Genomic DNA, 107,016 nt, shown 5'->3' with positions numbered 1-107,016 from the left:
CAAACAGGAAGTCGTTCCAGATATTGGTGAACTGGTAGATGACGGTGACGACGATGATCGGCAGCGAGTTCGGCAGCATGATGCGGCGGAAGATCTGGAAGAAGCTGGCGCCGTCGACCTGGGCGGCGCGCACCAACTCGGTCGGGAAGGCCTCGTAGAAATTGCGGAAGAACAGCGTCGTGAAGCCGAGGCCATAGACGACATGGACGAAGACCAGGTTGACCGTCGGATTGCCGAAGCCGAAGGTAAAGCCGGTGGCGTTCTGCAGCGTCATACCGAAGCGGCCGAGCGAGCCGAGGATGGTCGCCATCGGAAGCAGCACCGACTGGAACGGGATGAAGCAGGCAAACAGCATCAGCCCGAACACCAGCGTGTGGCCGGGGAAGCGCCACTTGGTCAGGACATAGCCGTTCAGCGCCCCCATGATGGTGGAGATGGCCACGGCCGGCACCACCATCTTGATCGAGTTCCAGAAGTAGCCCTTGATGCCGGCGCAGGTCAGCCCGACGCAGGTCTCGCCCCAGGCCTTGATCCAGGGATCGAAGGTCGGTGCCTCAGGCAGCGCCAGCATGTTGCCGCCCTGGATCTCGTCCATCGTCTTGAACGAGGTGGTGAGCATGACGAAGAGCGGCATCAGATAGAGGACGGCGAAGATGACCAGCAGGCTATAGATGACGATGCGGCCGATCAGGCGTCCTGCATTGCCGGACGACGCGGTAGAAGCAGCGGAGATGTTCATCGGGCCTTCTCCTTCAGTTCGGAATAGAGATAGGGCACGATGATCGCCGAGATCGTCATCAGCATGATGATGGCGCTGGCCGAGCCGACGGCCATCTCGTTGCGCTTGAAGGTGTATTCATACATGAAGTTGGACGGCAGCCAGGCCGAGCCGCCCGGCCCGCCCGAGGTCAGCGCCACCACCAGGTCGTAGGACTTGATCGCCATATGGGCGAGCACGATGAAGGCGGAGAGAAAGACCGGGCGCAGCAGCGGAATGATGATGCGGCGATAGAGCTGCAGGGTCGAGGCGCCGTCGATCTCGGCCGCCTTCATGATCTCGCCGTCGATGCCGCGAAGACCGGCGAGGAACATCGCCATGACGAAGCCCGAGGCCTGCCAGACGCCGGCGATGACGACGGTATAGATGACGAAGTCCTTGTTCTTGATCCAGTCGAAGTGGAAGCTCGTCCAGCCGAAGTGATGCAGCGTCTGCTCGAGCCCGAGGCCGGGATCGAGGAACCATTTCCAGGCCACCCCGGTGACGATGAAGGAGAGCGCCATCGGATAGAGGAAGATCGGCCGCAATAGCCCCTCGCCGCGGATCTTCTGGTCGAGCAGGATGGCAAGCAGCAGGCCAAGCGCCAGACAGATGCCGACATAGAGAAAGCCGAAGATCGCCATGTTGGTGATCGAGGTGTACCAGGAGGATGGCGGATCGCTCTCGAAGGTCCAGCGCCACAGCCGCTGATAGGCCCGCGCCCCCGTCAGCTGATAGGAGGGGAAGGTCTTGGAATTGGTAAACGACAGATAGGCCGTCCAGACGATGAAGCCGTAGACGAAGACCAGCGTGATGACGAAGCTCGGCGCCAGCACGATCTTCGGCAGCGCATCCTGCAGCCGGCCTCTCAGCGAGATCGGCGTCGCTTGCCCGGGGGTCAGAACCGGATCGGTGGTGGCAACTGTGCTCATGGATATCATCTCCCTTCCCGCAGGATCGGCTCGGCAATGATCGCTGCGGAGCCTGACGCTTCCCCGCTAGAGACGCGGGGAAGCATATTCATCGGCTGGTCTCAGCGGTCTCAGCGGGCGTCGTCGATCGCCTGGACGAGCTGGGTGACGGCTTCGTCGGAGCTCTTGATCTGGCCGTGGACGAACTTCGAGACGACGTCCTTATAGGCATTGGCGATCGCCGGAGGGGCGCCGTAGCCCTGGGCGAGCGAGCCGAACAGCGTGCCGCCCTCGTTGGCGGCCTTCAGGTCGGCGATGCCCTTCTTGCCGCAGGCGTCGAAGTCGGTGTCGGGAACGTCGGTACGCGCCGGCACCGAACCCTTGACGACGTTGAAGGCCGACTGGAAGCTCTTCGACAGCGTCGCCGTTGCCAGCGCCACCTGCGCCGCCTTGCGGTCGTCGGGCACGTTGAACATGCCGAACATGTCGGAGTTGTAGATGACGCTGCCGTCGGTGCCGGGGAAGCGGTAGCAGAGGAAGTCGGTATCCGGCGTCTTCTTGGCGGCGACGAATTCGCCCTTGGCCCAGTCGCCCATCACCTGCACCAGCGCATCACCCTTGATGACCATGGCGGTCGCCAGGTTCCAGTCGCGGCCGGAGAAGTTCGGATCGACGTACTGGATGATCTTCGCCAGGTTGTCGAAGGACTTCTTCATCGTCTCCGACTTCAGCGCTTCCTCGTCGAGATCGTTGAAGGCCTTCTTGTAGAATTCCGGCCCGCCGGTCGACAGCACGATGGAATCGAACATCGTCGCTTCCTGCCAGTTCTGGCCGCCGAGCGCCAAGGGAATGACGCCGGCCGCTTTCGCCTTGTCGAGCAGCGCGATCAGGTCGTCGAAGGTCTTCGGCTCGGTGCCGCCGATCTTGTCCATGACAGCCTTGTTGATCCACAGCCAGTTGACCGAGTGGACGTTCACCGGGGCTGCGACCCACTTGCCGTCATAGACGGAAAACTTCTGCAGCGCCGCCGGCACCGACTTGTCCCAGCCTTCCTTCTTGGCGGTCTCCGTCAGGTCGCCCATGACGCCGGCCTCAGCATAATCGAGCACGGTATAACCCAGCATCTGCGAGGCCGTCGGATAGGTGCCTGCCGCCACCATCGCCTTCAGCGCCGTCATCGCCGCATCACCGCCGCCGCCGGCAACCGGAACGTCCTTCCAGGCAAAGCCTTCCTTCGAAAGATCCTCCTTCAGGACGTTCAAAGCAGCCGCCTCGCCGCCAGACGTCCACCAGTGAAGCATCTGCACTTCCTTCACGTCGGCGGCGCGGGCGGAGACATGCGCGCCGGCCAGAGCCAATGCGATCACGGCTGTCGTGGTCAGAAACCTATTCATCGAAGAACCTCCCAGTTCCAGTATTGAAAGATGCGGAACCCATTTCCGCACCCGATCACCCGCCCTCCTCAGGCGCAGTTTCATTGCCGGCTAAGCCAGCTTTTCCGTCTGCGGCATCCACCAGCTGGTGCGCTTGCCGATATGCATGTTCAGCGTCTTGGTCTCCGTGTAGTCCTCGACCGCATGGCGGCCGAGTTCGCGGCCGAGGCCGCTCTGCTTGTAACCGCCGAAGGGAAGCTCCGAGGCGCCGTCCATGAAGGTGTTCATCCAGACCGTGCCCGCCCGCACCGACCGGCCGATCGTCAGGCAGGTGTCGAAATCACGGCTCCAGACACCGGCCGACAGGCCGTAATCGATGGAATTGGCAATGCTGATGGCTTCAGCCGTCGTCTCGAACGTCAGTACCGACAGAACCGGGCCGAAGACTTCCTCGCGGGCCACCGCCATATCGGGGGTGACCGCTTCGAGGATCGTCGGCGACATGAACTGCCCCATGCCGAGGTCGAGCGTCTCGCCGCCATGGGCGACGCGCGCGCCGCTGCCCCTCGCACCGGCGACATATCCCGAGATCTTCTCCAGATGCTGCGGCGTGATGATCGCGCCGACCTGCGTCGAGGGATCGAGGGGATCACCGACCCGCACTCCCTTCGACAGCTCGGCAACACGCCTGACGACGTCGGAAGCGATCGACTTGTGAAGGATCAGCCGCGAACCGGCATTGCAGCACTCGCCGGCATTGAAATAGGCGCCGAAGACGGCCGCATCGACGAAGGCATCGAGATCGGCATCCGGAAAAACGATCTGCGGGTTCTTACCACCGAGTTCCAGCGAGACCTTCTTCAGCGTCTGCGCGGCACTCGACATGGTCAGCTTACCGACACCGGTCGAGCCGGTGAAGGAGACCATGTCGACGTCTGGATGGGACGTCATGACCGCGCCGACCTCAGGTCCCGTGCCGGTGACAATGTTGACGACGCCATCCGGGACGCCTGCTTGCTGCAGGATTTCGCCCAGAACGAGGGTCGAGCCCGATGTCAGCTCCGAGGGCTTGACGACGGTGGTGCAGCCGGCGGCAAGCGCAAAGGGCAGCTTCTGGCCGACGATCAGGAACGGGAAGTTCCAGGGCGTGATGATCGAGACAACGCCGATCGCTTCGCGCAGGACGACGCCGAGCGTGCCGTCGCCGAGCGTGTTGTAGCTTTCGCCGTGAAGATCGCGTGCAAGAGCGGCCGCATAGCGCCATATGTCGACGGAGCCGGCGATTTCGCCCCGGACCTGCGTGATCGGCTTTCCTGCCTCGATCGCATCGAGAAATGCCAGCTCTTCGGCGCGCGCAGCAATCAGATCGGCGGCCTTCAGCAGGATGGCGGAGCGTTCGGAAGCGGTCATGCGCGGCCACGGCCCGAGGTCGAATGCCTTGCGAGCGGCGGCAATCGCACGCGCGGCATCGCTCCTGCTGCCGGTCGGGAACCGGCTGACCACGACGCCATGGCTCGGCGCGACACGCTCGATCGGATCGGAAGCGCCGGTCTCCCATTTGCCGTCGATCAACATCCTGAAATCGCGCGCCTTGTGGTCGCTCAGTGCCGTGGGGTTGACGAGGACCGTCATTACCATTCTCCCTTGAACGTTGCCGGGCGCTTCTCGCTGAACGATGCGACGCCCTCCTTCAGATCGCCGGTCTTCGCGGCAAGGATCGAGCCCAGGGCTTCGACCGCGGTTCCATTGTCTTCGCCATTCGCCGATGCGATCATCAATTTGGCGATCTCGACGGCAGCCGGCCCTCTCGCGGCGATACGCGCGGCATATTCCTGGGCCGCAGCAACCGAATTTCCGGTCGGGACGACCGCATCGACCATGCCGAGCAGGCGCGCTTCCTCGGCGCTGAAGATCTCGCCGCCGAGCGCCATGCGCCGGACGATCTGCGCACCGAACCGGCGCACGAGACGCTGGGTGCCGGACCAGCCCGGGACCATTCCAAGGCCGGTCTCCGGCAGGCCGATCTTGATGTGCTCCTCGGCGAGGCGAATGTCGGCAACGCCCGCCAGTTCGAGCCCGCCTCCGAGGGCGTGGCCATTCAAAGCCGCAACCAGCGGCACGCGCAGAGTGGCCAACCTTTCGAAGATGCGGTGGCCGTGCCGAACCCAGGCATGGCCGAACTCCTGAGGCAGCATTCCGCCCCAGGCCTTGATGTCGCCTCCGGCGGAAAAACCCTTACCCTCACCGGTGAGGACGGCAGCGCGAATAGCCGGATTCGCCTCGACCGTGTCGGCCGCATCCGCCAACGCTTTCAGCATGTCCAGATCGAGCGCATTCAGCTTCTCCGGACGGGAGATCGTCAGCGTGGCGACGTGTCCGTCAATATCGATCCTGACCGTCCCGCTAGCCATGGAAGGTGCCCTCCAGTGTCCGCGCACTCTTTGTCGGAAGCGACAGGCCGATATTAGCCTCCCTGAAGAGCGTCGCGTCCATGATCTTCAGATCGGGCGCGACGATCAGCGGGAATTCGGACTGATCGAGGATGTGGGCCTGAAGATCGACACCTGGAGCGATCTCGGTGAGGACGATGCCGTCAGGCGTCAGCCTCATCACGCACCGCTCGGTGACATAGGTGATGTCCTGCCCTTGCTCGATCGCCCGCCTGCCGCTGAAGGTGACGTGTTCGACCTCGTTCACCAGCTTCTTCAGCTTGCCCTCCCTTTCGATGAGGAGAGCCCCGTCGGCAATCGAAAGCTTCGCCCCGGCATTGAACATCCCGGAGAAGACGATCTTCCTGGCCCGCGCCGTGATGTCGACGAAGCCGCCGGCGCCGGCCGTCACATGCGGCCGGAAGGAGAGTTTGGAAACGTTGACCGAGCCGTCCCTGCCGATTTCGAGGAAGGAAAGCAGCGATGCGTCGAAGCCTGCGCCCTGGAAATAGGTGAATTGATAGGGAGACGGCATATAGGCATCGGCGTTGGAGGCGCAGCCGAAGGCGAAGTCGAGCAGCGGCACACCTCCGACCGCGCCCTGTTCGATGACCCAGGTGACGGCGCCGTGCAGCCCCTCCTCCAGCAGGATGCGCGGCACGTTGGCCGAGATGCCGAAGCCGAGATTGACGCAGCTTCCCGCTTGAAGTTCCTGCGCCACACGGCGCGCGATGACCTTCTGGACGTTGAATTCGGGAACGCTGAAACTGGCGAGCGGACGGAAGATCTCCCCCGAGATCGCGGGATCGTAAGCCGTCTGCGTCGTCTGCTTCTGCTCGGGATCGACGACGATATAGTCGACCAGCATGCCCGGCACGCGGACATCATGCGGCTTCAGCGAGCCTTCCTTGGTGATCCGCTTGACCTGCGCGATGACGATGCCGCCATTGTTGCGGGCGGCAAGCGCTTGGTCGAGACCGCCGAGATAGGCGCCTTCATGTTCGTATGTGAGATTGCCGCGCTCGTCGGCGGTCGTGGCGCGGATGATGGCGACCTGGGGGACGATCGACGGGAAGAACAGCCAGTCGTCGCCCTCGAAGCTCACGCGTTTGACCACCGGATCGTCCGATGCGAGAGCGTTCATCGCACAGCCCTGCCGCCGGGGATCGACGAAGGTATCGATGCCGACCTTGGTCAGGACGCCCGGCCGCTTGGCGGCCGCTTCGCGATGCATGTCGAACAGGATGCCGGAGGGAATGTTGTAGGCCGGGATCTCGTTGTTGGTGATCATCTGCCAGATCAGCGGCGGCTCGGCCGAAGACGGGCCTGAAGGATAGGAGCCGCCGATGATGCGCTTGAGCAGGCCCTTCCTGGCAATATGGTCGATGCCCTTGATACCGCTCATGTCGCCGGCAGCGATCGGATGAAGGGTCGTCAAATCACGGGGATGGCCGGTCGCCTCGAAACGCTCGCCGATCGCCTTAAGCATCAGATCGGGGCAGCCGAGACCGCTCGAGGACGACACCGTGACAACGGCGCCATCGGGGATCAGGGCGGCCGCTTCGGCTGGTGTGAGATGCTTCTTCATGTGCGTCACTCAAAATCCCGTTTGAATTTTCACGCTCTGCCGGCTCTCGCCGGCGCGGCTTTGCCGGCTCCGCAGCTCTCGCGAACGACCAGCCGAACGGCTGTGGTTACGGTCTCGGCCTCGGCCTTGCCCGCATTGATCTGCTTCAGCAGCATCTGTGCGCCGCGCCGCCCGATGCCCTGCGGATCGACCGAGACCGTCGTCAGCGCGGGAACCGCCGCCTGCGCTTCGATGACATCGTCGAAACCCACCACGGCGAAGTCGGCCCCGGGCTCCAGACGGCGCGCGCGCAAGCCGTCGCAGACACCGAAGGCGACAGCATCGTTGAAGCAGACGGCTGCCGTGGGCCGATCGCCGAGACCGATCGCTTTTCCGATTGCCTCAACACCACCTGCTCGCGACGGCGCGGACGAGATAACAAGCTCCTCGTCGTAGCCGAGCCCTGCCGCCTCGATCCCGCTGCGGTAACCCGTCAGGCGATCGTCGAAGACGGCGGTGTCGGGAAAACCGCCGAGAAAAGCGATTCTGCTGTGACCAAGCCCCACCAGATGTTCGACGGCGGCCATCATGCCGGCCCTGTTGTCGGAGACGATGGACGAGACTTTTGCGCCCGGCAGATTTCGGACGACGACCACGACCGGAATGCCTGCCGCGACGAGCGGCTTGAAGTCCGCGGCATCGGTGGCGCGCGCCGGCGACACGATGAGACCCGAGATACCATGCTCACGCATCGACGCGACAACCTCGCGCTGCCTGTCGATGCTCTCACTGGTGTTCGAAAGGAACTGCACGAAGCCGGCCGACTGGACGACCATATCGACACCAACCGCGAGCTCGGCAAAGAAGCTGTTCGTCAGATCGTTGACAACGACGCCGATGATCCTCGATTTCGCGCCGGCCTGCCGGAGGTTCGCCGCGCCGCGATTGTAGACATAGCCAAGCTCCCGCATCACGGCATTGACCTTGGAGCGCGTCCCTTCATTGACCAAAGACGAGCCCTGAAGCACCAGCGACACCGTCGACTTGGAGACGCCGGCAGCCTTCGCAATGTCGATGACGGTCACCCGCGGCTTTGTCACTTCTTCCTCCCGACGCCATCGTCGACTGGCGCCTATTTATTTGGAACGTTCCAATTTTGTCAAGCGGAATCGAAATGAAATCCGGCATTTTCTGAGTTTTATTCGCCATCATTTTGTTGAGATCAGGATATAGCTATTGGAACGATTTAATTTTTCCGAATTGCCGGAAAGAATTTTCGGCATGCTGAACGCTCGGAACGGTCTGCAAATTTCTGACTGGCGTCTTTGCGCGAATCCGTTCAGATCGGCTTATGACCAAAACGATCCGCATATCCGCTGCTCTCGTCCTGCGCGACGATGGCCTTGCGCTTCTGGTGCGCAAGCGCGGCACGCTGGCCTTCATACAGCCCGGCGGCAAGATCGAGCTTGGGGAGACGGCCGAAGAGGCGCTGACAAGGGAGCTTTGCGAGGAGGTCGGGCTTGTTTCGACGACGGCAGCGCTTGCATTTCTCGGCCGGTTCGAGGCGCCCGCCGCCAACGAGCCCGATCATATCGTCGTTGCCGATGTCTTCCTGCTGCATGTCGGTGACGGCGCCGTCAGCGCCACGGCGGAGATCGAGGAAATTCGCTGGATTTCGCCGATGGAGCCCGGCGACATTCTGATGGCTCCGCTGACCGAGCACCATATCCTGCCCTTCTACCGGCAGCGCAAGGCTACGATGGCTGAGACAGATTGATGTCGACCGGCTGCGCTCTATTCTCCCAACGGATCAAGGGAGGGTTCTGTCATGGCTTTCATTCACACCCCCAATGCATCCGCCAGCGAGAAGACGACGTCGATGTACGCCTCGGCAGAGGCCAATTACGGCTATCTGCCCAATATGTACCGCGCTTTCGGCCATCGGCCTGAGGTGATGGAGAATTGGGGGGCGCTGCTTTCGAGCATTCGCAGCCATATGAGCCTCAGACGCTACGAACTGGTGACGCTGGCGGCGGCCAAGGAGTTGAAATCCTCTTATTGCATGCTGGCGCACGGCTCAGTGCTGCTGCGCGAAGGCTTCACCAGCGACGGGCTGACGGCCGTCGTCAACGAGACGGAGAAGGCGCCGATCGACGCCAGCGAACGGGCGATCATGGCCTTTGCCGCCAAGGTGGCGCGTGATGCGACGTCGATCACGCAGCAGGATATTGACGGGCTGAAGAAACACGGGCTGAGCGACGCCGATATTTTCGACGTCACGGCGGCGGCAGCGGCGCGCTGTTTCTTCTCGAAAGTGCTGGATGCGCTGGGCGCCGCCCCTGATCACGCCTATATCGAGCGGCTGGAGCCGAATGTGCGAAAGGCGCTGAGTGTCGGGCGGCAGGTCGAGCAGCCCCTGTCGCCTTCGCCGTCCCGCAGCACATCGCAATGATGCGATGCCCGCCAGGCGCTTGGTCTCTCGGGGCTATTCCTTCGGCTTGTCCTGAAAATGCCGGATCGCAAAATCTGCGATATTCTGGTTTGCCCGATCGGCATCGTCGAGCAGCGAGGGAAACAGCTGCCACTGATGCGGCATGCCCGGCCAGACCTCGGTGGTGACATCCACGCCCGCCTGACGCGCCTTGTCGGCGAGGCGCAGCGTGTCATCGAGCAGGACTTCGCCGGAGCCGACCTGCAGCAAGAGCGGCGGAAAGCCCTTCATGTCGGCATAGAGCGGCGATATCTGGGGATCGGTCGGCGACCGGTTGCCGAGATAGGCCTTGCGTGAGATTTCAAGCCAGGCCTTGTCGACCAGCGGATCGCTTTCGGCATTCGATGCCACCGAGTCGCCCGTTGCGGTAAGATCGGTGATCGGGCTCAGCGCCACAACAGCCGCCGGCAACGGCTTTGCCGCCTTCATCTGCCGCAACACCATCTCGATCGCGATATTGCCGCCGGCGCCGTCTCCCGCGACGATGACGTTTCCGTTGTCATAGCCGTTGTCGAGAAGCCAGCGATAGGCCGTCAGCGCGTCGTTGATCTGCGCGGGATAGCCATATTCGGGCATCAGCCGATAGTCGATGAGCAGCACATCGCTGGATGCAGCCTTGGCGAGCGAGCCGGCAAGCAGGCTGTGCGTGCGCATGGAGCCGCTGGAGAAACCGCCGCCATGGATATAGAGAATCGCCCTTTCGCCGATCGGGTGATGAAGACGGGCGGGCCACATCAGCTCGGCATCGACGCCGTCGGCATCGACCTGCCGAAGCTGAATGCGCGTCGGTCCCGGCGTCGTCTCCATCAGCGTCCTGAAAGCCGTTCGCCTCTCCTGCAGACTGTCGGCGCCGGCAAAATGCTCCTTCCACAGGCCCACGAGTTTTTCGACCTGCTCGCGTGAGGCCTGGCTTTGCGGCTCCATGTCCTGCCCGACCGCTTCCGATGATAGCAGCATCAGTGCGGCCAGGGCGGGAAGCAAACATCCCCATCGCTTCGGTTTTTTTCGATCCGCAGGTGGCAAATTCCGACCGTTCATCAACTTCTCCCGACGATGCTGGCCATGGCGCATCTTTGGCCGGTTCGCTGACAGGAGTCAAAAGGCAGACAGGCGCAAGCCTCAACCTTTTTCGTTGCGCGCGCATCGCGGCGGTTTCCCGAAAAATTGAACCACGCCCGCCGGCACGGCTTGCCATCTGCCGTGTTTCCGTCGGAAATGGGTTTTGTGCCCGGCACCGCCCGGCGCGTCGTCTCGCCTGTGAATGAAGGATATCATGACCACCATTTATCTTGCCGGGCCGGAAGTCTTTCTTCCGGATGCCATGCCCATCATGGCCGAAAAACGCCGCCTGGCGCGCCAGTTCGGCTTCGAGCCGACCGGCCCCGGCAGCGACGAAAACCAGACGCCGATAAAGCGGACGGCCGCAGAGATCTACGGGCGCAATGACGACGCCATGCGCCGGGCCGATATCTGCCTGGCCAACATCACGCCCTTTCGAGGCGTCAGCGCCGATCCAGGCACGGTCTACGAGATCGGCTTCATGATTGCGCTGGGAAAGGCGGTGTTCGCCTATACCAATCACCCCGACGATTATGGTCTGCGTGTTCGTTCGATCTGGTATGCGGGGCGTGAGATCGATGAGACGAGCGGGCGGCCGCGCGGACCGGACGGCATCGCGATCGAAAATCACGGCATGGCCGATAACCTGATGATCGACGGAGGGATCGAGGCGACCGGAGGCAAGGTGTTTCGTGCGGCCAAGCTCCCATCAGATCCTGCCCGCGACCTCGCGGTCTATTTTGAAGCGCTTCGGACGATCGCCGGCCTGCGCGGATAGGATTTGCGCTTCTTTACTCCGCTCTCATCGCGTCGATAACTGCGCGGAAGCCCGCCGACATGTGGCGGCGGCTCGGATAGTAGAGATAGAGTGGTTCCTCCAGCTGGCACCAGTCGTCCAGCACCTGGATCAGTTCGCCGCGGGCAATCGCCTTCTCCGCGCGCGGCTCCCAGATATAGGCAAGGCCGACGCCACCAAGCGCTGCCTGCAGCATTAGCTCGTGATCGTCGAGCGATAGCGGCCCGGTCGGCTGAAAGCTCACCGTCTGGCCATCCTTCTCGAATTCCCAGGCATAACGGGCGCCTGATGGAAACATGTTCTGGATGCAGAGATGCCGCTTGAGGTCGTGCGGCGTTTCCGGCTTCGGGCGGGTTTCGAAATAGGCTGGCGAGCCGACGACCACCAGGCGAATGCGCGGCTTAATGCGCAGCGCGATCATGCCCTCCGTGATGCGTTCGCCGAAACGGATGCCGGCATCGAAGCCTTCCTCGACGATATCGACCAGCCTGTCGGTCGCGTTGATTTCCAGCTGCAGATTGGGGTTCCTTTTGAGCAGCGGACCGATGACATGGCCGATGACGAAAGGGCCGATCGAAGTCGGCACGTTGATCCTCACCTTGCCGAAGGGCGTGTCGCGATAGCGGTTCAGCGCATCGAGCGCAGCCGCCATCTCGCCGAAGGCCGGATCGAGATGGGAGATCAGGAGTTCGCCGGCCTCCGTCAGCGAAACGCTGCGCGTCGTGCGGTTGAGCAGGCGGATGCCGATCCGGTCTTCCAGATTGAGAACGGCATGGCTGACGGCAGAGGCGGTGACGCCCCGCTCCTCACCTGCCTTTCGAAAACTCTTATGCCGCGCGACAGCCGCGAAGGCTGCGAGTTCGGACAGGTCTGTGGCGCGCATTGCTGAATTTCACTCATTATAGTTTCGAGAATAACGAATCTTATACATCAGCGGATTTTCGGTCAAATTCACCCCGTCAGCACAGAGATGCGACGCCAAACAAACAGCTCGGAAGGAATTCGTCATGAAAGTCTGGTTCATCACCGGTGCATCCCGCGGCTTCGGCGCACTGGTAACCAAGGAAGCCCTTGCATCAGGCGATGCCGTCATCGCCACCGCCCGCAACCCGAAGACCATTACCGAGCAATTCGGCGATCATCCGAACCTGGTCGCCGTCGCCCTCGACGTCACCAACGAGGCTCAAGCGAAGGAGGCTGCGGCCGCCGGCATCGCCCGCTTCGGCCGAATCGACATCCTCGCCAACAATGCCGGCTACGGCCTGCTCGGCGCAGTCGAGGAAGCTTCGGCCGAGGAGATCGAAAAACTTTATGCCACGAACGTCTTCGGTCTCCTGAAGGTGACACGCGCCGTGCTGCCCTATATGCGCCGCCAGCGCTCCGGCCACATCCTCAATTTTTCCTCGGTCGGCGGCTACTTCGGCTATCCCGGCTGGGGCGTCTACGGCTCGACGAAATTCGCCGTCGAAGGCCTGTCGGAATCGATGGCTGCCGAACTCGAGCCTTTCGGCATCACGGTGACGATCGTCGAGCCCGGTTTCTTCCGCACGGATTTCCTCGCCGACACCTCGCTGGCGATCAGCCCGGCCTCCATTGCCGATTACGAAGGCACGCCGGCCGGCAACATGCGCAACTTTGCCGCCGACGCCAACCACGCGCAGCCCGGCGACCCGGCCAGGCTCGCCGCCGGCATCATGGCGATGGTCGCCTCGGCCAACCCGCCGCTGCGCATGCCGTTCGGCAGCGATACGGTGGCGATGATCGAGGCGCAGCATGCGAGCGTCGAAAAGGAACTTGCCGTTTGGCGCCAGCTCGCGCTCTCGACGGATTTTCCCGGCGACGCAACAAGCGCAGCCTGAAGAGAGACATGTGCTGCCGCCCCACTTCCGGTCTCGGAAGTGGGGCGGCAGCGCTGTCTTAACGGTGGGGAAGACGGTAGGCCGCTCACCTATTTTCCGACCTGTTCGGCCCAGTTCGGCGCCTTGCCGCCGCCGTTGAGGAAGGTCATCGCCATGGTCGCCATCAAGGGCGAGGCGAAGGTCTCGTAATGGGTGAGATCGGGCAGGATCGCCAGACGGTTCTTCGACATGTTTTCCCGCATCCAGCCGGCATCGCGCAGGCCGCCGCCGAGCTTGTGATAGAAGTCGATCATATGCTCGGGGCGGATCATGTCGGCATCGCCGTACATCAGCATCACAGGCATGGTGAGCTTCGCGACAGCATCGCTGTAATCGATGGGTTTGCGCATCAGCGCCCCCATAGCGTCGAGCAGCTTCGGAAATTCGGACACGTCGGGCGCCACCGCCTTGTAGGAGAGGAACATCGGCGTGTCCTTCATCATCTCGGCCATGCCGGCGCCAACGGCCGCCTGCTGCGGCAGCATCTCCGGGAAGAAACCGTCCTGCGCATAGGGCGCCGAGAGGATCACCAGCCGGCGCACCTGGTCCGGTGCGCTCGCCGCCATGTGAAGGGCCACACCGCCGCCGAAGGAATAGCCGAAGACGTCAAGCTTGTCATAGCCGAGCTGCTTCACCAGGACCGCGAGATCGGCACCGATATCGGGAAGCTCGATCGGCCGATTGCCGAGCGGCGTGCGGCCATGGCCCTGCAGATCGACGGCGATCACCTGACGGTGATCCGTGAAGATCGGCATGACGGGCGCGAACATCTCGATCTGTCCGAGGCCGCCGTGAAGCAGCAGCAGCGGCTCGCCCTCGCCGCGGATCTCGTAATAATAATCGATGCCGTTGACCGGCACCCTTCCTTTCCTGACGATCGGCGCAATGGCCTTGTCTTCCTCGACAACTGGCGCAGCGCCGCCTGCGGCCGAGATATCCGGCGCGGCCAAGAAGGCAGCGGCCGTTGCGATCATCGAAATCAGCGTCATCTTCGACATGTCCTTGCTCCATCTGTGCGTCGATACCGCAAGGACGGCGGCGGTCGTCGTTTTCCGACACTCTGCATCGAAATTTCTGGCACCCGCCTTTATGACATTCCTATATTTTCGCCCCTCGCCCCGAATGGATTTCCTACGGCAGCCGGCGGTAGACTCTCGCTGTCATTGCAAAGGTCAAATGCCATGCGCAACATCATGTCTTCCGCCTTCCACCCTCTGCGCCCGCACAAGGTCACGCGCGGCAGCCGGCAGATGCGCGAGAAGCGCACCGCCCGGGCGCTGATCGTCTTCAGCATCCTGCTTGCCTGCGTCGAACTTTACATCGTTTACGCCGCGCTTTGAGCCATTCCACGCCTGGTTTCGGCACGGCGGAAAACGCGGACTGGCGGAATGGCCGATCTCCAACTTTTCGTTAACCGGCATGCTGGTAAAATCTCGTTGTAGAGATTTCAGATACCGCGAGACCGATGCCGAAACCGAATTTCCGCTTCACCCATTACGATCTCAAGGAACAACGCGCCGGGACGATCGTCGAGGTGTCGCTGAATGCGGTGAACAATGTTCGACTGATGACGGCGCCGAATTTCCAGCGCTTCACCGAGGTTCTCGATTTCAAATATATCGGCGGCGTGGCCCGCAAATCCCCGGTTAAGCTTGCCGTCCCGGAAAGCGGCCACTGGCATGTCGTCGTCGATATGGAAGGCCATCACGGTCTCGCGGAATCCGCCGTCAAGGTGATCGCCGCGCCCGTCAATCAGAAAATGCCGCGCCCTTCCTGAGATTCGCAGCACCGCGCGTTTCCAGACGAGCCCGCAGAACGCGCTTCATCGAAAACCCGCGATCACGACGCATCCAATTATCCTGATCGTTGATCGCGATCAATGAATGAGACCGCTGCGTCGATCACAATTCTTCGGGCCGTCAGCCGGCACGCCCTTTCATGCTGCGAAAGTAATTGGGAGCCGAAGGCTGCCGAATAATCAGAGCATCACAGCGTCTTTGCGCGTCAGACCCGCGGCGCTGCGGATCTTCATCACGTGGGGAGTAGTCCATGACTTCGAACCCGACTGGCCGTATCACCACCGTCATCGATCCCGGCGATGCGCTCGGCGAAGTCCTTTTCGGCTTGATTATGGCCCTGACTCTGACGGTTGGTTCGCGGCTTGTTTTTGAAGAAGAAGGATTAGATGTCCGGGAGCTGGTCGTCGCCACAATCGGATGCAATGTGGCCTGGGGGATCATTGACGCCGTCTTGTTCATCCTGGGTACGACGTTTTACAAGAGCAGGCGGCTGCGGCTTTTTCGGCAAATCAAAGCCGCCAGAAGCGAATCTGCGGCGCTCACCGTGCTTGCGCGTGAATTCCCGATTGAAAAAGCACCCTTCGCCGCCGAGGCGGCCGATACGGACGCGCTCTATCGATCGCTGCTGACGCTCGCAGGCCGGGCAGACCCTGTGAAGGTGTCCCTCGCAAAAGGCGATCTGCTTACCGGAATCGCCGTCTTCCTCCTGGTTTCGGCGACCTCCATCCCGGCAGTTGTCCCTTTTCTTCTGATCGACAATGCCGACCTTGCCCTGAGAACCAGCAACCTGTTTCTCATCATGCTGCTATTTGTGACCGGTTATGCGTGGGCGAGCTTTTCGGGAGGCAGACCCTTTTACGCCGGCATGACGATGACCTGTCTCGGATTGCTTCTGGTTGCGATAGCGATCGCTCTTGGCGGCTGAGCCGGTCACCGGCCGAGGAGACTTGGCCATGTCAGCGCGGATTGCGCTCCTTGCGAAGCTTCGCCCACCATTCCAGCCGCTTGCGGATGTCGCGCTCGAAGCCGCGCTCCGGCGGATCGTAGAAGGTCTGGCGGCCCATCTTCTCCGGAAAATAATCCTGGCCGGAAAAGGCGTCCGGCTCGTCATGGTCGTAGCGATAACCTTCGCCGTAGCCCTCGCCCTTCATCAGTTTCGTCGGTGCATTCAGGATATGCTTCGGGGGCAGCAGCGAGCCGTTCTGCTTCGCGGCCTGGCTTGCGGCCTTGAAGGCTGTGTAGACGGCATTCGATTTCGGCGCGGTGGCGAGATAGACGCAGGCCTGGGCCAGCGCGAGTTCGCCTTCCGGCGAGCCGAGATACTCATAAGCATCCTTGGCGGCATTGCAGATGACAAGCGCCTGCGGATCGGCAAGGCCGATATCTTCCACCGCCATGCGCACCAGCCGCCGGCCGAGATAGAGCGGATCCTCGCCGGCATCGAACATACGGGCGAGATAGTAGAGGGCCGCGTCGGGGTCCGAGCCGCGCACGGATTTATGCAGCGCCGAGATCAGATTGTAGTGACCGTCCTGCGCTTTGTCATAGACCGGAGCGCGGCGCTGGACGATGCGCGTCAGGCCTTCGGTGTCGAAGCTCTCGCCTTCGCGGGCCGCGCGCCAGACTTCCTCGGCGAGCGTCAGCACGGCGCGGCCGTCGCCGTCGGCCATGCGGATCAGGCTGGCGCGTGCCTCTTCCGTCAACGGCAGCGGCTTCTGCTCGATCGTCTCGGCACGCTTCAGCAACTCCTCGAGGCTCTCCTCGTCATGCGACTTGAAGGTGAGAACGCGGGCGCGCGACAGCAGAGCGGCGTTGAGCTCGAAAGACGGATTTTCGGTGGTGGCGCCGACAAGGATAACGGTGCCATCCTCCATGACGGGCAGGAAACTGTCCTGCTGGGCCCGGTTGAAACGATGGATCTCGTCGACGAAGAGCAGCGTCTGACGGCCGTCCATGCGGCGCAGGCGGGCGGTTTCGAACACCTTCTTCAGGTCGGCGACACCTGAAAAGATCGCCGATATCTGCTCGAATGCCAGCCCCGCCTCGCCCGACAGCAGCCGCGCCACCGTCGTCTTGCCGGTGCCGGGCGGGCCCCAGAAGATCATCGAACCGAGCGAGCCGCTTTCGATCATTCTCTTCAGGACGCCGTCTTCACCGGTCAGATGTTCCTGACCGGTAACATCGGCGAGCGTCTTCGGCCGCAGCCGGTCGGCAAGCGGCCGCCTGGCGGCAACCTCCTCCGGAATGCGCGGCGCGAAGAGATCATTGCTCATCGGAAGAACTGCCGGATGCGCTGACCGTCGCGCTCGATCTCCACCCGCCACAGCCCGGGGTCGCTGTTGGCGATCTCGGCCAGCTCGCTGGTCGACTTCACCTCGGTGCCGTTGATCGAGACGATGATATCCTTGGGCTCGAAACCGAGACGGGCGGCCGGCGAATCCTCCTTGATATCCGAGACGACGACGCCGGCCGATTCCGACGGCATGCGCAGTTCGTCGGCAACGCGCGGCGAGAGGTTTTCGACGACCGCGCCGGTAAAGGGGGTATGTCCGCCGATGGTGCGCTGGTCGCGCGGCGAGGTTTCCGGCGCACGGGCGAGCGCCAGCGACAACTGTTCCTCGCGGCTATTCTCGATGACGGTGAGGTTGACCGACTTGCCGAGGCCGGCCGTCGTCAGGCGGTACAGCAACGCGTCGGGATGCTCGACCGGGATGCCGTTGACCGATGTGACGATCTGGCCGGCTTTCAGCCCGGCCTTCGCCGCCGGCCCGCCATCGGTGACCTTGACGACAAGCGCGCCGCGGACCTTGTCGAGCCCGAGAGCTTCGGCGACCTCAGACGTCACAGCATCGAAGCTTGCGCCGACATAGGGCCGCTCGAAGGATTTGACGCCGGCATCGGCGGAAGCAAGGAAGACCTTGACGAGATTGGCGGGAATGGCGAAGCCGATACCGTTCGAGCCGCCGCCGCGCGAGAAGATCGCGGTGTTGATGCCGATCAGTTCGCCCTTCATGTTCATCAGCGCGCCGCCGGAATTGCCGGGATTGATCGAGGCGTCGGTCTGGATGAAGAAGCCGAACTCGTTCCTGACCACCTGATTGCGGGCAAGAGCCGAGACGATGCCGCTCGTCACCGTCTGGCCGACGCCGAAGGGATTGCCGATCGCCAGGACGAGATCACCGACTTCCACCGTATCGGAATTGCCGATCGGCAGGGTCGGGAAGTTTTCCTTGGTATCGATCTTCAGCACGGCGAGATCGACGCGGTCATCGCGCAGCACCACCCTGCACGGGAATTCGCGGCCATCCGACAGCGCCACCTTGATGTCATCGGCGCCTTCGACGACGTGATTGTTGGTCACGACGGTGCCGTTCGCCTCGACGATAACGCCGGAGCCGAGTGAGGATTGCTTTTCGGACCGGTTCGGCATCTGCTGGCCGAAAAACTGCTCGAAGAAGGGATCACCCGCGAAGGGCGATTGGCGCTTGATGATCTTTTCCGCATAGACATTGACGACGGCGCCCGAGGTCTGCTTGACCAGCGGCGCGAAGGAGAGCTGCATTTGCATCTGGCTCTCTGGCACGGTTTTCGTGGTCTGCGCGTGAGCGGCAGCCGGCAGAAGCAGCGTCAGAGCGAGCAGCGAGACGGAGGCGTGCTTGAACAGGCCTTGCATGGATATCCCTTTTTAATTCTCTTGAGCAACGTTGTAGAGCATGATGCCGAAAAGTGTGAGCGGTTTTCGGACGACATCATGCTCTAACTATTTAATTGCGAACGGGATTCAGATTTTAGCCCAACCGGCCTAAAATCATCCTGTTCTGCGGCCCGACGCTAGAAAGGAAAGAGGGCGGAAGCATGGAAGAATGAGGCAATCGGAGCCCAAGAGATTTTGCTTGAAGCCTTTGCCAATTCGATTCAGGAAGAGCGGCCATGCAACTGATATCAAAAGCCAAAATCTGGGCGAAGTCACTGAAGCGTGACATCGTGGCGCTGTGGCTGGCCGCGCGTGACGCCCGCGTGCCGTGGTATGCCAAAGCGGTGGCTGGCGCGGTTGCGGCCTATGCGCTTTCACCCGTCGATCTCATTCCCGATTTCATTCCTGTGCTCGGCTATCTCGACGATCTCGTCATCGTTCCGCTCGGCATTTTGCTGGCGATCCGGCTCGTTCCGGCCCCAGTCATGAGCGAGCTTCGCGCGGAAGCCGCAAGGCGCATCGAGCGCCCCTCCGGCCGGGCCGGATTGATCTTCATCCTTGCCGTCTGGCTCGCCTGCATCATCTTCTTGGCTCTGGCATTACGCAAGCTGGCCTGACGGGCGGCAACAGGAACAGAGGAATGATGACGAAAAAAGCGATGACGATGGCCCTTGGCCTTGCGATCCTTATCCTTGGATCGGAGGCGGCCAAGGCGGCAAGCTTCGATTGCGATGCGAAAGAATTGAAGCCGGACGAAAAAGCAATCTGCGACAACCGCGCACTCAACGATGCCGATGTCCGGATGGTCACCACCTTCGAGCTGCTCTCCGGGTTGATGGCCATGGGCTCGCGCGGAACATTGCAAGACGAACAGACGGCCTGGCTGAAGAAGCGGCAGGAATGCGGGGCAGATTCGGCCTGTATCAAGGCTGCCTATGACGAGCGGATGAAGCAGCTCGGCGAGACCTATAAAAACATCAACCGGCCGCTTTGAAAGCGGCCGGTCGCCAAAGCAACTGACTTTAATCAGCAGGTCAAGACGCCTCAGCGGGCGTTCAGATCGCGCACGGCGCCGCGGTCAGCGCTCGTTGCGAAGGCGGCATAGGCCTTCAGCGCGGTGGTGACGTTGCGCTTGCGCACTTCAGTCGGATGCCAGCCCTTGCCGTCCTGCTCGGTACGGCGGGCGGCGAGCTCAGCTTCTCCAACGCGCAGGCTGATCGTGCGGTTCGGGATGTCGATGTCGATCATGTCGCCTTCGCGCACGAGGCCGATCGTGCCGCCATTCGCCGCTTCCGGCGAGACATGGCCGATCGAGAGGCCGGAGGTGCCGCCGGAGAAGCGGCCGTCGGTGATCAGTGCGCACGCCTTGCCGAGGCCCTTCGACTTCAGATAGCTCGTCGGATAGAGCATTTCCTGCATGCCGGGGCCGCCCTTCGGGCCCTCGTAGCGGATGACGACGACGTCGCCGGCCTTGATCTCGTTGGCGAGGATCGCCTTGACGGAGGCGTCCTGGCTTTCAAAGACACGGGCGGGGCCTGAGAATTTCAAGATCGATTCATCGACGCCGGCGGTTTTGACGATGCAGCCGTCGATCGCAAGGTTGCCCTTGAGCACGGCAAGGCCGCCATCCTTGGAGAAGGGATGTTCGACCGAGCGGATGACGCCGTTCTGCCGGTCCGTATCGAGCTCGTCCCAGCGGGCCTCCTGGCTGAAGGCGACCTGGGTGGGGATGCCGCCGGGTGCGGCGCGATAGAAATTGCGGACGGTGTCGCTACTGGTGCGGGTGATGTCCCAGCGGTCGATCGCATCGCCCAGCGTCTCGGCATGCACGGTCGGGCAATCGCGGTTTAGCAGGCCGCCCTTTTCGAGTTCGCCGAGGATCGACATGATGCCGCCGGCGCGGTGGACGTCTTCCATATGCACGTCGCTCTTGGCGGGTGCTACCTTCGACAGGCACGGCACGCGGCGCGACAGCGCGTCGATATCGGTCATGGTGAAATCGACCTCGCCCTCATGGGCGGCGGCAAGGATGTGCAGAACCGTATTGGTCGAACCGCCCATGGCGATATCGAGCGCCATGGCGTTCTCGAAGGCCTGCTTGGAGGCGATGGTGCGCGGCAGCGCCTTGACGTCCTCCTGCTCGTAATAGCGGCGGGCGAGATCGACGATCAGGTGGCCGGCCTCGACGAAGAGTCGCTTGCGGTCTGCGTGGGTTGCGAGCGTCGAGCCGTTGCCGGGCAGCGACAGGCCGAGCGCCTCCGTCAGGCAGTTCATGGAGTTTGCGGTGAACATGCCGGAGCACGAACCGCAGGTCGGACAGGCGGAACGCTCGATGACCTTGACGTCTTCATCGGAGATCTTGTCGTCGGCGGCCGCAACCATGGCATCGACGAGATCGAGCGCATGAGTCTTGCCGTGCAGGACAACCTTGCCGGCTTCCATCGGGCCGCCCGAGACGAAGACGGTCGGGATATTGAGGCGCAGCGACGCCATCAGCATGCCGGGGGTGATCTTGTCGCAATTGGAGATGCAGACCATGGCGTCAGCGCAATGGGCATTGACCATATATTCGACGCTGTCGGCGATGAGCTCGCGCGAGGGCAGGGAATAAAGCATGCCGTCATGGCCCATGGCGATGCCGTCGTCGACGGCGATCGTGTTGAACTCCTTGGCGACACCGCCGGCCGCCTCGATCTCGCGGGCGACGAGCTGGCCGAGGTCCTTCAGGTGCACGTGGCCGGGCACGAACTGGGTAAAGGAATTCACCACCGCGATGATCGGCTTGCCGAAATCCGAATCCTTCATGCCCGTGGCGCGCCAAAGGCCGCGCGCGCCCGCCATGTTGCGGCCGTGGGTCGTGGTTCTGGAACGGTAAGCTGGCATCGGTATCTTCCTCGACGTATCGGAAATATCAGGCGAAGCGGGCGGCTGTGGAGCTTGCGGGCCAGGCAATCGCTGCTGTTTGGAATTGTCCTAATCCAATCGACGGGGGCTGTCACTACCGGGAACGCCAAATCCGGTACGCCGCCGGATGAAGCAATACGACGCGCATCGATCATATACGGTTCGGCGGGACGTTTTGTTACAGCCTATTCCATCACAGGCGAACACAAAAAATTGGCTTCCCGTCGATCATATTCAAGGCATAGAGATTGATCCGAATATGCGGGCGGTTCGTTTAAGGACTATACTCGGAAAGCCGCCCAGGAGGTTTTGACATGCCGACCTATCGCCCACCAAAAATCGCTTCATCGGAAATCACGCCGCGCCAGGTCTATGTGCGCCGCCGCGAATTCCTGGGCGCTGCAGCGCTTGGCGCCATGGCGCTTTACGGCGCGGGAAAAGCGAGCGCGGCCGCGCTTTCCGCCGTGCAGAGCAAATACAAGGTCGACGAGAAGACGACGCCGCTCAAGGATGTGACGACCTACAACAACTTCTATGAGTTCGGCCTCGACAAAGGCGACCCCGCCGCTCTCTCCGGCGATTTCAAGCCGTTGCCCTGGACGGTCAAGGTCGACGGCATGGTCAACAAGCCGGGCACCTTCGACATCGAGGCGCTGATGAAGGAATTCCCGATCGAGGAGCGCACCTATCGAATGCGCTGCGTCGAGGCCTGGTCGATGGTCATCCCCTGGGACGGCTTCCCGCTGGCATCGCTGCTCGACAAGGTGGAGCCGTTCGGCAGCGCCAAATACGTCGCCTTCGAAACGGTGGTGCGGCCGGAGGAAATGCCGGGACAGAAGGGGCTCTTCCAGTCGCTCGACTGGCCCTATGTCGAAGGCCTGCGCCTCGACGAGGCGCGCCATCCGCTGACGCTGCTTGCCGTCGGGCTCTATGGCGAAACGCTGCCGAACCAGAACGGCGCGCCGATCCGCCTCGTCGTGCCCTGGAAATACGGCTTCAAGGGTATCAAGTCGATCGTCAGGATCACCCTCACCGACCAGCAGCCGAAGAATACCTGGCAGGTGACCAATCCGCAGGAATACGGCTTCTACGCCAACGTCAACCCTGATGTCGACCATCCGCGCTGGAGCCAGGCCACCGAACGGCGTATCGGCGAAAGCGGCTTCTTCGGTGCCAGCCGCCATCCCACCTTGCCCTTCAATGGCTATGCCGACGAGGTGGCGAGCCTTTACGCCGGCATGGATCTGAAAGCGAATTTCTGATGGCGGAATTGTCGCTCGCCATCCCGAAGCGCTGGCAACCCGCCTCCGTCTGGCTGCTTTATGCCGTGGGGCTCGTGCCCGCCGCCTGGACCTTCTATCTCGGCGCGACCGATCAGCTCGGCGCCGATCCGGTCAAGACCTTCGAGCTCTTCCTCGGCATCTGGACGATCCGCTTCCTGATCGCAACGCTTGCCGTGTCCCCCGCCCGCGAGCTTTTCGGCTGGAACTATCTGCGCTATCGGCGCGCACTCGGCCTGCTGACCTTCTACTATGCCCTGATGCACTTCACCGTCTACATGGTGCTCGACCAGGCGATGGATATCCAAGCGGTCATCAACGACGTGTTGAAGCGCCCCTTCATCATGTTCGGCATGGCCGGGCTTGCCCTGCTTGCGCCGCTCGCGGCAACTTCGAACAATTTCTCGATCCGCCGCCTCGGCAAAAACTGGACCTGGCTGCACCGCCTGGTCTACATCATCGCCGCGTGCGGGGCGCTGCACTTCGCACTTTCGACCAAGATCCTCGATTTCGAGCAATATATCTATATCGGGCTGATCATTGCTCTCATCCTCTACCGCTCCTGGCGGCCGATCGCGCGCAGCCGGAAGAAAGGTCAAGGACGGCCGCGCGGCCGGCCAGTGGGATCATCAGCTTCGTGACGATCCGTTCAACGCCGCTCAGGCGATGATTGCCTGAGTGCGGGATCAAACGCACAGGCCACAACTATCCCGATGGCATATGCCAATATATTCCAAAGCGAGAAGACCCGCCCAAGCAGCAAGGCTCCGGGGGTCGTCAGCCGAAATGCATCGAGCCACGGTGTGTGATAGAGCCGGAAGAATTCAACGCAGATGGCAACGGCCAGCGCCAACGCCGCAATTGCTGCGGGCGGCACTCTCGCAATGAGAGCTGTCACGGCGAGCGCCAGCAGGACATAAACCATGGATCCCCAAAGCAGCGACCCACCATATTTGACGAGGAAGAAGGGCAGATCGGCTGCATAGCCGAAGCGCCTGAGCGCCAAACCGGAAAGGATGATGACGAACAGGGCCGCCAAGCGTTGGGCTTGCATGCGCCCGAGCCGATTTGGAAGGACAGCTTTCACGTGCCGACTGCCGGCTGGTTGATCATTGCCTCGATATTGTAACCATCCGGATCGAGCACGAAGCAGGCGTAATAATCCGGCGCGTATTCCGGGCGTGGGCCGGGAGCGCCGTTATCCTCGCCGCCGGCTTCGAGCGCGGCGTGATGGAAGGCATCGACCTCGGCCTGGCTGCGAGCCCTGAAAGCGATGTGAATGTGGGTCAAGGGCGGCGGACCATCCGCCTGCTGGATCTCGAACAGGCAGCCATTGCCGATATCGAAAGCCCAGAAGATATTCTCCTTCCCGAAGGTCAGTCGATAACCCAACGGCAAGAACGCTTTTTCGTAGAAGAGCTTGCTCTTCGACAAATCACCCACCGCGATGGTTATGTGGTCGATCATGGCGCTACTCACTCACCAAGAGAATGCGGGCAGAAACGAAAAAGCCGGGCGCAAGGCCCGGCTTTGTGTCTTCCGAAATCGGAAAGTCTTAGGCAGCGACGGCCTGCTCTTCGGCGGCGACGCGAGCCTTGTCGGCTGCGCCCTTGGCGTAGGTGTCGCGGTCAACGAATTCGATGACGGCCAAAGCGGCATTGTCGCCCTGACGGAAACCGGCCTTCATGATGCGCAGGTAGCCGCCGTTGCGGGTGGCGTAGCGCGTGGCGATCGTGTCGAACAGCTTCGAAACGACGGCGGCGTCGCGGATCTGAGAGATCGCCTGACGGCGAGCGTGCAGATCGCCGCGCTTGCCGAGCGTGACGAGCTTTTCGACGATCGGGCGGATTTCCTTGGCCTTCGGCAGGGTCGTAACGATCTGCTCGTGGGTGATCAGCGAAGCAGCCATGTTGGCGAACATCGCCTTACGGTGGCTTGCGGTTCTGTTCAGCTTGCGGCCGGCTTTTGCGTGGCGCATTGCTATTCTCCTTTAATGCAGTGCCCTTACTTCGTTACCGGGCCTGCCGTTTCCTGGCACATGCAGGCGATTTGCCTGCTGTTTGACGGGGAAAGGCAGCCGATAGAGCCTGCCTTTTGTTTTCTCAGTACTGGTCTTCGTAACGCTTGGCGAGATCTTCGATGTTCTCGGGCGGCCATGCCGGCACTTCCATGCCGAGGTGCAGGCCCATGGAAGCGAGAACTTCCTTGATTTCGTTCAGCGACTTGCGACCAAAGTTCGGGGTGCGGAGCATTTCTGCTTCGGTCTTCTGAATGAGGTCGCCGATGTAGACGATGTTGTCGTTCTTCAGGCAGTTTGCCGAACGGACCGACAGTTCGAGTTCGTCCACCTTCTTGAGGAGAGCCGGGTTGAAAGCGAGTTCGGTGACTGCTTCCTCTTCGGTTTCCTTCTGCGGCTCGTCGAAGTTGACGAAAACGCCAAGCTGATCCTGCAGGATGCGCGCCGCGAAAGCGACGGCGTCTTCGCCGGTGATCGAGCCATCGGTTTCGATGGTCATGTTCAGCTTGTCGTAGTCGAGAACCTGTCCTTCGCGGGTATTTTCAACCTTGTAGGACACCTTCTTGACCGGCGAATAGAGGCTGTCGACCGGGATGAGACCGATCGGAGCGTCTTCCGCACGATTGCGCTCGGCCGGAACGTAGCCCTTGCCGTTGTTGACGGTGAACTCCATGCGGATCTCGGCACCCTCGTCGAGCGTGCAGATGACATGCTCGGGGTTGAGGATTTCGATATCGCCGACCGTCTGGATGTCGCCAGCCGTGACAACGCCCGGGCCCTGCTTGCGCACGACCATGCGCTTTGCGTCGTCGCCATCCATCTTGATGGCGATTTCCTTGATGTTGAGCACGATGTCCGTCACGTCCTCGCGAACGCCCGGGATCGAGGAGAATTCATGCAGCACGCCGTCGATCTGCACCGCCGTGACGGCAGCACCGCGCAGCGAGGAGAGCAGAACGCGGCGCAGCGCGTTGCCGAGGGTGAGGCCGAAGCCGCGCTCCAGCGGTTCAGCAACGAGCGTCGCCCTGGTGCGCGAGCTCGAGGAGAACTCCACCTTGTTCGGCTTGATCAGTTCCTGCCAGTTCTTCTGAATCATGAGTTTGCCTTCCGTTCGTTGCCACCATCCAATCGTGGCAACCGAGCTTGAAAACCACCGGGAGCGCCAAGGCGCTCACCGGTGACGAGAGCGATGATCAGACGCGGCGCTTCTTGCGCGGACGGCAGCCATTGTGCGGGATCGGGGTCACGTCGCGGATGGACGTGATCATGAACCCTGCAGCCTGGAGCGCGCGCAGAGCCGATTCACGGCCGGAACCCGGGCCGCAGACTTCGACTTCCAGCGACTTCATGCCGTGCTCCTGGGCCTTCTTGGCGCAGTCTTCGGCAGCGATCTGGGCAGCAAACGGGGTCGACTTGCGCGAGCCCTTGAAGCCCTTGGCGCCGGCCGACGACCAGGCGATCGCATTGCCCTGCGCATCGGTGATGGTGATCATCGTGTTGTTGAAGGTCGAGTTGACGTGAGCGACACCCGACGAGATATTCTTGCGCTCGCGACGGCGAACGCGGACGGCTTCCTTAGCCATGGTATTCCTTTCGTTGATCTCTTCACCGCCGTAATGCCAGCGGCTACACCGGAACGGCGCCTATACGGCCCCGCTCCAAACTCAAAAGAGGCCGGCGCAGACCGCCAGCCTCCCCACTCCGGTTTCCCGGAAATTACTTCTTCTTGCCAGCGATTGCCTTTGCCGGACCCTTGCGGGTGCGGGCATTGGTGTGCGTGCGCTGACCACGGACCGGAAGGCCGCGGCGGTGACGCAGGCCGCGGTAGCAGCCGAGATCCATCAGGCGCTTGATGTTCATCGCGGTTTCGCGACGAAGATCACCCTCGACCTGATAGTCGCGGTCGATGGCTTCGCGGATCTGAAGGACTTCAGCGTCCGTCAGCTGATGCACACGACGTTCAGCCGGGATACCGACCTTCTCGACGATTTCCTGTGCGAATTTCGGACCGATCCCGTGAATGTAGGTCAGCGCGATGACGACGCGCTTTGCAGTCGGGATGTTGACGCCAGCGATACGTGCCACGCCTGTTCTCCTTGCATTCCAGTTGCCATCCGGCAAGTGGGCTTCGTTATGCGGTCCTAGAACCGCCCGTTCAAATTTAGGTCCGCAACATGTCAAAACGACCGAACCCGGACTTCCCTGGGAAATCCGCGCCGATCGCATGGAATGTCGCGAGTTGGCGCGGTGTTTAGCGGAATCACTGCTGAAAAGCAACCGTTCCGCCAAGTTTTATTTTCAAAGCCTTAAAGCTCGGAAAGAATGGCTTCGACCTCGGCGGTGACCTGATCGATCTCCGCCATGCCGTCGACGGACCTAAGTTTGCCCTTGGCATAGTAATAGCCGATCAGCGGCGAGGTTTCCTTGTAGTAGACCTCGAGACGCTTGATCATCGTCTCGGCGTTGTCGTCAGGACGACGCTTGAAGTGAGTCGAACCGCACTTGTCGCATACGCCTTCCTCGACCGGAACCTTGTCCGTGTCATGATAGACAGTGCCGCACTGAGCGCAGGTGTAACGGCCGTCCACGCGACGGACGAGTTCCTGGTCGTCGACGCGAAGCTCGATAACCACTGAAAGACCGAGTCCCTTGGCTTTGAGCATCGCCTCGGTGGCATCCGCCTGGACCAGCGTCCTCGGAAAGCCATCGAGAATGAAACCGTTGGCGCAATCGGGCTGATCGATTCGCTCCGAGACGATGGCGATGACGATCTCATCCGAGACCAGCTTGCCAGCGTCCATCACCGCCTTGGCGCGCTTGCCGACTTCCGTGCCGGCATTGACCGCCGCACGCAGCATATCACCCGTGGAAAGCTGCGGAATGCCGTGCTTTTCCACGATCCGCTGGGCCTGGGTTCCCTTACCCGCGCCCGGCGGCCCCAAAAGGATAAGTCTCATCGCCCCCTCTTTCCTCCACGCAACTTCGATTTCTTGATCAGGCCTTCGTATTGCTGCGCGATCAGGTGACCCTGGATCTGTGCAACCGTATCAAGAGTTACGCTAACCACGATCAAAAGCGAAGTCCCACCAAGGGATAATGGAATGCCGGTTTGCGACACCAAAATCTCCGGGAGGATGCAGACGAAGACCAGATAGATCGCGCCGATGACCGTGATGCGGGTCAGCACGTAGTCGATATATTCGGCGGTGCGCTCACCCGGACGGATACCGGGAATGAAGCCGCCATGCTTCTTCAAATTGTCGGCCGTGTCCTTCGGATTGAAGACGATGGCCGTATAGAAGAAGGCGAAGAAGGCGATCAGCGCCGCATAGAGCACCATATAGAGCGGCTGGCCGTGGCCGAGCGCCGCAATGATCGATGTCGCCCAGGCGGGCATCGCCGTGGTATTGGCAAAGCCCGCGACCGTCGCCGGCAAAAGCAGCAGCGAGGATGCGAAGATCGCCGGAATGACGCCCGAGGTGTTCAGCTTCAGCGGCAGGTGCGAGGTATCGCCCTGGAACATGCGGTTGCCGACCTGACGCTTCGGATACTGGATCAGCAGCCGGCGCTGGGCGCGCTCGACGAAGACGATGATGCCGATGACGGCGATCGCGACGACGATGACCAGCAGGATGAGGCCGGTCGACAGCGCGCCGGTGCGGCCGAGTTCGAGGGTGCCGGCAAGAGCGCCCGGAAGGCCCGCCGCGATGCCGGCGAAGATGATCAGCGAAATGCCGTTGCCGATGCCGCGCGAGGTGACCTGTTCACCGAGCCACATCAGGAACATCGTGCCGCCGAGCAGCGTCAGCACGGTGGATACGCGGAAGAACCAGCCGGGATCGACGACCAGCCCCTGCCCGCTCTCGAGACCGGCGGCGATGCCGTAAGCCTGCAGCGCGCCCAGAATCACGGTGCCGTAGCGGGTGTACTGGTTGATGATCTTGCGGCCCTGCTCGCCTTCCTTCTTCAGGTTTTCGAGCGCCGGCACGACCGAGGTCATGAGCTGAACGATGATCGAGGCCGAGATATAGGGCATGATGCCGAGCGCGAAAATCGCCATGCGCTCGACGGCGCCGCCCGAAAACATGTTGAAAAGGCCGAGGATGCCGCCTGCCTGGCCGCGGAAAGCCTGGGCATAGGCTTCGGGATTGAGACCCGGAAGCGGAATATGGGTACCGAGCCTGTAAACGAGGAGAGCTGCCAGTGTGAACCACAAGCGCTTCTTCAAATCCTCGGCTTTGGCAAAGGTCGAAAAATTGAGGTTGGATGCCAATTGTTCCGCTGCAGAAGCCATGCGTTTCTCCGCGCTACCAATTCCGGCGTCTCTGGGGATAGGCCGGCCCGGAATCAGTATGAAAATTATTCAAAACCGGGTTCAGTACGGATTGCAGCGCAACCCCATGCCTCACCCTTGTTTTAGTCTTACCGGCATGACGCGGGCGCGTCAGCCAACATTTTGTGAGGCCCACATATGGGAGCAAAATCGCCCGGTGTGAAGCACCCCGGGCGACATATCATCAGATTATTATTCGGCTGCTGCGGGAGCCGAAAGCAGCGTCACCTTGCCGCCGGCCTTTTCGATCTTCTCGACGGCGGGCTTGGAAGCGCCTGCAACTTCGAGCGTGATCTTGGCCTTGAGCTCGCCATCGGCGAGAACGCGAACGCCGTCTTTGGCGCGGCGGATGACGCCGGCAGCCTTGAGGGCAGCTGCATCAACGGTGGCCTTCGCGTCCAGCTTGCCGGCATCGACGGCGGCCTGGATGCGGGCCAGCGATACGACGACGTAATCGGCTGCGAAGATGTTGTTGAAGCCGCGCTTCGGCAGGCGACGATAGATCGGCATCTGGCCGCCTTCGAAGCCGTTGATGGCGACGCCGGAACGGGACTTCTGACCCTTTACACCGCGACCGGCAGTCTTGCCGGAGCCAGAGCCGATACCGCGGCCGAGGCGCTTACGGGCGTGGGTAGAGCCCTCATTGTCCTTGATTTCATTGAGTTTCATGAGCGTTTCCTCCGTCTCACTTCTCGTCGACGACGCGAACGAGATGCTGGACAGCACGGATCATGCCACGAACCGAAGGAGTGTCCTCCAGCGTGCGGCGACGGTGCATCTTGTTCAGTCCGAGACCGATCAGCGTGCGCTGCTGGACGTCCGGACGGCGAATCGGGCTGCCGATCTGTTCGATCGTGACAGTCTTCGCTTCAGCCTTCTTGGTAGCCTTGGCCATTGGTCAGCTCCTCTTATTCTTCAGAGGCGTTGCCGGAGGCGGCACGGCGAGCCTGGAGCGTTGCATACTTGATGCCGCGCTGAGCTGCGATGTCCTTCGGGTGAACCTGGTGCTTCAGAGCGTCGAAGGTGGCGCGAACCATGTTGTAGGGGTTCGACGAACCGGTCGACTTGGCGACGACGTCGTGCATGCCGAGCGTTTCGAAAACGGCACGCATCGGACCGCCGGCGATGATGCCGGTACCGACCTTGGCCGAGCGCAGCAGAACCTTGCCGGCGCCGTGGCGGCCATGAACGTCGTGATGCAGCGTCCGGCCGTCACGCAGCGGTACGAAGATCAGTTCGCGCTTGGCGGCTTCGGTTGCCTTGCGGATGGCTTCCGGCACTTCGCGCGCCTTGCCATGGCCGAAGCCGACGCGGCCCTTCTGGTCGCCGACGACGACAAGTGCTGCGAAACCAAAACGACGGCCGCCCTTGACGACCTTGGCGACGCGGTTGATCGCGACAAGCTTGTCGACGAATTCGCTATCGCGCTCTTCACGGCTCTGGCGGTCTTCCCGCTGCGGCCTTCTTTCCTGTGCCATTGTCCTCTTCCTTTTTCTTTTCCGGGTGCAATCGGCAAACAAATGAGGACCGCATCAGCCTCCCCTCTCGGAGAGTGCCTGCGGTCCGGCGAAAATCCGGCCGGCGCCAAAAGCATCCGGCCGGAAACTGATCAGAAGGTGAGACCGCCTTCGCGGGCTGCATCGGCAAGAGCCTTGATGCGGCCGTGATAGATGAAGGCGCCACGGTCGAACACGACCTCGGTCACGCCCGCCTTCGAAGCGCGCTCTGCAACGAGCTTGCCGACGAGGGCAGCTGCTGCGGTGTCAGCACCGGTCTTCAGAGAACCGCGCAGGTCCTTATCGAGGGTCGATGCAGCGGCAAGCGTCTTGCCGGCAACATCGTCGATAACCTGAGCGTAGATGTTCTTCGAGGAGCGATGAACCGACAGGCGCGGACGGCCGTTGGCCACCGACTTGAGATGACGGCGCACGCGGTTGGCACGACGTGCAAGTGCTTCTTTCCTGCTAGCCATTTCGCGTGATCCTTACTTCTTCTTGCCTTCTTTGCGGACGATCCGCTCGTCAGCGTACTTGACGCCCTTGCCCTTGTAAGGCTCAGGACCGCGATATTCGCGGATTTCGGCGGCGACCTGACCGACCTGCTGCTTATTGATGCCGGAGACAACAATTTCAGTCGGCTTCGGAACGGCGATCGTGATGCCGACAGGCGGCTCATAGATCACGTCGTGGCTGAAGCCGAGGGCCAGCTGCAGGTTCTTGCCCTGCAGGGAGGCGCGGTAACCGACGCCGTTGATTTCGAGCTTACGCTCGAAGCCGTCCTTGACGCCCTTGAAGATGCCTTCGATCATCGTGCGGGACATGCCCCACTTCGAACGTGCGTCCTTGGTCTGGTTTACGGGCGTCACGACGACCGCGTTGTTTTCGAGCTTGAGGCTGATTTCGTCGTTAGCAACGAAAAACAGCTCGCCCTTCGGGCCCTTTGCAGTAACCTTCTGGCCATCGACCGTAGCCGTGATCCCAGCAGGCACCTGAACGGGCTTTTTACCGATACGAGACATGTTTCAATCCTGTCTGTTCGCTATGGAGATCCCTGCCCGATCTTAGAAGACCGAGCAAAGAACCTCGCCACCAACGTTCTGTTCGCGAGCCTGGTGATCGGCCATCACGCCCTTCGGGGTCGAAAGGATGGTGATGCCGAGACCGTTCGCGACCTGCGGAATGGACTTGACCGAGACATAAACCCGGCGGCCCGGCTTGGACACACGGCCGATCTCACGGATCACCGATGCGCCTTCATAATATTTCAGCTCGATGCTGAGTTCCGACTTGCCGTTGCCGAAATCGACAACGGAATAGCCACGGATGTAGCCTTCGGACTGCAGGACATCGAGAACACGTGCACGGAGCTTGGACGCAGGCGTCGAGACCGACGACTTGCGGCGGGAAGCGCCGTTACGGATACGGGTGAGCATATCGCCCAACGGATCAGTCATTGTCATCTAACCTGCTCCTTACCAGCTCGACTTGACGATGCCCGGCACCTTGCCGAGATTGCCCAGTTCACGCAGCGCAATACGCGACATGCGCAGTTTGCGGTAGTATGCGCGCGGACGCCCCGAAACTTCGCAACGGTTGCGAATGCGGGTCTTCGATCCATCGCGCGGCAGGGATGCCAGCTTGATCGAGGCCTTGAACCGCTCTTCGATCGGAAGAGCCTGGTTCATGATGATCGCCTTCAACGCAGCCCGCTTAGCGGCCTGGTTGGCGACCGTAGTACGGCGGCGCTTGTTCTTTTCAACTGCGCTTGTCTTCGCCATGTCAGGTTCCTTTTCTACGCTCGTCGTTACGGTTATTGACGGAACGGGAAGCTGAACTCTTTCAGAAGAGCCCGTGCTTCGTCGTCGGTCGTCGCCGTCGTGCAAACGATGATGTCCATGCCCCACATCTGATCAACCTTGTCGTAGTTGATTTCAGGGAACACAATGTGCTCCTTGATGCCCATGGCGAAGTTGCCACGGCCGTCAAAGCTCTTCGCGTTCAGGCCGCGGAAGTCGCGAACGCGCGGGAGCGCGATGTTCACGAGACGGTCCAGGAACTCGTACATGCGGGCGCCGCGCAGGGTGACCTTGGCGCCGATCGGCATCTGTTCGCGGACCTTGAAGCCTGCGATAGAGTTGCGTGCACGGGTGATGACCGGCTTCTGGCCGGCGATCGCTGCGAGGTCGGCGGCAGCTACCGTCGGCTTCTTCGAGTCAGCGGTCGCTTCGCCGACACCCATGTTGATCACGATCTTGTCGAGCTTCGGGATCATCATCTCGTTGGCGTAGGAGAACTGCTCCTGCATCGCCTTGCGGATGCGCTCGACATATTCCTTCTTGAGCCGCGGCTCGTATTTTGCCTCAGCCATCGATCACTTCTCCAGAACGCTTGGCCACACGGACCTTCTTGCCGTCAACGACCTTAAAACCGACGCGGGTCGGCTTTCCGTCCTTGTCGACGATTGCAATGTTCGACAGGTGAACCGGGGCTTCCTTGTTGATGATGCCGGCTTCCTGGTTCTGCGTCTGGCGCTGATGGCGCTTCACGACGTTGACACCACGGACGACCGCACGATCTTCCTTCGGCATGACCTGAACAACTTCGCCGGTGCGGCCCTTGTCCTTGCCAGCGAGCATGACGACCTTGTCGCCTTTACGAATCTTCTGCATCGCTTCGCTCCTTACAGTACTTCGGGAGCCAGCGAGATGATCTTCATGTGGTTCTTGGCGCGAAGTTCGCGCGGAACCGGTCCGAAGATACGGGTGCCGATCGGCTCTTTCTTGTTGTCGATGAGGACTGCTGCGTTGGTGTCGAAGCGGATGACGGAGCCATCCGGACGACGGATGTCCTTGGCGGTGCGAACGACAACCGCCTTCATCACGTCACCCTTCTTCACGCGGCCGCGCGGGATCGCTTCCTTGATCGAAACGACGATGACGTCGCCGATCGAGGCATACTTGCGCTTCGAGCCGCCCAGCACCTTGATGCACATGACACGACGTGCGCCGGAATTATCCGCGACGTCGAGGTTTGTTTGCATCTGAATCATATCAGGTCGCCTTCTTGGTTTACCGGAATGGTTGGGCTAGCCCCCTACTCCGGCTTATGAAAATGTCCGCCGGCCAGCCTGCCATGACGGCAAGCAGAACGCGGCAATAGCTGAATAGCGCGGGGTCGATCGTGCCAGGGTGGTTTCCCGAACGGGACCTTCCGTGCGCTCAAAGCAAAAGAACGCCCGGCATTCGAGCGTTCTGACGCTGCTTCATACAGATATTTCGGCGAGACGCAAGGCCTCGCGCAAAATTCTGTTTACTTGCCCTGGGCGGCGATCACCGTCCAGCGCTTGTCCTTAGAGATCGGCGCGCATTCCTCGATGGATACGGTATCGCCGATCTTGTACTGGTTGTTTTCGTCGTGGGCCTTGTACTTCTTGGAACGACGAACGGTCTTCTGGAGCAGCGGGTGAGCGAAACGACGCTCGACGCGAACCACTACCGTCTTCTCGTTCTTGTCGCCAACGACGACGCCCTGCAGGATGCGCTTCGGCATGTTTTTCTTCCTTTAGGCCTTAACTTCTGCCGCCTTCTGGCGGGCAATGGTTTTCACGCGGGCGATGTCCTTGCGGACTTCGTTGATGCGCGAGGACTTTTCGAGCTGGCCGGTCGCCTTCTGGAAGCGCAGGTTGAACTGCTCCTTCTTCAGCTTGGCAAGCTCGTCCTTGAGTTGGTCGGCGGTCAACGCGCGAACATCTGAGGCTTTCATGAGCTCAATCCTTACTCTGCAATGCGCTGAACGAAGCGCGTCTTGACCGAGAGCTTGGCAGAGCCGAGGCGAAGCGCCTCGCGGGCGATCTCTTCGCTGACACCGTCGATCTCGAACATCATACGACCGGGCTTGACCTTGCATGCCCAGTACTCAACGGAGCCCTTACCTTTACCCATGCGGACTTCGGTCGGCTTTGCGGTTACCGGAACGTCCGGGAACACGCGGATCCAAACACGGCCGGCGCGCTTCATGTAACGCGTGATCGCGCGGCGTGCCGCTTCGATTTCACGTGCGTTAACGCGGTTCGGCTCCTGAGCCTTCAGGCCGAATTCGCCGAAGGCAAGGTCGGAACCGCCCTTGGCTACGCCCTTGATGCGGCCCTTGAACTGCTTGCGGTACTTAGTACGCTTTGGCTGCAACATTTTCTTACTTCTCCGAGCTTATCTTTCGCCAGCGCTAATTACGCGTTGTCGCGTTCGCGGCGACGATCGCCACGGTCGCGTTCGCGGCTTGCCGGACCCTGTGCGTCGCCTTCCAGCGCGCGACGTTCGGAAGCCATCGGATCGTGCTCAAGGATTTCGCCCTTGAAGATCCAGACCTTGATGCCGCAGATACCGAATGCGGTTTCGGCTTCAGCCGTACCGTAGTCGATGTCAGCACGCAGGGTGTGCAGCGGAACGCGGCCTTCGCGATACCATTCCGTACGAGCGATTTCCGCGCCGCCGAGACGGCCGGCGCAGGTGATCTTGATGCCTTCGGCGCCAAGACGCATCGCGGACTGAACGGCGCGCTTCATGGCGCGGCGGAAAGCCACGCGGCGCTCGAGCTGCTGGGCGATCGACTGAGCGACCAGCGTCGCGTCGACTTCGGGCTTGCGCACTTCGACGATGTTGAGGTGCGTTTCCGAGTTGGTCATATCGGACAGCTTCTTGCGGAGCTTGTCGATGTCGGCGCCCTTGCGGCCGATGATCAGGCCCGGACGAGCCGAGTGGATCGTGACGCGGCACTTCTTGTGCGGACGCTCGATGACCACCTTGGAGATGCCTGCCTGCTTCAGTTCGCTCATGACGAACTTGCGCATCTTCAGGTCTTCGTGCAGCAGCTGGCCATACTCGGCATTGTCCGCGAACCAGCGGCTATCCCAGGTACGGTTGATGCCGAGACGGAAACCGATCGGATTGATTTTCTGACCCATTATGCGGCCTCCTCTGCTGCCTGCACTTCACGAACGACGATCGTCAGGTGCGCGAAGGGCTTTTCGATGCGCGACGCGCGACCGCGGCCACGAGCGTGAAAACGCTTCATGACGATCGACTTGCCGACATAGGCCTCGGCGACGACAAGAGCGTCGACGTCGAGATCGTGGTTGTTCTCGGCGTTGGCGATCGCGGATTCGAGCGTCTTCTTGACGGCGCCCGCGATGCGCTTGCGGGAGAACTCCAGCTCAGCGAGTGCGCGCTCGACCTTCTTGCCGCGGATGGCCGCAGCAACCAGGTTGAGCTTCTGGGGGCTGACGCGGAGCGTGCGGGCGACTGCTTGCGCCTCGTTGTCCTTCAGCCGGCGTTCGGCTTTTGCCTTGCCCATTGTTACTTCCTCTTCGCCTTCTTGTCCGCGCCGTGACCGTAGTAGGTGCGGGTCGGAGAGAATTCACCGAATTTGTGGCCGACCATGTCTTCATTGACGCTGACCGGGATGTGCTTGCTGCCGTTGTAGACGCCGAAGGTAAGACCGACGAACTGCGGCAGGATCGTGGAGCGACGGCTCCAGATCTTGATCACTTCTGCACGTCCGCCTTCACGAACCTTCTCAGCCTTCTTGAGAAGATAGCCGTCAACGAACGGACCTTTCCATACTGAACGAGCCATTGGAGACTTCCTCTCTTACTTCTTACGCTGATGACGCGAGCGCATGATCATCTTGTCGGTCGACTTGTTCGACCGGGTGCGCTTGCCCTTGGTCGGCTTGCCCCACGGAGTCACCGGATGGCGACCACCGGAGGTGCGGCCTTCACCACCGCCGTGCGGATGGTCGACCGGGTTCATGACGACACCGCGGTTATGCGGACGCTTGCCGCGCCAAACGGTACGACCGGCCTTGCCGTCGTTGATGTTGGCGTGGTCAGGGTTGGAGACCGCGCCGATCGAAGCGAGGCAGACGCCGCTGACGAGGCGCTGTTCACCGGAGTTCAGGCGAAGGATCGCCATGCCCTGGTCACGGCCGACGAGCTGCGCGTAGGAACCGGCGGAGCGGGCGATCTGACCGCCCTTGCCCGGCTTCATTTCCACGTTGTGGATGATGGAGCCTACCGGGATGTACTGCAGCGGCATGGTGTTGCCAGGCTTGACGTCGACAGCCTTTTCCGAAGCGATGACCTTGTCGCCGGCAGCCAAACGCTGCGGAGCGATGATGTAGGCCTGCTCGCCATCGGCGTAGCTGACGAGCGCGATGAAAGCCGTGCGGTTCGGGTCGTATTCGATACGCTCAACCGTGCCTTCGACATCGAACTTGCGACGCTTGAAGTCGACCAGACGGTAGCTGCGCTTATGACCGCCGCCGATGAAGCGGGCAGTGATGCGGCCGAGGTTGTTACGACCGCCGCTCTTGCTCAGACCTTCCGTCAGCGCCTTGACCGGCTTGCCCTTGTAGAGCGAGGAGCGGTCCACGATGACCAGCTGACGCTGGCTCGGGGTCGTCGGATTGAATGTTTTCAATGCCATTTTCTTATTCCTCAGAGACCGGTGGAGACGTCGATCGTCTGGCCTTCAGCCAGCGTCACGACAGCCTTCTTCACGTCCTTCTGCTTGCCGACGAAACCGCGGAACCGCTTGGTCTTGCCCTTGCGCAGCAGAGTGTTGACGGCCGTGACCTTGACGCCGAACAGCGCCTCGACCGCAGCCTTGATTTCCGGCTTCGTCGCCTGCTTGGCGACATTGAAAACAACCTGGTTGTTCTCGGATACCAGCGTGGACTTTTCGGTGATCGCCGGGGAGACGATCACATCATAGTGGCGGAGATCGGTCACTTGAATCGCTCCTCTAGCGCTTCAACCGCAGCCTTGGAAAGCACGAGCTTGCCGCGGCGCACGATGTCGTAAACGTTGATGCCCTGGATCGGCAGAACATCGATATTCGGGATGTTCTGAGCTGCGAGCTTGAAGTTGCCGTCAAGCTCTGCGCCGCCGATGAAGAGGGCGTTGGTCAGGCCGAGCGTCTCGAAAGCAGACGCGAGAGCCTTGGTCTTGGCTTCGGCAGCAACAAGGTTGTCGATGACGATGACGTCATCAGCCTTGAGCTTGGCCGAAAGGGCGTGGCGAAGGCCAAGCGCGCGAACCTTCTTCGGAAGGTCGTGCTCGTGGCTGCGGACGACCGGGCCGTGAGCCTTGCCGCCGCCGCGGAACTGCGGAGCGCGAGCCGAATGGTGACGGGCGCGGCCCGTACCCTTCTGCTTGTACATCTTGGCGCCGGTGCGCGAAACTTCAGCGCGGCCCTTTGCCTTGTGCGTGCCCTGCTGCTTCTTGGCAAGCTGCCAGCGGATGACGCGGGCGAGAATGTCTTCGCGGGGCTCGAGGCCGAAAATTTCGTCCGAAAGGGAAACCTTCCCGGCGTCTTTTCCCTCGAGGGTCTTGACGTTCAATTCCATTGATCTGGCTCCCTTACTTCGCGGCCGACTTGACGGCGTCGCGCACGATGATCCAGGCACCCTTGGAACCGGGAACAGCACCCTTGATCAGGATCAGACCACGATCTTCGTCGGTCGAAACCACTTCCAGGTTCTGCGTCGTGACACGCGTCTGGCCCATGTGACCAGCCATCTTCTTGTTCTTGAAAACCTTGCCCGGGTCCTGGCGCGAGCCGGTCGAACCGTGCGAGCGGTGCGAAACCGACACACCGTGCGTGGCGCGCAGACCGCCAAAACCGTGGCGCTTCATGGCGCCGGCAAAACCCTTACCGATCGTCGTGCCCGTCACGTCGACGAGCTGACCGGCGGCAAAGTGACCTGCCTTGATCTCGGTGCCGATCTCGAGCAGATTGTCTTCCGAGACGCGGAATTCTGCGAGCTTGGCCTTCGGCTCAACGTTGGCGACAGCAAAGTTGCCGCGCATCGCCTTCGACGTGTTCTTCACCTTCGCCTGGCCTGCACCGAGCTGAACTGCGGTATAGCCATTCTTTTCGACAGTGCGCGTAGCAACGACCTGGCAGCCGTCCATACGCAGTACCGTTACCGGGACATGCTCGCCGGCGTCGTTGTAGACGCGGGTCATTCCCACCTTCTGTGCAATCACACCTGAACGCATCGGTTCAATCCTTCCAACTCAGCTCGAGCAAGCTCAGAGCTTGATCTCCACATCGACACCGGCGGCGAGATCGAGCTTCATCAGCGCGTCCACCGTCTGCGGGGTCGGGTCTACGATGTCGAGAAGGCGCTTATGCGTGCGCATCTCGAACTGTTCGCGGCTCTTCTTGTCGATGTGCGGGGACCGGTTGACCGTAAACTTCTCGATGCGGGTCGGAAGCGGAACGGGGCCCCGGACGCTTGCACCGGTGCGCTTCGCCGTCGACACGATCTCGCGCGTAGAAGCATCGAGAATCCGGTGATCGAACGCCTTCAGGCGAATGCGGATATTTTGGCCGTTCATTCGACGTTATCCTTGTGTTTGTTTCCCACATGTCTCTGGACAAGACACGGGTTGTTCTTTCTTCCTAAGGCGGACCACCGGTTTCAAAGATCGAGAGGGCGCCGAAACGGAACCCTATCCAGTCTTCAGGGCCTTCTAGCCCACCTTAATTGTTTGTTTAGTCACCGCTTCGTCATCCAAAGCAGTACGCAAATCGCGCTCGCGCGCCATTTGCTATATTTCTGTGTAATAAGCAAGCGGCTTCCGCCGCCTGCTTCATAATAATGTCATCGAATCGGCCACTCCGCCGGAGTGGCCGAAGGAATTACTCGACGATCGAAGCGACGATACCGGCGCCGACGGTGCGGCCGCCTTCGCGGATGGCGAAGCGCAGCTTTTCTTCCATCGCGATCGGAACGATCAGCTCGACGGCAACCGTGACGTTGTCGCCCGGCATGACCATCTCCGTGCCTTCCGGCAGCGTCACGATGCCCGTCACGTCGGTCGTGCGGAAGTAGAACTGCGGACGGTAGTTGGTGAAGAACGGCGTATGACGGCCGCCCTCTTCCTTCGTCAGGATGTAGGCTTCAGCCATGAACTTCTTGTGCGGCTTGACCGAACCCGGCTTGCACAGGATCTGACCACGCTCGACGCCGTCACGGTTCACACCGCGAACCAGTGCGCCGATGTTGTCGCCGGCCTGACCCTGGTCGAGCAGCTTGCGGAACATTTCAACGCCGGTCACCGTCGTCTTCGAGGTCGGACGGATGCCGACGATCTCGACTTCTTCGCCGACCTTGACGATGCCACGCTCGACGCGGCCGGTCACCACGGTGCCGCGGCCCGAGATCGAGAACACGTCTTCGATCGGCATCAGGAACGGCTGGTCAACCGGACGCTCAGGCGTCGGGATGTAGGAGTCGACAGCGGCCATCAGCTCGCGGATCGCGTCTTCGCCGATCTTCTTGTCGGAGTCTTCGAGAGCGGCAAGCGCCGAACCCTTGACGACCGGAATGTCGTCGCCCGGGAAGTCGTAGGACGACAGCAGTTCGCGAACTTCGAGCTCGACGAGTTCGAGAAGCTCGGCGTCGTCAACCTGGTCGACCTTGTTGAGGAACACGACGATCGCCGGAACGCCGACCTGGCGGGCCAGCAGGATGTGCTCGCGCGTCTGCGGCATCGGGCCGTCGGCAGCCGAGCAAACCAGGATCGCGCCGTCCATCTGGGCAGCACCGGTGATCATGTTCTTCACGTAGTCGGCATGGCCGGGGCAGTCGACGTGCGCATAGTGACGGTTCGGCGTCTCATACTCAACGTGCGCCGTCGAGATCGTGATGCCGCGCGCCTTCTCTTCCGGAGCCGCGTCGATCTGGTCGTACGCCTTGAACTCACCGAAGTACTTCGTGATCGCTGCCGTCAGAGACGTCTTGCCGTGGTCAACGTGGCCGATCGTGCCAATGTTGACGTGCGGCTTGTTGCGCTCAAACTTACTCTTTGCCATTTTCGGCTCTCCGTTTTGCTAGTCCCCGAGGGGAGCTAATTCTTGTTATCGGTCAATTGGTATTCCGGTCACTTCTGACCGGAATACTTTGCCTGGATTTCGGTTGCGACGTTCGACGGGACCGGCGAGTAGTGATCGAAGGTCATCGTGTACTGAGCACGGCCCTGCGACATGGAGCGCAGGTTATCGACGTACTTGAACATGTTGGCCAGCGGGACGTTGGCGTTGATGACAACGGCCACACCGCGGCTTTCCTGACCCTGGATCTGACCACGGCGGGAGTTGAGGTCGCCGATAACATCGCCGACATAATCTTCCGGGGTAACGACTTCGACCTTCATCATCGGCTCGAGGAGCTGAGCACCGGCCTTCTTCGCAGCTTCACGGAAGCAAGCGCGGGAAGCGATTTCGAACGCCAGAACCGAGGAGTCAACGTCATGGAAGGCGCCGTCGATGAGGGTCGCCTTAACGCCCAGCATCGGGAAGCCAGCCAGCGGGCCGGAAGACAGAACGCTCTCGATTCCCTTCTGAACGCCCGGGATGTATTCCTTCGGAACAGCACCACCGACGATCTTGGATTCGAACTTGAAGTCATCGCCTTCAGGGTTCGGTTCGAAGACGATCTTGACGCGCGCGAACTGGCCGGTACCGCCGGACTGCTTCTTGTGCGTGTAGTCTTCTTCGTGCTGGCGCGTGATGGTTTCGCGGTAAGCAACCTGCGGCGCGCCGACGTTTGCTTCAACCTTGAACTCGCGGCGCATGCGGTCGACGATGATGTCGAGGTGCAGTTCGCCCATGCCGGCAATGATCGTCTGACCGGATTCCTGGTCCGTCTTCACGCGGAAGGACGGATCTTCTGCTGCCAGGCGGTTGAGCGCGAGGCCCATCTTTTCCTGGTCGCCCTTGGACTTCGGCTCGATAGCGATCTGGATGACCGGCTCCGGGAACTCCATACGCTCGAGAATAACCGGCTTCAGCGGGTCGCAGAGCGTATCGCCGGTGGTGGTTTCCTTGAGACCTGCGAGAGCAACGATGTCGCCTGCAAAGGCTTCTTCGATGTCTTCACGCGAGTTGGAGTGCATCTGCAGCATGCGGCCGACGCGCTCGCGCTTGTCCTTGACCGTGTTCAGAACCGAAGAGCCCTTTTCGAGCTTGCCGGAGTAGATGCGTGCGAAGGTGAGCGAACCGACGAAGGGGTCGTTCATGATCTTGAACGCCAGCATCGAAAGCGGCTCGGCGTCGTCTGCGTGACGCTCGATGTCGGCTTCGGTCTTGAAGTCGATGCCCTTGATCGCCGGAATGTCGAGCGGCGACGGCAGGTAATCGACAACGGCGTCGAGCAGCGGCTGAACGCCCTTGTTCTTGAAAGCGGTGCCGCAGAACATCGGATGGAACTTGACGTCGATCGTGCCGCGACGAACGAGTTCGCGGATCTTGTCGTTGTCGGGCATGTTGCCTTCGAGGTAGGCTTCCATCGCGGCTTCGTCGATCTCGACGACCGTCTCGATCAGCTTTTCGCGATATTCTTCCGCCTTGGCCTTCATGTCTTCCGGGATCTCGACGACGTCCCACTGGGCGCCGAGAGATTCGTCGCGCCAGATGAGAGCGTTCATCTCGACGAGGTCGATAACGCCCTTGAAATCGCTTTCAGCGCCGATCGGCAGCTGCATGACGACAGCGATCGCACCCAGACGGGTCTTGATCATCTCGACCGAACGGTAGAAGTCCGCACCGGTCTTGTCCATCTTGTTGCAGAAGATCATACGCGGAACGTTGTACTTCTCAGCCTGACGCCAGACGGTTTCCGTCTGCGGCTCTACGCCGGCGTTGGCATCGAGAAGAGCAATCGCACCGTCGAGAACGCGCAGCGAACGCTCGACTTCGATGGTGAAGTCGACGTGGCCGGGGGTGTCGATGATGTTGAAACGGCGCATCTTGCCGTCACGGCCCTTCCAGAAGGTCGTGGTGGCAGCAGACGTGATCGTGATGCCACGCTCCTGCTCCTGCTCCATCCAGTCCATGGTGGCTGCACCGTCGTGGACTTCGCCGATCTTGTGCGACTTGCCGGTGTAGTAAAGGATACGCTCGGTGGTCGTGGTCTTGCCGGCGTCGATGTGCGCCATGATACCGAAATTGCGGTAGTCTTCGATCTTATATTCGCGAGCCATTGTGGACTGCCTTTCGATACCGTTCGGAATTACCAGCGATAGTGCGAGAACGCGCGGTTGGCATCAGCCATCTTGTGCGTGTCTTCGCGCTTCTTGACGGCAGAGCCGCGGTTGTTGGACGCATCGAGCAGTTCGCCGGACAGGCGGTCGATCATGGTGGTTTCGTTGCGCTTGCGGGCAGCGGCAATCAGCCAGCGAATGGCGAGAGCCTGGCGGCGCTCCGGACGAACATCGACCGGAACCTGGTAGGTCGCACCACCGACACGGCGCGAGCGGACTTCAACGTGCGGGGCAATGTTGTCGAGCGCAGAATGGAAAACCGATAGCGGCTCCTGCTTGGACTTACCCTGAACGGCGTCGAACGCACCATAGACGATGTTTTCAGCAACGGACTTCTTGCCATCGAGCATGATGGCATTCATGAACTTGGTGACCACGAGATCGCCGAACTTCGGATCCGGATTAATCTCGCGCTTTTCTGCTTTATGACGTCTGGACATACTTTTCGTCTCTTCAACCGTTAAGGCGCTTCATCACGCGGAGGACCTCGCGCAGCGCCGAATTATTCGAAACCCGAATTACTTCGGACGCTTCGCGCCATACTTGGAGCGGCGCTGCTTGCGGTTCTTGACACCCTGGGTATCGAGAACGCCGCGGATGATGTGGTAGCGGACACCCGGAAGGTCCTTGACGCGGCCGCCGCGGATCATGACGACCGAGTGTTCCTGAAGGTTGTGACCTTCGCCGGGGATGTAACCAATGACTTCGAAGCCGTTGGTCAGGCGGATCTTTGCGACCTTACGCAGAGCCGAGTTCGGCTTCTTCGGCGTGGTCGTGTAGACGCGCGTGCAAACGCCGCGCTTCTGCGGGTTCTCCTGGAGAGCGGGAACCTTATTACGCTTTACGTTCGCCTGGCGAGGCTTGCGGATCAGCTGGTTTACGGTAGGCATTCAACCATCCCTTACGTTTATCTCAGTACCCTTGCGGGCTTGAACTCGCCGTCTCCGGCAATGACGCATGCTTTCCGTCCAATGCGCAAAATATGGCCCGATCCGCTTCCGCAGATGGACCACAAGGAGCAGAGGACGCATAAAATGATGCGTCATGCGTGCAGCATCATGACTTCAACGTGCGTTTAGAACCTTGTTTGAGGTGAACTTCAGAGCGCGTCGCTCCGAACAGCCAAGCCTCACATGGGATCTGATGGCCGGGGTACTACTGGTTTCCACCCCTCTCGTCAAGGCCGGTTAAGAAATAAACTTGGCCGCATCACCTTGATATGCGGGCAGAACGCCCTGTTTTCACTCTTCTAGACGCATTCAGGAGCGTGCGCCAAGATAAAACCTTGGGCCTTGCAGCAAAAGCGGTTAAGGAATCAGCAATTGCGGCGTTAGGTCCTCTCAGCGGATTCGACAAAGCGAATCTCAGAACCGAAGGACAGGCGATGATCACGACACCTGACAACGACAATAATTTCGACGGGCCGATGATCTTCATCATCATCGGCAAAGGCTATGAGTCCGATTCCAGCGATGGCATCGATCTGCACATCCTGCTGAAGGCGCCCGATGACGACACGGCCGTGCGCGAAGCTCTGAACGCCCTTGCCGAAGAAGGCTTCATCGAGGCCGATCTCGACCAGATCGGCATGCTGACCGAAATTCCGGCCGAAGAGCCGCACGCCTCGGCCTATCAGGGCGCCGTCGACGGCGAGGTCGCGATCATCCGGTTCAACTGAGAGACGCTCGGCGAAACCAGCCGCAGGCAGGAAACGCCTCCCTCCCCCAAGATCAATCAGAGAACAGCAGAAACGAAAACCGCCCGGATCGCTCCGGGCGGTTTTTCAATTCGCGGACCTCAGCTGCGGATTATTCCGCAGCCGGAGCGTTTTCGGCCATGTCCTGCAGCATCGGCGTGGCAACCGCTGCCCCGGTGCCCTTGCGGCGCTCTTCCAGGATCAGCTCGTCGCGCGAAGTGGCGATGCGGCGGATCTGGGTCATGGTGCCGCCGGTGCCGGCCGGGATGAGGCGGCCGACGATGACGTTTTCCTTCAGACCCTGCAGGCCATCGGTCTTACCGGCAATCGCGGCTTCCGTCAGCACCTTGGTCGTTTCCTGGAAGGACGCGGCCGAGATGAAGGACGGGGTCTGCAGCGACGCCTTGGTGATGCCGAGCAGAACCGGATCGCCGTGGGCAGGCTTCTTGCCCTGTTCGATCAGGTGGTCGTTGACGTCCTCGAGCTCGATCCGGTCGACATTGTCGCCGACGATGTAGGTCGAGTCGCCGGCGTCGGTGATTTCCACCTTCTGCAGCATCTGACGGACGATCACTTCGATGTGCTTGTCGTTGATGACGACGCCCTGCAGACGATAGACTTCCTGGATTTCGTTGACGAGGTAGGAAGCCAGAGCCTCCACGCCCTTGATCGCCAGGATGTCGTGCGGAGCCGGGTTACCGTCGAGGATGTAATCACCCTTTTCGATATAGTCGCCGTCCTGAAGATGGAAGGGCTTGCCCTTCGGGATCAGGTATTCGACAGGCTCGACACCGTCTTCCGCCGGCTCGATGATGACGCGACGCTTGTTCTTGTAGTCGCGGCCGAGGCGGATCGTACCATCGATCTCAGCGATGATGGCGTGATCCTTCGGACGGCGGGCCTCGAACAGTTCGGCAACGCGCGGCAGACCGCCGGTGATGTCCTTGGTCTTGGCGCTTTCGAGCGGCGAACGAGCGAGAACGTCACCCTGGGAGACCTTCGTACCCGGCTCGACCGACAGAATGGCATCGACCGAGAGCAGGAAGCGGGCGTCACCGCCACGCGACAGCTTGGCGACATTGCCGCTGGCGTCCTTGATGACGATCGCCGGCTTGAGGTCCGAACCACGCGGGGTCGAACGCCAGTCGATGACCTGACGCTTGGTGATGCCGGTCGATTCGTCGGTCGCTTCGAGAACGGAGAGACCGTCGACGAGGTCCTCGAACTGAACGGTACCGGCCACTTCCGTCATCATCGGACGGGTGTAAGGATCCCACTCCGCCAGACGCTGACCGCGCTTGACCTTGTCGCCTTCGTCGACGTGCAGTTTCGAACCGTAGGCGACGCGCTGCGAGGAGCGCTCCACGCCACGCTCGTCCAGGATCTGGACGGTCATGTTGCGGCCCATGGCAACGAGGCTGCCTTCGGAGTTGCGCAGCAAGTTGCGGTTCTTGATCTGCACCGTACCTTCGTACGAAGCTTCCAGGAACGACTGGTCGACCACGGTTGCCGTACCGCCAAGGTGGAAAGTACGCATGGTGAGCTGGGTTCCCGGCTCGCCGATCGACTGAGCGGCGATGACGCCGACGGCTTCGCCCATGTTGACAGGCGTACCGCGCGCGAGGTCGCGGCCGTAGCAGACAGAGCAGACACCCGTCTGGATTTCGCAGGTCAGCGCCGAGCGGATGCGGATCGACTGGATACCGGCCTTCTCGATCTCGATGACATCAGGCTCGAGGATCATCTTGCCGGCATCGACGATACGCTCGCCGGTGACCGGATGATCGATGTCGTCGAGCGCCGTGCGGCCGAGGATGCGGGCGCCGAGCGAGGCGACGACCTGGCCGGCATCGACGATCGCCGTCATCGTCAGACCGGTTTCGGTTCCGCAATCGACATGCGTGACGATGCAATCCTGCGCGACGTCGACGAGACGGCGGGTCAGGTAACCGGAGTTGGCGGTCTTCAGAGCCGTATCTGCCAGGCCCTTACGGGCACCGTGCGTCGAGTTGAAGTACTCGTTGACGGTCAGACCTTCCTTGAAGTTCGAGATGATCGGCGTCTCGATGATTTCACCCGACGGCTTGGCCATGAGGCCGCGCATGCCGCCCAGCTGGCGCATCTGGTTCGGAGAACCGCGGGCGCCGGAGTGGCTCATCATGTAGATCGAGTTCATCGGCTTCTGACGGCCGGTGTTCTCGTCGAATTCGACCGCCTTAATGCGGGCCATCATCTCTTCGGCGACCTTTTCGGTCGCCTTGCCCCAGGCGTCGACAACCTTGTTGTACTTCTCGCCCTGGGTGATGAGGCCGTCATTGTACTGCTGCTCGTATTCCTTCACCAGGTTTTCGGTGTCGGCAACGATCTTCGCCTTGGTGGCCGGAATGACCATGTCGTCCTTGCCGAACGAAATGCCGGCGCGGCAGGCATGGGCGAAGCCGAGCTGCATGATGCGGTCGCAGAAGATGACCGTGTCCTTCTGGCCGCAATGGCGGTAGACCGTGTCGATCATCTTGGAGATGTTCTTCTTGGTCATTTCCTGGTTGCAGATATCGAAGGGCACCTTGCCGTTCTTCGGCAGGAGTTCGCCGATGAGCAGACGGCCAGGCGTCGTCTCATAGATCTTCGAGTAGGGCTTGCCGTCCTCGCCGATCGACTTGAAGCGGCCGCGGATCTTGGTGTGCAGCGTCACGACCTTGTTTTCAAGCGCGTGATGCAGCTCGCCGAGATCGGAGAAGGCCATGCCTTCACCCGGCTCGTTCTGGTTGAGGATCGACAGGTAATAGAGGCCGAGAACCATGTCCTGCGAGGGAACGATGATCGGCGCGCCGTTGGCCGGATGCAGGATGTTGTTGGTCGACATCATCAGCACGCGGGCTTCGAGCTGGGCTTCGAGCGACAGCGGCACGTGAACGGCCATCTGGTCACCGTCGAAGTCGGCGTTGAAGGCTGTGCAGACGAGCGGATGCAGCTGGATCGCCTTGCCTTCGACCAGGGTGGGTTCGAAGGCCTGGATGCCCAGGCGGTGCAGCGTCGGTGCGCGGTTCAGGAGAACCGGATGCTCGCGGATGACCTCGTCGAGGATATCCCAGACCTCAGGCTTTTCCTTTTCGACCAGCTTCTTGGCCTGCTTGACGGTCGAGGAATAACCCTTGGCGTCGAGGCGGGCGTAGATGAACGGCTTGAAGAGCTCGAGCGCCATCTTCTTCGGCAGGCCGCACTGGTGCAGCTTCAGTTCCGGACCGGTGACGATGACCGAACGGCCGGAATAGTCGACGCGCTTGCCGAGCAGGTTCTGGCGGAAGCGGCCCTGCTTGCCCTTCAGCATATCGGACAGCGACTTCAGCGGACGCTTGTTGGCGCCGGTGATGACGCGGCCGCGGCGGCCGTTGTCGAACAGCGCATCGACAGATTCCTGCAGCATGCGCTTTTCGTTGCGGATGATGATGCCGGGAGCGCGCAGTTCGATGAGGCGCTTCAGACGGTTGTTACGGTTGATGACGCGGCGGTACAGATCGTTCAGATCCGAGGTCGCGAAACGGCCGCCGTCGAGTGGAACCAGCGGGCGCAGATCCGGCGGGATGACCGGAACGACCTTCATGATCATCCATTCCGGGCGGTTGCCTGATTCCATGAAGTTCTCGACGATCTTCAGGCGCTTCATCAGCTTCTTCTGCTTGAGATCCGACGTCGTGTCGGCAAGCTCGGAGCGCAAGTCGCCAGCGATCTTTTCGAGGTTCATCGATGCGAGCATCTCGTAGATGGCTTCTGCACCGATCATCGCCGTGAACTGGTCTTCACCATATTCGTCGACGGCGAGCATGTACTCTTCTTCCGAGAGGAGCTGATGCTCCTTGAGCGCGGTCAGGCCCGGCTCGGTGACGATGTAGTTTTCGAAGTAGAGAACGCGCTCGACATCCTTCAGCGTCATGTCGAGCAGCGTGGAGATACGGCTCGGCAGCGACTTCAGGAACCAGATATGAGCAACCGGCGCGGCGAGCTCGATATGGCCCATGCGCTCACGGCGAACGCGCGACAGCGTGACTTCGACGCCGCACTTTTCGCAGATGATGCCCTTGTACTTCATGCGCTTGTACTTGCCGCACAGGCACTCGTAGTCCTTGATCGGCCCGAAGATGCGCGCGCAGAACAGACCGTCACGCTCTGGCTTGAACGTGCGGTAGTTGATGGTTTCCGGCTTCTTGATCTCACCGTAGGACCAGGAGAGGATCTTCTCCGGAGACGCGATCGAAATCCGAATGGAATCGAAATTCTGTGCAGGCACCTGCGGATTGAAAAGATTCATGACCTCTTGGTTCATGCCTGTCTCCTTCATGGGCGAAAGCGCCCTTAGCTTGCGAGGTTGGCGGCAAATCCCGGGAGCCGCGCCATCGCATAAAACGACGATAACCGCAGAATGCGGCAAAAGCGTCCCTGCCCGGCCGACACGTTACGGGGCCTTGGCGGGAACGGTGTGCGCCCTTTTAAGAGCGCACACCCTATCAAGTGGTTACTCGGCAGCGTCCGGCAGCTGGCTTGCAGCCTGCAGGTCGTCAACCTTGGAGTTCTCCAGCTCGACCGAAAGACCCAGCGAGCGCATTTCCTTGACGAGAACGTTGAAGCTTTCCGGAATGCCGGCCTCGAAGGTGTCGTCGCCACGGACGATCGCCTCGTAGACCTTGGTGCGGCCGGCGACATCGTCCGACTTCACCGTCAGCATTTCCTGCAGCGTATAGGCTGCGCCGTAAGCTTCGAGCGCCCAGACTTCCATTTCGCCGAAGCGCTGACCGCCGAACTGCGCCTTACCACCTAGCGGCTGCTGGGTCACGAGCGAGTAAGGACCGATCGAGCGGGCATGGATCTTGTCGTCGACCAGGTGGTTGAGCTTCAGCATGTAGATGTAGCCCACGGTCACCTGGCGGTCGAACTGCTCGCCGGTACGGCCGTCATAGAGCGTCGACTGACCGGTATCCTTCAGACCTGCCAGACGCAGCATGTCGTTGACATCGCCTTCGTTTGCGCCGTCGAAAACAGGCGTTGCAATCGAAACGCCGCGCTTCCACTGATCGGCGAGACGCAGAACCGAGTCATCGTCGAAATCCTGGACCTGTTCGGCCTTCGGACCGTCCCCGACGACATCGCCGATGGTCTTACGCAGCGGCTCGATGTTGCCGTTCGCCTTGTAGGCCTCGATCAATTCGCCGATCTGGCGACCCATGCCGGCGCAAGCCCAGCCCAGGTGCGTTTCCAGGATCTGGCCGACGTTCATGCGCGAAGGCACGCCGAGCGGATTCAGAACGACGTCGACATGCGTGCCGTCTTCGAGGAACGGCATATCCTCGACAGGCACAATGCGCGAGACCACGCCCTTGTTCCCGTGGCGGCCGGCCATCTTGTCGCCCGGCTGGATCTTGCGCTTCACAGCGACGAAGACCTTGACCATCTTCATGACGCCAGGAGGCATTTCATCGCCGCGCTGGACCTTCTCGACCTTGTCCATGAAGCGCTGCTCAAGGCGCGACTTGGATTCGTCGTACTGGCCGCGAAGCGCTTCCAGCTCGCTCTGAACCTTCTCGTCCTCGACGGCGAACATCCACCACTGCGAGCGGGGATATTCGGAGACGACGGCGTTCGAAAGCTCGGTGCCCTTCTTGAAGCCCTTCGGACCGGCAATGGAGACCTGGCCGCGCAGCATGTCGATCAGACGGCCGTAGACGTTACGGTCGAGGATGGCCTGCTCGTCGTCGCGGTCCTTGGCAAGGCGCTCGATCTCTTCGCGCTCGATCGCCATCGCGCGCTCGTCCTTCTCAACGCCGTGGCGGTTGAAGACGCGAACTTCGACGATCGTGCCGTAGGTGCCGGGCGGCATGCGCATGGAGGTATCGCGCACGTCGGAGGCCTTTTCGCCGAAGATGGCGCGCAGAAGCTTTTCTTCCGGCGTCATCGGGCTTTCGCCCTTCGGCGTGATCTTGCCGACGAGGATATCGCCCGGCTGAACTTCGGCGCCGATATAGACGATGCCGGCTTCGTCGAGGTTCTTCAGCGCTTCTTCCGAAACGTTCGGAATGTCGCGGGTGATTTCCTCAGGGCCAAGCTTGGTGTCACGCGCCATCACTTCGAATTCTTCGATGTGGATGGAGGTGAACACGTCGTCGGCAACGATGCGCTCGGAGAGCAGGATCGAGTCTTCGTAGTTGTAGCCGTTCCAGGGCATGAACGCGACGAGCGCGTTGCGGCCGAGCGCCAGGTCGCCGAGATCGGTCGACGGGCCGTCGGCGAGGATGTCGCCGCGGTTGACGACGTCACCGACGGTGACCAGCGGACGCTGGTTGACGCAGGTGTTCTGGTTCGAACGCTGGAACTTCTGCAGGCGGTAGATATCGACGCCTGATTTGCCGGCTTCGAGGTCTTCCGTGGCGCGGATAACGATACGAGTCGCGTCGACCTGGTCGACCACGCCGCCGCGGCGAGCGCCGATGGCGGCACCGGAGTCACGGGCGACGACCGGCTCCATGCCGGTGCCGACGAACGGAGCTTCGGCACGCAGCAGAGGCACGGCCTGACGCTGCATGTTCGAGCCCATGAGCGCGCGGTTGGCGTCGTCGTTTTCCAGAAACGGGATGAGCGCGGCTGCGACCGAAACGACCTGCTTCGGCGAAACGTCCATCAGGTTCATGCTGTCGCGAGGCGCCAGCATAACTTCGCCGGCATGGCGGCAGACGACGAATTCGTCAACGAAAGAACCGTCGGGGTTCATCTCGGCGTTGGCCTGAGCGACGTAATACTTCGCCTCTTCCATGGCGGAGAGGTAGAGCACGTCGTTCGTCACTTTGCCGTCCACGATGCGGCGATACGGGCTTTCGATGAAGCCGTACTTGTTGACGCGGGCAAAGGTCGCAAGCGAGTTGATGAGACCGATGTTCGGGCCTTCCGGCGTTTCGATCGGGCAGATGCGGCCGTAATGGGTCGGATGCACGTCGCGGACTTCGAAGCCGGCGCGCTCGCGAGTCAGACCGCCCGGGCCAAGAGCCGAAAGACGGCGCTTGTGGGTGATTTCCGAGAGCGGGTTGACCTGGTCCATGAACTGCGAGAGCTGCGAGGAGCCGAAGAACTCGCGCACGGCGGCAGCAGCCGGCTTGGCGTTGATCAGATCCTGCGGCATGACCGTATCGATCTCGATCGAGGACATGCGCTCCTTGATCGCGCGCTCCATGCGGAGCAGACCGAGACGGTACTGGTTCTCCATCAGCTCGCCGACCGAGCGAACGCGGCGGTTGCCGAGGTTGTCGATGTCGTCGATCTCGCCCTTGCCGTCGCGCAGTTCGACCAGCATCTTGACCACGGCCAGGATGTCGTCCTTGCGCAGGATGCGGACGGTGTCTTCGACGGTGAGGTCGAGGCGCATGTTCATCTTGACGCGGCCGACGGCGGAGAGGTCGTAACGCTCCGCATCGAAGAACAGCGAGTTGAACATGGCTTCGGCCGATTCCATGGTCGGCGGTTCGCCCGGACGCATGACGCGGTAGATATCGAACAGAGCGTCCTGACGGTTCTCGTTCTTGTCTGCCGAAAGCGTGTTGCGGATATAGGCGCCGACATTGATGTGGTCGATGCCGAGAACCGGGATTTCGTCGAAACCGTTCGACAGGATGATGCCAAGCGTCTTCTCATCGATCTCGTCGCCGGCTTCGAGATAGATCTCACCCGTCGAATAATTGACGATGTCTTCGGCGAGGTAATTGCCGTAGAGGTCGTCATCGCCGGCCTTCAGCGCCTTCAGGCCCTTGTCGGACAGCTGGCGCAGCAGGCGCGGGGTCAGCTTCTTGCCGGCTTCCACGACGACTTCGCCGGTATCGGCATCGACCATCTCGGTGATTGCCTTGGCGCCCTTCAGCGTTTCCGGCTTGAAGGGAATGCGCCAGCCTTCGCCGTCGCGCTTGTAGAGCGACTTCGTGTAGAAGGTGTCGAGGATTTCCTCGCCGTCCATGCCGAGCGCCATCAGCAGCGACGTCACCGGAATCTTGCGGCGGCGGTCGATACGGGCGTAGACGATGTCCTTGGCGTCGAATTCGATATCGAGCCAGGAGCCGCGATAGGGAATGACGCGCGCAGCAAAGAGCAGCTTACCGGAAGAATGGCTCTTGCCCTTGTCATGGTCGAAGAAGACGCCCGGCGAACGGTGCATCTGCGAGACGATGACGCGCTCGGTGCCGTTGACGATGAACGTGCCGTTGTTGGTCATGAGCGGCATGTCGCCCATGTAGACGGACTGTTCCTTGATGTCCTTGATGGACTTCGCGCCCGTATCCTCATCGATATCGAACACGATGAGGCGCAGCGTCACCTTCAGCGGCGCGGCATAGGTCAGGTCGCGCTGGCGGCATTCGTCAACGTCGAATTTCGGCGGCTCGAACTCATAGGATACGAATTCCAGCATCGAAGCGCCGGAGAAATCGGTGATCGGGAAAACCGACTTGAAGACTGCCTGAAGACCCTCGTCGGGCCGGCCGCCCTTCGGCTCTTCAACCATCAGAAACTGGTCGTAGGACGCCTTCTGAACCTCGATGAGGTTCGGCATTTCCGCGACTTCGGGGATCTTACCAAAAAACTTGCGTACGCGCCTGCGACCGTTGAACGAAAGGGTCTGAGCCATCGTCGCTCCTTCAAAATCTTGCACCCGGGCCTGCAACGGACGGGAACCGATGGCCAGTCGACCCCGTCAATCAATGGGTAGTTCAATCTCGTCCGACTCCCGAAAACGCTCAGCTCGGATTGCTGTGCTGCCCTCGGTGCGAGACTATCCTTTTGAAGAACCCATTACCCAAAAGCCGTTTTGACGCGGCTTTTGGGTAATTCGTTCAGAAAAACGGCAAATGGGAGGCGGCAAACGCCACCCCCCAAAAGCAGTTCAAGCTTACTTGACGTCGGCCTTGGCGCCAGCGTCTTCGAGCTTCTTCTTGATGTCAGCGGCTTCAGCCTTGGAAACGCCTTCCTTGACAGCCTTCGGAGCGCCTTCGACGAGGTCCTTGGCTTCCTTGAGGCCGAGACCGGTGATGGCGCGGACTTCCTTGATGACGTTGATCTTGTTTGCGCCGGCATCCGTGAGGATGACGTCGAACTCGGTCTTTTCTTCTTCAGCCGGAGCAGCTGCGCCGCCTGCACCACCAGCAACGGCAGCAACAGCTACCGGAGCAGCGGCGGAAACGCCCCACTTTTCTTCGAGCAGCTTGGAAAGCTCAGCAGCTTCCAGGACGGTCAGAGAGGAGAGGTCTTCAACGATCTTTGCGAGATCAGCCATTTTCTAGTTCCTTTTGTTCGGTTCGAACTGTTGAGTATGTACAGCGAAAAACCGCCTTAAGCGGCTTCGTCCTTCTTGGCGTAGGCCGAGAACACGCGAGCAAGCTGACTTGCCGGTGCTGCAACAACGCCTGCGATGCGGGTAGCCGGTGTCTGGATCATGCCCAGCAGCTTCGCACGCAGTTCGTCCAGCGAAGGCAGGGTCGCAAGCGACTTGACACCTTCGGCGTTCAGCGTTGTCGTGCCCATGGCGCCGCCGAGAACCACGATCTTGTCGTTGGTCTTGGCGAAATCCATGACGACCTTCGGAGCGGTGATCGGATCATTGCTGTAAGCAATGAGGGTCTGACCCTTGAAGAGATCGGAGATCCCTTCCGCTTCCGTACCCTGAAGGGCAATTTTGGCCAGGCGGTTCTTCGCGACTTTGACGGTGCCGCCAGCAGCGCGCATCTTCGAACGAAAATCGTTCATCTGTGCGACTGTAGCACCAGCATAGTGGGCCACGACAACCGAGCCCGATGCCTTGAAGACATCGTTCAGTTCCGTGACGAATTCGCGCTTTTCCGCTCTTTCCACTGCCTATCTCCAGTTGGCGGGACCGTTTGAACGGACCCACCGGGTTGCCTTTGCCTCCCGGGATCAAAAGAGATCCCAAGCGACGCTTGAGGATCCTGTCCCCTCGCGCTCCGCGCCACTTAAGGCAAGGAAGGCACAAGGCATCCAAGGCTCGAACCGATTTCCTAGAAGCAGAACTTCATGCAATTCGGGTCTTACCCGTCTCATGCAGGCAAAGTGATTAAGGGAAAACCACCTGCAATCTCGGACAGGATTCCGGATTTCTCCGGAATATCCCGGCCCCTTGCGAGGCCGGAATTCTTGTTATCAGGCCAAAGCCCGACGAAACTTATGCAGTCGCGGCCGCGGTGACCGAGCCGACTTCGATCTTTACGCCCGGACCCATGGTCGAGGAGATCGCGACGCGCTTGACGTAGTTGCCCTTGGCGCCAGCCGGCTTTGCCTTGATGACGGCGTCGGCGAAAGCGCGGATGTTTTCTTCCAGAGCCTTGGCATCGAAGGAGGCCTTGCCGATGCCGGCGTGGACGATGCCAGCCTTTTCGACGCGGAACTCGACGGCGCCGCCCTTGGAAGCCTTGACGGCTCCGGCGACATCCATGGTGACGGTGCCGACCTTCGGGTTCGGCATCATGCCGCGCGGGCCGAGTACCTTACCGAGACGGCCGACGAGCGGCATCATGTCGGGAGTGGCGATGCAGCGATCGAAATCGATCTTGCCGCCCTGGACGATTTCAACGAGGTCTTCTGCACCGACAACGTCTGCGCCGGCCGCCTTGGCTTCATCAGCCTTGGCGCCACGAGCGAAGACGGCGACGCGAACCGTACGGCCGGTGCCGTTCGGCAGGTTGACGACGCCGCGAACCATCTGGTCCGCATGACGCGGGTCAACACCGAGGTTCATCGAAACTTCGATGGTTTCGTCGAACTTGGCGACAGCCCGCTCCTTGACCATGCCGATGGCGGTCGTCAGAGCGTAGAGCTTGGTCGGATCAACACCTTCGTTGATCTTCTGAGTGCGCTTGCCTGCCATGGTCTTAACCCACCACTTCCAGGCCCATGGCGCGGGCAGAGCCCTCGATCATCGCCATTGCACCTTCGATATCTGCTGCGTTCAGGTCCTTCATCTTGGCTTCGGCGATCGTCTTGATCTGAGCCTTGGTGAGGGTACCGGCCTTTGCGCCCTTGCCCGGGGTCTTGGAACCGGACGTGATCTTCGCTTCCTTCTTCAGCCAGTAGCTGACCGGCGGCTGCTTCATAGCGAAGGTGAAGGACTTGTCCTGGTAATAGGTGATGACGACCGGAATCGGCATACCCTTTTCCATTTCCTGCGTGGCGGCATTGAACGCCTTGCAGAATTCCATGATGTTAATGCCACGCTGACCAAGCGCCGGGCCGATCGGCGGGGACGGGTTTGCCGATCCTGCCTTGACCTGAAGCTTGAGCTGGCCCGCAACTTTCTTAGCCATATCTCTCTGCCTTTCATGAACGGCCGGTTGCCCGGCCCGTGATGCCGGATCGCTCCGGCGGCTGCGGTTGCGTGGTGCGGATCATTAGGGTCCGGCTAAGACCCCTCACCTTCCACGCGGTGCGGACAAGGTCCGCAGGAAACAGGCCGCAAGGGCCAGCTTCCAATTCTGCAATCAGACCTTCTCGACCTGTGCGTATTCCAGTTCGACCGGCGTTGCGCGGCCGAAGATCGACACCTCTACCTTCAGGCGCGAACGCTCTTCGTCCACATCCTGAACCGTGCCGTTGAACGAAGCGAACGGGCCGTCGGAAACGCGGACCTGCTCGCCGATCTCGAAGGTGATGGACGCCTTCGGCCGCTCGACACCTTCCTGGACCTGGCCGAGAATGCGCTCGGCTTCATAATCCGGAATCGGAACGGGCTTATTGTCTGAGCCGAGGAAACCGGTGACCTTCGGCGTATTCTTGATCAGGTGGTAAGCCTCGTCCGTGAGATTGGCGCGAACAAGGACATAACCCGGGAAAAATTTGCGCTCGCTGTCGACCTTGCGGCCGCGACGCACTTCCACCACCTTTTCGGTCGGCACGAGAATCTTCTCGAACAGGTGCTCAAGCCCCTTCTGGCGAGCCTTGTTCTCGATGTCCTCAGCCACCTTCTTTTCAAAATTGGAATACGCGTGGACGATGTACCAACGTGCCGCCATTTTTATCTCCACCCGTATCAGTTGCCGATATTCAGCACGAAGCTGAGGGCCCAGCCGATCAGCTGGTCAGCGGCAAAGAAAAACAGCGCGGCGAAAACCACCATCACAAGCACCATCACCGTCGAGATCATCGTCTCGCGGCGCGACGGCCATGTGACCTTGGACGTCTCGGAGCGAACCTGCTGCAGAAACGCAAATGGATTGGATTTGGATGCCATCGACTGCCCACGCAATTACGGCGCGTAAAGCTGAACATATCAGCCCCACGCACCGCGTGTCTGTTGAACCCTAAATAAACACCGATTTCCGAATACACAAGAGGGAAACCGAAGTTTAACGAAATTAGTTGCCACCAATTATTCCCGCTCCGAAACGCTGCAAGCACGTCCGCGCTGTCCCGTATTCAGGAAAGTGGCAGGGGCAGAGGGGCTCGAACCCCCGACCTGCGGTTTTGGAGTCACCTCCACACCCGTCTGCGCCCATGAGCCGGCTTGTAGCATCATGTCCGCACATGTTGCAAGCGGTTTCATTCAATTTCTCAAGTCATTGAGATCATTGACTTATTTTCATTTCCGGATTTCACTGGCCGAACAACGGGGTGCCGCCGCCGGCGGAGCCGTTGTCCAGTTCCGTTGTCCGAAATTTCCCGATTCCACATTCCAGCAGCAAGGAAAGGAAGCGAAATGAACAGGCAGCATCTGACGGACGACCTCATCGCAGCCCAGCAGTTCCCGACTGACTCGCGCAGGCGGTACGACATCAACGACGCCTCCGTGAAGAACCTGATCGTCAGGATCGGGTCGAAGAGGAAGGTCTTCATGCTGGTCGCCCGCTTCCGCGGCCCGGCGAGCCAGCCCACCCGCCGCAAGCTCGGGCTTTTCCCCGACGAGATGAACACGGAGGCAGCCCGGGCGGCGGCGCACAAATGGAACAGGAAGATCGAAGATCGGATCGACCCCGCGATCGAAGTGGCGGAGGCCAGGAGGATCGAGGAGATCCGCAAGCGAAGCACGTTCGCCTCGGTCGTGGAGGATTACATCGCGTACATACCGGGCCGCGACCGGAACCTCAATGCCGAGCAGGACATCAAGTTCCTGAGAAGGAACCTGCTCAATCCGAAGACAAACCCGTTCGTCGACAAGCCCATCTCGGAGGTCACTGCCGGGCAAATCACCCGCATGGTCAAGAATCTCAAGAAGAGAGCGCCGACCCAGGCATTCCATCTCTTCGTGATGATCAAGACGTTCTTCGGGTGGGCGATGCATCCGGACATCGCCGAGGTAGTGGGTCTCGATCGAAACCCAATCGGATATCTCAAGCCCAAACGACTCGGGCTGCGCATAGTAGACCGCGAACGGGTCTTCGAATACGAGGAGGCGCGGGCGTATCTGATGGCCTCCACCGCCACGCCGTATCCCTACGGCCCCTGCCTCCGGCTGCTGATCGAGACCGGCCAGCGCAGGGGCGTCGTCGCCGCGATGCGATGGTCGCAGCTCAACTTGGACCGGAAACTTTGGACCATCCCCGGCGCCAGGGCCCGGGGGGCGCAGCCCGGCAAGACGTCGAAGCTGGATGGCTCGCACAAGGTCCCGCTCTCCAACCGGGTGGTCGCCCTGCTCCTCGCCATCCGGGAAAGCCAGCCGGCGGGCCACGGGGACTTCGTGTTCAGCACGAGCAACGGCCAGAGGCCGATCGACAATTTCGGCGACCTCAAGGTGCCGAAGAAGGAAAGCGAGAAGAGCGAAACCGAGCTCGCAACAGGAAAATTCGAGCGCCTGATGCTCGAGATCCTGGAGACACTGGGCGTAACGGCGATGGAGGACTGGGTCTGGCAGGATGTCAGGAGGACGGTCCGGACCCACCTCGAGCCGCTCACGGGCCGGGAGGCGGTGGCGGAGGCCGCCATTGGCCACAAGAAGAGAGGCATCGTGGGCGTCTACAACCATCACAAATACCGCGCGGAGATCCGCCGGGGCTTCAATCTGTGGTCCGAGATGCTGCGGGAGGTCGAAAGCGGAAACTGCTCGATCACCGACTGGGAGCACGACCCGGACGCGTTTCGTGACGGAGACGAGCCATGATCTCCCGCGAGGAGCTCTACGCGCTGGTCTGGGCGGGACCCGGCAAGGGTGCCGCCGAGCGCCTTGGGATCTCGGACAGCTATCTGGGACGGGTGTGCACGGCCCTCGACGTTCCCCGACCCTCCAGGGGATGGTGGGCGCAACGGGCGGTGGGGAGGGCGGCGCCGCCTCCTCCTCTCCCGCCGGCCCGTCCGGGCGTTCCGGACCATTGGGCGAAGGGCGGTCCCAGCATAAAGCAGTTCTACCGAAGGGGCATCTGGTGCACCGTGCCGCGCGACGGGAGCCACCCTCTCGTCCACTTTGCGCGACACCTCTTCCGCAAGGCACGGGAAGGCCGGGACGGAAGGCACCTTTCGACTCGAAGCTGCAACGCCATCGACCTGACGACGTCGGCCGATACGCTTGAAAGCGCGCTGTCGCTTGCCAACGTCCTGTTCAAGGCGTTCGAGGCCCGCGGGCATCCCGTGCGCGTCATGTCGAGGAGCGGGTTCATACGGCCGGCTCTGGAGAACTGGGCCCAGCCGCCCGAGAGGACCCGGCACATCCCACCCGCGCTTTGGATGCCGGTCGCGCCGACGATCGTCACGGTCTCGGGGGTGCCGATCGGACTCGCCATCCTCGAGATCAGCAGGGAGGTCGAGATGCGCTACCTGGGCAACGGCGAGTTCGAGCCCGCATCGCCCGGGAGGACGGTCCACGGCATCACCTGGACGGAATGGCGGCGCGTCCCGACGGGCAGACTCAAGCTCGTCGCCTATTCCCCGCACCATCCGGTTCCATGGCGGCAGGAGTGGGTGGAGGCGCGCCGGAATTCGCTCGGCCGGACGACCGAGGCGATCGTCGCCGAACTCGAGGCCGCCGCCCCTATTCTCCCGCATGCCGGCCACTTCCTCCAGCGGGTCCGCGACGACCCGGTCTAGCAGGCCGCAAGTTTTCCGAGTTCGACGTCCATCCACCCACAGGAAAGGAAAGCCACATGACCAGGCACCCACCCACCTTCGCGGCGGCCCTCAAGGCATACATCGCCGAGCTTCCCGAACGCCTGCACGGCGCTGCGCCGGCCTTCTCGACCCAGCGACCAACCCCTTCGCGGAGAAGCCGATCGCGGACGTCACCGATGGAGAGATCCTGGAATTCCTCCACTCGATGCGCGACCGGCCCGCCCTGGAGCGAGAATGCGCCCGGCAGATCCGCTTCCTCTTCGCCTGGGCGATGAGGCGCGAGCGGTTCGGTCTCAAGGCGAACCCCGCCCAGTACGTCCTGCCGGGTCACATTGCCGGCCAGGCCGAGGCCCGCTTCCGCGTCCTGGAGGTCGACGAACTGCATGCCTACCTCGCAGCCGCTGCGACGCTCAAGTCACCCCAGCGGACATTCGCCGAGGGGCTGGCGCTGACGGGCCAGCGTCCCGGCGACCTCGGACGGATGCGATGGTCGGAGCTCGATCTGGACCGGAAAGTGTGGCTGTCTTCGCGATTATCGACGGGGTACGTCCTCAGGGTCGCCCTGTCGGAGGCGTTCGCCGGCCGCCTGGCCGAGATGCGCAGAAATCTTCGCCGATGCCGGTGACTTCGTGTTCGGCGGCAAGCTTGGACACGCCCCCCTGCTGCGTCTCAACCGATTGAGGTCGGTGCTGGAGCGATCGATGGGAGGCGTTCTCGGACATGCCCCGGCGTCGCCGCAAGACGAATGGAGATGGACGGACGTGCGTCGCACAGTGCTCACCATGCTCGTCGAGGGCGGCCTGGATTTCCAGGATGCCCAATGCGCCATAGGACACACATTGCACACGAGCCTGCGTTCATCGGAGCGGATGTTCATCGATCACGCGAGAATTCGCGAGGCCCTGAACAGACACGCAGAAAGACTGGATTCGATCATTCGGCAGTCCGGGCCGAAGCGGCCAATGCCGCCAGCGGTCGCGAGAAGGAATGGCAACGGGTTCCCACCGCCCGTCTGAACCTCGTCGCCTATTCCCCGCACCGCCCCGCTCCCGGCCTCAGGCGCGAGGCGACCGTGCTGGAACCGCACCAAAGCTGCCGCATGCCGGCCCCTTCCATCAACAGGCCGGCGGCGGCCCAACAGCATCGTCAGGGGTGCAGGTTTTCCGAATGCGCCGTCCATCCATCCCAACGGAGAGGAAATCGACATGACCAGACACTCACACACCTTCGCGGCAGCCCTCGCAGCGTATATCGCCGAGCTCCCCGAACGCCGGCACAACCGCTCCGCCGGCCGGGACGCCACATTCCTCGAGCGATATCTCGCAACTGTTCCCTTTTCGGAGAAGCCCATCGCGGACGTCACCGATGGAGAGGTCCTCGACTTCCTCTGCTCGATGCGCGACCGGCCTGCCTTGGCGCGAAAATGCACGCAGAAGATCCGCGCCTTCTTCGCCTGGGCGATGGGACCCCACCGGCGCGCGCAGTTCGGCCTCACCTCGGACCCCGCCCTGTACATACTTCCGCGTCACATCGCAGGCCCGCCCGAGCCCCGCTACCGCTTTCTGGACGACTACGAACTGCATGCCTACCTCGCCGCCGCGGCAACCCTCAAGCCGCATGAGCAGGCACTCGCCGAGGCGCTGGCACTGACGGGAGATCACCCTTCCAAGCTTGGGCGGATGAGATGGTCCGAGCTGGATCTGGCTCGCAAAGTCTGGACGGCTCCGGGAGGAAATGGGGCCATCGCCGTGGTCGCGCTTCCGGACGCGTTCGCCGCCCGGCTGACGGAGATGCGCAGAAATCTTCCCGTCGATGCCGGTGATTTTGTGTTCAGCGCGACCCGGGGACGCACCCCGCTGCTGCAACTCGGCGGTATGAAGTCGAAGCTTGCCCGAGAGATGGGGCGCATCCTGGGAGATGCCCCGGCATCGCCGAGAGATTGGAGATGGCCGGATCTGCGCCGCGCCGTCATCTGCATGGTCCTAGACTGCGCAACGGATCGCGCGGATGTCGTCCGCGCCCCAGCAGACAGTGATGAGGCGATAATCCGCGAAGCGCTGAACAGGCACGCCGATGCTCTGGACTTGATCATGCAGCGCCATCGGGCCGCGGTGGCCACTGCAGCCAGCAGACCCGAAGGTCGGATCATACAGTTTCCGGTCCGTGCGAGGGAGCCGGCTCACGCGGGCGACGCGTGATCGCGACGCCCGGCCCATGATCCGGACCTCCGTCGATGAAGACGACCCCGCCAGACTCGAGAGCGGCGCGGACCTTCTCGATGGATTCCACGAGGACGTTCTGCTCGCCCTTCTCGATCCTGACCAGAATCTGCCGGCTCAGCCCGGCCAGACTGGCGAGCTCCTCCTGGCTAAGCCCGAGGAGCGCCCTTCCCGCCCTGAGGGCGCCCATGATTTCAGACGTCGAATCCATGGATTCGAAAAGGCGACAACCCGGCGCCGTTGTCAACAATTGTGCACAAGGATTCGCTCTTCGCGGTGCATCGCCCGGGGCTATCATGGTTCAGAGGGCCATTCCCGCGCTCGGCAGGACGGACGGGCAACGACATCACGACGAAGGGAGGACTACCGCGAACGCATTCGCTTCCCCTTCAGTGGCCTTCGAAAGTCGGACACCATGCGCACCGCGAGGATCTCAGTCTTGACGGTCATGCATCGTCGACAGACCTCCGTCATCGATGGTCGGCCTTCAGCACGGCAAAGATCCCAAGGAAGGTTGTCGGTCGACGATGCTGGGACCGCATCCCCGTCGGTATCAATGCTGGATGACAATGTATGATCATCCGAGCGAGGAGAACTATCCTGCGATGACCGATCAGACTGCGGGATCGCTCGCCTTTTCCGCGGCCAGTCTTTCCCCCGAACGCAAAAATCTCCTTCACGACAAGAGATATAGCCGGTTCCTCGTTGGCGATGTAGGACGAACTCCTATCCTCGATGCGAGGAACCGGCTTGCCTGCTGCCCCCGTCGAATCCTTGCGCTTCCTCTTATCAAAGTGTCCCTGATGGATATCGTGGTCGACCACGACGTCGACCATGAGGTGGCGCTTTGCATGAAATGCCTCGAGGCCGCGTGGAATCGAGCCCCGCTTCCAGTCGGATCCACCGAAATCAAGATCCATACGAAATTCAACTGCCTATGGTAGACGCGACGAGGAAAGATGCGCGCACTATCCCCATTCATCCATGTCCGGGGAAGTAGTCCCCGAAGATAGTTCGCCAGTCCTCGATCGCCGATCTCACGAAGCCGTAACTCGCGTTGCTTTCAGCGGCGACCGCTTTTCGATACGCGTTGTCCAGAGCGGCAACGATCTTGGCCGCTTCCGACTTTGCGAGATAAGAAGCGACATCGTCGCTATAGCCAGCGGGGTCGGCGACCTTGACCCAAATGTTTCCTCTCATCTTGTCGAACACCCAACGGGCAGCGCTGGCATAGTCACTGATGGTGACCTCCTGAAGGACATGTCTGACCAGTACCTCAAGATGAAAGGAGCGGAACAGGTTTCCATTCGATCGGTTCCAGCATTTGAGCATCTTTATGAGCGGTACCAGCGCACCGTTGTGCGCCTTGTTGGACTGAGACCAGAGTTCGACGTGTTTTTTCGGGTCCGTAGGAATCCACCGTCTGAGATTGGCATCGGGGATAAGAAAGCCTCCACCGTTCCGGTAGAAGCCGGGAACGACATCCACCTCGAAATCCGTGAACGTGATGGTAACTGCCTGTCCGTCAGGCTTAATCCTGGGTGTCGAGGGGTATTTCTTCTTGAGCGTGGTCATTACCGACGTCAAAAGCGAGTGCTGGTTCTGCGCCGCGTAGTACTTCGGATCAAGGACCGCGAACACATCGATATCGGCGCTCTTCAGAGGAGCGATCATTGTGTTGCGGCGATAGGACCCCGTGAGAAAAGTGTCGAGGACGGCAAAGTCCCTCGACAACGCTTCCCGAACGTTCTGCTGGCGCGTGGATGTCGTGCTCTCCTGCAGGCTGGAGATCTCGAGATTGGCCTTGAATTGCTGGAAGGCTCCGGCGATGGTTGTGGCCATGGGTGCGCCTTAAATCCCGATGCGAGCGCGTATGCGCTCCCACTCAGCGGTCAGCGTCGGGTTCTGCTCATTGAAGATCTTCGTGGATAGGAGGATCGCAGCGGTCGATTTGGTTGTCTCATAATAGGCAAAGAATTCGATGATCTGGGCCTGAGTGATGGACTTCGACACCCCACGCCCCCCGTTGAAGAGCCTGTTAAAGTCTTTGAAGAGGTGTTCGCAGCGCATGCGGAGCCATTCCATGCGAACCAGTCGTCCTACGATCTCCCCGCTGAAGATAGCTTGCGCCGCAACGCCGATGACCTCGAGATCGGTAGAAGGGTACGCCATCGCCGCAATCCAGACCACGAGATAGCCAAGCGTCGTTATCCGCTGGGACCGTAGCATCTTGCCAATAATGGAGCGCGTGAAGAACACGCTCTCCATGGAATTCGCTGCCAACCGCCTGAGCGGATTGGTCTGGTCGTTGTTGTAATAGCCAACAGTCTCCTCATGCGTGAGCGTGACGTTGAAGCTGTTCGATAGCACCTCTTGCCGCCTGGCATCCTCGGCTCTCGGGAAGAGGTACATGTTCTGGACCTGTCCATGCACGAAGAACAGCAGGGCACCGATCAGAAACGCTATCTGGAGAGCGATGTTCGCCTCCGGATGCGCAGCCTTGTCGACGAAGAGAACGACAATAGACAGAGCGGAGATCGCCCAGAACAGCCATCCTCCGATCTTGTCCATCAGGACGAGCGGGTCGTAGTAGGTTTTCCCGACGGTATCGACCTTAGGCATTCATTCCTCCTGGGTTACTTGATCACGACGTAGAACGGGTCGCTCTGACCAACGACACGGTCATCGCGTCGCCTGATGATGAACGCTTCGGCCATATGGACCCCGCGGTATTGCAGCCCTTCCCAGCGGCGATCGCCGTCGGTGGGTTTTTCGAAGCCGCCCCTACCGCATTTCTGAGCCATCGCGGCAGCGCCCGTGTTCGTGATACGCCAGCGGACGTAGCAGTCGGATGGCACGGTCTGGAACTTGTTGATGCGGACATCGAACCAGAGTCCACCACTGGGAGCGAGCGCTTCGCCAGAGCTTATCCGATGCCCCCTTCCCTTCACCTTGGTAGCGCTATGCTCCGCAAAAACCTGGACATTGCGCGAGACGGTTTCCGCCATCGGCCATGGCGGCGTCTGCTGGTGCCGCGGCTTGCTGAAGACGGCCGGAAGGATTCCAACCCCGTAGTCGATCACGGTATCGACGAGTCCATCAAGATGGGCGGCTGTGTCCATGAGAAGGACACGCGCGCGATCGGTCACAGAGGCTTCGGCCTTCTTGACGTTCTCGCCCTTCGCGAAGTCATCGCCGAAGACCCTGCGCCATTTCTCGATGCTTTCGGCGCGGTTCGGAGCCTCGATGGCTTCATCGATCCACGTCCGGTACTTGTGGACGAAGTTGCGAAAGTTTGCGTACTGGGTGTCGTTCCAGAGATCCGGGAAGTCCTGCGACTTCAGCGACGGGTTCTCCACTCTCGGCTTGTCGGGCCGCTCCTGCAGCCAGTCGTCGAGCCGGCCCATAATCGTCTGAAGGGCACTGGGCGTGTCGGCGAACGCCGTCGAGTCCTTGTCCCACCACTCGATCCGATGGCCGATCAGGGTCGTCAGCAGGACTGACTGGCAACTGAACCGCTTCTTGATGTCGCGGATATACTTGATCAGCCGCGTTGCCTTCCGGAAGGAATTGTTGCCCGAATATCCGTTTCTTTCCTTTATCCAGCGGGTGTACTCGATCGGCTGGGACTCTTCGAACTCGTCGGCGCGCTTGTTGCAGACCTCGAGCGTCCCCTGATACTCGCGATCCGTCACCAGCGGCGCGATGTCGATCTTGCAATCATCGGCGTAGGTGATGGTGACGCAGTAATCGTAGACGACCGTCATCTCGCCATAGCGCTTGCTGTCTCGGAAGACGCGGCCGAGTTCTTTCACGTACTGCGCGGCGCTCCAACCGTTGACGGTTTTAACCTTCACAAGCAGGTCCGCGTCGAACTCTCCCTTGTCGACGGGACGGATGATCGTGTCGTGCGCCCACGACCCCTGCTCGATGAAGCGAAGGATCTGCGGATCCCAATCGGACGCCTTGAGAAAATCCTTGATGGCGTCGACACGAGCTGTGAGCAAATCGATACGTGTTTGATTGAGATTGACCGTATCCGTCAGGAAATCCTTGAAATCACTTACAAGCTTCATGCTTCTTTCCGATCTCGTTTTTGGCGCTACGGCTAAGGTTCCGTCCGGTCTCGGCGCTCCGAATATTGTTCGTTATAATGCTTCATTAAGTATCGCTACGCCGAACAAGATGGGGATGTTGATTTCCGGAGTCAAGGCCCGTACTGTATAGCTACACCGAACGATAATAAGCGACGAACGGTTCCGCCATGACCCAACCAACATTCGGCAAGAAAATCAAAGAACTGCGCACGAAGAAGGGGCTGACCCTAGACCAGCTCGCGACCGCGACTGGTTCGTCAAAGAGCTACATATGGGAGCTGGAGAACAAGGATCCGCCGCGCCCTTCTGCTGAAAAGCTCGCCGCAATCGCAGTGGCCCTTGAGGTCACTACCGACTACCTGATCGGACGTGAGGAGGTTACCCTCGCCGACGCACAGGATAAGGCCTTCTTCCGCGAGTACAGCCAGATGGATCCTGACACGCGCGAAAAAATCCGGGCGATGGCCAGGGTTCTCGGAGGCAAAAAGGAGTGACCCCTAAGTCGCCCAGAGCCGTAGCAAACAATATCTCGCTGGTGCTGAACACGATGTTCGGCAATGACAGGTTTGAGCGCGGGCCTGTGAACGTGGATGAAGTCGCTCTCGAATACACAAGGCAGATCTCTCCCGCCAGTCACATAGAGCAGATCGTCGGCGATGATCTGCCGGGATGCGAAGGTGCCCTAGTGCCGGGTGACACCACGCCGCGGCGTTGGGCGATCATGTACAACAAGACCCAGAATCCGGGGCGCCGCGCCTACACCGTAGCGCACGAACTCGGACATTTCATGCTTCATCGAGACCTGGTCGACAAGGATCCAGATTTCGACGGCGGGTTCTACTGCACGAAGGAAGCCGTCGAACACGGTGCCGGACGAAACATCGAGAAGGAAGCGAACGAGTTCGCTGCCACCCTGCTCATGCCCCTGGATGACTACAGGCGGCTCATTCCCTCCGATCAGCTCGCTGACTTCTCTCGTTTGGGCGAAGCGGCTGCAAGGTATGGTGTGTCGCTCACGGCCGCGACACTGAGGTGGCTCGAGTATACAAAATCGCGCGCCATGGTCATCGCGTCCGTGGATGGCTTCGCACTCTGGGCAAAATCTAGCGATGCGGCCTTCAAGTCAGGTCGCTTTCTCCGGACTAAAAGCGACCTGTTTGAACTGCCTGCCGCTTCTCTTGCAGTCAGCAAGCTGTCGCGAGACGAATCCTTGGAGGGCATTCAGCAGAAAGCAGGCGTCTGGTTTCCGGAGCCGACTTTCGAAATGTGCATGAGGACAGATCGATACGACTTCGAGCTGACGCTTCTTCATCTCGAAGGCACGGCGCCAGCCTATCAGGCCGAAGATGAGTTTCAGGACTCGTATACGCAATTTTTCCGACTGCGGACGCGGGCGTAGACCACGCCTGGCTACACGGCCTCCACCCATGCGCCGGGCTTCGCTAGTTCAAGCGCGTTCTGGATCGTGATGCCTTCATCCGAACCGACTGTATATGTCGCCGCATGACCTAGTCCGCAGAACCGGAGCGTCAGACCCGCGGCCAGAACGAGAGCAATTGGGTTAGTGGATCCGACATGCCTCAGGGTATCGTGGAATGACATTGTGCTGCCTCCGCCCATCTGTCGAAGACGCGATAAGAACACGTATTCCCGCGAGGCTCAACCAACCGTTTGGACGCCGCTCATGGCGAGAATTTGGACTGCGCGTTCCCTCAAGAAAGGAACAGCGCTTCATCAAGATCATTCGGCAGTTCTTCTTCCTTCCAGAAAAAGTCAGCGAGACTGTTCCCTGTCTCGTCGCGAGGAGGATGGCCGTCTCTATATAGGTTAAAGCCCTCTTTTAATTTGATGTCGCGCAGGGTACCGCCACCGAGTCCGATCGTTGCGTTGGTGAAGTCGCAGAATTGGAATTTGTGCGCCCTGAGATCCCCAGCCGAGATTTCGGAAATGGTGCACATATCGAAAATGCACTCTTTCATGGTCGTTTTTCTGAAATCCACATTAGCTCCGGAAACGACTACATTGGTTAGGCGCACTATGCGTCCCGCCATGCGCGCATATTCTCGGGTGGAGATTGTACCCCCTTCGAAAAACAATCGCGACACCGCAGGGATGAAATCCCATTCACCCCGGTTCACGATTGTGGCCTTGTCGCGCTTGAACATCCCTTGAACGCGCGAGTTTACTCCTTTGTCCTCAGCAATACGGAGTGCGGCGAGTACGGCGCGCCTGGAGCGAGCCAGACCCTTGCTGCCGTATGTTTCCGTCAGAACATCGACGAGAAGATCGACGGCTTCGACCGAATAACGCCGTCGCTCGTCTTTGATAACGATTTCGAGCGCAGTTACTCCCGCGATTAACTGCGGGAGCTTCTCTGTTTCTGTTATCAGTTTTGCACCGTCGAGGAGCAGCTTTGCTAGGTTCTCATCCTCCTTGGTGTCGTTCTGACGAACGACCTGCGCTACTTGATTGGCTTGGTACTTTAACTGTTCGGCTTGATAGTCCAGTTGGCGGGCGTTGAGGACACCGCGCCATGCCACCGTGAAGAATGTGACGAGAGCAATCATGGCGGCGCCAAAAGGAGTAAAAGCCTGTGCGCGAGGGAGTGTTTTCACTGGGTCGTCTGTGAAAATCCAGAGCCCCGCTGTGGCGAACAGAATGGAAGTCAACACCACAGCGGTGATCGCCAATGCGAACCAAGTCTCAGCCTTAACCTGTGGACCTTCTTGCGCCCTGTTTTCAACTTCGCTCTCGGCCATATGCCCTACCCCAATTTTCTAAGGAGCAGATACCATGAGTCCTCGTAACAAACGGTTGAAACACGACAGGACGTATTCTGAATAAATTTAATGTGGCGGCCCTTGCGCCGATTGGTTTCGCCCGGACGATTGTCAGTGGAGATGGTTTCAGGGGGACCGTACAGGACAAGGCACGTCCCGTCCGCGCTGTGGATGCCGCCCGCGCCAACGATCGTCACCGTCTCGGGGGTTCCGATCGGACTCGCCATCCTCGAAATCAGCAAGGAGGTCAAGATGCGCTACATGGGCAACGACGAATTCAAGCGCGCCTCGCCCGGCACGACGGTCCACGGCATCACCTGGACGGAATGGCAGCGCGTCCCGACGGGCCGCCTCAAGCTCGTCGCCTATAGATCCGATAGATCGACTGCCGCACCAGCGCGAGGAGGGTACTATGCCACGACGGAAGCCGAAGCCACGCCCCGCTGTTGCCATGCCGGAAATCGAGGTCGGTGACTGGCATGGGGAGTTCGCTGGCTCACCCTCTGGCAATATCGGTCAACACATACAGCTAGGGCCGCCCTTCATGGTCGCAGAGTTTACCTACTTGCTCGCCGGAGCGGTGGTCATTTCCCCGATCAGAAAAATCCGTTGGCCAGCGGTAGTCTCCTTTTGGGTCCGAACGCCGTTGACACCCGAGAGGGTCGAAGCCGGCCTAGTGTTCAAGTCCGATGAAATCCCGTCTGTGAATGTCAGCTTCGAAGTCACGCGGCAGCAGTTCACCGAGACCTGTTGGCTGTTCAGGGAAAAACTGCTCAAGGACTTTCATTTCCGAATTGGGCCCGGGACGGATAATCATTGGCCGCTGGAGAGGTGGGGAGCGAGTTTTCAGCTTTGATTGACCGCGATTGCGGATGACCTCCGCCAAAAAGTCGGCCTTAGCCTCCCGTAAGGCTTCTCTTGCAGGAAAACGGGCCTCCAATCTTCAAAGCGCTTCCGGCACCCAGATGGCGGAGTCTTGATCGCCATACGCAATCGCACGACCATCTAGTGCACAGGCTCCGACCCAAGCGCACACGATCGAGTCGAGCGCGTCCTCAAACGCCTTGAGCTCATGCCCCTGAGCGTCGATCGGCGGCAACGGCAGCGCGTCTAAGACTCCTGGAATCCTGGCGTCAAGCAGCTCGAGTATCCGTCCCCACGTCTGCAGCAGGTTCGCCCGCCGATCGGCGGAACTGATGTCGGGCCAGTACTTACTTATTTTCGATTGTTTGTAGGGGAGCCTGCGATCGGCTGCGGCAAGCTCGATAAGTGCTGGGTGGGGATAGACTTCGATGAGAGCTGGTCCATTCAGTTCCGATACGGCCAACGGATATCCGGCGATCTCGAAACCGGTCCGGAGTTCGTCACTGAGCCTGCCTGGTCGCTCGGCGCTCGGCGTATGTGTGCTTGCATGCCTGGCACCGTAGACCGCCGAAATCATGTTATCCGAACTCCTGCGGGCAACGATTCGCGACAGGGACAACGGCATATCGATGGCAACAAGATCGACTTGTGCACCCACCTTTCTGTTGGCTGCGGTGATCAGTGAGGAAGCTTCTGGCATTGATCCTCTGTGCCGCGCAATTGGATCGGCACCTGCGCGGCTCAGGAATGCATCGTAGGAAGCGGCGACAGCTATCAGCCGCCAACCACGGCCGTTGTCGGAGATGATTGCGATCCCGCTCGGCTGGCGTACAGTCCAGGCGGCGTCGATGCCGACAACCGATCTCACGATTGCCCCTCAGACGGTTTCGACGTCTTCTGCTGCAAGTCCCTGGATCTTGAGTTCGGCGCCGACCCACTTTCGCGCTGCGGTCATGCTCTGGCGATAATCGTCCGCAGCGAGGGAGAGCGACTCCGGTGAGGTGGCGCGATCGAGGTCTTCAAGCGACCATCCATCGACCAGCCGTTTGCTGATCGCGAAACATGTCGCCTTGCCTACGCGAAAAGCCGTTGAACGCTGCGCCGCCCGTAAAATGATCCTTCTCAGTTCCTCGGCTTCCATCTGTCCGGCGAAGAGAACTTCGAGCTCCGCAGTCATTCGCTCCACTGCAGAATAGAGGCCGTTGATGAAAAGGGTCTGTGCATCTTTGTAGTACCGTCCGGCACGCCCCTTCATCTGCTTCTCGTCGATCTCGGTCGGATCATCCAGAATCTCGATGGTCGGTGCCCTCTCGAGGGCCTGGGCCTCTTTTGAAAGCTTGGCGCCTTCGGGTGCCTTGCGGACCTTCTTGTCCGTTGCCCGCTGTCCGCCACTTCTTTCGCCGCGGAGGAAACGGCCCTCCTCGTCATCGATGGGTTCTACGGCAGCGGAGCGTGCTTCATCAAGCCCAGGATCGCTGTCGTCCGTGCGATCCGGAGCTTTCAGAGACTTGACGTAGGTGGTCGTCGGAAGGCGGAACTCGTCCAGAAGTTTCTGTAGATCCTTCTGCAGATCGTCGAGGTTTTCGTCACGGGGCGGATGAGCCTCTCGGATCACGTCCTTCACCCACTCGGGCATGAGCTCACGCACACTGCCCGCGAAGTCGTCCGTTGAAATAGGATTCCGCTCTTCGACCGTCGTGAGCGCGTCGCGGTACTGGTTGGGGAGCGCGTCGTCATCCGGAAGATAGATCTCGACAGTGAGAACGGTCGAGCCGAAGGGAATGCCGTAGTTTGGCGCTACCGCGGACCACTTCTTGCCAGTGCGGAAATCGTATCTTTCTCCCTTGTGAACGAGCGCGCAGAATGTGGTCGACGACGTGGCGGGGTTGTTTAGCGCACTGATGGAGTGGCTGTAACTCTGATGCTTAGGGTCATGGATGTACTGAACCTTGATCCCGGTTTCAACGCACGTGATGATTTCTGCTTTAGGAAGAGATGGAACAACTTCCTGCAACGTCTTGAGCGTTCGGGTTCTTCCGGTTTCATCTTTGCCGCCCCCCTTTGTCATTGAGACATCCAGCATGACCTTCACGCCCGGGCGAAATTCCGCAAAGCGCCGAAATATCTGCGTTGCAACGTAGCTCCGGTCGACCCTGATACCTTTCCCTACAGGCTCCAGAATTGTGTCATGATCGTCGTCCTCGCCCATCAGGACGACCTCTGTCCAATCCGGGGCCAGGTCAACCGAGTGTCGCAGCGTGTAGCTTACATCGAAGACGGATTCTTGCCTCCCCTGCACATCGAAAGTGAACCGAACGAACGTTTCAGCTTCCTCGTCGTATCCGATCGTAACCTCGTGCACGACGCCATTCTTGCAGGAGCGATAACGGATACCCGCGGGCGAGACTGTAAGGCCTGAGACCTTTGCCCCGATCCCAAAGTTTCCCTTCAGGGACATCTGCTTGTTGATCGACGCAGAAATGTTCGTCGCCGTCCGTAGCTCGGTCGCGTCCATTCCTGGCCCGGTGTTCCAGAAGGTGAGCTTCCGCACCCCCTCGATGACCGTAGGATAGATGCGGACTAGCCGTCGCCCTTCCGGTGCAAGCGAGGCGCTCTCCTGAGCATTCATAAAGAACTCGCGGACCAAGGTATGGCGAGGAGCCTGCCCAATCATCCGATTGATCAGGAATCTGTCATCCTCGATAGTCAGGCGCTCGTAGCTCATAGACGGTTCCTACAGCTTGAAGACGTCTTTTTCGGACACACCCGATGTTCCGAATTTCCGCTCAAGTTCCGATGCGGCATCCCGGAGCGCCTTGATGATTTTCTTCACGTCACCATCATCGAACTCGTAGGCGCGACGGTTCGACAGATTGCCGATCTTCCGGATGGCATCCAATGCAGCCTGCGTACGGCCCTCCGCAAGCTTTACGAACTTCTCTCTTTTTTCGTCCATTTTGGTCTCGCGATATTCGAACTAAGACAGGATGCCACGCTGATTGCGACTGTCAACAATTCTCGGCGCATAGTTTGGAGAAATTCATGTAGATATTCTCTCAGTTCTGTCTCAAGGACTTCCGCGGCCAACCTGCTCTGACACCGCAAAACGTGACAGCCGTCCCCTTCGGGCGCGTCAGCCGTCGCCGCTCCTCTGCCGATCTCCTGTCGTCCGGCCGATCGGCATAAACGCCCGTACGACGACGAAGCCGAGCGACGTTGGGGGCGACGTGTGGCTAACCCCCTAGGTGACAGTATCGTCATCACTCGCCCTTGGCTTACGTGATGACCTCGGACGCTTCGGGCGTGGCAAATCAACCTCCTGAACGGATTCCGAGTCGCGCTCGAGATTATCGAGTTCGAGGGCGGCAACGGTCGTAACTATCGGCTCTTCTGCATCTACTGCCTTGGGAATGGCACGCAGCAATCTGAACTTGGCGAGTCCCTCGAGCTTCGCCGACTCTTCGGCAAGAAGTCTGACGACTTCTTTGGCCCATGGCCTTTCGCGGGCGAGATCGGTCACCTGGAATGACGACTTATATCGTTGATCGATGGCATTTCCGATCCAGTACCAGCCGCTCCTCGGCGCATTGAGAAATGCAGCAACAAACACCTCCGGCGAGATCTTATCGAGGGCAGCCACATGGGCGAACGTGTTGTTTCCTTTGTAAGTCTGAACGAATTTCTCGAAGAATTCCTTGCCATCGTTCAGGAGTTCGATGATGACGGGGGCCTGCTCGATCAGCCATTTGTCCAACGCGTCCTCCTGTACGCGGCGCAGGTGGCTCACGATCTGGCTGAAGAATGGCCTCATATCGTCCGAGACCCAGAAACCGGTTCCATCATGTGAAGAATAGCGCTCCAGGCGCCAGTCATACGACAGTGTTCTTGGCGGGATTTGCCCCTTCGCATGCATCGCATCGATGTAGGCGTTGGCCTCAGTCACGGACGCGTCCGGAGTCATCCCTGAGATCCCCTGTTCCGCCATCATCAGCCGGAGAGCAAGGACATGAAGGATCTCGCCCACGCCAAGCGGCTCCAGCTCTTCGAATTGCCTGCTCATCTCGTTGACCGCCGTCTGGACAGTCTGGTCATCAAGATTGTCAAATTCCATCACAGTCCGCCATGCAGGCGCGTCCGCGGGAACAAGGAAGTGGCGGCTGTGTTCGAGGGAATTCCTGATCGCGGCAGGATCGAAAACCCCCTTTACGAACATCTGCACGAGAAGGTCGTCCTGTAGGGTCTGGCTCGCCAGATCCACAAGCTGGTAGCGCTCCGAAGCCGTCGCTAGAGCCGACTGGGCTTCCCCACGTTTCGATCTCATGCGATCCACCAGGTCGCCCGGCTCCAGCGTCCCGTTTCGCGTTTCGATGGCGAAGACCGTCATCATGGCCACGCATTCGGCCATTGCATCGGCGCTGGCCCGATGCTTTTCGTCGACAACCTCGTAGAAACGCCGAATATCCTCGATTGCATATTTCAAGATGCGCAGAGATTGCGCACCCGAACTCGCGAAGATATTCAGGATGTCGTCAATAAACGGATCGATGAACCCGCCGAACTTTGTTCCTTCGACTGGCTTCCGGAATGCCCTGATCGCATGGTCGATCTGCGGAGTTGCCTGAATGGTCTGACCGAACAGCTTCTCCTTCGAATCCTTGAAATAGGAGTCGAGCACCTTTCCGTCGTGGACAATCACGATGACGCGGCAACCAGAATGCTCGACGTAGTGGTTGATGACGCCTAGCAGGATCTTCCGGGGCATCAGGCTCCGTTCGAGATCATCGAACACAAGTACATATTCGTTGGTGACGCCCTGCTCGAGGAAAGCGCCGAACAGAGCCGGAGTCAGGCTTCCAAACGAGAAGAGGCCGCTTGCATCACGCAATGCCTGCTTGGCTTCCCCCACAAAGCTTTTGATGCGGTGCCGCGTGGGGTACATCTTGGCGAATACGGCCGAGCGGAGTTCGTCTGCTGTCCGCAAACCGTAGAGCGAAATGTAATGGAACTCGTCCTCGTCCAAGGCGCGCTTGACCTGATGCGTCTTGCCTACGCCCCACTCGCCAGTGACCATGACGGCGAACCCCGGGGACTTCAGCCTCCTGTAGTAATTCAGATAGTCCCTCAGTTGAGACGGCGGACCTCCGGCTTTTCGTTTCCGTGGAGGAAAATCGAGAGGAAACGCACGCCTCCACCAGGCGAGGCCATGCTTCCTGAGTTTTCTTCTAAATCGGCGTTTCCAGGTCGTCATCGACGTGCTCTTCCCCTGAGCGTAATTTCGCGTGGCTGCAACTGAAGCAGGCCGTATCGAAGTACATAACCTCGGCCAGCCTGGGTTGCATCCGGCGGATTGCCTTGTGCACGGTTGTTTTGATTAATGATCAGAATTGCGAAGCCTAATACGATACGGTTCGCATCGTTCCAACAAGGATAGAATGAGGTCCTTCGGCCGGCGAATGATGGCACTTCTGCGGGTGGGGTGGTCACCGCTCTTCGAGGATTTGACCGAAGACAGCCTGCCCGCGAACGTGGAAACATTCGGCCGCTCGCCATCGTGCGCCGTTCGAGGACGTGGAGGATGCCTTGCGCAACGCAAACCGCTCCCCTTCGGACTTGCATCCTACGCCGTGACGAACAACGTGAGGAGAGCGCACGAGATACCTTGGGAGGCAACCGTTTCAAGTTGAATCAAGTCGATGCAAAGCCGGACATCAAACTCGTTCAAGGGCGACGGCGATCCCGTATCAGAGCTGGAAGGTTTCGAATCCAAGGAAATCGGCGTCGTCTACTCGACCAAAGTAAGTGCCGTCCGGCATAAGGCTTCCCAGGAGCTCTCGTTCAACGCGCGAGCGATCATCGATCAAACCCTCGAACAGTCCGGTGAACTCCAGGACTTGAGACACATCTCCCCTAGCCAGATTCTCAAGCCGCCGAAGCGTCGACGTCTCGATGCCGAAGCCATGCCAGGCCTCGTGCGGATCCCAAGCGGCCGCAAGCGCCACCTTGTACTGGCCGACCCGGAAAACGGGTAGGATATAGTCCTCGACATCGCGCTCATCCTGCCGCAGACGGGATCCTGCAGAGGAGAACCCCATGACGTGCAGCCAGCCCGCGTAATTTCGTCGCCGCACCCAGGTCGGATCGAGTTCCAGCGGCTCGTCGCCGGGCAGTCCACTGGGATCGACAAAGATGAGAGCGGAATCCTCCATCTGGCTGCGTTCCCGAATGCAAGTGTAGGTGACGAACCCTTTCGCCGCTGGCGGCGAAATCTTCGCAAGCCACGGCTCGACCTGATCCTTTAGGGCCGCCTTCAGAACAGTTTTGACCTTTGTCGGATTGTTCGTCTCCTGCGAGAACGACCCCTTGGACTCGAGGATCATACGATCCTTTGCCGCGTTTTCGAATATGAAATCCGCTGCCTGAACGCCCTTGGGAACTGCGGGATCCGAGCTAAGGTGTCCGGTGAAGACGTAGCCGCGCTGGTTTGCAAAAAGCATCGCGATGCCTTGGGCGATGCGACCGTTGAAGCTGGTGAAAGCGAAATCGTTGAGGACATCCGAGATGTCGTCGACAACCCTGAGATTCGAACTATGCACGTCTAAGATGACACAGGATTGCATCAGGAATGCCAGCCCAGGGAGCAGTGGGTTGGTGTTGTTGAGGAAGTCGGCCTTCGCGATCGCGTGTGCGAGCTCCCAACCTGAAAAATGGAGACGCGGACGCTCGTTCGCAAGGCATCCCCAATCCGGATTGTTGGGCAGTCGTGGCTTGGAGACGCCGGCGTTGTCCCATTCCCAGACGCGGACGCTCTTGGTGCCCAGCATGAATACCAGTTTCAATAGTCCGCCGATCATGTCTGCTCCGGGTTTGGGATGGGAAGGCGACGTAGGATCTACGCGAGTCGCCTAAATTCTTCACCACCCACAACTTGGCGGATTGGCGTGGACTGCACCTTGCGTTTCTCGCTACGGGAGGTGATCTGGACCGCTCCTCAACGGCTTTGCGGGATCACCAACTTCGCCCGGGCGGGAGCGTTCGCCTGCGGGATGCGGGCGTCATCTACGCCGTCATCGAAGGAACCACGCACATCAACACCCTCAGGCTCGATGAACTGGACCGGAAACTTCCAGGGTCCCAGGCTCCGTTCTGGGCGTCTAGCGCTGGGCCGCGAAGTTTCCGCGACATTAGCTTCAGGCTAGGCTTCGTTGTCATTGACCGGGTTCCGAGATGACAGCAATCTGACCGATCGCGAGATTCGCCTTGTTCCTGTTATGGAGAGAAGTCATATGGGCACCTGGGAGACCGATACCTACAATCTAGCCATCTGCCCTTGCGGCAAAGGACATGTGCAACAGGTCGTGGAGACGCCTGACAACCCATGGTCTCGTATGTCTGAGACATACGAGCTTGATTGTGCGGACTGCGCGAAGGCATGGGAGATCAGCTCTTATGACGGCACGCTCACCGATCGGCGGTCGAAAAAGGAAGCTGCACAGGCTTCGGTTGCCAGCCAGGCGGCCAGTGCGGCTGTCGGTGCATATCTCAATTCGTTGCTGCCGAACTGGCCGTTCCCATCCTTCAAGACCAAAGGCGCCGAGTTCGAGTACCTGCTGGCGATGGGGCTCTACAAGGGAACGGTTGGTCAATACCGCTATCTGCGTCGCGCTCAATCCTTGCTTGAGATAGCCGATGTGCACCCTGGGTCGTCAATCGTGCCGGAATTGGTAAAGAAGCTCGGCGATCCCAATCAATATGAATCTCTTGTCGCCGAAGCAAAGACGGCAAAGCAAACGGCTGCCGCCAAATCCGAGGCGATTAAGTACATCCATTTGCCCAAACGCAAGTAGTCAGGTTCGACTATCCGCTGTAGCCGCAGAGCGCGATAGCAGAGACAGAGTTCTGATTCATGACCGCATGTTTCCGGTTGTCGAGTAGATGGAGCACCTCCGAAATCACGTTGATGCTGTGAAGGAACGCGGCTCTATCTCGCTGCACGAGCTTGCATTCTGCGGACATTGAGCTGGCCGTCAGGACAGCTTTCCACTCGACCGTGGTGTATACCTCGACGCAGCGTTGCGATTTAGCGGAAAGCCGATTAGTGCCTTAGATAGGTGATTTCAAACTGCTTGACTGCTCGATGCTCTTGCAGCCTATTTGCTAGGCTGAACGCATCGTTCATTGGATATTGCTGAAAAATGTCCAGTCCACGATCTAACGATATCTTCCATCCCGTGTCGGTTATGATGTGCCGCGCGTGAGCGGTACCGGTGCCATCATAAGTCCAGGTGAACTCGATCCCAGTGCCCGTACAGGCACTGGTGATCGCGTCCAGAAACTCCCGTTGCTTAACGACGGCACCATCATCCGGCACAGTGATGAGATGAACCGTCACCTGATCTTCGGGCTCCTTCACTCGCGTGATTGTCTCGATCAGTTCCATCATGTTCCGCGCCTGATAGAATAGCCGGATGTATGGGTCAGTGACAGTGATCCTTGTCGCTCCCTTCATGTAGGCCGCGAAGAGCTTGTCATAGCTGACGCCTTTTCTGTTTTCGGCGAATACAAAGTGGCCTTCCTTCGCCCCCCTCTCGCTTGTCACGACTGCCGCAGCGGCTGGCGCTGACCTCGGTACCGCAGGAGAAAATTCCTCCGCCAGCGGTGTGCTCGGTGACTCGGCCTCACTCGGATCGGATGGTAGGCGCTTGTAATAAAACTGCGGAAACTCCAGCTCTTCGACCGTTACCACCTGAATTCGCTGTCCGCCTTTGGCGGCATAGTAGAAGTCAGTTTCCGGGTAGGTCGAGTCAATGCGGCGCAACTGATCCTTCACCCGCTTACGGCTTTCGATCGCGAGCTTGAGCAACTCCTCGACCTCCGCTTCCGTCTGGCCTCCTGCCGGAAACAGAAGCTTGAGGAGGCCTGACATCGTCTTATGGATCGCATCCCGGTCTCGCGTCGATATCTTAGGGCTCAGCGTGTAGAACTCTTCGTGGCGGTTCGACAGGTCGTCCGCACGCAAGTGACGTAGGATTTCTGCGATGTAATCGACAATGAAGCCATACCCAGACGTAAACATCTCACTCCGGATCACGTCGACCTCCCAGCCTGGCAGGTAGGCGTGAAGGCGGTCAATGAACGCAGAGTCATGGAATTGCGGTGGAAGTTCCTCGAACAGGTCGCTGTTCTTGAGCATGTAGGGAACGTTGTGCGCGGTGTTGCCGACGAAGGCAAAGCTCGCTTCAGCTCCCATGGGGGTTATCCCGCGAGAGAAGCTCTTGTTGGCCATGTAGTTTTTCATAATGTCGACAAGAGCTTTGTTTGCTGTCTTCTCGCGACCTGCAAACTCGTCGAAAGCCACCACATCCCAGTAGCCCACAAGGCCGATTTTGCCATTGGAGTTGTTCACGAACAGCTTGGGAACCGTCACCTCGCCGCCTGATATGAGCTGACCGTGCGGCGAGAACTCGGAGTAGATGTGCGACTTTCCGGTCCCCTTGGGCCCTAGTTCAATGATGTTGTAGTTGCGCTCGACATATGGGATCAAACGCATGAGCTGCAGGAGCTTGCTCCGGCGTCCAAAAGCATCGGGATTGTATCCGATGCTCTGCATTAGCACGTCGACCCACTCGTCGGTGCTGAAGGCCTTCCGCGCCTCACAGTAACCGTCGAAATCGATCCGGGCAATTTGAATTGGCTTGATGCTTTCAATGATCCACGGCGATATACGCGCATCCTCAGTGTATTCGTACTGCACGTCTGCAATGCACCAAACCCCCGTGACGAGGAGCTTCGGGTGCGCTTTCACCGTAAGGCTATCGACGGAGACCTTCTTGATGCCGAGATTATCGAAGACGGCCTCGTAACTGTCGGTCTTCTCGTTCAGGGACACACTGACCTGATCGATGACCTTGTATCGGCCGGTTTCCTTGATGCGCGACTGAACGAGGCCCGCTTCGCTGCGATGGACATAGTGCTTCCGTAGGATCTCCTTGACCGTCTCAATGCCAGTCTGGATCGAAGCCTCGTCGTCCGTCGCGCAGTACTGCCCCAGAAGGTATTCCAGAACATAAGTCGGGACGATCGCATTCCCCTTGACCGCCTTCACCAAATCCTTGCGGACGACGTAGCCGGAGAAGTGTTCATTGATCTTGGCGTTGAGATCGCTCACGGTCTTGATCCTCAGAAGTCAAAGTCAGCGGCTATGCCCCGCTTGAGCTGGAAGCGCTGGCTACCATAGTCTTGAAAATGCGAGGTCTTGCCGACGCGCTCGCGCAATTTCAGGAACACATCCTGGTTGTTGTACTTGTCTGCCACCCGCGAGAAAAGGAATTTGCGCGTGATCTCGCGGTCGCGCGGATTGTCGGCCCGGATGTCGAACACAAGGTCAAACTCGTCGGAAATCAGTTCGCCGGATTCGGAATAGAAGCCGACCCGTAGTTCACGGGGGAGCATTTTTTCGGTCACGGCCTGGGCCTGATAGAAGACGAGCGCAATTTGGCCGGAGGTGATCTGGTTTTTGCCTGCCGTGATGACTTGCACCTCCACCTGCCCAAGGTCTGCTTCGCGCTTCTTGCCCACCCTCAGTAGCGGAACGACCACCTCCTGAAGGCTCGCCCCGCCATGAACATATCGGCTGCCGGAGCCCTTGAGGCGGAGCCGATTGATCGAGTTCGGGATAAGCGCCTCAACAGTGCCTGCGAGACCAAGCTGCTGGGCCGTGAACTTCTTCATGCCGGGCGTTTCCGGCAGGTTGGTGCCAAGCACAAAGCGCCGGGTTCGCGCGAGGACCGTCCCGCCCTCAATCTCGGCCTGAGAGTAGTCTGACTCCTCAAGCGCTCGGTGCTGATAGAGGAATCCGTGATCGGCCGTGATCAGGATGTTCGAGAAGTTCGCGCTTGTGAGCTTCCGGACAAGTGTCACGATCTCTTCAAGGGTAGCCTCGACGGCCTTCGGAAGGTCTTCTTCCGTCGTACGGTTGTCGCCAATAGCATCAATCCGGTTGTGATAGATGTAGACGACGTCGTGCTCACGGAACAATTCCTTGCCCTCGTCGACCCGCATCGCAGCCACGTCTTCGACCTTCAGAGCCTTCACACGGTCTCCTTCGCGACCGAACGAGAGAACCTTCTCGCGAGCGGCTAGCCCTTGTGTCGGCAAGTCAGTCTCGAACACCAACGCAGTATCATCTTCAGCAATCCGCAATGCCTTGTTCGGCAACAGGGAGGCCATGCCGAGCTGCGTATAACTTGGCAATACGCCGAGCATGGCGGTCAGGTCCGCATCGAAACGATTCAGCCCCTTGATGCGCGACAGCAGTTCGTCGGCCACCTCGTAACGCAGCGCATCGGAAATAATGACCGCGACCTTTTGATCCTTCCGACGATACTGCGCTGCTTCCCGGCGATAGAACTCGATCTGCCGCTCCGCGCCCGGAATCTGCCAATCCGACATCTTGGCGATCTGGTCCTGCCAAGCGTCGTTTACGGCAAGGAGATAGCTGGTCGAATAGCGATTTTCGATCACATTGAAGAGTTCGCCGAGCAATCCCTGCTGGCCGCTCTTCTGCATGTGATAGACGAACTTGCGGTAAAGCTGGTCGATCCGGAACCACGTGGCCGCATATTTCCTGAACCCTTCCGCGGCATTGGTCATACCGAGGGTGGCTTCGGCTAGGGCAAGTTGGAACTGAGCAGCGTAGTCGATTGCCTGATAGATGTCAGCATAGCGGTCATACCAGTGGCTCTGGCGGCGCTCACGGATCCAGCGCATGACATCGGGAGGGCTGGCCGTCTGGGTGCTCAAGGCATGCACCACCTGCCGGATCACCTGGCGGTCCACCGCTTCGAAGTAGTCGAGGCCTAGCAAATGCCGGAAGTCGTGCTTGCCGAGATCCTGTTCTATCCCAAGAACGTCCGCATAGCGTTCCGAGAGCACCTCGAAGGCTATCGCGCCATTGCGATCGTTTTTCCATCGTCGGAAGAGCAGCACCGCCTCGGCATTCATCGATCCGGTCTCGCCGAGCGCGATGCGATAACAGGACTTGAACAGAGTCAGCGCCAGATCCTCGACGCTGGGGTTTGCCGCTGCATAACCGTAAACGCGGCCGAGTTCGTCCCACAGGAACTCCGAGAGGTTGCTGCGCTCGATAAGCTTTATGCGCTCATCCTTCTCCGAGGCCATATCCGCAAGAAGCGCTTCAACGACAGTGTCGAGCCCGCCACTCGCGTTGGCGCAGATGGCAAGCATGCGTCTGCGAACAGCCCGCATATCTTTCATCTCGGTGGCTTGCTTCAAAGCCTCGACGCGGCCGCGCGACTTGTAGAACTCGGTGTGGTCCCGAATGACCGGGTCGAAACGCGGCGGGAAGCCAAGTTCGAGCAGCAGGTCGCTAACGCGGTCAGCCTTGAATATCCCCGCGGCAAGCTGGATATCCAGAAGCCAGTTCTGCTCCATCGGCGGCTCCGGACCATCCCTGTAAAGCAGAAATTTCTGATCCGGATTCTGCTTCAACATTTGGTATTTCAGGCCGAATTCGTTGTTTGCGATCTCCAGCTTGGTAACCTTGGACAACACGGCGGCATCAAAAACATCGCGCATGTCTCGCGCCCCATCGTACCAAAAGACGATGCGATGATCGGCAAACAGCCGGGTGAGTGTCGCTGTAACGCGATCACTCATCGGGCGCCTCCAGTCCGGCGATCTTCTTCAAGGCCGTGCCAAACTTCGGGTAGTTGGCCTTTACGCCGTCGTCGAGGTCAATCTCGATCCGCTGCTGCGCCAGCGGGTAGATGACATCCCGCTCCCATTCGGACAACTCGTCGATAATTTTGCGCGTGGCCAAGATCTCCTTCTGCGCCTTTGCCCGCTGCGAAGGCGCGGCGGAGGCATCCAATTCCAGCCGCTCCTGCACAGCCAGGTGCCCCTGAAGCTTGGTGATGAAGGCGCGCAGATAATCGTTCAGCACGATGGAAACCGTGTCCGGACGATAGCGGTGCATATAAACCAGCGCGTTAAAGCTGCCCTTGGGGCTGGAGAACATCCAGTAGATCGGGCGTTTTTTGTAACGGCGGACATGGTAGTCAAAGAAGTCCCTGGTAAACCAGCGACGGATATCCTTACCGAGTGAATTCTCGACAAAAGCCAGGTTCTCGTGGAGTTTCTCTTCTCCAAAGGTCACTCGCATGAATTTCCGGAACCGCTCGACGATGTCGTCAGAGAACCACTCGCCATCCACCACGGGGATGACATTGTCTTCATCCGGCATAAAGTTCGGCTCCGGGATGCGCGCAATATAATCCGCAAGCGTCTCGCCCTCATTGGCGAGGATCAGGCCCGGCGCATCGAGGCTGTAGCGGCCGAACATGCAGCCCACAGCATAGTGCAGGAATTCGGCAATTGTTTCGGCACGAAGACGCGTCTCGCGCTCTTCCTCTGAAACCTTCACGCCATAGCGATAGGCCGGGTTGCAAGTCAGCGTGATCTCCTCGATCGGCACCTCGGGGGTCAGCTCGTCCTGAAGACCATAGGCGTCGATGAAGATGCGGTTGTTCTCTTCCTCCAGCCGCTGCATGTCTTCCGTCATGCCCTGCCAGTGGGCGCGCAGGCGAATGTAGGTAGCTTCCAGCGTTTTTGCCCGGTGATCGGGGGAGAGCAGCGGGAGTGTGGTGAAATCCCACGAGCTTTCGTAGGCGTCCCAGTCAGATTTGTGAGCCTCAATCAGTCCATTCGCTTTTGAAGCGGCTGCGTTCGAGCTCAATGCTTCTGGTAGAATCGGTAGCGCGGCAACGTTCCCCGCTTGGAAATTAAATGTTGGGTTCATAGCAGCCATGAAATAATTCGAAACTGAACTGCAAAGGTAGGCCGAAAGGCACATTGCAGTGCCTCTATCCGGAAAAATTGATGAGCCACCAACGTCGAAAACGGCCCCTTTAGGAGAGAACCGAACCGAAAATGTCTTGGCGCCAGCAAGTGACCACGACAAAGATGGCAGAAAATAACAATCTTCATTTACTACGCGTCCACCCGCCTGCTTTGCAGGATCGTTTGCGATAGCGGATTTGATGTCTTGACCGTCATTGCCCCAGTTCAGGAAGTAATCGAAGTTTCCATACCAACGTCGATAGCTTCCGCCCTTGTTGTATGGAAACCATTTCAAGCCTGAATTTTTGGCTTCTTCAGAACTGGGAAACCCGTAACCGGCTTTTTTCTGGGATACCTCCTGCCAGAGTCGAAGGAATTGACCATTGTCAGTCGTGTTTAGACCCACTTTTGGCTTGAAGATGTCTGCGAGTTTTTTTGAGTCGCGGAACAGTTTGAAAGTGTCATCCGAAAGCCAATAGGTGATGGGGTTTCCGGGAACGGTAAAGTATTTCTCTGAAGAGGTTCTGTGAACTAATTCGGGCAGTGAATTCTTCGCCGCTTGCATCAAAAGCTTTGACTTCGCAGCCTCCGACCGACCGTCAATCAATCGGACGTATTCGCCTTTGTGGCTTACTTCACTGCTTGCTCGCAATACAAATGCGGTAGTTGAGACAACTGCGCCGCCAATGGAGTCGAAGGCGCGCTCTCCGAGGTGCGCCATCGTCAAAATGGTAGCTTTTGATAATATTTTTCCGCGTAGTTTTTCGAATGACGACAAGAACATCCATGAGTGCATATTGATCATCGCTGTCATGCCTGCTGGCAATGCCAAGGCCAGCGCCCGCTCCATGAACATTGCGAACAGGTCGGATTTGCTGTCTGGGAATTTTGCCTTCGCAAAATCGCCGAGCCTCCCGTTCATCCCTTTGCCGCCCATATATGGCGGGTTGGCCACGACGACGTGATACTTCGGCGACAGCGCGACGGCCATGCGCAGCAGGGCGAGCACGCGCGCCTGCACCTCCTTGAGCAGCAGGTCGGAGCCGAAGTCCCGCGCCTCAACGACCCGGAGCGTTTCGGCCGGATCGCGCAGCCTCGGCACGATCAGCGAGCCGAAGTTCTTCGCTTGGCTGAACTGCGTCAGCGTCTCGCGCAGCTCATCCGTGAACAGGTCACGGCCCACCACTGCGGACACATCCGTCATCTCGGCCGGGGTGAAGGTGACGTTCTGCAGTACGACGATGTCAGGCTTCACCTCCATCCGCAGAAACCGCCGCCGCCCTAGCTTCGCCGCCGCCTTCATTGAAAGGGCAAAGGCTGCCAGCGCGCCGGCGCGGTCGTCGATCTCCAGCCCTGTCAGATTATGCTTCAGAATCAGGCCCGGGATTTCGGTCGCCTCGTATCCTTCTTCCTCGTAGATGGCATTGAGAAGATCGAAGGCATAGGTCAGCATGTGCCCCGAGCCGCAAGCGGGGTCGCAGATCTTGATCTCTTCCGGCTTCGAAATGCGCAGGAAATCCGTTCCGGGCTCTTCCGGCTCGATGTAATAGTCCATCTTCTCCGACAGACGGCTTCCAGGTCTGTTCAGCAGCCAGAGCCGCCCCAACGAATTCTCTACCAAATAGCGCACGATCCAGTGCGGGGTGAAGAGCTGCGTGGCGGCCGGGATGTTTTCGGCCGTGATCTTCTGGTTCTTCTTTAGCCCCGCGAAGACCTGGTCCTTTTTTTCCGAGATGTAGAACTGATAAAGCCAGCCGATGATCTCGACGTCCTGGCATGCCTCGTCCGTCATCACCTTACGCAGATCGGCAAGGACTGAGGTCTGCGAGAGCAGATCCTCCGGCATCAGCAATTCGGAATAATCGTCGATCTTTTCGAACAGGTAGGGCATGGCGCCATGCCACTGATTGCAGACATGGACGAGGAGAAATCGGTAGGCTTCGCCCTGCGGGTCCTGGCTCGTGCGTCGACCATCCAGCAGCGCGGCAACCTCTTCGCGCGCCGCCTTCGACATGGCGTCTTCCAGATGTCCGGCTGCGGCTTCCGCCAGCAGTTCCGGACGCGTCTGGCCCTCAGCGGGCGTTACGGCCTTGATGGTGGTATGGCCATTTGCATCCATGAAGCGCAAAGCGGTGAAGCGGTTGAACCAAGTGTAGGCAACCTTCTCGACGATCTGCTCCCGGCCGGCGGATGCTATTTCCTTTTCCAGTTCCTTCACGGCGGCCGACGCTTCACGGCGCGCGACGCTGCCTTCTGCGAGAACAAACTCCAGACGCGCGGAAACCTGCTTTATCAGGCTCGTGCGGGCGGCCTGAGCGAACTTCTTCAAAGCACCAGTATCCATGATTAAACAATGACCTTTTTGCCCTTGCGGATCTCAGCCAGCAGGGTCTTCTTCAATGCAGTGACATAGGTTTCGACATCAGCCTCGTCGGTAAGCAGGGGTTTGCCGACATTCACTTTCACCTGCGAGGCGTTCACGTAGGTTTCCGTTGGCGGTGCGGGCTTGGGGCTAGGTTTGAAGTCCGGCTGCGGTCTCTCGTTCATTCCGCCGCCAGATGTGGGGACGGGTTCCGGGTTTCGCGGTTGCGGTTCTGGGTGCGACATCGCATCGATCGCCACCAAGAGGTCAGGCAGAAGACGCGTTGCCACAAGCGCCGCCTTGTTGCGGAGGACGGCAATGACCTTGGCATCTTCGATCTCGCTTCGATAGGCGCTGATCCTGTTTTCGATCTTCGCCTTAGCTGCATCGTTGAGATCGGTAAACGCCTCCACATGCTGGAGCTTCGTCCGGCAGCCCTCCAGCTCATCGAGGGCGAGTTTGCGCTCTTCAACTACCTTCAACTCTACTGCATTCTTGAGCTCGTAAAGCGTGTTTTTCAGATCCTGAACCGATGTTCCCTTGAAGCAGCTTGGATCTGCGAGCGTTGCCTTTAGCACAGCACCTTGAGCTGGATCGACATCACCAATGTTCGCCTCGTGGGACCCGAGGAACAACCGCACATCGTCATAGATGACCTTCTGCGCGCCAGGGCTCTGCGCGGTCCCCATAAACCGCCGTATCGGATCCAGGATGTCCTCTTTGGCATCCATCAGGGCATCTTCCTGTGCCGCAAGGTCCGTGATGAACCAGGCAGGCTGCTTGTTAAGCATTCCTGTAATCTTCGTGGCCAGCGGATCCAGCGCCGCAAGGAAAGGATAGCTGGTCTTCAGCGCCTGAAAGCCCCCAAGATCCTTGTCTAGCCGCCGAAGAGCCTCCAGCCACTCAGCACCGAGAGCGCGCGCATCCGTGCTCTCGGCAGGCGCGTCGAAGAAATCCTTGAAGAGGTCCTTGGCTTTCCGGATCTGAGGCGCGCTGAATTCGATTTGAGGTGTCAGCAAGATGTTGCCCACGGCATTGCTGTTCGACAACGCCTTGGCCAGCGGCACGCCCTCCAGCACCGCGCTGTCGGCGCGGGCCTCGAGTTTGCCTTTCGTGCTGAGGCTGGCAACGACGCAGAGGACGGCGAAACTCGGCCATCCGAACGGCTTGGAGCCAAACTTTTCCAGGAGAGCCTTTACACTCACCTTCACTCCGAGCCGCGCCTGGGATTGGGTGTGGTTGAGAACCTCCTGTTCTGACTCAGTCAAACCCGTTCCGCCAGCGCCGAAAAGGCTGCTGTCCGGCCGGACCGCCTTCAAAACGTCGGCTTCCGCGTAGCTGACACCCCGCAACATGGGCAGGTTGACATAGACCTTTTCGATCAGCGTCTGAAACGCCCTGACGATCCGCTCTTGTGGGTCTTCAGAATTGATTTCGAGTTCGTCTCCCCGGACAAAGATCCGGGCGTCTTCGAGCAGCTTTCGCAACCGGACTTCAAGATCTTTGAACCGACGGGCATTTTGCTCACCCTTCTCAGTGACGATGCGTTCACGCGGACCAGTCTGCGCAGCATCGCGAGCGTGGCGAACGAACTTGAGCGTCTGCCTGTAGAGCCGGAGGTCCTTCATGAACCGATCGTCCTGCGGCAAGACAATCGCGAGCTCGTCCTTCGCCAACGTCTGCATCCGGACGGCATCCGGATTTGCCGCGGATTCGTGCAACGGCGTGATGAGGTTCAAAGATAGCTCGTATTCGCGCCCCCGCAGTGTATCGTCGATCTTGCGGCTAAAGGGGTACTCATGACCTGTGGTGACATACTTGATCTTGCGGTGTCTGAGGATCGTGTCGAAGGCCAGATCCTCAAATTCCTTGATGAGTTCCGATAGATCGACATCGACGGCCTTGATCTCCGATTCAACGTCCTTTTCGTCACTCGTAAGAAACTCGTATACGTCGCCGTTTCGCTGGATCAGCGTCGCTCTTTCGAGATCGTTTAGGGCTTCCTCGATCTTTCGCCGGAGGGCAGTCTGATCTGTCTCGAAGTCCTTCAACATGAGGATTCCGATGTTGCGTACGGTGGGCTTGAAGCCCTTCACATACTTCACAAGGAATAGCGCCTTAAGGATCTTCACCGCGAACGCGTTGTCGATATTCTTTTCCGCGTAGTGGATGGACTGCTGAACCGTCGATTTCAGTGCGGCACGGATGCCTTCATACATCATGTCGAAGGTAGCGATACCCTCGTAGGGAAGTTCCTTCATCTGGGTCGCGACCTCTTGGAAAACGCCCAGCATGGAGCGCTCACCAACCGAACTATGGCGGCCTTCGAAGGCATTATGCTCGGAAAGTTTTGAAATCGCAGCTTGGAACAGTGTGTACTGGTATGGCGGAAACGGATGGCTCGAAATGAAGTTGTCGCGCCCGCTATAGTTTTTCAGCGGCATCGAGCCGTCGGCAAAACCGAATAACGTTCGGAGATTATTTTCTTCCCGATCAAAGAGGTTTCGTAGCCGGATCTCGCCGTCTTGGGTCTTGCTTAGTAGGCGCTTTTGAATGACTTCGGCAACGTCTGCAGAATTCAGCGGCATGCGCGTTCTGAAGCGAGCCTGGATCTTGGAGAAGTCGTTCTCCTGCCGTGCCGACATATCGCCGATGACGGCGTTCATGTCTTGCTGGGCGGTGACGATGATCCAGGCCTGTCCCTTGCACTTCGTGTTCAGGCTTTCTGCAATCGTCTGAAGGTTCGTCATGAGCTTGGTATTGTCAGCGATATACTGCCCCACTTCATCGACAAAGAAGTTCAGTCGAAAGCCCCTGGGCTGATGGTCAAGCCATGCCTTGATCGTGTTCGCGAAGTCTTCGATCGAAACGCGATGATCCTTTCTGTAGTGGCCCAGGATATCGCCCGCGTCAGTAACGCTCGTTCCGGTGACCTCGGCGAAGGCCTTCGCTATGCTTGTTTTTTCAAGCAGTGCCTGCTCGCGGCCACGCTCCCATGGCTTGCCAGAAACGCGAGTGTAGGTTTCCTTGAAAGCCAGAAATTCGCCGCGGCTGTCCAAGTCTCTTTCAAACTGCGCGATGTGGGCCTGCTTGCCGTAGTAGCCGCACATCTCGTCAAAGACCTTCTGGAAGACGGCGAGCAGCGCATCAACCTCGGTCTTTGAAATAACGTCTGCCTTCTGGTCAATGTTAAAGAGGACGCTTTTAGACGGAACTGCAATCGCCTTCCTTAAAGCGCCTTCCAGCATAGGCCTGCCTGCCAGCTTGTCCTTGTCACGGAACAGTTCGAAAGCGGGCCTGCCATCGACCACCCGGTTTTCCAGCACCAGGGCGAGCATCTTCAAGAGATGCGATTTACCAGAACCAAAGAAACCCGAAATCCAAACGCCATTCGCGTTGTCATAGTTATTATAGGCTTCGAGGAACTGCTCCAGCCGCTGCTCGATCTCAGCCGTGATGACGTACTCTTCGAGCTCGATACGCAGACTCGCTTCGTCGTCGGCCTTGATCACCCCGTCGATAGGCCGATCAACAGGCTTTGCGAATATCTGACGGAGGATCATAGACATGAATTAAACCTCGTAATGCAAGATGTTTGTCGCTCGGTAATACTTGTCTTCGTGCAACTTTCCAAAGAGATCAAGGGAGGCACTCCCGTCAAGCTGGTGCGTAAACTCTCCAGGATAAAAAAGAACGGTGGGGCAGTGCTTCGCGGCGCTTTGAAGGTTATTCAAAACGTTGTGAGAGCGGATGAACGGGTAGACTTCACCGACTCCGGTCATGAATATTACTTGATGGTCCGTTGAGGCCATTAGCGCCGCCATCCGCGGGATCAGGTGCTTGGCAGGATCCAAAACCCCTTGCAGAAGCTCTTTCAGCTCGGACTTTTCATAGCCAGTTTCTCCTTCGATGATCGCGTCCAGGACTTCACGTTCTCGGAGGAGCTCCAGGCTCAGATCATAAAGATCGAGCATCAGGATCTTGATGCCCGCGTTGGAGAGACGGCGTTTTAGGCCCCGAACATCATTTGCCATGTCGAACGCCTGGTCCGGCGCATATGGGCAGATGAAGAACGGAATCTCGTTGTTCAAACCCTCCATGGCCAGGAAGCGTCTGCTGCTGATAACCTCATAGAGATGATCAACACGCTGCCTGGGGGTCATAGCTGCACGACGCAAGGTCAGTTCCTCCCTCTGACGCCTGGAAAAATCAACAAGTCCGTTTGGTGATGCTGGGCGATGATAGTCTGAAGTCGCACCGAGGGCTGAATTGGTTGGATCCGGCTCGCATCGTTGATGACGCCAGCTTCCCGCATCATACGGAAGAGAACCTGCTGCGACTTCTTGATGGTGCTCGGCTTCAACCGTGCCAGATGCGGTTCCCACTCTGCCTTTGCCGCAACGAAACGATCAAACATTTCACCGGTCAGATCCAGAGTGAAACTGAGATACCGCTCACGAACAACTTCGACAGCAAACTCGTAGATGATTCGATAAGCGCGGCAAACGGATAGCCAAAGAACGTAGTCGCGCTCGTCGCGGTCGTCGACTTCGACGAAATAGTGCCGTTCTGCAGCGGTGAGGAGTTGCAGCCTCTGAGCGATTTCTCTAACCGCCCTGCGGTTCGAGGCAGTCTTCGGAAGGGCGGTAACAGCCCGCTCGGTACAGTCATCAATTGTACGCGCCCAATCCTCAATTCGTTCGAACGTCCGGGCGACCTCATGGCTTTCATTCCGAAAAAGCCCCCCTGTAACGAACGAGAATTTGTACGGCGTCGCACTTGTCATAAATAGTGTTCCAATATGGCGTCCAGTCCCCTCCTACATCATCAACTTGATCAACTGAACTGGATCCACAGGCCTTTGATGCCTTAAGAACAGGAAACAAGCCCCCGCGGGGGCAGCCTGACACGCAATGTCTCCATATAGGGGCTTCATTTTTCGCAAGGTCGTCTCGAATATTGCAGAGACCAGTTCGTCGCATTCTCGATGACACTCACGTTCTGCAGCCTCGGGACGCCAAGCGCCTGCCGCGATACCAATTATGGCAGTCATTGCATACCGACGCCTTGAAGTGAGCCCGCCGTGATGGAAAGACGGCCGTCACATTGAACTGAACCGCTCGCGATGCCGCGCCACATATGCCGGATGCGGCCACAGGCGGGCATCGTCAGGCAATGAATCCGGTCCATCTGCTTCGCTAGCAGCGTCCGCAGCTCCGATGGAACCTTGCTATGCGACACAAGGATCCGGTAGTCGTCGGTCAGCGAGATCTGTCGAAAAGCCAGTGCACGGTGGCCGAGAGGGCGATGCCATTCTGCGCGACGTCCGGACCGCCGTCGGCCACCGACCATATGTGGGCGGCTTGTGACGCCCGTGCAGAGCGCGAGCTGGCGCAGATGGAACAGTATACGCTCGCCATTCGGCTGAGGTGGCAGATGGAGACTGGGGAGCCGTGGCGGCTGCCTCATCGGGCATCCACAATGTCTATAATGGAATTCAGGACATTCTTCTCAGTATCGCGCTGAACGTCTCGCCGTTTTCGCCGTCGGGATCGTCGCCGCTCCTCATTGCCCTCTCTAGTTGGATCACCGCGTCAATGAACGCGGGAAAGGCAGACTCGAGAAGCTCAAGGTTTGTGACGACCTTGTCGGGCTTCAGGTCGAAACCGTGTTTGTGGCTCACGAGATGGCGAAATCCCTTGACCTCAAAAAGAGCGTCATAAAGTTCGAGATCGAGTAGTGCCGGACGCGTTCCAGCAATCTCGGCTGCCATCTGATCAAGAATGTCCTGGTGGGCAGAACCGCCTGTTGGGACGTAATCATCGACATCTTTCGCGATAACGTCGCAGACCTTGCGTCGGAAGCTGACTTCCCGGATCTTCCGATTCATCAGGATCTGCTCGATACGGCGTTCCTGCTCTGTGAGGGGAAGATAGAGAAGCTCCTGTGTGAGGCCATCGACATGCTTCGGATCGAGCTCCAGCCGGATGGCGAGCAACGGATCGCATCTTAATGTTGATTTCATGCCTATGGAAAGAAGATTCGCGCTGAAGGGAATGCGCCGCCCTCTGCTAGAGAACTGAGGGTACCAAGCTTACTCGCCCACGAGATCAAACAGCTTCTCGAATTCGGCGAGTTGTGAGTTAATGGCGGCGCGCAAGCGTCGGCGGACTTCCTCGACGTCAGCATCATTATTAACGCCGTGACCGGAAACGTCTACCTGCTGGAGCCTTTGGGAGGCCCCTTCTTCAAAGGCTCTCTGCGTCTCCCTTGCGACATGACTTTGCGCCCGACTTTGGCCGGCTCGAATCCCTCTCTTGATAAAGCTTCGCCGAGCGTTTCATTATCGTCTGCCTCTTCGCCGATCCGACCAACGTCGCCGGCCTTGCCTGCATCGTCCTTTCCGCCGTGTGACATGCCTCACTCCGATTTAGCAGCAGCCGCCAACGAGTCACTATCTCAGCAACGAGTGTACCTACGCCTCCACCAGCGGCCGGCCGAGTGCCCTGCCGCTGCAATGGCGGTGCGCTAGCGAGTGGATAGCATCGCCCGGAGGCCGCTAGGCGGCCTCCGCTATTCCATCGCGCTCGATCCTTACCGAACGATTGGTGACGACTTCCGCCGCCAGGTCAAGGACACGTTCCCGCTCCTGCGTGAGCATCGCGCGCACGCGCTCCCACTCCTCCGACAGCATTTGCGCCACTTCCGCTTCCAGCCGCTCCGGCAGCGGCCCTTCACCGAGATCTTTAGGAGTGCCGAGAAAAATTGGCGTCTTGCCGAGCCCGAAGCTTGCAACCATCCGCCGGGCAATGGAGGTAGCGCGTTCGACGTCGCTGCCAAGCGTGCCACCCGAGCCGACTGACCGATCGCCGTACACCGCCGCCTCAGCCGCCATCCCGGCGTAGCTCACTGCGATGCGATTGCGTAGACTCGTTTCGGTTGGAAAGTGATCCGGAACCAGGGTGTATGATGCCAGCCCCCCAAGAAACTCTGTTGCAGTCGGATCAAAGCTGTCCTTGATCTCGATGGTCACGCTCGTCGCATACCCCAGCGCGAGCGCGACTAGGGCATGTCCGGCTTCGTGGACCGCAAGCCTGAGCTGCTGTTCCGCCGTGTATCGCATTTTCTCCGGGAGGCGGTTGACGAGATCGCGCAGTTCCAGCTCCCGACCCTCGCTTCGCGCAGCCTCGCGTGCATCGCGCACCAGCTTCTCGAGGTCAGCCCCGGACGCGCCGTCCAAGTTCTCGGCGAGATCGGTCAGGGAATCGAGCGATATGGCATCGCCAGCATGATGCTTTAAGATCCCGGCCCGGGACTTATGGTCCGGGAGAGCCAGCTCGAACTGATTTTCGAGGCGCCCGGCGCGCAAGATCGCTGGATCGATCCACTCGGGAAGATTTGTGGCCCCGATCACCACCACGCCATCGCCCAAGTTGCTCAACAGGTAGAGAAAGTCGTTGAGGACGACCTGCCAATAGTGGTCGTTGTGGTGAGTAGGACGAGCGGATCTCTTTCCGATACTATCAAACTCATCGATGAACAGGACCGAGCCATCCCCGTCATCGGCATCGCTGAAGCTCTTCCTCATGGCCGCGAGCGTGTCATCGAGATGGCCTTCTGACTGCCAGCTCCCTATCGTGGTCGAGATCAGCTTCACACCAAGCGCATTGGCCAGCGCCGACGCGAAGAGGGACTTGCCGGTCCCGGGAGGGCCGGATATGAGGGCGCCCCGATTGACAAGTCTCCAGGGCAGCTCGCCGCTGCGCCAGCGGGCGAGGTCAGACGAGAGCCTTCTCGCCCACGGCTTCAGTTCCTCATACCCCGGCAATTCGAAGAGGCTTGGCGCGTCGGTTTCGCAGCGATTCAGATCGTTGACTTCACCGATCCTGCCTTCAGCCATGTTCGGCTGAAGAACCGCGGCGAGAAGCGCGTTCTGCGGTTTTTCTGCCAGTATTGCCGCCACCTCCCGGGAGAATGACGTCCGCCCCGAGAGCCGGCGCACGGCATTGATGTGTCCCGGCGTTGGCCGCTCCACCAGAACAACCGCCGTGGCTGCGAACCGCACATCTTTCGGGACCTCGCCGATGTCCCTGGCGATCAGCACCTCCAGCCCCTTGATGTCGAATATGGACACCCGCTTTTGGGAGACGCCCTTCTTCTTGGGTGGATTGGCAAACCGGACTTTGACCTGCTGGTCCAGCCAATCACCACGCTCGGCTCCCAGGAGGCCTAATGCTGCCGCCTCGTATTCCTGCGTGCGGTAGCCCCTTGGGACCACGAAGATGACAAAGCCGGTGGCACCAGACCGGAACAGCCCGGCTGCCCGCAGAGCGCACACGAGAGTGCAGGACGCGAGGAATATGCCGGGATCCCCGGATTGCCTTCGGGCGAGCGCGCGATCAAACTCGAACCGCATGTCATTGCCTCCCGCTTCTGTCGCGGGCGCCGAGGCGGTACCATCGGTTCATCGTCCGGGCGATGCCCAGGTTCCTATCCAAGTAGAAAAGCTGGCTGGTGACGACCCTGCGACCGTCATCGATGCGGGGGTGCCCATGTACGATCCCGGTCAGGGCGAATGCGTGCCCTACTGCAGTCCCGTAGCACTCCAGCAAGGGGGCTTCCGCGATGACGGCCCTTGCCAGCGTCCCCGCGTTCGCGCTCTGAATGCTTTCGAGAAGGCGTTGCACCGTCTCGCTGTCCATCCATTCAAAGTTCAAGCTGTGTCCTTTCTTGGTCATTGTCGCGCACCCGTCGCGAGTCCACGTTCATTCCCCGCAGGGCGGAGGCCCTGCCGGTGTATCGGAGGCACGCCGCCGAAGCTGGAGCCCGGCGCCGCAACCGCGGGGTCGGAATGACCCCGGATCGGTTGGTCAGAGGAATCCTGTCCGCGCCGAAGGCGCGCATCACGACGTCCTGTCCTTTCGATTGCCGTGTCGCTGCGCGCTCTCCGAATTCCTCATCAGGATTGGGCGTGTCGGCGCCCCGTCCGCCGGACCCGGCGTCGTCACGCCGAGACCGCCCCCGTCGCCGTCGACGTCGGCGGCGTCCTTGAATCCCTCAAGGATTCGCGCCCAACAGCGACGTCCACCCCGTCGCGAACAACGAGTCCCTAAATCAAAACATTTCGCTTACTATGTAAGCATTACGCTCATGCACGATGGATGTCAACTTTTATTGCCGTGAATGGGCAGCGCTCCGTTCCATTCGCCAAGCGGCACCGCAGCAAGATTCGCCCCGAAACAATTTTTCGCGTTGTCAACTATTATGGGGCGCGATTTCGTTCTTCGCCGCACCCCGGTAGAACACCAATCCCGACAGCCTCGACATCAGGGAATAATAGTGCTAACATTGCCTCAAGCTTTAACTCATTCAACTGGTAGACGGGCTCCCGTGGCGGGAGCGCGGACGGTACAGTTCGCGTTTTGGAGGTGACCCGATGGCATGGGACGAGATGATGCGGCTGCTCAGGCGCAGGGAGGTGGAGTTCATCACCGGGCTTTCCCGCACGACCCTCTGGCGCTACGAGGGCGACGGGCGCTTTCCCGCGGCCCTTCGGCTGCCCGGCGGTGATCTGAGGTGGCTGGGCGGCGACGTCTGGGCCTGGATTCTGGCGCTGCCGTGCGGCAGGGAGCAGGCGCGGGCACGGTGGGAGTGCCTGGCGGCGGCCCGCAGGTCCGGGAGATCCGGGCGAAACGCAGCTAAGGCCTGCGCGGACGCCGGTGCCGCTTCGGCAGGCCCCGGAACGAGCCCGGAGGCGCGGCCTTGAGGAGGCCGGAGCCGCCACCGTTGTCCAAATCTGTTGTCCAGATTGGGCCTGAGAGCCCATTTCCGCGGCTTGTAGATGCCAAGTGCCTGAAAGCAATGGCAGGGGCAGAGGGGCTCGAACCCCCGACCTGCGGTTTTGGAGACCGCCGCTCTACCAACTGAGCTATACCCCTTCATGCCGATCATCCAGCGCCGAAGCCAAGGCCCGCAAATCGCTATCGAAAAGCATGGCGACCCTTTAAGACGGCGGCGCGGGATTGGCAAGCACGATTTTCGATTTTCAAAACCATTCTCCTCATATGGGGGTCATGGCTTTTCAACCGCGCGGCCGGGGCCTGGTCAGACCTTCACGTATTTCCGCCAATCGTGTTCCTCCTTGAAGCCCAGCACTTCGCGGATCTTGCGGTTGGAGAGCAGCCCCTCATATTCACCGATATCGCGCGTGAAGGGCACGTTCGGGAAGAATCGCTTCGCAAGTTCCTTCGACGGCGTATTGGCCGAGACGGTATCGTTGGCGGCGTTGAAAACCTGATAGCCGAGGCCGTCCTTCTCGATGCAGAGATGGCAGATCTGGCCGAGGTCGCGGGCGTCGATATAACTCCAGGCGATGCGCTTGCGCATTTCGGGATTGGCGAAATAGGTGGGAAACCTCTCATATTCGTGCGGCTCGATGACATTGCCGATGCGCAGCGCATAGATGTCGAAGCCGGACCGTTCGGCAAAGGCGCGCGCGGTCTTTTCGTTGACCACCTTCGAAAGGCCGTAGGAATCCATCGGATTGACGTCATAGTCCTCCTCCAGCGGGAACTGGTGGAAATCGCGATGTCCCTCCGCGAAGCAGACGCCGTAGGTCGTCTCGCTGGACGCGACGATGATCTTGCGGATGCCGAGCTTCACCGCCGCCTCAATGACATTGTAGGTGCCCATCGTGTTGATGCGGAAGGTCTCGTTGTCAGGTTTGATCAGGATGCGCGGAATGGCGGCGAAATGCACGACGGCATAGAAGGGCTGGACGCCCCTGCCCGCGTCGAGATCGGGAAAATCGCGATGCATGGAGAGCGCGTTGAAAACCTGACCGCTATCGGTGATGTCTGCGATGAGGTTGGTGACGCCGGGGCTATCCAGCGGCACGAGATCGAGATTGTGAACCTCGTAACCTGATTTGACCAGCCATGGCACGGCATGGCGACCCGCCTTGCCCGAACCGCCTGTGAACAGGATTCGCTTCTTCATGGAATATCCTCCGCGTCATGAGACCGGAGGCATAGTTAGACGCTTCCGCGCGAAGAGCAAGCGAGCGTCCTGCAAGGGGTTTAACCCCGCCTCGCCAGGAGCACCCTATCCGGGAGCGCCTGGTCAATCATTGCCCTATCACCGCAGCCCCCTGCGATGACCCGGTAGGGGTCGTCACTTGACGACGCTTACCTCATTAATCTGCACACCGGCCGACTGAACGACCTCTTGCGGAATTGCAGCGATGAAAAACATCGTGAAAACATACATCGCGAATATCGTCGCAACGAATGTGGCCTTTGGAATCATCCGGGCTCTCCTCTTTACAAGGAGGAGTCTGGACTAAAATGAGCCAATCACAACCGCTTTCTGAACGTGAGATGAACAAAATACTGTGACGGGTGGCTTTAACGATATTTTTACAACACCTGTTAAACGACCCGGAAGGCATCAAAAACGAAAAACCCCGCTGTTTCCAGCGGGGTTTTCTGATTGTGGATAACCTAAAAGGTTACTCGACGATCGAAGCGACGATACCGGCGCCGACGGTGCGGCCGCCTTCGCGGATGGCGAAGCGCAGCTTTTCTTCCATCGCGATCGGAACGATCAGCTCGACGGCAACCGTGACGTTGTCGCCCGGCATGACCATCTCCGTGCCTTCCGGCAGCGTCACGATGCCCGTCACGTCGGTCGTGCGGAAGTAGAACTGCGGACGGTAGTTGGTGAAGAACGGCGTATGACGGCCGCCCTCTTCCTTCGTCAGGATGTAGGCTTCAGCCATGAACTTCTTGTGCGGCTTGACCGAACCCGGCTTGCACAGGATCTGACCACGCTCGACGCCGTCACGGTTCACACCGCGAACCAGTGCGCCGATGTTGTCGCCGGCCTGACCCTGGTCGAGCAGCTTGCGGAACATTTCAACGCCGGTCACCGTCGTCTTCGAGGTCGGACGGATGCCGACGATCTCGACTTCTTCGCCGACCTTGACGATGCCACGCTCGACGCGGCCGGTCACCACGGTGCCGCGGCCCGAGATCGAGAACACGTCTTCGATCGGCATCAGGAACGGCTGGTCAACCGGACGCTCAGGCGTCGGGATGTAGGAGTCGACAGCGGCCATCAGCTCGCGGATCGCGTCTTCGCCGATCTTCTTGTCGGAGTCTTCGAGAGCGGCAAGCGCCGAACCCTTGACGACCGGAATGTCGTCGCCCGGGAAGTCGTAGGACGACAGCAGTTCGCGAACTTCGAGCTCGACGAGTTCGAGAAGCTCGGCGTCGTCAACCTGGTCGACCTTGTTGAGGAACACGACGATCGCCGGAACGCCGACCTGGCGGGCCAGCAGGATGTGCTCGCGCGTCTGCGGCATCGGGCCGTCGGCAGCCGAGCAAACCAGGATCGCGCCGTCCATCTGGGCAGCACCGGTGATCATGTTCTTCACGTAGTCGGCATGGCCGGGGCAGTCGACGTGCGCATAGTGACGGTTCGGCGTCTCATACTCAACGTGCGCCGTCGAGATCGTGATGCCGCGCGCCTTCTCTTCCGGAGCCGCGTCGATCTGGTCGTACGCCTTGAACTCACCGAAGTACTTCGTGATCGCTGCCGTCAGAGACGTCTTGCCGTGGTCAACGTGGCCGATCGTGCCAATGTTGACGTGCGGCTTGTTGCGCTCAAACTTACTCTTTGCCATTTGAATGCTTCCTGTGAACGAAATGGTGGCCCCGGCGAACCGGTTTAGTGCCGCCGTTTAAGGCTTTCGGCGAAATTGCGCAAGACTTAATTGCAGACGCCATTCTTGGCGTGACAGCGCATATGGGAGACAATTCGCCGCCTGCAAGGCGATTCGCCGAAGCCCCCTCAAAAATCGCTGAAATCCTGAAGAAAAATGACTGGATCGCGCGTTTTCGGCAGGCGGGCGATAACGACATTCGTCCGCTTCGCCGAACATATCCACGCGGATCGCGCCGGCGATCGTCTAGACTAAGTTAAATGGAAGCTGGAGCGGGTAGCGGGAATCGAACCCGCGTATTCAGCTTGGAAGGCTGCTGCTCTACCATTGAGCTATACCCGCGGGATGGTCAGATCCGATGACGAATGGTGGAGAGAGTTGGATTTGAACCAACGTAGGCTGAGCCAACGGATTTACAGTCCGTCCCCTTTAACCACTCGGGCATCTCTCCAGTTTTCGTCCGGATCTTGAAGACCAAGTTCGTCAGACTTCGAAGCGTTGCCGCCCGTCGTCTGCGCCGCGTATATGACCGGACCATTTCAGTCTGTCAACACGATGACAATAGAAAAAACACGAAAAATTTCATTCGCCGCCGAAAGCCCGCATATGAAAGAAAGCCTATGCGGCGACCAGCGCCCTGGCTATAAAGCCGCATGAGCAAAGACAAGAAATTTGGCGGCAAGACCGCGACAGACCCATCCGCCAAGGATACCCACTACGCCAATCTGCGGCGGGCCCACCGCGACGCCAAGCGCGAGCGCGGCGAGATCCCGACGCCCCAGCCGCAGAAGCGCAAGCGTGGGGCTGAGGACTGGAAGCCGCCGGCGCTCGCCCCGGATCAGGTTCATCTTTATGGCCTGCATACGGTGCGTGCGGCGCTCGACAATCCCGAGCGAAAGAAGATCAAGCTGTTCGTGACGCAGAACGCGCTTGCCCGGCTCGAAATCGATGTCGGGACGCTCGGTATTCCCGTCGAGATCGTCTCGCCGCAAGAGATCGACAAGGCGCTCGGCCCCGAGGCGATCCATCAGGGCGTGATGCTGGAAACGCGGCCGCTTCCGGTGCGCAGGCTCGAAGCTCTGAAGGACAGCCCTCTCCTGCTCGTCCTCGATCAGGTCACCGATCCGCACAATGTCGGCGCCATCATGCGCTCGGCCGTCGCCTTCAATGCCGGCGCGGTCATCACCACCCAGAGACACAGCCCGACCGAGTCCGGCGTGCTCGCCAAATCCGCTTCCGGTGCGCTGGAGCTGATACCTTATATACAGATTACCAATCTCGCCGATGCGCTCGGTGAATTGCACAAGCTCGGCTTCTCCACCATCGGCCTCGATTCGGAAGGACCGGCGCCGCTCGAAGGCACCTTCTCCGGCGAGAAGGTGGCGCTGGTGCTCGGCTCCGAGGGCAAGGGGCTGCGGCAGAAGACGCGCGAGACCGTCGGCGCGCTTGCCCGCCTCGACATGCCCGGCGCCATTAAATCGCTGAACGTCTCGAATGCGGCGGCGATCGCGCTTTATGCGGCGCGGCTCTACCTGAAGGCATAGGCCGGTCCGCAGGCGGGCCGCGACAAAGGGGAACTGTCATGATCCGTTTCATCCTTCGGCGCGCGGCTCCAGCAGCGGCGCTGCTTTTCTGCGGCATGGCCCATGGACAGGATATCGATCCCGGTATTCTCAAAGCGCAGGCAGGAACCTATCTCATCGCTCCCGCTGACGGCGGCGCCGGATGCCGCATGACGCTCGAAACCGATATGGCGATCGGCGGCTACTCGCTTTCCGGTCAGGAAGCCTGCGCCAAGCCGCTGCCGGCATTCGCCGAAGCCGCTGCATGGAATTTCGACGGCAATGGCGGCCTCATCCTCATCGATCCCGTGCGCAAGGTGCTCGCCCGCTTCGTCGAAAACGAGGGCTCGCCGATGAAGACGGAACACGGCAAGCCGCTGCTGCTGATCGCAGCACCCGACGGCGTCGACCACCTGCCGACCGTCGCAAGCCTTGCGGGAGCTTGGACGATGCAGCGGCCGGATGGCGAAAGGCTCTGCGGCGTGACGCTCGACGGCAATGTCGGCACGGACGGCAATGCGCCATTGTCACTTTCCGGTGACTGCGCCGCCAATGTCGCCAAACTCAAGCTCGCGGTATGGCGTATCGACGGGTTCGGCCTGACGCTGATGGGCCACGACGGTTCTTCGCTGGGATTCGACATGCGCGCCGACGGCAATTTCGACAAATCGCAGCAGGAAGGCGGCAAGCCGCTTTCGCTCGTACGCCGCTAATCCTCGGTCAGTCGGGCGTCCCGCAAGTGGTCGGCCCATCCATCGGCCGGCGCGTCGTCTCGCCCGCGGCATAGCCGACTTCAACGGGATAGACGATCACACTCGGCAGTTTTCCGATCTCGCTGGCGTGGTCGGGGCTTCGCTTCATTTCCACCTTGTAGGCGACGGAACAATCCGGCAATTGCTTCGGCGTCAGTCCGGTCTCTGCCGAAATTGCCTTGGCGCAGGCAGCGCCCTCCAGATAGAGTGAGCAGGACGCCGTGTAAACGCGGCGAAAATCGAGGGTCAGCTCCCCTCTCCCGCTTCTGATCGCGGTAAAATCGTCGCCATCCAGCGAATCGTTGAGCAGCCGTTCACCCGTCGCGGCATCATAGACGACGAACGGCAATCCGCCGTTCCATCCGTCAGCCGCGCGAAAGAAGACGAACCCGCCGCTGGCGCCCATGAAATAGCCGGCAGTGTCATCCTCGATCACCCGTTCGCGCCCGTCGGTGCGCTCGCACGGCGCATCGGCAGCCAGCAGCGCCAGCTTTTCGGCGCCGACTTCGCCGAGATCGACCTCCTTGACCATGAAGCTCGGATAACGGCTGCAGCTGATTTTCCGTTTTGCGTCGGGATTGAGTTCATCTCTCGGCAGCGCCACGACGTCCACCTTCACCGGCTCTTCAAAAGCTGCCGCATTCTGCGATGCGCCGAAAAAGGAAGCCATTGCCGCAACGATGACCGATATCCTGACCGCGCAATTCATCACAGCTCCCGCATCCCTTTATTTGCGGTATCTCTGCCATGTTTCGATCTGTCTGGACAGATGGAAAGCGGGAGACGGCACCGACCGGAGGGCGGCAATTCGATACCAAAGATCTCCATTTTTGCCTTGGAAAGATGCTCCCACGCACTATGATCGGGCGATGACCGATTACAGCAACCGACCAGAGGCAAGGAGGAATATCCGCCCCATGGCCATTCGACCACTGATTTTCGGTGTCCTTTTCATTGCGGTCTTCGTCGGGATCATTCTGAGTATCATCTGGGTGGACACAACGCACCCTGTCCACCAGCCCGATCCCCTGTCACCGACGGCGCCCGGCCCCGCGACACCGGGAACGGTGCAATAGAGCCAGAGGAACGCGGATGACGATCACGCGTTAATCCCGGAATTAAACGAGGATTGAACGCCTATGCGCATAATGATCGCCGTCGTCGCCTTCATGGTCGCTTCCGTGCTGAGCATCGGGATGATGTCGCCTTCCGGCGCCGGCCAGACCGGCAATGGCGACAGGATCGAAGCGAGCGTCAACGAACCCGTCACCCATTGAACCGAGATAGGCCGGTATCGCGATATTCAGCTGCGATAGAGCCGGGGCATCTCGCGATGGCGATGACGCCACTCGCGCTCTTCCCAGCGCTCGGCACGCCACGGCCGCCAATGACGGCGCTGATGGCGCCACTCCGACCGGCGCCAATCGCGGCCATCGCGCCAGTCCCGGTCCTCCCGCCAGTCCCGGTCATGCCGCCAGCTGTCGTGAACCTGGACGATGCCGGTCTGTGCAGACGCTGCCGGCCGATCGGCGGGCATGGCATTTGCAGGGGGTGCGACGATGGCGAAAGCCGCGCCGGCGGAAATGGCAGCGGTGAGAATGATATGCGCGATCTTCATGGCTGTTTCCTCATTGATGATGAGGCGAAGATGCACTCCCATGGCTGAATTACCGCTGAAGCGGTCCTTCAGGCGGTGTTCATCAAGGATACCAGGCGATAGAGCGGAAAAGAGTGGTGCCCCCGGCAGGGTTCGAACCCGCGACATTATAAGAGGATCGCGGGATTTTAACGTGTTAGGACAATTACGCCGTGAGGCGAAGAGGCCAGCCCGCGCCATTCCGCGCGGGAACACCGGGTTAATTGACAGTGCGTTTTTGCGTCGCCTCGATCCGCTGCAGGATCTCTTTCATCACCCTGAGATCGCCGCCCTGGACGTTGAGGCTCGATTGAACCTCGCGGATGGCGCCGGCCGTCGCGGCGGCCGATTGCTCGCCGGCCTGGACGCGAAAGCCGAGATTGTCGACCAGGCCCTCGACCTTACCGACGCGGGCAGAGAGCTCCTTGCTGTCCTGCTGCGCCTGCGTTCGCCAGCGCTGCAGCTCGTCGACATCGCGCGAGCGGTTCGTCCACAGCGCCACGCCGCCGGCAGCCATGCCGACCAGAGTGAGAACCTGGATGATCGTGTTCAAATTCCAGTCGAACTTGCTCTTGTCGATCGGCATTGCCGCGTCTCCGTTGTCTGCCACTGCACGCATGCCTTCCAATGCAAATCGCCCTGGGAACGATCCTAGGGCGCTTGTGGTTCGGTCAAATGCGGATGCGCGTGTGTGGCACCATTGGATTCCCGCCTCAGATGCGATAGAGCGTCGTGCCGAGCCTTGGGAGGAGAACAGCCAATGAGCAGCAGCACCGAAATCCTTGACATGTACGCGGACTATTATGCCGATGGCGCCGTTGCTGAAAAGCGCTCGATCGCCGCGAGGCAAACCGTCCGACATATCCGCCAGCTCACCGGCCCACAGACGTTCAAATCGGTGATCGACATCGGCGCGGGCGAAGGCGCTGTGATCTCTGAACTGAGCGCCGGCAAATTCGCCAATTCGTTCGCAGCGGTGGAAATCTCCCAATCGGGTGTCGACGCCATCAAGAGCCGAAACCTTCCCTCTCTGTCGGCGGTCGATCAATTTGACGGCTACACCATTCCCCACGCCGACAAGAGCTTCGACCTGGCGCTGGCCGTGCACGTCCTCGAGCATGTGGAACACGAGCGGATGTTCCTCTACGAAGCCAGGCGCGTCAGCCGAAAACTCTATATCGAAGTGCCCCTCGAGCTGACGGCCGACCTCGATAAGTCTATCCGCCAATCCGGCCCGTACGGGCACATCAACTTCTACACTCGAGGCTCTTTCGAAAATCTGCTCAAGACGTGCGGCTTCAAGGTGGAGGCGATCAAGGTTTTCGCTCATGACATCGAATATGAGCAGCATCTTTCCGGCAAAGCGAAAGGCTGGCTCAAATATCAGATCCGACAGAACTTCCTGAAGATTGCTCCGAAGACGGCCGTGCGCAACATGGTCTATATGGCAGGCGCGCTTTGCTCTGCAGAATGACAGGCTAGGTCATTCGACGCGGTAGGCTCGCCGAGGTCTATGACCTTCACGCGCGCCTGTCGAACCCACGGCGAGGGGATCCGCCGTGTCTACATGCCGAAATCGGCCTGCCGCTGCTCGCACGGATCCTCGCGGCAGAGAAAGGTGCTCTGCCGGCGTCGCTGCCATTATCGCACGTCGCCTGCACAGCGATCGTCGGCGAGCCGAAGCGCGGCGATCTTTGCGCGGTCGAGTTCGGCGAAGCTGCCGGCAACGACAGCGATCGCGAAGGTACCTTCAATTGGGGCTGGCCGATGCTTGAGATCGAGGAGCTCACCCCGCCGGCGCCGGCACGTGGCGCACAAGGTATCTGGAATTGGGGTGGAGCATGATCGGCGAAGCACACATCGAGATCAACGGCACGAAGCTCAGCGAAGGCCAGGCAATGGCGCTGCGCGTCGCCTGCACGTCGTTCTTTCAGGAAATGTCGGAGGGCGACAGTCCGCTCGGCCCGGAGGAACTTGCGCAGCGAATGGCGGCCCTTTTACCGCGATCGCTTGAACGAAGTCCTGCAGCTGATCATCGGCGGCCAATGACCAAAGGGTGCCCGCACAAGGATATCCAGTTCTGCCCGCTCTACCTCGCCATGCACAGCAGCCGGCTATTCGGCTTCAGCTGCGACGACGGTCAGCTCGGCTCGGGCCTCTGCGCCGTCGCCCGCAAGCTGGATTACGCAAAGACCGTTGCCCGCCTCGAGGCGGCTTGGCCGGGCCTGGTCGCGGAACGCCGCTTCCAGGAAGAGGCGGAAGAGGCCAAGGAACAGCGCCGGCGCAACATGCGTCTTCTCGGCTTGCATTGAGGCGTGAGGCGATCGTGAGGTTTTCGTGAGGCGGCGGCGAAAAGAACCGCCTCACGCCTCGCCTCACGCGAAACCGAAAATCCAGCAAAATAAGGGGAAGAATGGTGCCCCCGGCAGGGTTCGAACCCGCGACCCCCTGATTACAAATCAGGTGCTCTACCAACTGAGCTACAAGGGCAATAGCTGCCAACTAACAGATTCTGTCATTCTGTAAAGAAAAATCCGCTCTTTCGGGCAGTGATCGGCCTCGATCCAAAACGCATTGCATGCAAAACGTCCTTGTCGCGCCCGCCCTTTATCCTTTAGCTAGAGCAGCTTCACAAAGGGCATTGCATGGGCCGGTCATTTCAGACGCTTTCTTTCATAGCCTCCCCGACGATGGAGGCGCTCGCCGCGCGCGAAGAACTGATTCGCCTCTATGGCGACGTCCCCGCGGAGGAAGCCGACGTCATCGTCGCGCTCGGCGGCGACGGCTTCATGCTGCAGACGCTGCACAGCACCATGAATTCCGGCAAGCTGGTCTATGGCATGAACCGTGGCTCGGTCGGGTTCCTGATGAACGATTATCGCACCGACCGGCTTCAGGAGCGCATCTGCACCGCCGTCGAAAATGCCTTCCGGCCTTTGAAGATGACGACGGCCAATGCGGACGGAACCAACACGACGGCGCTCGCCATCAACGAGGTCTATCTTTTCCGCCAATCCTATCAGGCCGCCAATCTGAGGGTCGTGATAGATGGACATGTGCGCCTGGAAGAGCTGATCTGCGACGGTTTGATGGTGGCCACTCCCGCCGGGTCGACGGCCTATAATCTTTCCGCCCATGGTCCGATCCTGCCGCTCGAAGCACCGCTTCTCGCCATGACGCCGGTCAGCGCCTTCAGGCCGCGGCGCTGGAGGGGGGCGCTGCTCCCCAACAGGGTGACCGTCGATATCGACGTTCTCGAGCCGATAAAGCGCCCGGTGAATGCGGTGGCCGACAATACCGAGGTCAAGTCGGTGCTGCATGTCCGCATCGCCCAGTCGGAGCATATGACGGCGCGCATCCTTTCCGATCCCGACCGCTCCTGGTCAGACCGTATTCTCGCCGAGCAGTTCAAGGATTGAGACGATAACAATGCGACGGATTTTCATAACGATAGTTTTGCTGGTCGGGTGGGCGGCCGTAGCCGTTCAGGCGCAGGATGACATTTTGCCGGCCTCGGTGATTTTCGCGACCAGCACGGGCTACTGGGAGGACGACGGCAACTCGCCGACGGTCGAGCGCGCGCCTGCCGGCGCCGAGACCACCGCGAAAGCCGGCGAAAAGGGCGCACAGCGCCACGGCTATTACAAGCTCTTTGCCGTGCGCCAGCCGGACAGAACCTCGAAGATCTTTCTGCAGCAGATTGGCCAGGGCGAGGCCGGTCCGGCGATCGTCTCGACCATCGAACTGCAGGAGTTCAGCGATCTGAAGCCTTACGTAACCGATATACGCCCTGAGAATTCGACCGGCATCATCAAGCAGCCGGGGCTCTTCGCCACCGTCTATCTCAAGACCGATCCGGCGGCAGAACCGACCGGCTGGACCGTGTTGATCGACGAATTCGGCGACATCACCGTGGAGAAGGCGACGAATTGAACCGTGCTTCAGAGGCACCCAAGAGATGAAACTGGGCTTTCGCGACGGCGTCCTCTACGATGAGGAGAGGCCGAACTGGGACGCGGACGGACCCAGGCCCATCAGCTGGTCGCTATGGTACCCTGCCACCGACGACGCACAGGAAAGCGATTTCCCGGAAAGAAGCTGGTTCAAGAAGGTAGCGGTTGCCCGCGATGCGCCCATTCGGCCCGCGGCCGGCCCCTATCCTCTCGTTCTTCTCTCGCACGGCACAGGCGGCTCCGCGGCCGGACTGGAATGGCTGGCGCGACGTCTTGTCCGTCGCGGATTTGCAGCGCTTGGCGTCAACCATCACGGTAATACAGGCGGCGAGCCTTACCGCGCCGAAGGCTTTGCCTGTCTTTGGGAGCGGGCGCCGGATCTCAGCCATATGCTCGACCGCTGTGACGAATGGCTGGGTGACCTTCGCGGCCATATCGATATGTCACGTGTGTTCGCCGCCGGATTTTCGGCCGGCGCCTATAGCGTGATGCTGCTTCTTGGCGCCGTCGTCCGGTTTTCGCAGTTCGAGCC

At 59.9% G+C, this 107,016-nt stretch carries 109 protein-coding genes, 4 tRNA genes and 1 pseudogene (1 of these 114 running past the window's edge); 29 read left to right on the top strand and 85 right to left on the bottom strand.

All coding sequences use genetic code 11. The annotated features are described in order from the left end of the window. The 7 genes from ATY76_RS25040 to ATY76_RS25010 all read right to left on the bottom strand — a co-directional run. Positions 1 to 739, bottom strand: a 739-nt coding sequence (locus tag ATY76_RS25040) for a carbohydrate ABC transporter permease (protein WP_088677352.1), incomplete at its 3' end; no start/stop codon positions are given. After that, positions 736 to 1,689, bottom strand: coding sequence for a sugar ABC transporter permease (locus tag ATY76_RS25035; protein WP_088676297.1), 954 nt, complete (start codon positions 1,687 to 1,689; stop codon positions 736 to 738). The genes ATY76_RS25035 and ATY76_RS25040, both read right to left, overlap by 4 nt. Positions 1,690 to 1,799: 110 nt before the next feature. After that, positions 1,800 to 3,062 carry an ABC transporter substrate-binding protein gene (locus ATY76_RS25030; RefSeq protein ID WP_088677351.1) on the bottom strand — a complete coding sequence of 421 codons (1,263 nt, stop codon included), beginning with the start codon at positions 3,060 to 3,062 and terminating at the stop codon, positions 1,800 to 1,802. A 90-nt stretch (positions 3,063 to 3,152) separates the two neighbouring features. Then, positions 3,153 to 4,673, bottom strand: a complete 1,521-nt coding sequence (locus tag ATY76_RS25025) for an aldehyde dehydrogenase family protein (protein ID WP_088677350.1) — start codon at positions 4,671 to 4,673, stop codon at positions 3,153 to 3,155. Then, complete coding sequence (locus ATY76_RS25020) at positions 4,673 to 5,452, bottom strand: enoyl-CoA hydratase/isomerase family protein (RefSeq protein ID WP_088677349.1); 780 nt, start codon at positions 5,450 to 5,452, stop codon at positions 4,673 to 4,675. The genes ATY76_RS25025 and ATY76_RS25020 overlap by 1 nt, the downstream gene beginning before the upstream one ends. Beyond that, positions 5,445 to 7,058 (bottom strand): acyl CoA:acetate/3-ketoacid CoA transferase, encoded by a 1,614-nt coding sequence (locus tag ATY76_RS25015; RefSeq protein ID WP_088677348.1) that lies wholly within the window; start codon positions 7,056 to 7,058, stop codon positions 5,445 to 5,447. Before ATY76_RS25015 ends, ATY76_RS25020 begins: the two co-directional genes overlap by 8 nt. Positions 7,059 to 7,087: 29 nt before the next feature. Next, the gene (locus ATY76_RS25010; RefSeq protein ID WP_088677347.1) at positions 7,088 to 8,137 is read right to left on the bottom strand and encodes a LacI family DNA-binding transcriptional regulator; all 1,050 of its coding nucleotides are present in this window, start codon (positions 8,135 to 8,137) and stop codon (positions 7,088 to 7,090) included. A 251-nt stretch (positions 8,138 to 8,388) separates the two neighbouring features. Here ATY76_RS25010 and ATY76_RS25005 point away from each other — a divergent pair, with 251 nt between their 5' ends. Both ATY76_RS25005 and ATY76_RS25000 read left to right on the top strand, forming a co-directional pair. Beyond that, positions 8,389 to 8,814: an NUDIX domain-containing protein gene (locus ATY76_RS25005; protein ID WP_088677346.1), complete on the top strand. Its 426-nt coding sequence runs from the start codon at positions 8,389 to 8,391 to the stop codon at positions 8,812 to 8,814. Positions 8,815 to 8,865: 51 nt separating this feature from the next. After that, positions 8,866 to 9,489 (top strand): carboxymuconolactone decarboxylase family protein, encoded by a 624-nt coding sequence (locus ATY76_RS25000; protein ID WP_088677345.1) that lies wholly within the window; start codon positions 8,866 to 8,868, stop codon positions 9,487 to 9,489. A 33-nt stretch (positions 9,490 to 9,522) separates the two neighbouring features. On the opposite strand, the gene ATY76_RS24995 is transcribed toward ATY76_RS25000, so the two are convergent. Continuing rightward, positions 9,523 to 10,497 (bottom strand): alpha/beta hydrolase, encoded by a 975-nt coding sequence (locus ATY76_RS24995; protein ID WP_245310071.1) that lies wholly within the window; start codon positions 10,495 to 10,497, stop codon positions 9,523 to 9,525. A 304-nt stretch (positions 10,498 to 10,801) separates the two neighbouring features. Here ATY76_RS24995 and ATY76_RS24990 point away from each other — a divergent pair, with 304 nt between their 5' ends. Next, positions 10,802 to 11,365 carry a nucleoside 2-deoxyribosyltransferase gene (locus ATY76_RS24990; protein WP_088677377.1) on the top strand — a complete coding sequence of 188 codons (564 nt, stop codon included), beginning with the start codon at positions 10,802 to 10,804 and terminating at the stop codon, positions 11,363 to 11,365. A gap of 13 nt (positions 11,366 to 11,378) precedes the next feature. Here the strand turns inward: ATY76_RS24990 and ATY76_RS24985 are convergent, their stop codons facing one another. Next, positions 11,379 to 12,266, bottom strand: a complete 888-nt coding sequence (locus ATY76_RS24985) for a LysR family transcriptional regulator (RefSeq protein WP_088677343.1) — start codon at positions 12,264 to 12,266, stop codon at positions 11,379 to 11,381. A gap of 124 nt (positions 12,267 to 12,390) precedes the next feature. On the opposite strand from ATY76_RS24985, the gene ATY76_RS24980 reads away from it, so the two are divergent. Further along, complete coding sequence (locus tag ATY76_RS24980; protein WP_088677342.1) at positions 12,391 to 13,242, top strand: oxidoreductase; 852 nt, start codon at positions 12,391 to 12,393, stop codon at positions 13,240 to 13,242. 89 nt (positions 13,243 to 13,331) lie between these two features. Here ATY76_RS24980 and ATY76_RS24975 read toward each other — a convergent pair whose 3' ends face one another. After that, on the bottom strand, positions 13,332 to 14,279 hold the full coding sequence (locus ATY76_RS24975) for an alpha/beta fold hydrolase (RefSeq protein ID WP_088677341.1): 948 nt from the start codon (positions 14,277 to 14,279) through the stop codon (positions 13,332 to 13,334). 183 nt (positions 14,280 to 14,462) lie between these two features. Between ATY76_RS24975 and ATY76_RS33830 the strand changes: the two genes are divergently transcribed. The 3 genes from ATY76_RS33830 to ATY76_RS24965 all read left to right on the top strand — a co-directional run bounded on the left by ATY76_RS33830 (position 14,463) and on the right by ATY76_RS24965 (position 16,005). Further along, positions 14,463 to 14,621 carry a hypothetical protein gene (locus tag ATY76_RS33830; RefSeq protein ID WP_190233728.1) on the top strand — a complete coding sequence of 53 codons (159 nt, stop codon included), beginning with the start codon at positions 14,463 to 14,465 and terminating at the stop codon, positions 14,619 to 14,621. A 125-nt stretch (positions 14,622 to 14,746) separates the two neighbouring features. Further along, complete coding sequence (locus tag ATY76_RS24970) at positions 14,747 to 15,058, top strand: DUF1883 domain-containing protein (RefSeq protein WP_088677340.1); 312 nt, start codon at positions 14,747 to 14,749, stop codon at positions 15,056 to 15,058. A 272-nt stretch (positions 15,059 to 15,330) separates the two neighbouring features. Beyond that, on the top strand, positions 15,331 to 16,005 hold the full coding sequence (locus ATY76_RS24965; RefSeq protein ID WP_088677339.1) for a VIT1/CCC1 transporter family protein: 675 nt from the start codon (positions 15,331 to 15,333) through the stop codon (positions 16,003 to 16,005). Between the two features lie 31 nt (positions 16,006 to 16,036). Here ATY76_RS24965 and ATY76_RS24960 read toward each other — a convergent pair whose 3' ends face one another. Next, entirely contained in the window at positions 16,037 to 17,353 is a 1,317-nt protein-coding gene (locus tag ATY76_RS24960) for a replication-associated recombination protein A (RefSeq protein WP_088677338.1), read from the bottom strand. Continuing rightward, positions 17,350 to 18,753: a DegQ family serine endoprotease gene (locus ATY76_RS24955; RefSeq protein ID WP_088677337.1), complete on the bottom strand. Its 1,404-nt coding sequence runs from the start codon at positions 18,751 to 18,753 to the stop codon at positions 17,350 to 17,352. The genes ATY76_RS24960 and ATY76_RS24955 overlap by 4 nt, the downstream gene beginning before the upstream one ends. Before the next feature lie 257 nt (positions 18,754 to 19,010). On the opposite strand from ATY76_RS24955, the gene ATY76_RS24950 reads away from it, so the two are divergent. Beyond that, positions 19,011 to 19,391, top strand: coding sequence for a DUF1232 domain-containing protein (locus tag ATY76_RS24950; protein WP_088677336.1), 381 nt, complete (start codon positions 19,011 to 19,013; stop codon positions 19,389 to 19,391). Positions 19,392 to 19,414: 23 nt separating this feature from the next. Further along, positions 19,415 to 19,768 carry a lysozyme inhibitor LprI family protein gene (locus ATY76_RS24945; RefSeq protein ID WP_088677335.1) on the top strand — a complete coding sequence of 118 codons (354 nt, stop codon included), beginning with the start codon at positions 19,415 to 19,417 and terminating at the stop codon, positions 19,766 to 19,768. Between the two features lie 50 nt (positions 19,769 to 19,818). On the opposite strand, the gene ilvD is transcribed toward ATY76_RS24945, so the two are convergent. Next, on the bottom strand, positions 19,819 to 21,657 hold the full coding sequence (ilvD, locus tag ATY76_RS24940; protein WP_088677334.1) for a dihydroxy-acid dehydratase: 1,839 nt from the start codon (positions 21,655 to 21,657) through the stop codon (positions 19,819 to 19,821). A gap of 335 nt (positions 21,658 to 21,992) precedes the next feature. Here ilvD and msrP point away from each other — a divergent pair, with 335 nt between their 5' ends. Together msrP and msrQ are read left to right on the top strand one after the other, a co-directional pair. After that, positions 21,993 to 22,940, top strand: coding sequence for a protein-methionine-sulfoxide reductase catalytic subunit MsrP (msrP, locus tag ATY76_RS24935; protein ID WP_088677333.1), 948 nt, complete (start codon positions 21,993 to 21,995; stop codon positions 22,938 to 22,940). Further along, positions 22,940 to 23,599, top strand: coding sequence for a protein-methionine-sulfoxide reductase heme-binding subunit MsrQ (gene msrQ / locus ATY76_RS24930; protein ID WP_088677332.1), 660 nt, complete (start codon positions 22,940 to 22,942; stop codon positions 23,597 to 23,599). The genes msrP and msrQ overlap by 1 nt, the downstream gene beginning before the upstream one ends. A gap of 8 nt (positions 23,600 to 23,607) precedes the next feature. On the opposite strand, the gene ATY76_RS24925 is transcribed toward msrQ, so the two are convergent. The 33 genes from ATY76_RS24925 to rpsL all read right to left on the bottom strand — a co-directional run bounded on the left by ATY76_RS24925 (position 23,608) and on the right by rpsL (position 43,806). Next, positions 23,608 to 24,012, bottom strand: a complete 405-nt coding sequence (locus tag ATY76_RS24925; RefSeq protein ID WP_088677331.1) for a DUF2809 domain-containing protein — start codon at positions 24,010 to 24,012, stop codon at positions 23,608 to 23,610. A 29-nt stretch (positions 24,013 to 24,041) separates the two neighbouring features. After that, positions 24,042 to 24,425: a VOC family protein gene (locus ATY76_RS24920; RefSeq protein WP_088677330.1), complete on the bottom strand. Its 384-nt coding sequence runs from the start codon at positions 24,423 to 24,425 to the stop codon at positions 24,042 to 24,044. 88 nt (positions 24,426 to 24,513) lie between these two features. Next, the gene (gene rplQ / locus ATY76_RS24915) at positions 24,514 to 24,936 is read right to left on the bottom strand and encodes a 50S ribosomal protein L17 (RefSeq protein ID WP_088677329.1); all 423 of its coding nucleotides are present in this window, start codon (positions 24,934 to 24,936) and stop codon (positions 24,514 to 24,516) included. Positions 24,937 to 25,060: 124 nt separating this feature from the next. Continuing rightward, complete coding sequence (locus tag ATY76_RS24910; RefSeq protein ID WP_003547579.1) at positions 25,061 to 26,071, bottom strand: DNA-directed RNA polymerase subunit alpha; 1,011 nt, start codon at positions 26,069 to 26,071, stop codon at positions 25,061 to 25,063. 97 nt (positions 26,072 to 26,168) lie between these two features. Continuing rightward, positions 26,169 to 26,558 (bottom strand): 30S ribosomal protein S11, encoded by a 390-nt coding sequence (gene rpsK / locus ATY76_RS24905; RefSeq protein ID WP_003547577.1) that lies wholly within the window; start codon positions 26,556 to 26,558, stop codon positions 26,169 to 26,171. 133 nt (positions 26,559 to 26,691) lie between these two features. Next, a complete protein-coding gene (rpsM, locus tag ATY76_RS24900) occupies positions 26,692 to 27,060 on the bottom strand; it encodes a 30S ribosomal protein S13 (RefSeq protein WP_008521297.1) in 369 nt (122 codons plus the stop codon). Positions 27,061 to 27,281: 221 nt separating this feature from the next. Further along, the gene (locus tag ATY76_RS24895) at positions 27,282 to 27,932 is read right to left on the bottom strand and encodes an adenylate kinase (RefSeq protein ID WP_088677328.1); all 651 of its coding nucleotides are present in this window, start codon (positions 27,930 to 27,932) and stop codon (positions 27,282 to 27,284) included. Then, on the bottom strand, positions 27,929 to 29,269 hold the full coding sequence (gene secY, locus ATY76_RS24890) for a preprotein translocase subunit SecY (RefSeq protein ID WP_088677327.1): 1,341 nt from the start codon (positions 29,267 to 29,269) through the stop codon (positions 27,929 to 27,931). Before secY ends, ATY76_RS24895 begins: the two co-directional genes overlap by 4 nt. Before the next feature lie 231 nt (positions 29,270 to 29,500). Beyond that, positions 29,501 to 29,977 (bottom strand): 50S ribosomal protein L15, encoded by a 477-nt coding sequence (rplO, locus tag ATY76_RS24885; protein WP_088677326.1) that lies wholly within the window; start codon positions 29,975 to 29,977, stop codon positions 29,501 to 29,503. Between the two features lie 16 nt (positions 29,978 to 29,993). Beyond that, a complete protein-coding gene (gene rpmD / locus ATY76_RS24880) occupies positions 29,994 to 30,203 on the bottom strand; it encodes a 50S ribosomal protein L30 (protein ID WP_003547566.1) in 210 nt (69 codons plus the stop codon). A gap of 13 nt (positions 30,204 to 30,216) precedes the next feature. Beyond that, complete coding sequence (gene rpsE, locus ATY76_RS24875; RefSeq protein WP_088677325.1) at positions 30,217 to 30,786, bottom strand: 30S ribosomal protein S5; 570 nt, start codon at positions 30,784 to 30,786, stop codon at positions 30,217 to 30,219. 131 nt (positions 30,787 to 30,917) lie between these two features. Next, a complete protein-coding gene (gene rplR, locus ATY76_RS24870) occupies positions 30,918 to 31,280 on the bottom strand; it encodes a 50S ribosomal protein L18 (protein WP_003573785.1) in 363 nt (120 codons plus the stop codon). Between the two features lie 12 nt (positions 31,281 to 31,292). Next, complete coding sequence (gene rplF, locus ATY76_RS24865; protein WP_003578670.1) at positions 31,293 to 31,826, bottom strand: 50S ribosomal protein L6; 534 nt, start codon at positions 31,824 to 31,826, stop codon at positions 31,293 to 31,295. A gap of 42 nt (positions 31,827 to 31,868) precedes the next feature. Further along, positions 31,869 to 32,267 (bottom strand): 30S ribosomal protein S8, encoded by a 399-nt coding sequence (rpsH, locus tag ATY76_RS24860; protein WP_003547562.1) that lies wholly within the window; start codon positions 32,265 to 32,267, stop codon positions 31,869 to 31,871. Between the two features lie 12 nt (positions 32,268 to 32,279). Next, a complete protein-coding gene (rpsN, locus tag ATY76_RS24855; RefSeq protein ID WP_003573787.1) occupies positions 32,280 to 32,585 on the bottom strand; it encodes a 30S ribosomal protein S14 in 306 nt (101 codons plus the stop codon). Positions 32,586 to 32,617: 32 nt separating this feature from the next. Next, the gene (gene rplE, locus ATY76_RS24850) at positions 32,618 to 33,175 is read right to left on the bottom strand and encodes a 50S ribosomal protein L5 (RefSeq protein WP_088677324.1); all 558 of its coding nucleotides are present in this window, start codon (positions 33,173 to 33,175) and stop codon (positions 32,618 to 32,620) included. Continuing rightward, the gene (rplX, locus tag ATY76_RS24845) at positions 33,168 to 33,476 is read right to left on the bottom strand and encodes a 50S ribosomal protein L24 (RefSeq protein WP_088677323.1); all 309 of its coding nucleotides are present in this window, start codon (positions 33,474 to 33,476) and stop codon (positions 33,168 to 33,170) included. The genes rplE and rplX overlap by 8 nt, the downstream gene beginning before the upstream one ends. An 11-nt stretch (positions 33,477 to 33,487) precedes the next feature. Then, entirely contained in the window at positions 33,488 to 33,856 is a 369-nt protein-coding gene (gene rplN / locus ATY76_RS24840; protein WP_003573790.1) for a 50S ribosomal protein L14, read from the bottom strand. Between the two features lie 260 nt (positions 33,857 to 34,116). Further along, positions 34,117 to 34,356, bottom strand: coding sequence for a 30S ribosomal protein S17 (gene rpsQ / locus ATY76_RS24835; RefSeq protein WP_004674926.1), 240 nt, complete (start codon positions 34,354 to 34,356; stop codon positions 34,117 to 34,119). A gap of 12 nt (positions 34,357 to 34,368) precedes the next feature. Continuing rightward, positions 34,369 to 34,569 carry a 50S ribosomal protein L29 gene (rpmC, locus tag ATY76_RS24830; RefSeq protein WP_004674925.1) on the bottom strand — a complete coding sequence of 67 codons (201 nt, stop codon included), beginning with the start codon at positions 34,567 to 34,569 and terminating at the stop codon, positions 34,369 to 34,371. Between the two features lie 11 nt (positions 34,570 to 34,580). Then, complete coding sequence (rplP, locus tag ATY76_RS24825) at positions 34,581 to 34,994, bottom strand: 50S ribosomal protein L16 (RefSeq protein WP_003573792.1); 414 nt, start codon at positions 34,992 to 34,994, stop codon at positions 34,581 to 34,583. Between the two features lie 38 nt (positions 34,995 to 35,032). Continuing rightward, positions 35,033 to 35,767 (bottom strand): 30S ribosomal protein S3, encoded by a 735-nt coding sequence (gene rpsC, locus ATY76_RS24820; protein ID WP_003573793.1) that lies wholly within the window; start codon positions 35,765 to 35,767, stop codon positions 35,033 to 35,035. Then, entirely contained in the window at positions 35,767 to 36,156 is a 390-nt protein-coding gene (gene rplV, locus ATY76_RS24815; protein ID WP_004674922.1) for a 50S ribosomal protein L22, read from the bottom strand. The genes rpsC and rplV overlap by 1 nt, the downstream gene beginning before the upstream one ends. 2 nt (positions 36,157 to 36,158) lie before the next feature. Beyond that, on the bottom strand, positions 36,159 to 36,437 hold the full coding sequence (rpsS, locus tag ATY76_RS24810; protein ID WP_003573797.1) for a 30S ribosomal protein S19: 279 nt from the start codon (positions 36,435 to 36,437) through the stop codon (positions 36,159 to 36,161). 15 nt (positions 36,438 to 36,452) lie between these two features. After that, complete coding sequence (gene rplB, locus ATY76_RS24805; protein WP_088677322.1) at positions 36,453 to 37,289, bottom strand: 50S ribosomal protein L2; 837 nt, start codon at positions 37,287 to 37,289, stop codon at positions 36,453 to 36,455. An 11-nt stretch (positions 37,290 to 37,300) separates the two neighbouring features. Continuing rightward, on the bottom strand, positions 37,301 to 37,594 hold the full coding sequence (locus ATY76_RS24800; RefSeq protein WP_003547550.1) for a 50S ribosomal protein L23: 294 nt from the start codon (positions 37,592 to 37,594) through the stop codon (positions 37,301 to 37,303). After that, a complete protein-coding gene (gene rplD, locus ATY76_RS24795) occupies positions 37,591 to 38,211 on the bottom strand; it encodes a 50S ribosomal protein L4 (protein ID WP_088677321.1) in 621 nt (206 codons plus the stop codon). The genes ATY76_RS24800 and rplD overlap by 4 nt, the downstream gene beginning before the upstream one ends. Positions 38,212 to 38,224: 13 nt before the next feature. Next, positions 38,225 to 38,866 (bottom strand): 50S ribosomal protein L3, encoded by a 642-nt coding sequence (gene rplC / locus ATY76_RS24790; RefSeq protein WP_016734008.1) that lies wholly within the window; start codon positions 38,864 to 38,866, stop codon positions 38,225 to 38,227. A gap of 33 nt (positions 38,867 to 38,899) precedes the next feature. Further along, positions 38,900 to 39,208: a 30S ribosomal protein S10 gene (gene rpsJ, locus ATY76_RS24785; protein WP_003547547.1), complete on the bottom strand. Its 309-nt coding sequence runs from the start codon at positions 39,206 to 39,208 to the stop codon at positions 38,900 to 38,902. Between the two features lie 304 nt (positions 39,209 to 39,512). Beyond that, entirely contained in the window at positions 39,513 to 40,688 is a 1,176-nt protein-coding gene (gene tuf, locus ATY76_RS24780) for an elongation factor Tu (RefSeq protein WP_088677281.1), read from the bottom strand. Between the two features lie 68 nt (positions 40,689 to 40,756). Beyond that, on the bottom strand, positions 40,757 to 42,856 hold the full coding sequence (gene fusA / locus ATY76_RS24775; RefSeq protein WP_088677320.1) for an elongation factor G: 2,100 nt from the start codon (positions 42,854 to 42,856) through the stop codon (positions 40,757 to 40,759). 29 nt (positions 42,857 to 42,885) lie between these two features. Next, positions 42,886 to 43,356, bottom strand: a complete 471-nt coding sequence (rpsG, locus tag ATY76_RS24770) for a 30S ribosomal protein S7 (RefSeq protein WP_004669085.1) — start codon at positions 43,354 to 43,356, stop codon at positions 42,886 to 42,888. A 78-nt stretch (positions 43,357 to 43,434) separates the two neighbouring features. Continuing rightward, positions 43,435 to 43,806 (bottom strand): 30S ribosomal protein S12, encoded by a 372-nt coding sequence (rpsL, locus tag ATY76_RS24765; protein WP_003547537.1) that lies wholly within the window; start codon positions 43,804 to 43,806, stop codon positions 43,435 to 43,437. Between the two features lie 494 nt (positions 43,807 to 44,300). Between rpsL and ATY76_RS24760 the strand changes: the two genes are divergently transcribed. Next, positions 44,301 to 44,594 (top strand): transcriptional regulator, encoded by a 294-nt coding sequence (locus ATY76_RS24760; RefSeq protein WP_088677319.1) that lies wholly within the window; start codon positions 44,301 to 44,303, stop codon positions 44,592 to 44,594. Positions 44,595 to 44,724: 130 nt separating this feature from the next. Here ATY76_RS24760 and rpoC read toward each other — a convergent pair whose 3' ends face one another. The 8 genes from rpoC to secE form a co-directional block, all read right to left on the bottom strand. Further along, positions 44,725 to 48,933 carry a DNA-directed RNA polymerase subunit beta' gene (rpoC, locus tag ATY76_RS24755; protein WP_088677318.1) on the bottom strand — a complete coding sequence of 1,403 codons (4,209 nt, stop codon included), beginning with the start codon at positions 48,931 to 48,933 and terminating at the stop codon, positions 44,725 to 44,727. A 189-nt stretch (positions 48,934 to 49,122) separates the two neighbouring features. Then, complete coding sequence (gene rpoB / locus ATY76_RS24750) at positions 49,123 to 53,265, bottom strand: DNA-directed RNA polymerase subunit beta (RefSeq protein WP_088677317.1); 4,143 nt, start codon at positions 53,263 to 53,265, stop codon at positions 49,123 to 49,125. Positions 53,266 to 53,526: 261 nt separating this feature from the next. Beyond that, positions 53,527 to 53,910, bottom strand: a complete 384-nt coding sequence (gene rplL, locus ATY76_RS24745) for a 50S ribosomal protein L7/L12 (protein ID WP_004669074.1) — start codon at positions 53,908 to 53,910, stop codon at positions 53,527 to 53,529. 56 nt (positions 53,911 to 53,966) lie between these two features. After that, on the bottom strand, positions 53,967 to 54,485 hold the full coding sequence (rplJ, locus tag ATY76_RS24740; RefSeq protein ID WP_088677316.1) for a 50S ribosomal protein L10: 519 nt from the start codon (positions 54,483 to 54,485) through the stop codon (positions 53,967 to 53,969). A gap of 328 nt (positions 54,486 to 54,813) precedes the next feature. Beyond that, the gene (rplA, locus tag ATY76_RS24735; RefSeq protein ID WP_088677315.1) at positions 54,814 to 55,515 is read right to left on the bottom strand and encodes a 50S ribosomal protein L1; all 702 of its coding nucleotides are present in this window, start codon (positions 55,513 to 55,515) and stop codon (positions 54,814 to 54,816) included. A gap of 4 nt (positions 55,516 to 55,519) precedes the next feature. Beyond that, complete coding sequence (rplK, locus tag ATY76_RS24730; protein WP_009985507.1) at positions 55,520 to 55,951, bottom strand: 50S ribosomal protein L11; 432 nt, start codon at positions 55,949 to 55,951, stop codon at positions 55,520 to 55,522. 174 nt (positions 55,952 to 56,125) lie between these two features. Further along, positions 56,126 to 56,656, bottom strand: coding sequence for a transcription termination/antitermination protein NusG (gene nusG, locus ATY76_RS24725; RefSeq protein WP_004669067.1), 531 nt, complete (start codon positions 56,654 to 56,656; stop codon positions 56,126 to 56,128). Positions 56,657 to 56,673: 17 nt separating this feature from the next. Then, on the bottom strand, positions 56,674 to 56,874 hold the full coding sequence (secE, locus tag ATY76_RS24720; protein WP_088677314.1) for a preprotein translocase subunit SecE: 201 nt from the start codon (positions 56,872 to 56,874) through the stop codon (positions 56,674 to 56,676). 465 nt (positions 56,875 to 57,339) lie between these two features. On the opposite strand from secE, the gene ATY76_RS24715 reads away from it, so the two are divergent. From ATY76_RS24715 to ATY76_RS24695, 4 genes are all read left to right on the top strand, one after another. Next, a complete protein-coding gene (locus tag ATY76_RS24715; protein WP_088677313.1) occupies positions 57,340 to 58,737 on the top strand; it encodes a tyrosine-type recombinase/integrase in 1,398 nt (465 codons plus the stop codon). Continuing rightward, positions 58,734 to 59,657, top strand: coding sequence for a hypothetical protein (locus ATY76_RS24710; RefSeq protein WP_088677312.1), 924 nt, complete (start codon positions 58,734 to 58,736; stop codon positions 59,655 to 59,657). The genes ATY76_RS24715 and ATY76_RS24710 overlap by 4 nt, the downstream gene beginning before the upstream one ends. A gap of 226 nt (positions 59,658 to 59,883) precedes the next feature. Next, positions 59,884 to 60,303: a tyrosine-type recombinase/integrase gene (locus tag ATY76_RS33825; protein WP_088677311.1), complete on the top strand. Its 420-nt coding sequence runs from the start codon at positions 59,884 to 59,886 to the stop codon at positions 60,301 to 60,303. A 580-nt stretch (positions 60,304 to 60,883) separates the two neighbouring features. Beyond that, positions 60,884 to 61,876, top strand: a complete 993-nt coding sequence (locus tag ATY76_RS24695) for a hypothetical protein (RefSeq protein WP_088677309.1) — start codon at positions 60,884 to 60,886, stop codon at positions 61,874 to 61,876. Here the strand turns inward: ATY76_RS24695 and ATY76_RS24690 are convergent. The 5 genes from ATY76_RS24690 to ATY76_RS24670 all read right to left on the bottom strand — a co-directional run bounded on the left by ATY76_RS24690 (position 61,824) and on the right by ATY76_RS24670 (position 65,973). Then, on the bottom strand, positions 61,824 to 62,087 hold the full coding sequence (locus ATY76_RS24690) for a helix-turn-helix transcriptional regulator (protein ID WP_088677308.1): 264 nt from the start codon (positions 62,085 to 62,087) through the stop codon (positions 61,824 to 61,826). The two genes, ATY76_RS24695 and ATY76_RS24690, sit on opposite strands and share 53 nt — an antisense overlap. 280 nt (positions 62,088 to 62,367) lie before the next feature. After that, positions 62,368 to 62,817 (bottom strand): hypothetical protein, encoded by a 450-nt coding sequence (locus ATY76_RS24685; protein ID WP_088677307.1) that lies wholly within the window; start codon positions 62,815 to 62,817, stop codon positions 62,368 to 62,370. A 58-nt stretch (positions 62,818 to 62,875) separates the two neighbouring features. Further along, a complete protein-coding gene (locus ATY76_RS24680; protein WP_088677306.1) occupies positions 62,876 to 63,739 on the bottom strand; it encodes a CBASS oligonucleotide cyclase in 864 nt (287 codons plus the stop codon). A 9-nt stretch (positions 63,740 to 63,748) separates the two neighbouring features. Then, on the bottom strand, positions 63,749 to 64,519 hold the full coding sequence (locus ATY76_RS24675) for a hypothetical protein (RefSeq protein WP_088677305.1): 771 nt from the start codon (positions 64,517 to 64,519) through the stop codon (positions 63,749 to 63,751). Positions 64,520 to 64,533: 14 nt separating this feature from the next. Next, on the bottom strand, positions 64,534 to 65,973 hold the full coding sequence (locus ATY76_RS24670) for a cyclic GMP-AMP synthase DncV-like nucleotidyltransferase (RefSeq protein ID WP_088677304.1): 1,440 nt from the start codon (positions 65,971 to 65,973) through the stop codon (positions 64,534 to 64,536). A gap of 188 nt (positions 65,974 to 66,161) precedes the next feature. Between ATY76_RS24670 and ATY76_RS24665 the strand changes: the two genes are divergently transcribed. Together ATY76_RS24665 and ATY76_RS24660 are read left to right on the top strand one after the other, a co-directional pair. Then, positions 66,162 to 66,488 (top strand): helix-turn-helix transcriptional regulator, encoded by a 327-nt coding sequence (locus tag ATY76_RS24665; protein ID WP_088677303.1) that lies wholly within the window; start codon positions 66,162 to 66,164, stop codon positions 66,486 to 66,488. Beyond that, positions 66,485 to 67,393, top strand: coding sequence for an ImmA/IrrE family metallo-endopeptidase (locus ATY76_RS24660; RefSeq protein ID WP_245310069.1), 909 nt, complete (start codon positions 66,485 to 66,487; stop codon positions 67,391 to 67,393). The genes ATY76_RS24665 and ATY76_RS24660 overlap by 4 nt, the downstream gene beginning before the upstream one ends. A gap of 313 nt (positions 67,394 to 67,706) precedes the next feature. On the opposite strand, the gene ATY76_RS24650 is transcribed toward ATY76_RS24660, so the two are convergent. Beyond that, the gene (locus tag ATY76_RS24650) at positions 67,707 to 68,753 is read right to left on the bottom strand and encodes a hypothetical protein (protein WP_088677301.1); all 1,047 of its coding nucleotides are present in this window, start codon (positions 68,751 to 68,753) and stop codon (positions 67,707 to 67,709) included. A 192-nt stretch (positions 68,754 to 68,945) separates the two neighbouring features. Here ATY76_RS24650 and ATY76_RS33820 point away from each other — a divergent pair, with 192 nt between their 5' ends. Both ATY76_RS33820 and ATY76_RS24640 read left to right on the top strand, forming a co-directional pair. After that, the gene (locus ATY76_RS33820; RefSeq protein WP_088677300.1) at positions 68,946 to 69,248 is read left to right on the top strand and encodes a hypothetical protein; all 303 of its coding nucleotides are present in this window, start codon (positions 68,946 to 68,948) and stop codon (positions 69,246 to 69,248) included. Further along, positions 69,226 to 69,630: a hypothetical protein gene (locus ATY76_RS24640; protein WP_245310066.1), complete on the top strand. Its 405-nt coding sequence runs from the start codon at positions 69,226 to 69,228 to the stop codon at positions 69,628 to 69,630. Before ATY76_RS33820 ends, ATY76_RS24640 begins: the two co-directional genes overlap by 23 nt. Before the next feature lie 87 nt (positions 69,631 to 69,717). Here ATY76_RS24640 and ATY76_RS24635 read toward each other — a convergent pair whose 3' ends face one another. The 5 genes from ATY76_RS24635 to ATY76_RS24615 all read right to left on the bottom strand — a co-directional run bounded on the left by ATY76_RS24635 (position 69,718) and on the right by ATY76_RS24615 (position 76,489). After that, positions 69,718 to 70,506 (bottom strand): DUF429 domain-containing protein, encoded by a 789-nt coding sequence (locus tag ATY76_RS24635; RefSeq protein ID WP_088677298.1) that lies wholly within the window; start codon positions 70,504 to 70,506, stop codon positions 69,718 to 69,720. A gap of 9 nt (positions 70,507 to 70,515) precedes the next feature. Continuing rightward, a complete protein-coding gene (locus ATY76_RS24630; protein WP_088677297.1) occupies positions 70,516 to 72,363 on the bottom strand; it encodes a hypothetical protein in 1,848 nt (615 codons plus the stop codon). Positions 72,364 to 72,372: 9 nt separating this feature from the next. Continuing rightward, positions 72,373 to 72,594: a hypothetical protein gene (locus ATY76_RS24625; protein WP_088677296.1), complete on the bottom strand. Its 222-nt coding sequence runs from the start codon at positions 72,592 to 72,594 to the stop codon at positions 72,373 to 72,375. Positions 72,595 to 72,879: 285 nt separating this feature from the next. Further along, positions 72,880 to 74,886, bottom strand: a complete 2,007-nt coding sequence (locus tag ATY76_RS24620; RefSeq protein ID WP_348627530.1) for a P-loop NTPase fold protein — start codon at positions 74,884 to 74,886, stop codon at positions 72,880 to 72,882. Between the two features lie 493 nt (positions 74,887 to 75,379). Continuing rightward, entirely contained in the window at positions 75,380 to 76,489 is a 1,110-nt protein-coding gene (locus ATY76_RS24615; RefSeq protein WP_088677294.1) for a hypothetical protein, read from the bottom strand. A 432-nt stretch (positions 76,490 to 76,921) separates the two neighbouring features. On the opposite strand from ATY76_RS24615, the gene ATY76_RS24605 reads away from it, so the two are divergent. Continuing rightward, complete coding sequence (locus tag ATY76_RS24605; protein ID WP_088677292.1) at positions 76,922 to 77,482, top strand: hypothetical protein; 561 nt, start codon at positions 76,922 to 76,924, stop codon at positions 77,480 to 77,482. A 248-nt stretch (positions 77,483 to 77,730) separates the two neighbouring features. Here ATY76_RS24605 and brxL read toward each other — a convergent pair whose 3' ends face one another. From brxL to ATY76_RS24525, 16 genes and pseudogenes are all read right to left on the bottom strand, one after another. Next, positions 77,731 to 79,803, bottom strand: a complete 2,073-nt coding sequence (gene brxL, locus ATY76_RS24600) for a BREX system Lon protease-like protein BrxL (protein ID WP_088677291.1) — start codon at positions 79,801 to 79,803, stop codon at positions 77,731 to 77,733. Positions 79,804 to 79,814: 11 nt separating this feature from the next. Next, positions 79,815 to 82,313 carry a BREX-1 system phosphatase PglZ type A gene (pglZ, locus tag ATY76_RS24595; protein ID WP_088677290.1) on the bottom strand — a complete coding sequence of 833 codons (2,499 nt, stop codon included), beginning with the start codon at positions 82,311 to 82,313 and terminating at the stop codon, positions 79,815 to 79,817. Beyond that, positions 82,306 to 85,824: a BREX-1 system adenine-specific DNA-methyltransferase PglX gene (gene pglX, locus ATY76_RS24590; RefSeq protein WP_245310064.1), complete on the bottom strand. Its 3,519-nt coding sequence runs from the start codon at positions 85,822 to 85,824 to the stop codon at positions 82,306 to 82,308. Before pglX ends, pglZ begins: the two co-directional genes overlap by 8 nt. 17 nt (positions 85,825 to 85,841) lie before the next feature. Next, positions 85,842 to 89,426 carry a BREX system P-loop protein BrxC gene (gene brxC, locus ATY76_RS24585; protein ID WP_088677288.1) on the bottom strand — a complete coding sequence of 1,195 codons (3,585 nt, stop codon included), beginning with the start codon at positions 89,424 to 89,426 and terminating at the stop codon, positions 85,842 to 85,844. Between the two features lie 3 nt (positions 89,427 to 89,429). Beyond that, positions 89,430 to 90,035, bottom strand: coding sequence for a DUF1788 domain-containing protein (locus tag ATY76_RS24580; RefSeq protein ID WP_245310062.1), 606 nt, complete (start codon positions 90,033 to 90,035; stop codon positions 89,430 to 89,432). Positions 90,036 to 90,037: 2 nt separating this feature from the next. Next, on the bottom strand, positions 90,038 to 90,643 hold the full coding sequence (locus tag ATY76_RS24575) for a DUF1819 family protein (RefSeq protein ID WP_088677286.1): 606 nt from the start codon (positions 90,641 to 90,643) through the stop codon (positions 90,038 to 90,040). Between the two features lie 315 nt (positions 90,644 to 90,958). After that, positions 90,959 to 91,223: pseudogene (locus ATY76_RS24570) on the bottom strand (HNH endonuclease); the annotation flags it as partial. A gap of 131 nt (positions 91,224 to 91,354) precedes the next feature. Next, positions 91,355 to 91,855 (bottom strand): hypothetical protein, encoded by a 501-nt coding sequence (locus tag ATY76_RS24565; protein ID WP_245310060.1) that lies wholly within the window; start codon positions 91,853 to 91,855, stop codon positions 91,355 to 91,357. 561 nt (positions 91,856 to 92,416) lie between these two features. Then, positions 92,417 to 94,273: an AAA family ATPase gene (locus tag ATY76_RS24560; RefSeq protein ID WP_088677285.1), complete on the bottom strand. Its 1,857-nt coding sequence runs from the start codon at positions 94,271 to 94,273 to the stop codon at positions 92,417 to 92,419. Between the two features lies 1 nt (position 94,274). After that, complete coding sequence (locus ATY76_RS24555) at positions 94,275 to 94,595, bottom strand: DUF6634 family protein (RefSeq protein ID WP_088677284.1); 321 nt, start codon at positions 94,593 to 94,595, stop codon at positions 94,275 to 94,277. A gap of 1,124 nt (positions 94,596 to 95,719) precedes the next feature. Continuing rightward, positions 95,720 to 95,795, bottom strand: a tRNA-Trp gene (locus tag ATY76_RS24545). A gap of 166 nt (positions 95,796 to 95,961) precedes the next feature. Further along, a complete protein-coding gene (locus tag ATY76_RS24540; protein ID WP_088677282.1) occupies positions 95,962 to 96,855 on the bottom strand; it encodes an NAD(P)-dependent oxidoreductase in 894 nt (297 codons plus the stop codon). Between the two features lie 174 nt (positions 96,856 to 97,029). Next, positions 97,030 to 97,164 carry a hypothetical protein gene (locus ATY76_RS34480; RefSeq protein ID WP_257784632.1) on the bottom strand — a complete coding sequence of 45 codons (135 nt, stop codon included), beginning with the start codon at positions 97,162 to 97,164 and terminating at the stop codon, positions 97,030 to 97,032. 202 nt (positions 97,165 to 97,366) lie between these two features. Continuing rightward, positions 97,367 to 98,542 (bottom strand): elongation factor Tu, encoded by a 1,176-nt coding sequence (gene tuf / locus ATY76_RS24535; protein WP_088677281.1) that lies wholly within the window; start codon positions 98,540 to 98,542, stop codon positions 97,367 to 97,369. A gap of 307 nt (positions 98,543 to 98,849) precedes the next feature. After that, positions 98,850 to 98,923: transfer RNA gene (locus ATY76_RS24530), tRNA-Gly, on the bottom strand. Positions 98,924 to 98,947: 24 nt separating this feature from the next. Next, positions 98,948 to 99,032 (bottom strand) — tRNA-Tyr (locus tag ATY76_RS24525). Between the two features lie 202 nt (positions 99,033 to 99,234). Here ATY76_RS24525 and rlmB point away from each other — a divergent pair. Next, entirely contained in the window at positions 99,235 to 100,125 is an 891-nt protein-coding gene (gene rlmB, locus ATY76_RS24520; protein ID WP_088677280.1) for a 23S rRNA (guanosine(2251)-2'-O)-methyltransferase RlmB, read from the top strand. A gap of 38 nt (positions 100,126 to 100,163) precedes the next feature. Continuing rightward, positions 100,164 to 100,856 (top strand): AprI/Inh family metalloprotease inhibitor, encoded by a 693-nt coding sequence (locus tag ATY76_RS24515; protein ID WP_088677279.1) that lies wholly within the window; start codon positions 100,164 to 100,166, stop codon positions 100,854 to 100,856. Positions 100,857 to 100,863: 7 nt separating this feature from the next. Here the strand turns inward: ATY76_RS24515 and ATY76_RS24510 are convergent, their stop codons facing one another. Next, positions 100,864 to 101,604 carry a hypothetical protein gene (locus ATY76_RS24510; RefSeq protein WP_088677278.1) on the bottom strand — a complete coding sequence of 247 codons (741 nt, stop codon included), beginning with the start codon at positions 101,602 to 101,604 and terminating at the stop codon, positions 100,864 to 100,866. Positions 101,605 to 102,034: 430 nt separating this feature from the next. Here ATY76_RS24510 and ATY76_RS33815 point away from each other — a divergent pair, with 430 nt between their 5' ends. Continuing rightward, positions 102,035 to 102,172 (top strand): hypothetical protein, encoded by a 138-nt coding sequence (locus ATY76_RS33815; RefSeq protein ID WP_176538881.1) that lies wholly within the window; start codon positions 102,035 to 102,037, stop codon positions 102,170 to 102,172. Between the two features lie 26 nt (positions 102,173 to 102,198). On the opposite strand, the gene ATY76_RS24505 is transcribed toward ATY76_RS33815, so the two are convergent. Together ATY76_RS24505 and ATY76_RS24500 are read right to left on the bottom strand one after the other, a co-directional pair. Next, positions 102,199 to 102,513 carry a hypothetical protein gene (locus ATY76_RS24505; RefSeq protein ID WP_141105047.1) on the bottom strand — a complete coding sequence of 105 codons (315 nt, stop codon included), beginning with the start codon at positions 102,511 to 102,513 and terminating at the stop codon, positions 102,199 to 102,201. Positions 102,514 to 102,751: 238 nt separating this feature from the next. Continuing rightward, positions 102,752 to 103,117 (bottom strand): hypothetical protein, encoded by a 366-nt coding sequence (locus tag ATY76_RS24500; RefSeq protein ID WP_088677276.1) that lies wholly within the window; start codon positions 103,115 to 103,117, stop codon positions 102,752 to 102,754. Positions 103,118 to 103,222: 105 nt separating this feature from the next. Between ATY76_RS24500 and ATY76_RS24495 the strand changes: the two genes are divergently transcribed. Further along, positions 103,223 to 104,005, top strand: a complete 783-nt coding sequence (locus ATY76_RS24495) for a class I SAM-dependent methyltransferase (protein ID WP_245310051.1) — start codon at positions 103,223 to 103,225, stop codon at positions 104,003 to 104,005. Positions 104,006 to 104,372: 367 nt separating this feature from the next. Next, positions 104,373 to 104,843, top strand: a complete 471-nt coding sequence (locus ATY76_RS24490) for a hypothetical protein (RefSeq protein WP_088677274.1) — start codon at positions 104,373 to 104,375, stop codon at positions 104,841 to 104,843. A gap of 102 nt (positions 104,844 to 104,945) precedes the next feature. On the opposite strand, the gene ATY76_RS24485 is transcribed toward ATY76_RS24490, so the two are convergent. Then, a tRNA-Thr gene (locus tag ATY76_RS24485) sits at positions 104,946 to 105,021 on the bottom strand. A 155-nt stretch (positions 105,022 to 105,176) separates the two neighbouring features. On the opposite strand from ATY76_RS24485, the gene ATY76_RS24480 reads away from it, so the two are divergent. The 3 genes in view from ATY76_RS24480 to ATY76_RS24470 are tightly spaced (at most 25 nt apart) and all read left to right on the top strand, a layout consistent with a single transcriptional unit that may run on beyond the window. After that, a complete protein-coding gene (locus ATY76_RS24480; protein ID WP_088677273.1) occupies positions 105,177 to 105,950 on the top strand; it encodes an NAD kinase in 774 nt (257 codons plus the stop codon). Positions 105,951 to 105,954: 4 nt separating this feature from the next. Further along, positions 105,955 to 106,464, top strand: coding sequence for a hypothetical protein (locus tag ATY76_RS24475; RefSeq protein WP_088677272.1), 510 nt, complete (start codon positions 105,955 to 105,957; stop codon positions 106,462 to 106,464). 25 nt (positions 106,465 to 106,489) lie between these two features. Next, positions 106,490 to 107,016: the 5' portion of a dienelactone hydrolase gene (locus tag ATY76_RS24470; protein ID WP_088677271.1), read on the top strand. 487 nt of this gene lie beyond the right edge of the window; only the first 527 of its 1,014 coding nucleotides appear in the window; it begins with the start codon at positions 106,490 to 106,492; the stop codon falls past the right edge of the window.

Origin of the sequence: Rhizobium sp. R339, from assembly GCF_002211395.1 — a bacterium.
Taxonomy (GTDB): Bacteria; Pseudomonadota; Alphaproteobacteria; order Rhizobiales; family Rhizobiaceae; genus Rhizobium.
Note: the sequence above shows the minus strand (reverse complement) of the source record. Positions and strands in the feature narration are given on the sequence as shown.

What these genes read in the sequence shown, in the direction of transcription:
- ATY76_RS25035 (WP_088676297.1), bottom strand. Translation starts at nt 1,689, where the DNA reads ATGAGCACAGTTGCCACCACCGATCCGGTTCTGACCCCCGGGCAAGCG.
- ATY76_RS25030 (WP_088677351.1), bottom strand. Translation starts at nt 3,062, where the DNA reads ATGAATAGGTTTCTGACCACGACAGCCGTGATCGCATTGGCTCTGGCC.
- ATY76_RS25025 (WP_088677350.1), bottom strand. Translation starts at nt 4,673, where the DNA reads ATGACGGTCCTCGTCAACCCCACGGCACTGAGCGACCACAAGGCGCGC.
- ATY76_RS25020 (WP_088677349.1), bottom strand. Translation starts at nt 5,452, where the DNA reads ATGGCTAGCGGGACGGTCAGGATCGATATTGACGGACACGTCGCCACG.
- ATY76_RS25015 (WP_088677348.1), bottom strand. Translation starts at nt 7,058, where the DNA reads ATGAAGAAGCATCTCACACCAGCCGAAGCGGCCGCCCTGATCCCCGAT.
- ATY76_RS25005 (WP_088677346.1), top strand. Translation starts at nt 8,389, where the DNA reads ATGACCAAAACGATCCGCATATCCGCTGCTCTCGTCCTGCGCGACGAT.
- ATY76_RS25000 (WP_088677345.1), top strand. Translation starts at nt 8,866, where the DNA reads ATGGCTTTCATTCACACCCCCAATGCATCCGCCAGCGAGAAGACGACG.
- ATY76_RS24990 (WP_088677377.1), top strand. Translation starts at nt 10,802, where the DNA reads ATGACCACCATTTATCTTGCCGGGCCGGAAGTCTTTCTTCCGGATGCC.
- ATY76_RS24985 (WP_088677343.1), bottom strand. Translation starts at nt 12,266, where the DNA reads ATGCGCGCCACAGACCTGTCCGAACTCGCAGCCTTCGCGGCTGTCGCG.
- ATY76_RS24980 (WP_088677342.1), top strand. Translation starts at nt 12,391, where the DNA reads ATGAAAGTCTGGTTCATCACCGGTGCATCCCGCGGCTTCGGCGCACTG.
- ATY76_RS24975 (WP_088677341.1), bottom strand. Translation starts at nt 14,279, where the DNA reads ATGTCGAAGATGACGCTGATTTCGATGATCGCAACGGCCGCTGCCTTC.
- ATY76_RS33830 (WP_190233728.1), top strand. Translation starts at nt 14,463, where the DNA reads ATGCGCAACATCATGTCTTCCGCCTTCCACCCTCTGCGCCCGCACAAG.
- ATY76_RS24970 (WP_088677340.1), top strand. Translation starts at nt 14,747, where the DNA reads ATGCCGAAACCGAATTTCCGCTTCACCCATTACGATCTCAAGGAACAA.
- ATY76_RS24965 (WP_088677339.1), top strand. Translation starts at nt 15,331, where the DNA reads ATGACTTCGAACCCGACTGGCCGTATCACCACCGTCATCGATCCCGGC.
- ATY76_RS24960 (WP_088677338.1), bottom strand. Translation starts at nt 17,353, where the DNA reads ATGAGCAATGATCTCTTCGCGCCGCGCATTCCGGAGGAGGTTGCCGCC.
- ATY76_RS24955 (WP_088677337.1), bottom strand. Translation starts at nt 18,753, where the DNA reads ATGCAAGGCCTGTTCAAGCACGCCTCCGTCTCGCTGCTCGCTCTGACG.
- ATY76_RS24950 (WP_088677336.1), top strand. Translation starts at nt 19,011, where the DNA reads ATGCAACTGATATCAAAAGCCAAAATCTGGGCGAAGTCACTGAAGCGT.
- ATY76_RS24945 (WP_088677335.1), top strand. Translation starts at nt 19,415, where the DNA reads ATGATGACGAAAAAAGCGATGACGATGGCCCTTGGCCTTGCGATCCTT.
- ilvD (WP_088677334.1), bottom strand. Translation starts at nt 21,657, where the DNA reads ATGCCAGCTTACCGTTCCAGAACCACGACCCACGGCCGCAACATGGCG.
- msrP (WP_088677333.1), top strand. Translation starts at nt 21,993, where the DNA reads ATGCCGACCTATCGCCCACCAAAAATCGCTTCATCGGAAATCACGCCG.
- msrQ (WP_088677332.1), top strand. Translation starts at nt 22,940, where the DNA reads ATGGCGGAATTGTCGCTCGCCATCCCGAAGCGCTGGCAACCCGCCTCC.
- ATY76_RS24925 (WP_088677331.1), bottom strand. Translation starts at nt 24,012, where the DNA reads ATGCAAGCCCAACGCTTGGCGGCCCTGTTCGTCATCATCCTTTCCGGT.
- ATY76_RS24920 (WP_088677330.1), bottom strand. Translation starts at nt 24,425, where the DNA reads ATGATCGACCACATAACCATCGCGGTGGGTGATTTGTCGAAGAGCAAG.
- rplQ (WP_088677329.1), bottom strand. Translation starts at nt 24,936, where the DNA reads ATGCGCCACGCAAAAGCCGGCCGCAAGCTGAACAGAACCGCAAGCCAC.
- ATY76_RS24910 (WP_003547579.1), bottom strand. Translation starts at nt 26,071, where the DNA reads ATGATTCAGAAGAACTGGCAGGAACTGATCAAGCCGAACAAGGTGGAG.
- rpsK (WP_003547577.1), bottom strand. Translation starts at nt 26,558, where the DNA reads ATGGCTAAGGAAGCCGTCCGCGTTCGCCGTCGCGAGCGCAAGAATATC.
- ATY76_RS24895 (WP_088677328.1), bottom strand. Translation starts at nt 27,932, where the DNA reads ATGAGACTTATCCTTTTGGGGCCGCCGGGCGCGGGTAAGGGAACCCAG.
- secY (WP_088677327.1), bottom strand. Translation starts at nt 29,269, where the DNA reads ATGGCTTCTGCAGCGGAACAATTGGCATCCAACCTCAATTTTTCGACC.
- rplO (WP_088677326.1), bottom strand. Translation starts at nt 29,977, where the DNA reads ATGAAACTCAATGAAATCAAGGACAATGAGGGCTCTACCCACGCCCGT.
- rpmD (WP_003547566.1), bottom strand. Translation starts at nt 30,203, where the DNA reads ATGGCCAAGGCTACCAAGAAGGCTGAAGCGAAGACTGTCACGATCGAA.
- rpsE (WP_088677325.1), bottom strand. Translation starts at nt 30,786, where the DNA reads ATGGCACAGGAAAGAAGGCCGCAGCGGGAAGACCGCCAGAGCCGTGAA.
- rplR (WP_003573785.1), bottom strand. Translation starts at nt 31,280, where the DNA reads ATGGCTAGCAGGAAAGAAGCACTTGCACGTCGTGCCAACCGCGTGCGC.
- rplF (WP_003578670.1), bottom strand. Translation starts at nt 31,826, where the DNA reads ATGTCTCGTATCGGTAAAAAGCCCGTTCAGGTGCCTGCTGGGATCACG.
- rpsH (WP_003547562.1), bottom strand. Translation starts at nt 32,267, where the DNA reads ATGACAATGACTGATCCGTTGGGCGATATGCTCACCCGTATCCGTAAC.
- rpsN (WP_003573787.1), bottom strand. Translation starts at nt 32,585, where the DNA reads ATGGCGAAGACAAGCGCAGTTGAAAAGAACAAGCGCCGCCGTACTACG.
- rplE (WP_088677324.1), bottom strand. Translation starts at nt 33,175, where the DNA reads ATGGCTGAGGCAAAATACGAGCCGCGGCTCAAGAAGGAATATGTCGAG.
- rplX (WP_088677323.1), bottom strand. Translation starts at nt 33,476, where the DNA reads ATGCAGAAGATTCGTAAAGGCGACAAGGTCGTCATGCTCGCTGGCAAG.
- rplN (WP_003573790.1), bottom strand. Translation starts at nt 33,856, where the DNA reads ATGATTCAGATGCAAACAAACCTCGACGTCGCGGATAATTCCGGCGCA.
- rpsQ (WP_004674926.1), bottom strand. Translation starts at nt 34,356, where the DNA reads ATGCCGAAGCGCATCCTGCAGGGCGTCGTCGTTGGCGACAAGAACGAG.
- rpmC (WP_004674925.1), bottom strand. Translation starts at nt 34,569, where the DNA reads ATGAAAGCCTCAGATGTTCGCGCGTTGACCGCCGACCAACTCAAGGAC.
- rplP (WP_003573792.1), bottom strand. Translation starts at nt 34,994, where the DNA reads ATGTTGCAGCCAAAGCGTACTAAGTACCGCAAGCAGTTCAAGGGCCGC.
- rpsC (WP_003573793.1), bottom strand. Translation starts at nt 35,767, where the DNA reads ATGGGTCAGAAAATCAATCCGATCGGTTTCCGTCTCGGCATCAACCGT.
- rplV (WP_004674922.1), bottom strand. Translation starts at nt 36,156, where the DNA reads ATGGGCAAGGCAAAAGCCGAACGCCGGCTGAAGGACAACGAGGCGCAA.
- rpsS (WP_003573797.1), bottom strand. Translation starts at nt 36,437, where the DNA reads ATGGCTCGTTCAGTATGGAAAGGTCCGTTCGTTGACGGCTATCTTCTC.
- rplB (WP_088677322.1), bottom strand. Translation starts at nt 37,289, where the DNA reads ATGGCATTGAAAACATTCAATCCGACGACCCCGAGCCAGCGTCAGCTG.
- rplD (WP_088677321.1), bottom strand. Translation starts at nt 38,211, where the DNA reads ATGGAATTGAACGTCAAGACCCTCGAGGGAAAAGACGCCGGGAAGGTT.
- rplC (WP_016734008.1), bottom strand. Translation starts at nt 38,866, where the DNA reads ATGCGTTCAGGTGTGATTGCACAGAAGGTGGGAATGACCCGCGTCTAC.
- rpsJ (WP_003547547.1), bottom strand. Translation starts at nt 39,208, where the DNA reads ATGAACGGCCAAAATATCCGCATTCGCCTGAAGGCGTTCGATCACCGG.
- tuf (WP_088677281.1), bottom strand. Translation starts at nt 40,688, where the DNA reads ATGGCAAAGAGTAAGTTTGAGCGCAACAAGCCGCACGTCAACATTGGC.
- fusA (WP_088677320.1), bottom strand. Translation starts at nt 42,856, where the DNA reads ATGGCTCGCGAATATAAGATCGAAGACTACCGCAATTTCGGTATCATG.
- rpsG (WP_004669085.1), bottom strand. Translation starts at nt 43,356, where the DNA reads ATGTCCAGACGTCATAAAGCAGAAAAGCGCGAGATTAATCCGGATCCG.
- rpsL (WP_003547537.1), bottom strand. Translation starts at nt 43,806, where the DNA reads ATGCCTACCGTAAACCAGCTGATCCGCAAGCCTCGCCAGGCGAACGTA.
- ATY76_RS24760 (WP_088677319.1), top strand. Translation starts at nt 44,301, where the DNA reads ATGATCACGACACCTGACAACGACAATAATTTCGACGGGCCGATGATC.
- rpoC (WP_088677318.1), bottom strand. Translation starts at nt 48,933, where the DNA reads ATGAACCAAGAGGTCATGAATCTTTTCAATCCGCAGGTGCCTGCACAG.
- rpoB (WP_088677317.1), bottom strand. Translation starts at nt 53,265, where the DNA reads ATGGCTCAGACCCTTTCGTTCAACGGTCGCAGGCGCGTACGCAAGTTT.
- rplL (WP_004669074.1), bottom strand. Translation starts at nt 53,910, where the DNA reads ATGGCTGATCTCGCAAAGATCGTTGAAGACCTCTCCTCTCTGACCGTC.
- rplA (WP_088677315.1), bottom strand. Translation starts at nt 55,515, where the DNA reads ATGGCAGGCAAGCGCACTCAGAAGATCAACGAAGGTGTTGATCCGACC.
- rplK (WP_009985507.1), bottom strand. Translation starts at nt 55,951, where the DNA reads ATGGCTAAGAAAGTTGCGGGCCAGCTCAAGCTTCAGGTCAAGGCAGGA.
- nusG (WP_004669067.1), bottom strand. Translation starts at nt 56,656, where the DNA reads ATGGCGGCACGTTGGTACATCGTCCACGCGTATTCCAATTTTGAAAAG.
- secE (WP_088677314.1), bottom strand. Translation starts at nt 56,874, where the DNA reads ATGGCATCCAAATCCAATCCATTTGCGTTTCTGCAGCAGGTTCGCTCC.
- ATY76_RS24715 (WP_088677313.1), top strand. Translation starts at nt 57,340, where the DNA reads ATGAACAGGCAGCATCTGACGGACGACCTCATCGCAGCCCAGCAGTTC.
- ATY76_RS24710 (WP_088677312.1), top strand. Translation starts at nt 58,734, where the DNA reads ATGATCTCCCGCGAGGAGCTCTACGCGCTGGTCTGGGCGGGACCCGGC.
- ATY76_RS33825 (WP_088677311.1), top strand. Translation starts at nt 59,884, where the DNA reads ATGCGCGACCGGCCCGCCCTGGAGCGAGAATGCGCCCGGCAGATCCGC.
- ATY76_RS24695 (WP_088677309.1), top strand. Translation starts at nt 60,884, where the DNA reads ATGACCAGACACTCACACACCTTCGCGGCAGCCCTCGCAGCGTATATC.
- ATY76_RS24690 (WP_088677308.1), bottom strand. Translation starts at nt 62,087, where the DNA reads ATGGGCGCCCTCAGGGCGGGAAGGGCGCTCCTCGGGCTTAGCCAGGAG.
- ATY76_RS24685 (WP_088677307.1), bottom strand. Translation starts at nt 62,817, where the DNA reads ATGGATCTTGATTTCGGTGGATCCGACTGGAAGCGGGGCTCGATTCCA.
- ATY76_RS24680 (WP_088677306.1), bottom strand. Translation starts at nt 63,739, where the DNA reads ATGGCCACAACCATCGCCGGAGCCTTCCAGCAATTCAAGGCCAATCTC.
- ATY76_RS24675 (WP_088677305.1), bottom strand. Translation starts at nt 64,519, where the DNA reads ATGCCTAAGGTCGATACCGTCGGGAAAACCTACTACGACCCGCTCGTC.
- ATY76_RS24670 (WP_088677304.1), bottom strand. Translation starts at nt 65,973, where the DNA reads ATGAAGCTTGTAAGTGATTTCAAGGATTTCCTGACGGATACGGTCAAT.
- ATY76_RS24665 (WP_088677303.1), top strand. Translation starts at nt 66,162, where the DNA reads ATGACCCAACCAACATTCGGCAAGAAAATCAAAGAACTGCGCACGAAG.
- ATY76_RS24650 (WP_088677301.1), bottom strand. Translation starts at nt 68,753, where the DNA reads ATGGCCGAGAGCGAAGTTGAAAACAGGGCGCAAGAAGGTCCACAGGTT.
- ATY76_RS33820 (WP_088677300.1), top strand. Translation starts at nt 68,946, where the DNA reads ATGCCGCCCGCGCCAACGATCGTCACCGTCTCGGGGGTTCCGATCGGA.
- ATY76_RS24640 (WP_245310066.1), top strand. Translation starts at nt 69,226, where the DNA reads ATGCCGGAAATCGAGGTCGGTGACTGGCATGGGGAGTTCGCTGGCTCA.
- ATY76_RS24630 (WP_088677297.1), bottom strand. Translation starts at nt 72,363, where the DNA reads ATGAGCTACGAGCGCCTGACTATCGAGGATGACAGATTCCTGATCAAT.
- ATY76_RS24625 (WP_088677296.1), bottom strand. Translation starts at nt 72,594, where the DNA reads ATGGACGAAAAAAGAGAGAAGTTCGTAAAGCTTGCGGAGGGCCGTACG.
- ATY76_RS24620 (WP_348627530.1), bottom strand. Translation starts at nt 74,886, where the DNA reads ATGACGACCTGGAAACGCCGATTTAGAAGAAAACTCAGGAAGCATGGC.
- ATY76_RS24615 (WP_088677294.1), bottom strand. Translation starts at nt 76,489, where the DNA reads ATGATCGGCGGACTATTGAAACTGGTATTCATGCTGGGCACCAAGAGC.
- ATY76_RS24605 (WP_088677292.1), top strand. Translation starts at nt 76,922, where the DNA reads ATGGGCACCTGGGAGACCGATACCTACAATCTAGCCATCTGCCCTTGC.
- pglZ (WP_088677290.1), bottom strand. Translation starts at nt 82,313, where the DNA reads ATGAGTGATCGCGTTACAGCGACACTCACCCGGCTGTTTGCCGATCAT.
- brxC (WP_088677288.1), bottom strand. Translation starts at nt 89,426, where the DNA reads ATGTCTATGATCCTCCGTCAGATATTCGCAAAGCCTGTTGATCGGCCT.
- ATY76_RS24575 (WP_088677286.1), bottom strand. Translation starts at nt 90,643, where the DNA reads ATGACAAGTGCGACGCCGTACAAATTCTCGTTCGTTACAGGGGGGCTT.
- ATY76_RS24560 (WP_088677285.1), bottom strand. Translation starts at nt 94,273, where the DNA reads ATGCGGTTCGAGTTTGATCGCGCGCTCGCCCGAAGGCAATCCGGGGAT.
- ATY76_RS24555 (WP_088677284.1), bottom strand. Translation starts at nt 94,595, where the DNA reads ATGACCAAGAAAGGACACAGCTTGAACTTTGAATGGATGGACAGCGAG.
- ATY76_RS24540 (WP_088677282.1), bottom strand. Translation starts at nt 96,855, where the DNA reads ATGAAGAAGCGAATCCTGTTCACAGGCGGTTCGGGCAAGGCGGGTCGC.
- ATY76_RS34480 (WP_257784632.1), bottom strand. Translation starts at nt 97,164, where the DNA reads ATGATTCCAAAGGCCACATTCGTTGCGACGATATTCGCGATGTATGTT.
- tuf (WP_088677281.1), bottom strand. Translation starts at nt 98,542, where the DNA reads ATGGCAAAGAGTAAGTTTGAGCGCAACAAGCCGCACGTCAACATTGGC.
- rlmB (WP_088677280.1), top strand. Translation starts at nt 99,235, where the DNA reads ATGAGCAAAGACAAGAAATTTGGCGGCAAGACCGCGACAGACCCATCC.
- ATY76_RS24515 (WP_088677279.1), top strand. Translation starts at nt 100,164, where the DNA reads ATGATCCGTTTCATCCTTCGGCGCGCGGCTCCAGCAGCGGCGCTGCTT.
- ATY76_RS24510 (WP_088677278.1), bottom strand. Translation starts at nt 101,604, where the DNA reads ATGAATTGCGCGGTCAGGATATCGGTCATCGTTGCGGCAATGGCTTCC.
- ATY76_RS33815 (WP_176538881.1), top strand. Translation starts at nt 102,035, where the DNA reads ATGCGCATAATGATCGCCGTCGTCGCCTTCATGGTCGCTTCCGTGCTG.
- ATY76_RS24505 (WP_141105047.1), bottom strand. Translation starts at nt 102,513, where the DNA reads ATGAAGATCGCGCATATCATTCTCACCGCTGCCATTTCCGCCGGCGCG.
- ATY76_RS24500 (WP_088677276.1), bottom strand. Translation starts at nt 103,117, where the DNA reads ATGCCGATCGACAAGAGCAAGTTCGACTGGAATTTGAACACGATCATC.
- ATY76_RS24490 (WP_088677274.1), top strand. Translation starts at nt 104,373, where the DNA reads ATGATCGGCGAAGCACACATCGAGATCAACGGCACGAAGCTCAGCGAA.
- ATY76_RS24480 (WP_088677273.1), top strand. Translation starts at nt 105,177, where the DNA reads ATGGGCCGGTCATTTCAGACGCTTTCTTTCATAGCCTCCCCGACGATG.